General features: G+C 67.1%; 88 protein-coding genes, 1 tRNA gene, 1 rRNA gene and 1 riboswitch. Of the genes, 35 read left to right on the forward strand and 55 right to left on the reverse strand.

The genetic code is table 11. The features are described from left to right. Positions 1-556 precede the first annotated feature (556 nt). Positions 557-1,042, forward strand: a complete 486-nt coding sequence (locus Q0A27_RS12155; RefSeq protein WP_291475836.1) for a recombinase family protein — start codon at positions 557-559, stop codon at positions 1,040-1,042. A gap of 424 nt (positions 1,043-1,466) precedes the next feature. Here Q0A27_RS12155 and Q0A27_RS12160 read toward each other — a convergent pair whose 3' ends face one another. Continuing rightward, positions 1,467-3,089 carry a hypothetical protein gene (locus tag Q0A27_RS12160; RefSeq protein WP_291475837.1) on the reverse strand — a complete coding sequence of 541 codons (1,623 nt, stop codon included), beginning with the start codon at positions 3,087-3,089 and terminating at the stop codon, positions 1,467-1,469. A gap of 218 nt (positions 3,090-3,307) precedes the next feature. Between Q0A27_RS12160 and Q0A27_RS12165 the strand changes: the two genes are divergently transcribed. Both Q0A27_RS12165 and Q0A27_RS12170 read left to right on the forward strand, forming a co-directional pair. Next, the gene (locus Q0A27_RS12165) at positions 3,308-3,652 is read left to right on the forward strand and encodes a hypothetical protein (RefSeq protein ID WP_291475838.1); all 345 of its coding nucleotides are present in this window, start codon (positions 3,308-3,310) and stop codon (positions 3,650-3,652) included. 142 nt (positions 3,653-3,794) lie between these two features. Next, complete coding sequence (locus Q0A27_RS12170; RefSeq protein WP_014009884.1) at positions 3,795-4,673, forward strand: hypothetical protein; 879 nt, start codon at positions 3,795-3,797, stop codon at positions 4,671-4,673. A gap of 263 nt (positions 4,674-4,936) precedes the next feature. Here the strand turns inward: Q0A27_RS12170 and Q0A27_RS12175 are convergent, their stop codons facing one another. After that, positions 4,937-5,140: a hypothetical protein gene (locus tag Q0A27_RS12175; RefSeq protein WP_291475842.1), complete on the reverse strand. Its 204-nt coding sequence runs from the start codon at positions 5,138-5,140 to the stop codon at positions 4,937-4,939. A 44-nt stretch (positions 5,141-5,184) separates the two neighbouring features. On the opposite strand from Q0A27_RS12175, the gene Q0A27_RS12180 reads away from it, so the two are divergent. After that, positions 5,185-5,379 carry a hypothetical protein gene (locus tag Q0A27_RS12180; RefSeq protein WP_291475844.1) on the forward strand — a complete coding sequence of 65 codons (195 nt, stop codon included), beginning with the start codon at positions 5,185-5,187 and terminating at the stop codon, positions 5,377-5,379. Positions 5,380-5,532: 153 nt separating this feature from the next. On the opposite strand, the gene Q0A27_RS12185 is transcribed toward Q0A27_RS12180, so the two are convergent. Together Q0A27_RS12185 and Q0A27_RS12190 are read right to left on the reverse strand one after the other, a co-directional pair. After that, entirely contained in the window at positions 5,533-7,023 is a 1,491-nt protein-coding gene (locus tag Q0A27_RS12185) for a phosphatase PAP2 family protein (protein ID WP_291475846.1), read from the reverse strand. 94 nt (positions 7,024-7,117) lie between these two features. Then, a complete protein-coding gene (locus tag Q0A27_RS12190; protein ID WP_291475848.1) occupies positions 7,118-7,474 on the reverse strand; it encodes a DUF952 domain-containing protein in 357 nt (118 codons plus the stop codon). A 17-nt stretch (positions 7,475-7,491) separates the two neighbouring features. On the opposite strand from Q0A27_RS12190, the gene Q0A27_RS12195 reads away from it, so the two are divergent. Both Q0A27_RS12195 and Q0A27_RS12200 read left to right on the forward strand, forming a co-directional pair. Beyond that, positions 7,492-8,622 (forward strand): aminotransferase class V-fold PLP-dependent enzyme, encoded by a 1,131-nt coding sequence (locus Q0A27_RS12195; RefSeq protein ID WP_291475850.1) that lies wholly within the window; start codon positions 7,492-7,494, stop codon positions 8,620-8,622. 15 nt (positions 8,623-8,637) lie between these two features. Next, on the forward strand, positions 8,638-8,943 hold the full coding sequence (locus tag Q0A27_RS12200) for a thiamine-binding protein (protein WP_291475852.1): 306 nt from the start codon (positions 8,638-8,640) through the stop codon (positions 8,941-8,943). A gap of 7 nt (positions 8,944-8,950) precedes the next feature. Here the strand turns inward: Q0A27_RS12200 and ligD are convergent, their stop codons facing one another. The 7 genes from ligD to Q0A27_RS12235 form a co-directional block, all read right to left on the reverse strand. Next, the gene (ligD, locus tag Q0A27_RS12205; RefSeq protein WP_291475854.1) at positions 8,951-10,267 is read right to left on the reverse strand and encodes a non-homologous end-joining DNA ligase; all 1,317 of its coding nucleotides are present in this window, start codon (positions 10,265-10,267) and stop codon (positions 8,951-8,953) included. Positions 10,268-10,285: 18 nt separating this feature from the next. After that, complete coding sequence (locus Q0A27_RS12210) at positions 10,286-11,278, reverse strand: 2-oxoglutarate and iron-dependent oxygenase domain-containing protein (RefSeq protein WP_291475856.1); 993 nt, start codon at positions 11,276-11,278, stop codon at positions 10,286-10,288. Between the two features lie 816 nt (positions 11,279-12,094). Beyond that, positions 12,095-12,682, reverse strand: coding sequence for a hypothetical protein (locus tag Q0A27_RS12215; protein WP_291475858.1), 588 nt, complete (start codon positions 12,680-12,682; stop codon positions 12,095-12,097). Positions 12,683-12,730: 48 nt separating this feature from the next. Further along, positions 12,731-13,513: a GH25 family lysozyme gene (locus Q0A27_RS12220; RefSeq protein WP_291475859.1), complete on the reverse strand. Its 783-nt coding sequence runs from the start codon at positions 13,511-13,513 to the stop codon at positions 12,731-12,733. A 48-nt stretch (positions 13,514-13,561) separates the two neighbouring features. Then, entirely contained in the window at positions 13,562-14,398 is an 837-nt protein-coding gene (locus tag Q0A27_RS12225) for a thioesterase family protein (RefSeq protein ID WP_291475860.1), read from the reverse strand. A gap of 44 nt (positions 14,399-14,442) precedes the next feature. Next, a complete protein-coding gene (locus Q0A27_RS12230) occupies positions 14,443-15,318 on the reverse strand; it encodes a class I SAM-dependent methyltransferase (protein WP_291475862.1) in 876 nt (291 codons plus the stop codon). 11 nt (positions 15,319-15,329) lie between these two features. Continuing rightward, positions 15,330-16,388, reverse strand: a complete 1,059-nt coding sequence (locus tag Q0A27_RS12235) for an alpha/beta fold hydrolase (protein ID WP_291475864.1) — start codon at positions 16,386-16,388, stop codon at positions 15,330-15,332. Positions 16,389-16,498: 110 nt separating this feature from the next. Here Q0A27_RS12235 and Q0A27_RS12240 point away from each other — a divergent pair, with 110 nt between their 5' ends. The 3 genes from Q0A27_RS12240 (at position 16,499) to Q0A27_RS12250 (ending at position 19,748) form a co-directional block, all read left to right on the forward strand. Next, positions 16,499-18,259, forward strand: coding sequence for a penicillin-binding transpeptidase domain-containing protein (locus tag Q0A27_RS12240; protein ID WP_291475866.1), 1,761 nt, complete (start codon positions 16,499-16,501; stop codon positions 18,257-18,259). Between the two features lie 62 nt (positions 18,260-18,321). Beyond that, positions 18,322-18,900 carry an META domain-containing protein gene (locus tag Q0A27_RS12245; protein WP_291475868.1) on the forward strand — a complete coding sequence of 193 codons (579 nt, stop codon included), beginning with the start codon at positions 18,322-18,324 and terminating at the stop codon, positions 18,898-18,900. Further along, on the forward strand, positions 18,897-19,748 hold the full coding sequence (locus Q0A27_RS12250; RefSeq protein ID WP_291475870.1) for a Cof-type HAD-IIB family hydrolase: 852 nt from the start codon (positions 18,897-18,899) through the stop codon (positions 19,746-19,748). The genes Q0A27_RS12245 and Q0A27_RS12250 overlap by 4 nt, the downstream gene beginning before the upstream one ends. Here the strand turns inward: Q0A27_RS12250 and Q0A27_RS12255 are convergent. Next, positions 19,729-21,189 carry a PLP-dependent aminotransferase family protein gene (locus tag Q0A27_RS12255; protein WP_291475872.1) on the reverse strand — a complete coding sequence of 487 codons (1,461 nt, stop codon included), beginning with the start codon at positions 21,187-21,189 and terminating at the stop codon, positions 19,729-19,731. The two genes, Q0A27_RS12250 and Q0A27_RS12255, sit on opposite strands and share 20 nt — an antisense overlap. Here Q0A27_RS12255 and Q0A27_RS12260 point away from each other — a divergent pair. The 3 genes from Q0A27_RS12260 (at position 21,188) to Q0A27_RS12270 (ending at position 24,012) form a co-directional block, all read left to right on the forward strand. After that, complete coding sequence (locus Q0A27_RS12260) at positions 21,188-22,471, forward strand: pyridoxal phosphate-dependent aminotransferase (RefSeq protein ID WP_291475874.1); 1,284 nt, start codon at positions 21,188-21,190, stop codon at positions 22,469-22,471. The genes Q0A27_RS12255 and Q0A27_RS12260 overlap by 2 nt on opposite strands. Positions 22,472-22,613: 142 nt before the next feature. Further along, positions 22,614-23,054, forward strand: a complete 441-nt coding sequence (locus Q0A27_RS12265) for an META domain-containing protein (protein WP_291475876.1) — start codon at positions 22,614-22,616, stop codon at positions 23,052-23,054. 154 nt (positions 23,055-23,208) lie between these two features. Beyond that, a complete protein-coding gene (locus Q0A27_RS12270) occupies positions 23,209-24,012 on the forward strand; it encodes a hydroxymethylpyrimidine/phosphomethylpyrimidine kinase (protein WP_291475877.1) in 804 nt (267 codons plus the stop codon). Positions 24,013-24,115: 103 nt separating this feature from the next. Here the strand turns inward: Q0A27_RS12270 and Q0A27_RS15075 are convergent, their stop codons facing one another. Genes Q0A27_RS15075 through Q0A27_RS12280 form a run of 3 tightly spaced genes read right to left on the reverse strand, consistent with a single transcriptional unit; the run spans position 24,116 to position 25,305 of the window. Then, complete coding sequence (locus Q0A27_RS15075) at positions 24,116-24,301, reverse strand: DUF2716 domain-containing protein (protein WP_367273327.1); 186 nt, start codon at positions 24,299-24,301, stop codon at positions 24,116-24,118. After that, on the reverse strand, positions 24,261-24,473 hold the full coding sequence (locus Q0A27_RS12275; protein WP_291475879.1) for a hypothetical protein: 213 nt from the start codon (positions 24,471-24,473) through the stop codon (positions 24,261-24,263). Before Q0A27_RS12275 ends, Q0A27_RS15075 begins: the two co-directional genes overlap by 41 nt. A 1-nt stretch (position 24,474) precedes the next feature. Then, positions 24,475-25,305, reverse strand: coding sequence for a DUF4261 domain-containing protein (locus tag Q0A27_RS12280; RefSeq protein ID WP_291475881.1), 831 nt, complete (start codon positions 25,303-25,305; stop codon positions 24,475-24,477). Between the two features lie 436 nt (positions 25,306-25,741). Between Q0A27_RS12280 and Q0A27_RS12285 the strand changes: the two genes are divergently transcribed. Continuing rightward, complete coding sequence (locus Q0A27_RS12285; protein ID WP_291475882.1) at positions 25,742-26,473, forward strand: ATP-binding protein; 732 nt, start codon at positions 25,742-25,744, stop codon at positions 26,471-26,473. Positions 26,474-26,555: 82 nt separating this feature from the next. Next, positions 26,556-28,415 (forward strand): BCCT family transporter, encoded by a 1,860-nt coding sequence (locus Q0A27_RS12290; protein WP_291475985.1) that lies wholly within the window; start codon positions 26,556-26,558, stop codon positions 28,413-28,415. Positions 28,416-28,421: 6 nt separating this feature from the next. Here the strand turns inward: Q0A27_RS12290 and Q0A27_RS12295 are convergent, their stop codons facing one another. After that, the gene (locus Q0A27_RS12295) at positions 28,422-29,366 is read right to left on the reverse strand and encodes a 2-dehydropantoate 2-reductase (RefSeq protein WP_291475884.1); all 945 of its coding nucleotides are present in this window, start codon (positions 29,364-29,366) and stop codon (positions 28,422-28,424) included. Positions 29,367-29,411: 45 nt separating this feature from the next. On the opposite strand from Q0A27_RS12295, the gene Q0A27_RS12300 reads away from it, so the two are divergent. Beyond that, complete coding sequence (locus Q0A27_RS12300; protein WP_291475887.1) at positions 29,412-29,921, forward strand: phosphoribosyltransferase; 510 nt, start codon at positions 29,412-29,414, stop codon at positions 29,919-29,921. Here Q0A27_RS12300 and Q0A27_RS12305 read toward each other — a convergent pair. Beyond that, the gene (locus tag Q0A27_RS12305) at positions 29,918-31,357 is read right to left on the reverse strand and encodes an amidase family protein (RefSeq protein WP_291475888.1); all 1,440 of its coding nucleotides are present in this window, start codon (positions 31,355-31,357) and stop codon (positions 29,918-29,920) included. The two genes, Q0A27_RS12300 and Q0A27_RS12305, sit on opposite strands and share 4 nt — an antisense overlap. A gap of 26 nt (positions 31,358-31,383) precedes the next feature. Further along, the gene (locus Q0A27_RS12310; RefSeq protein ID WP_291475890.1) at positions 31,384-33,099 is read right to left on the reverse strand and encodes an FAD-binding dehydrogenase; all 1,716 of its coding nucleotides are present in this window, start codon (positions 33,097-33,099) and stop codon (positions 31,384-31,386) included. A 197-nt stretch (positions 33,100-33,296) separates the two neighbouring features. On the opposite strand from Q0A27_RS12310, the gene Q0A27_RS12315 reads away from it, so the two are divergent. Next, positions 33,297-34,685: an MFS transporter gene (locus tag Q0A27_RS12315; protein WP_291475892.1), complete on the forward strand. Its 1,389-nt coding sequence runs from the start codon at positions 33,297-33,299 to the stop codon at positions 34,683-34,685. A gap of 205 nt (positions 34,686-34,890) precedes the next feature. Then, positions 34,891-35,565 carry a DedA family protein gene (locus Q0A27_RS12320; RefSeq protein ID WP_291475894.1) on the forward strand — a complete coding sequence of 225 codons (675 nt, stop codon included), beginning with the start codon at positions 34,891-34,893 and terminating at the stop codon, positions 35,563-35,565. Here the strand turns inward: Q0A27_RS12320 and Q0A27_RS12325 are convergent. Next, entirely contained in the window at positions 35,559-36,824 is a 1,266-nt protein-coding gene (locus Q0A27_RS12325) for a class I SAM-dependent methyltransferase (protein WP_291475896.1), read from the reverse strand. The genes Q0A27_RS12320 and Q0A27_RS12325 overlap by 7 nt on opposite strands. 385 nt (positions 36,825-37,209) lie before the next feature. Here Q0A27_RS12325 and Q0A27_RS12330 point away from each other — a divergent pair, with 385 nt between their 5' ends. From Q0A27_RS12330 to Q0A27_RS12345, 4 genes are all read left to right on the forward strand, one after another. Continuing rightward, complete coding sequence (locus Q0A27_RS12330) at positions 37,210-38,634, forward strand: NAD(P)/FAD-dependent oxidoreductase (RefSeq protein WP_291475898.1); 1,425 nt, start codon at positions 37,210-37,212, stop codon at positions 38,632-38,634. Positions 38,635-38,757: 123 nt separating this feature from the next. After that, positions 38,758-38,854, forward strand: a riboswitch (TPP riboswitch). Beyond that, positions 38,844-39,677 (forward strand): hydroxyethylthiazole kinase, encoded by an 834-nt coding sequence (gene thiM / locus Q0A27_RS12335; RefSeq protein WP_291475901.1) that lies wholly within the window; start codon positions 38,844-38,846, stop codon positions 39,675-39,677. (Overlaps the previous riboswitch by 11 nt.) Continuing rightward, entirely contained in the window at positions 39,670-40,338 is a 669-nt protein-coding gene (thiE, locus tag Q0A27_RS12340; protein WP_291475902.1) for a thiamine phosphate synthase, read from the forward strand. Before thiM ends, thiE begins: the two co-directional genes overlap by 8 nt. Beyond that, the gene (locus Q0A27_RS12345; protein ID WP_291475904.1) at positions 40,335-41,903 is read left to right on the forward strand and encodes a bifunctional hydroxymethylpyrimidine kinase/phosphomethylpyrimidine kinase; all 1,569 of its coding nucleotides are present in this window, start codon (positions 40,335-40,337) and stop codon (positions 41,901-41,903) included. The genes thiE and Q0A27_RS12345 overlap by 4 nt, the downstream gene beginning before the upstream one ends. Positions 41,904-41,921: 18 nt before the next feature. On the opposite strand, the gene Q0A27_RS12350 is transcribed toward Q0A27_RS12345, so the two are convergent. Continuing rightward, positions 41,922-42,443, reverse strand: a complete 522-nt coding sequence (locus tag Q0A27_RS12350) for a PaaI family thioesterase (protein ID WP_291475906.1) — start codon at positions 42,441-42,443, stop codon at positions 41,922-41,924. Between the two features lie 145 nt (positions 42,444-42,588). On the opposite strand from Q0A27_RS12350, the gene gndA reads away from it, so the two are divergent. From gndA to Q0A27_RS12380, 6 genes are all read left to right on the forward strand, one after another. Then, the gene (gene gndA / locus Q0A27_RS12355) at positions 42,589-44,037 is read left to right on the forward strand and encodes an NADP-dependent phosphogluconate dehydrogenase (protein ID WP_291475908.1); all 1,449 of its coding nucleotides are present in this window, start codon (positions 42,589-42,591) and stop codon (positions 44,035-44,037) included. A gap of 480 nt (positions 44,038-44,517) precedes the next feature. Next, entirely contained in the window at positions 44,518-45,678 is a 1,161-nt protein-coding gene (locus Q0A27_RS12360) for a DEAD/DEAH box helicase (protein WP_291475986.1), read from the forward strand. Positions 45,679-45,684: 6 nt separating this feature from the next. Continuing rightward, on the forward strand, positions 45,685-47,091 hold the full coding sequence (locus Q0A27_RS12365; RefSeq protein WP_291475910.1) for a hemolysin family protein: 1,407 nt from the start codon (positions 45,685-45,687) through the stop codon (positions 47,089-47,091). Then, positions 47,081-48,139, forward strand: coding sequence for a hemolysin family protein (locus Q0A27_RS12370; protein ID WP_291475912.1), 1,059 nt, complete (start codon positions 47,081-47,083; stop codon positions 48,137-48,139). The genes Q0A27_RS12365 and Q0A27_RS12370 overlap by 11 nt, the downstream gene beginning before the upstream one ends. Continuing rightward, positions 48,132-49,076, forward strand: a complete 945-nt coding sequence (locus Q0A27_RS12375; protein WP_291475914.1) for a 3-methyladenine DNA glycosylase — start codon at positions 48,132-48,134, stop codon at positions 49,074-49,076. Before Q0A27_RS12370 ends, Q0A27_RS12375 begins: the two co-directional genes overlap by 8 nt. Then, positions 49,073-49,663, forward strand: a complete 591-nt coding sequence (locus Q0A27_RS12380; RefSeq protein ID WP_291475915.1) for a hypothetical protein — start codon at positions 49,073-49,075, stop codon at positions 49,661-49,663. Before Q0A27_RS12375 ends, Q0A27_RS12380 begins: the two co-directional genes overlap by 4 nt. On the opposite strand, the gene Q0A27_RS12385 is transcribed toward Q0A27_RS12380, so the two are convergent. From Q0A27_RS12385 to secA2, 4 genes are all read right to left on the reverse strand, one after another. After that, complete coding sequence (locus Q0A27_RS12385) at positions 49,660-50,205, reverse strand: MerR family transcriptional regulator (protein ID WP_291475917.1); 546 nt, start codon at positions 50,203-50,205, stop codon at positions 49,660-49,662. The genes Q0A27_RS12380 and Q0A27_RS12385 overlap by 4 nt on opposite strands. 230 nt (positions 50,206-50,435) lie before the next feature. After that, positions 50,436-51,200 (reverse strand): MerR family transcriptional regulator, encoded by a 765-nt coding sequence (locus tag Q0A27_RS12390; RefSeq protein ID WP_291475923.1) that lies wholly within the window; start codon positions 51,198-51,200, stop codon positions 50,436-50,438. 120 nt (positions 51,201-51,320) lie between these two features. Continuing rightward, a complete protein-coding gene (gene odhI, locus Q0A27_RS12395) occupies positions 51,321-51,755 on the reverse strand; it encodes an oxoglutarate dehydrogenase inhibitor Odhl (protein WP_014009840.1) in 435 nt (144 codons plus the stop codon). 164 nt (positions 51,756-51,919) lie between these two features. After that, positions 51,920-54,235, reverse strand: a complete 2,316-nt coding sequence (gene secA2, locus Q0A27_RS12400) for an accessory Sec system translocase SecA2 (protein WP_291475927.1) — start codon at positions 54,233-54,235, stop codon at positions 51,920-51,922. Between the two features lie 78 nt (positions 54,236-54,313). On the opposite strand from secA2, the gene Q0A27_RS12405 reads away from it, so the two are divergent. The 3 genes from Q0A27_RS12405 (at position 54,314) to Q0A27_RS12415 (ending at position 55,839) form a co-directional block, all read left to right on the forward strand. Then, positions 54,314-55,177 (forward strand): alpha/beta fold hydrolase, encoded by an 864-nt coding sequence (locus Q0A27_RS12405; protein ID WP_291475929.1) that lies wholly within the window; start codon positions 54,314-54,316, stop codon positions 55,175-55,177. Positions 55,178-55,200: 23 nt separating this feature from the next. Then, positions 55,201-55,701, forward strand: coding sequence for a ribonuclease E activity regulator RraA (gene rraA, locus Q0A27_RS12410; RefSeq protein WP_291475931.1), 501 nt, complete (start codon positions 55,201-55,203; stop codon positions 55,699-55,701). 64 nt (positions 55,702-55,765) lie between these two features. Beyond that, positions 55,766-55,839 (forward strand) — tRNA-Pro (locus Q0A27_RS12415). 56 nt (positions 55,840-55,895) lie between these two features. Here Q0A27_RS12415 and Q0A27_RS12420 read toward each other — a convergent pair. From Q0A27_RS12420 to Q0A27_RS12430, 3 genes are read right to left on the reverse strand one after another with little or no spacing between them, the layout of a single operon-like run. Next, positions 55,896-56,747 carry a transglutaminase family protein gene (locus Q0A27_RS12420; protein WP_291475934.1) on the reverse strand — a complete coding sequence of 284 codons (852 nt, stop codon included), beginning with the start codon at positions 56,745-56,747 and terminating at the stop codon, positions 55,896-55,898. A 15-nt stretch (positions 56,748-56,762) separates the two neighbouring features. Beyond that, positions 56,763-57,674 carry an alpha-E domain-containing protein gene (locus tag Q0A27_RS12425; RefSeq protein WP_291475936.1) on the reverse strand — a complete coding sequence of 304 codons (912 nt, stop codon included), beginning with the start codon at positions 57,672-57,674 and terminating at the stop codon, positions 56,763-56,765. Further along, positions 57,668-59,287, reverse strand: a complete 1,620-nt coding sequence (locus tag Q0A27_RS12430; protein WP_291475938.1) for a circularly permuted type 2 ATP-grasp protein — start codon at positions 59,285-59,287, stop codon at positions 57,668-57,670. The genes Q0A27_RS12425 and Q0A27_RS12430 overlap by 7 nt, the downstream gene beginning before the upstream one ends. 183 nt (positions 59,288-59,470) lie before the next feature. Between Q0A27_RS12430 and Q0A27_RS12435 the strand changes: the two genes are divergently transcribed. Together Q0A27_RS12435 and Q0A27_RS12440 are read left to right on the forward strand one after the other, a co-directional pair. Beyond that, on the forward strand, positions 59,471-60,454 hold the full coding sequence (locus Q0A27_RS12435; RefSeq protein WP_291475940.1) for an ABC transporter substrate-binding protein: 984 nt from the start codon (positions 59,471-59,473) through the stop codon (positions 60,452-60,454). 8 nt (positions 60,455-60,462) lie between these two features. Next, the gene (locus tag Q0A27_RS12440; RefSeq protein ID WP_291475942.1) at positions 60,463-61,368 is read left to right on the forward strand and encodes a siderophore-interacting protein; all 906 of its coding nucleotides are present in this window, start codon (positions 60,463-60,465) and stop codon (positions 61,366-61,368) included. On the opposite strand, the gene Q0A27_RS12445 is transcribed toward Q0A27_RS12440, so the two are convergent. Genes Q0A27_RS12445 through Q0A27_RS12465 form a run of 5 tightly spaced genes read right to left on the reverse strand, consistent with a single transcriptional unit; the run spans position 61,350 to position 67,663 of the window. Then, complete coding sequence (locus Q0A27_RS12445) at positions 61,350-62,108, reverse strand: helix-turn-helix transcriptional regulator (protein ID WP_291475944.1); 759 nt, start codon at positions 62,106-62,108, stop codon at positions 61,350-61,352. The genes Q0A27_RS12440 and Q0A27_RS12445 overlap by 19 nt on opposite strands. Continuing rightward, positions 62,108-63,886: an ABC transporter ATP-binding protein gene (locus Q0A27_RS12450; protein WP_291475946.1), complete on the reverse strand. Its 1,779-nt coding sequence runs from the start codon at positions 63,884-63,886 to the stop codon at positions 62,108-62,110. Before Q0A27_RS12450 ends, Q0A27_RS12445 begins: the two co-directional genes overlap by 1 nt. Continuing rightward, positions 63,883-65,637 (reverse strand): ABC transporter ATP-binding protein, encoded by a 1,755-nt coding sequence (locus tag Q0A27_RS12455; protein ID WP_291475947.1) that lies wholly within the window; start codon positions 65,635-65,637, stop codon positions 63,883-63,885. Before Q0A27_RS12455 ends, Q0A27_RS12450 begins: the two co-directional genes overlap by 4 nt. Next, complete coding sequence (gene bioD, locus Q0A27_RS12460; protein WP_291475949.1) at positions 65,616-66,320, reverse strand: dethiobiotin synthase; 705 nt, start codon at positions 66,318-66,320, stop codon at positions 65,616-65,618. The genes Q0A27_RS12455 and bioD overlap by 22 nt, the downstream gene beginning before the upstream one ends. Beyond that, positions 66,317-67,663, reverse strand: coding sequence for an adenosylmethionine--8-amino-7-oxononanoate transaminase (locus tag Q0A27_RS12465; protein ID WP_291475951.1), 1,347 nt, complete (start codon positions 67,661-67,663; stop codon positions 66,317-66,319). Before Q0A27_RS12465 ends, bioD begins: the two co-directional genes overlap by 4 nt. A gap of 57 nt (positions 67,664-67,720) precedes the next feature. Between Q0A27_RS12465 and Q0A27_RS12470 the strand changes: the two genes are divergently transcribed. Beyond that, a complete protein-coding gene (locus tag Q0A27_RS12470) occupies positions 67,721-69,208 on the forward strand; it encodes a peptide MFS transporter (protein WP_291475953.1) in 1,488 nt (495 codons plus the stop codon). 109 nt (positions 69,209-69,317) lie between these two features. On the opposite strand, the gene Q0A27_RS12475 is transcribed toward Q0A27_RS12470, so the two are convergent. The 3 genes from Q0A27_RS12475 to Q0A27_RS12485 are packed head-to-tail and all read right to left on the reverse strand — an operon-like array spanning position 69,318 to position 70,123. Further along, positions 69,318-69,611 carry a hypothetical protein gene (locus Q0A27_RS12475; protein ID WP_291475954.1) on the reverse strand — a complete coding sequence of 98 codons (294 nt, stop codon included), beginning with the start codon at positions 69,609-69,611 and terminating at the stop codon, positions 69,318-69,320. After that, the gene (locus tag Q0A27_RS12480; protein WP_291475955.1) at positions 69,599-69,865 is read right to left on the reverse strand and encodes an amino acid permease; all 267 of its coding nucleotides are present in this window, start codon (positions 69,863-69,865) and stop codon (positions 69,599-69,601) included. The genes Q0A27_RS12475 and Q0A27_RS12480 overlap by 13 nt, the downstream gene beginning before the upstream one ends. Positions 69,866-69,889: 24 nt before the next feature. Continuing rightward, positions 69,890-70,123 carry a hypothetical protein gene (locus tag Q0A27_RS12485; protein WP_291475957.1) on the reverse strand — a complete coding sequence of 78 codons (234 nt, stop codon included), beginning with the start codon at positions 70,121-70,123 and terminating at the stop codon, positions 69,890-69,892. Positions 70,124-70,147: 24 nt separating this feature from the next. On the opposite strand from Q0A27_RS12485, the gene mmuM reads away from it, so the two are divergent. Then, a complete protein-coding gene (gene mmuM / locus Q0A27_RS12490; protein WP_291475959.1) occupies positions 70,148-71,149 on the forward strand; it encodes a homocysteine S-methyltransferase in 1,002 nt (333 codons plus the stop codon). A gap of 113 nt (positions 71,150-71,262) precedes the next feature. After that, positions 71,263-72,048 (forward strand): hypothetical protein, encoded by a 786-nt coding sequence (locus tag Q0A27_RS12495; RefSeq protein ID WP_291475961.1) that lies wholly within the window; start codon positions 71,263-71,265, stop codon positions 72,046-72,048. A gap of 159 nt (positions 72,049-72,207) precedes the next feature. Here Q0A27_RS12495 and der read toward each other — a convergent pair whose 3' ends face one another. The 20 genes from der to rrf all read right to left on the reverse strand — a co-directional run bounded on the left by der (position 72,208) and on the right by rrf (position 91,375). Beyond that, entirely contained in the window at positions 72,208-73,851 is a 1,644-nt protein-coding gene (gene der, locus Q0A27_RS12500) for a ribosome biogenesis GTPase Der (protein ID WP_291475962.1), read from the reverse strand. Beyond that, a complete protein-coding gene (cmk, locus tag Q0A27_RS12505; protein WP_291475964.1) occupies positions 73,851-74,609 on the reverse strand; it encodes a (d)CMP kinase in 759 nt (252 codons plus the stop codon). The genes der and cmk overlap by 1 nt, the downstream gene beginning before the upstream one ends. Beyond that, entirely contained in the window at positions 74,609-75,514 is a 906-nt protein-coding gene (locus Q0A27_RS12510; protein WP_291475966.1) for a pseudouridine synthase, read from the reverse strand. Before Q0A27_RS12510 ends, cmk begins: the two co-directional genes overlap by 1 nt. A gap of 105 nt (positions 75,515-75,619) precedes the next feature. Further along, complete coding sequence (scpB, locus tag Q0A27_RS12515; RefSeq protein WP_291475987.1) at positions 75,620-76,165, reverse strand: SMC-Scp complex subunit ScpB; 546 nt, start codon at positions 76,163-76,165, stop codon at positions 75,620-75,622. A 33-nt stretch (positions 76,166-76,198) separates the two neighbouring features. Further along, complete coding sequence (locus Q0A27_RS12520; protein ID WP_291475988.1) at positions 76,199-77,029, reverse strand: segregation/condensation protein A; 831 nt, start codon at positions 77,027-77,029, stop codon at positions 76,199-76,201. A 23-nt stretch (positions 77,030-77,052) separates the two neighbouring features. Beyond that, complete coding sequence (locus Q0A27_RS12525; RefSeq protein WP_291475968.1) at positions 77,053-77,919, reverse strand: ParA family protein; 867 nt, start codon at positions 77,917-77,919, stop codon at positions 77,053-77,055. A 126-nt stretch (positions 77,920-78,045) separates the two neighbouring features. Further along, positions 78,046-78,996 (reverse strand): tyrosine recombinase, encoded by a 951-nt coding sequence (locus tag Q0A27_RS12530; protein ID WP_291475969.1) that lies wholly within the window; start codon positions 78,994-78,996, stop codon positions 78,046-78,048. Further along, positions 78,986-79,645 (reverse strand): NUDIX domain-containing protein, encoded by a 660-nt coding sequence (locus tag Q0A27_RS12535; RefSeq protein WP_291475970.1) that lies wholly within the window; start codon positions 79,643-79,645, stop codon positions 78,986-78,988. The genes Q0A27_RS12530 and Q0A27_RS12535 overlap by 11 nt, the downstream gene beginning before the upstream one ends. Before the next feature lie 6 nt (positions 79,646-79,651). Continuing rightward, a complete protein-coding gene (locus Q0A27_RS12540; RefSeq protein ID WP_291475972.1) occupies positions 79,652-81,325 on the reverse strand; it encodes a CTP synthase in 1,674 nt (557 codons plus the stop codon). Positions 81,326-81,373: 48 nt separating this feature from the next. Further along, positions 81,374-82,276, reverse strand: a complete 903-nt coding sequence (locus tag Q0A27_RS12545) for a copper transporter (protein WP_291475974.1) — start codon at positions 82,274-82,276, stop codon at positions 81,374-81,376. Further along, the gene (gene steA, locus Q0A27_RS12550; RefSeq protein ID WP_291475975.1) at positions 82,273-83,466 is read right to left on the reverse strand and encodes a putative cytokinetic ring protein SteA; all 1,194 of its coding nucleotides are present in this window, start codon (positions 83,464-83,466) and stop codon (positions 82,273-82,275) included. Before steA ends, Q0A27_RS12545 begins: the two co-directional genes overlap by 4 nt. A gap of 52 nt (positions 83,467-83,518) precedes the next feature. Beyond that, a complete protein-coding gene (locus Q0A27_RS12555) occupies positions 83,519-84,034 on the reverse strand; it encodes an HPP family protein (RefSeq protein ID WP_291475976.1) in 516 nt (171 codons plus the stop codon). Continuing rightward, a complete protein-coding gene (locus Q0A27_RS12560; RefSeq protein ID WP_291475977.1) occupies positions 84,031-85,026 on the reverse strand; it encodes a LysR family transcriptional regulator in 996 nt (331 codons plus the stop codon). Before Q0A27_RS12560 ends, Q0A27_RS12555 begins: the two co-directional genes overlap by 4 nt. Before the next feature lie 115 nt (positions 85,027-85,141). Further along, entirely contained in the window at positions 85,142-86,884 is a 1,743-nt protein-coding gene (gene recN, locus Q0A27_RS12565) for a DNA repair protein RecN (protein ID WP_291475978.1), read from the reverse strand. A 55-nt stretch (positions 86,885-86,939) separates the two neighbouring features. Continuing rightward, on the reverse strand, positions 86,940-87,863 hold the full coding sequence (locus tag Q0A27_RS12570; protein ID WP_291475979.1) for an NAD kinase: 924 nt from the start codon (positions 87,861-87,863) through the stop codon (positions 86,940-86,942). After that, the gene (locus tag Q0A27_RS12575; RefSeq protein ID WP_291475981.1) at positions 87,860-88,696 is read right to left on the reverse strand and encodes a TlyA family RNA methyltransferase; all 837 of its coding nucleotides are present in this window, start codon (positions 88,694-88,696) and stop codon (positions 87,860-87,862) included. The genes Q0A27_RS12570 and Q0A27_RS12575 overlap by 4 nt, the downstream gene beginning before the upstream one ends. Then, entirely contained in the window at positions 88,696-88,872 is a 177-nt protein-coding gene (locus Q0A27_RS12580) for a hypothetical protein (protein WP_291475982.1), read from the reverse strand. The genes Q0A27_RS12575 and Q0A27_RS12580 overlap by 1 nt, the downstream gene beginning before the upstream one ends. Continuing rightward, positions 88,869-89,885, reverse strand: a complete 1,017-nt coding sequence (locus Q0A27_RS12585) for an HAD-IIA family hydrolase (RefSeq protein ID WP_291475983.1) — start codon at positions 89,883-89,885, stop codon at positions 88,869-88,871. The genes Q0A27_RS12580 and Q0A27_RS12585 overlap by 4 nt, the downstream gene beginning before the upstream one ends. 7 nt (positions 89,886-89,892) lie before the next feature. Beyond that, a complete protein-coding gene (locus Q0A27_RS12590; protein WP_291475984.1) occupies positions 89,893-91,041 on the reverse strand; it encodes a hypothetical protein in 1,149 nt (382 codons plus the stop codon). A 217-nt stretch (positions 91,042-91,258) separates the two neighbouring features. After that, a 5S ribosomal RNA gene (gene rrf, locus Q0A27_RS12595) occupies positions 91,259-91,375 on the reverse strand. Between the last annotated feature and the right edge of the window lie 23 nt (positions 91,376-91,398).

Below are 91,398 nucleotides of genomic sequence, written 5' to 3' on the forward strand. Positions count from 1 at the left end.
CACGACGGGGTCCGTGTGGTCTCACTGGGGCAGGAGGACTCGGCCGGGTCGGTCGCCCTGCTGGACACCGACACGTGGCTGTGGTCGGAACCCCCACGCCAGCCACCGAAGAAGTTGAGGTACATCAGGTTCTGAAAGGTGGCACCACCATCAGCCAGCACCATCTGGCCAACGGCCGGCGTCGTGGACTGTGCAGACCCCACAAGTGCCGCAGACCCGGGGCGATTCACCCTGCGGTGCGGCAAAATAGTGTCGGCGACGAGGTTGCCGTTAGGGTGCACGGTAGGGTCATGGTTCGGTCAGATGAAGGTGTGGTAACTCTCATCTTGCCCCGGTCAGTACCTCTGTATGTTGTGCCACCCCGGATCCCCATCACGGGTCAGCTACGCATTCCCAAACGAGAAGAGCCGCATAACCTCGCGGCACGCTTCACTCAGGTACAACCTGCGCAGGCACACTCGGTCATCAACGTGCGATCGATCCGCTCGACACTCCCCACTGACCTTCGCCCATTCCCAGCAGTGCAGCCTGGTCCCCTACCGACCAACCGGCCTCAGTGAGCGCGGATACCGCGTCCCGAACTCTGAAATCGCGAGCTGGGTCGCACCGTCCGGAGTTGGACCGACTGTGGGGCAAGCTGCGCGGTGGGGACACGGTGGTGGTGTGGCGACTGGACCGGTTGGGCCGCTCGGTCCCGCATCTGATCGATCAATTGGAGGATCTACAGGCCCGCGGCGTCGGGTTCGTTTCATTGCAGGAGACCATTGATACGACGACCCCGGGTGGTCGGCGGGTGTTCCATGTGTTTTCGGCGTTGGCGCAGTTCGAACGTGATCTGGTGATCGAGCGCACCACTGCCGGCCTGGCAGCGGCCAGGGCACGGGGTCGGGTCGGGGGTCGGCCGAAGAAGCTCACCGAGCAGCAAGCCGCCACCGTCCGCTCACTGTATGAGGCGAAGACGATGACGGTGTCAGAGATCGGGAAGGTACTCGGGGTCAGTAGGTCGACAGTATATCGGAGTCTCAATGCAGAAGATAAGTAGAGGCCTATACCTGTCGGATGTTATCTGCCGCCTGGACCGGGCACAAATGGCGGCAACCCATTTCTTCTACGGCACTCATTTACAGAATATACGTACGTGTCGAACTTGTCCTCCACAAAATAGTCTACAAGTTCTTCTTTTAGAGCGCTTACGATGTCGTGTCCGCATTTATTCCATTCTTCCACTTTGGAACCCGGTCTCCATACCGGCGGATCATCGAAGCGGGACGATTCGCTAACAAACATGTCCTGAAAGTACGCAGTCCAAGAGTGTAATTTTCGTGTCAACGCTTCACTTAGATTGAAGTCTTCCGCTGTTACATAAGGACGAATTCCAACTGATTCATCCCTCGGGGGTTCCCCCCAGAGTGAGCTCGGGTGGCCATGTTCTGGACGGAGTACTAGCTTCCTAATTTGTTGTCCGCCTACTTCCATAGGACCTCAAGACCATCCACGCAGCCGTGCCATTTTCCGGAGTATTCGTCGTATCCTGCCCACGCTGTCCACAGCTCGTTCTCGGTTCCAGATGGTCCGCCATTTGGGTTGACGATTGCTACACTGTTCACCCCTGACTTCTTATTTCCCCTTTGTCTTCCCCAATTGTTTCCATGAGCATTATCGAAGTCCTCTGCGTTGAGCGTATAGTTAACGCAGGCTAGAAAATCGTAGTAGTCTGACCTGGTCGGAGGTACCTCGTTAAAATGCCCACTTCCTGGGTTAGCTACGGAGACTATGTGGTTTCTAAAGCGTTCGCAGTATAGTAGGACACTGCCTTTGCCATGAACATTAAACAGTGCTAGCTTTGTGTCGCCAGAGACCTCGTAATCTACGCATCCCAGAACTCGATCTTCGTAATTCTCTGCCGGTCCATCAACCTCTGCCTTTGCTCTTGCATTGGAATTGGTGGAGTTCCCAATGGGCCAGTACAGATCCTTCGATATGGGAGCGCCTGTAAGAGTTCCGCCTGTGAATGTTTGGTCATACCAGATAGATGTAGTGGGTATTGCGTCACTTACAGGGTAGCCGTATGCTCCTGATTCTCGGCCGAGAGAGTCCCATCGCAAAAGTATTGTTCCAGAAATTGGATGCGCTCCGTATTCCGGATGCCAGTAGATATCTCCTCCAATGAAGTGGTTATACCTCCCAACACCGTCGGGTGTGCCGGCTTCGTCGGCGGTGGGGTAGCCGAGGGGTCCGCCTTCTGCGCCGGTGGCGACCCACTTGTCGTAGATGAGCCCTTGGATACTGGCGAGGCCGGCGAGGGAGCCGTAGATGTGTCCGCGTTGGAACGACTGCTTGCGTCCGATACCGTCGGACAGTCCGATCTCGTCGGTGGTGGGGTAGCCGAGGCGCCCGGCTTCCCATCCGTTGCGTGCCCATACGATGGAGAAGTGTGTGGTGACAGGGTGTGCACCGGTGGTGGGGTGCCAGTAGATGAACCCGTTGACGAACTCGTTACGCCTCCCGACCCCGTCGGGGACTCCGAGCTCATCGGATTTCGGCCAGGTGAGGAAGCTTGTGGGTCCGCCGATGGCGTCATACTTTTCGCGGATTGCTCCGCAGACCTTGTAGGGGCTGGGCCAGTAGGTGGTGCAGTTGACCGGCGCTGCTGCTAGTGCGCGTGCCAGGGGGTTGGCTGCACGGTCTTGTTCGGCCTGCTGTTCGGCGGCTTCCTGGACCTCGGCGCGGTCAGCTTCCTCTTTGGTGAATCCGCCGGGAATGTCCTCAGTGTCTGAGCGCATCTGACCGGGGGTGATCATCGCCTCGGGGTCAGTGGTGGCGTGCCAGTCGGCCCCGGCATCGTTGTCGATCGTGTTGTCATCGAAGCCGGGTTCAGCGGGTTCGAGGTCTTCTCGACCGGCAGCGGGTGTCGCTGCAGCCTGGGCAGCATTGTCGATCGCCTCTTGTTCAGCGTTCGCTCGCGCGGAGGCCGAGTCATCGGGCCCGGTGGTGATGCTGGGTTGCGCCGCCGAAGTCGGGGACAGTGTTGAGCTCAGTCCGAGGGCGAGGACAACCGCGAGCAGCGGTCTGAGTACTTTGTGTCGCATTGATTCCTCTTGGTGGTGAGTGCATGGGGAGAAACGTCAGGTGTACCAAAAGCCACGTCAGCGGAATATTTTGAAAGGCTGTGCAAGTGTTGGGACACTATCGTTGAGTGAACCATGTTTTCACTCAGTCGACAAGAGTGGGGGTGGTGTGCGCTGTATGTTCGCCACGACCGCCACACCGACGCCCCGGCCCACGTCCTGGGAGCGGCGGTGCCAGTATGGCTTCACAAACCGATGCCTGGTCACCTGACGCTTCTCAAAGAGCCCTTATACTCTGCACGGTCTGGACAGAAATCCCCGCAGCTGACGTCCTCACCCTGCCCAACCACCTGGAACAGCTCGACGAGAACCAGCGTCTGGGCGAGATTGACCTGTGGGCCCCGCGGTACATCGACGCGCTCTACAAGGTCATCCTCAACCGCGCCCGGGACGCCGGCGACCTCCACCTCCTGAAACGGCAGACGCTGATCGACGCCCGGCCACGGCTGGCCCTGCCCACCCCGCTGCGTGACCAGTGGGAGGCCCGGTTCGACGAGTTGGCCGGGCGCGGCCGGCGACCATGATCGACAACGCAGAGGTGACAAACCCCAGCACCCGCCCGTGGTGGAGCAATACTTCGCTGTAGAACTCTCTGCCGGAACCGCGCGGTAGACGCCTCCGTCGCTCAGCGACGATCCGCGTCCGTCGCACCACTACGATGACGGCATGACACTTCAACTGACCGGAGTACTGGTCCTCATCGCCTCCCCGGGTGACACACAGCAAGAACGCGCCAGCGTCCGCGAGGCAATCAACAACTGGAACATCAACAGCGGACGACGCATGGGGGTTGCTCTACTTCCTTGGCTGTACGAGCATTCCGCCGTGCCTACCCTCGGCGACCGGCCCCAGGCGATCATCAACTCACAGGCCGTTGACCGCGCTGACGTGGTGGTCGCATTCTTCGACAGTCGGCTCGGCACAGACACGGGTGTCAGTGTCTCGGGTACCGCAGAAGAGATCCAGAGGGCGCATGCCTTAGGAAAACCCGTGCACGTGTACTTCTCGAACGAGGACGTTCCCCGCGAAGCCGACCTCGACCAGCAGGTGGCACTGCGAGACTTCAGGCAAGGTCTTCAAGACAGCGGACTGCTCGGGGACTATAACGATCCCCAGGACCTTGCAGGTCAGGTAGTTCGGGCGCTCCAGCATGACATTGACGAAGCGGGATGGGATGTTTCTGCACATTCCCGGACGATTACACTCTCGGGAGCTCAGCTTGCGTGGCATCACGAACACACCGAGAAACCTGACGGAGTGGACAAGCGAGGCAAGCAAAAATACAAGACCACCAGCAACCGACTGGTAGTCGAGAACACAGGGTCCGTGCCCGCTGAGGATCTGACCTTCACGGTGACCGGGCTCGACGGCTGCAGGGTCCACGACGGCGACCTTCCCACCACTCCGTTCACCCTGGAAGCACACTCCACCCGAAGCTGGATCGTAATCCCCCTTAGCAGTGGAACGGTCGAGATCGCCGCAGCGTGGACGGAGGGAGGGGAGGACAAGAACGCCAAGTTCACCACCGAGGTCCGCTCCAGATAGTCGCTGCGCAGAACTGGACATTGGCGCGGTTACGGAACTGTCAGATCAACTGAGACGCCAGAGGCTGGTATTGACGCCGGGCAGCGGCAAACCCCCAGGTCGATAGTGTCAGAATGAGTGAGAAAAGTGTCAGTTAGACTGAGACAGGACACCTGTTGTCCCGTCTCAGTCATGTCGAGATTTTTCGCACGTGACACGAGACAGTACGGATTACCCCCTCTTCTCTCACTGATCCTGAGATAGCCTCGCCGATACACGAGGAATCAGGAGTCAGGGACATGTCGCTTCGCCAACTGCCCGTCAACATCACCGACCGCACACGCGTCCTGATCAACCTTGACGGCGACGACCAGAACGACGCAGGAGATGTGCTGGAGAGCCCAGTCCTTACACGGACGGTGAATAACCGATGCCCTGACGCCGCGGACAACGTCGTCACAGAATCCCCGGGGGTAGCGCTTGGCCATGGGAATCAATTCTCCAGGCCGCCCAGTAGGGGCAACTAGATCAGATGTCACCCACACGCGTAGCAGACCCGTTCTCCTACATCCCGGTGCTGAGCTCTGTGAACGCGGCAGTATCCGACGAGGACTTCCACCGACAGGTGTTCCAGATGGCCGAAGACTGTGTGAGCCAGGGCGGCGTCACCCACCTGGTGGTCATCCATCCGGCTGCGGAGTCCGATGGCAAGCAGAGAGCCAGGTAGCCCCTGCGCAGAACTGGACAAAGCTATCGGTACGGAAATGTCAGATCACCTGAGACACCTCGGTGGTAAAAACCACCCGCGGCGGAGTAAACACCCAGGTCGCTGGCGTCAGAATGAATGAGAAAGTGTCAGTTCGAATGAGTACGGTCAGCCTCAGGGCCGGTAGACCGACAGCACCCGGTAGTGCGCGACGAAGTCCAGCTCCGAGACCTTGTCCCCGACCTCGCCGTCGTAGGCGACCTCGGTGGGCTCACTGAGGATCTCGCAGTGGAACTCCGGGCGGTGCAGCTCGTGGTACAGGGGACTGCGACCCAGATTTCCGCTCAGCAGCGCCACCACGGTACGCAGCCGTGAGAACCGACGACCGGTCTCCAGCATCCGCACATCGAGCAGTCCGTCCTCGATCGTCGCCCGGTCGACCGGGGCGAACCCCGACGGCTGGTACAGCGAGTTACCGAGGAAGAACAGCGAGGTCTTCAGGGTCTTGCCGTCGTACCTGATCTCGACGGCATTCTCGTCCTTCAGCACCCGCCAGGCGGCGATGACCGCAGCCACGGTCTTGCCTGTCTTCCCCTCGTACTTCTCCCGGATCTCGACGAACCGCGGGTAGATCCCGATGCTCGCGGTGTTCAGCAGCGTGGTCCCACCATTGAGCGTGACGACATCCACCTTCTCCACCGTCCCGTACTTCACCGCGGCGATGGTCCGGTCGGTCGTGGCGCAGTCGATCTGCTTGGCGAAGTGGTTGAACGTGCCGCCCGGGAACACCGCCAGCGGCTTGTCCGCGGCACGTGCGACACCCGCGGCTGCGGCCACGGTGCCGTCGCCACCGGCGATGCCGAGCACCTCAGCCCGGGATGCGGCGTCCTCCAGGACCAGTTCGACGTCATCGTCCGGCCCGAGGGTGACGATTTCGGCGGCCGGAAGCGCCTTCTCGACCTCCTTGAGGACCCTCTCCCCTGTCCCACCGCCCGAGGCCGGGTTCACGACAAGGACCAGTCCTTCACCTTCAGGACGCGCCGGCGCATCGACAATATGCGTTTCAACCCCGGAGATGTCCGGCACCACCGGCGGCGGCACGATTTTCGCTCCGATCGCGGTGATCAGCGCACCGAGACCGAATCCGGCCAGCACATCGCCGGGATAGTGCGCGCCGGTGTACACCCGGGAGAAACCGACGAGACCTGCCAGGGCACCTACCCCTGCTCCGAGCCCCGGGGCCTCCACCGCCACACCGGACGCGAAGGCTGCGGCACTGGCGGAGTGTCCCGAGGGAAAGGAACTCGACTTCGGGTACCGACGGATCTGACGTGCCACCTTCACCGACCCGTGCCCCGGTCGCTGCCGCCGCCACCAGCGCTTCGCCACCTGGTTGGCGATGAGACTGGTGCCGGCCACGCTGACCAGCCCACGCGTCGCCGCCCGCTGGGTCCGGGGGTTCCCGGTCAGGGCCATCGCACCGGCGATCCCGATCCACAGCTTCGAGTAGTCGGCTGCACCGGTGAGTCTGGGCAGGAAGGCGTCCAGGCGTGGATTCTCAGCTCCGGCGACCGCGTCGAACACGTCCCGGTCCATCCGCACGACCCCCGACAGCATCTCGCCCACCGCGGTCCGCCGGAACCGACCACTCACACGACCACCCATTGACGCACTCTCCATCCACCTGCAGCTGACTACCGACCACTCCAGACTACCTGGCGGACGATTCTCCGTTACTGCAGGTCGAAGTGATGACGGGTCAGTAGTGGAACTCCCCGTCCGGACCGAATCCGGCCTCCCTGACCTCACTGACACAGTCGGTCGCCAGCGGGCCGTAGATGTGCGGGAACCGCTGGCCGTTTCCGGCCTCTTCCTCGAGGATCTCAGTTCCGGCAGCGCGCACGGCGTCCTCGTCGACAACCAGGACGCACAGCCGGACGCCGGCCTCGGCTGCCGGGCGGTAGAACCGGTCTGCAGTTCCCGCGATCTGGTCGGCGAAGGAGGCGTGGATGAACCCCACCTCGTCGAGGGACTGCTCGAGGGTGGACACCCGGTATTCACCGGTGGCGACGGCGGCGTCCCAGGAGGACCTTGCGGCAATGTGGTAGATCGTCATGTGCCAAAATGTTACCCATGACACTTCCCCACACTGACATCGATCCGGACGGTCTGCTGGAGTACTCCGTCGTCTTCACCGACCGGTCCCTGAACCACATGTCGAAGCGTTTCGTCGGCGTCATGCAGGACATCATCTCCGTACTCAAGGACGCCTACGACGCCTCAGCTGTCGCGATCGTCCCCGGTGGCGGTTCCTACGGCATGGAGGCCGTCGCCCGTCAGCTCGTGACTGACCGGAAGACCCTCATCGTGCGCAACGGCCTGTTCTCCTTCCGCTGGTCCCAGATCATCGACGCCGGCAGGATCACCGACGATATCACGGTGCTGACCGCCAGCCAGGCCGAGGACGCCACCACCTCACCCTGGTCCCCCGCCCCGATCGACGAGGTCACCGCCACGATCCGTGAGCAGAAGCCGCAGGTCGTCATCGCCCCGCACGTGGAGACCGCCGCCGGTATCCAGCTCCCCGACGACTACCTCCGTGCCCTCGGTGAGGCCGCCCACGAGGTCGGTGCCCTGTTCATCCTCGACTGTGTCGCCTCCGGCGCCTCCTGGGTCTCCATGACCGACGCCGGTGTCGACGTCCTGGTCAGTGCCCCGCAGAAGGGCTGGTCCGGTACCCCGTGTGCCGGTTACGTCATGCTCAGCGAGGCCGGCCGGAAGGCCGTCGAGGAGACCACCTCCACCAGCTTCGCCATCGACCTGAAGAAGTGGCTGACCATCGCCGACTCCTACGTCGAGGGCACCACCCCGTACCACGCCACCATGCCGACCGACTCGCTCGCGCACAACGCCGAACTCATGGTCGAAGCCCGCGAGATCGGACTGGAGAAGCTCCGCGCCGCCCAGATCGAACTCGGCGAGAAGGTCACCGAGCTGCTGACCTCCCGTGGCATCTCCCCGATCGCCGCCGAGGGCTTCGCCGCCCCGTCCGTGATCGTGGCCTACACCGATGACCCCGCGGTGAAGTCCGGCGCAAAGTTCAAGGAGGCCGGTATCCAGGTCGCCTCCGGCGTGCCGCTGCAGTGCGGTGAGCGCGAGGATTTCTCCACCTTCCGCCTGGGACTGTTCGGCCTGGACAAGCTGCAGGATGTCGACGGCACTGTCGAGCGCCTGCGTGCCGGACTGGACAAGCTCGGCCTCTAGGAGCAGCCTCGGGGCATGCTCTTCGCTTTTTCCATTGCCCCGTCCACGACCCCGGAACCGGACGGCTCGATGTCCCACATCGTCGCCCGGGCCGTGGAGGTCGTCCGTGACTCCGGCCTGCCCCAGGAGACCTCGTCGATGTTCACCACCGTCGAGGGTGACTGGGACGAGGTCATGCCCGTGATCAAGCGGGCCTGCGAGGCCGTCGCCGAAGTCTCCCCCAGGGTCTCGCTGGTGCTCAAGGCCGACCTGCGCCCGGGTCGGTCCGGGGAGATCACCGGCAAAGTCGAGCGGCTCAACGCCGCGATCGACGGGAACTGACGGTTCATCAGGCCATCCGGTGCATCAGCCAGTTGTCCGGGTTGCCGTCCATCTCCGTCCTGATCAGGGCGAACTTCCGCGACTCACCACCGAGCAGGCTGGTGCTGTGACTCTCGTGTCCCCGGTGGCCCTGCAACGACACGACGATCTTGTCCTCACCCCATGAGTGCAGGACGTAGCTGCCGGCGTCCCGGATTGTCACGGTGCCGGCACCCGGGTTCCCCTCCCCGATGCGTCCCTCGAAGGACGCGTACTCCAGCGGATGGTCCGGAGTCTGCACCGCGAGACGGTCCTGCTCCGTCGACTCCGGAACACCCTTCGGCAGCGCCCAGGACACGAGGACGCCGCCATGCTCCAGCCGGAGATCCTGGTGCAGACTGGTGGCGTCATGCTCCTGGACGACGAAGGCGGGACCACCGTCCTCCCTGTCGAGCAACGACGCCATGGGGTCGCCCTCGGTGAGCAGCCGTTCCATGACCTGCCGGTAGCCGAGCTGGCGGACGTCCGCGTCGATCTCCTCCCAGTACCGCGGCGCCGCGACCGTCGGCTGAGACCTGCCGCGCAGGTAATACGGCGCGCAGGTGCATTTCACGCCGTCATTCTGACTCCAGTCGATGAGCACCTTCCCCCGGCGCTGCTGCTTCGACATCGTCGAAGTCACCAGCTCAGGGTGCTCCTGCGCGATCTCGTCGGCGATGGAATGGACGAGATCACGCACTGCGGCCGGTCGCCGGCTCCCGGTCAACCCGGCATAGACATGGATCCCCCGGCTTCCCGTGGTCACCGGGACTGACACCAGGTCACGGGCATCCAGCTTCTCCTTGACCAGGTGCGCAACCCCGGCACAGTCGGCCAGCGTGGCGTCCTCCCCGGGGTCGAGGTCGAAGACGGCCCGGTCGGGCCCGTGGATCCCGCCGCGGGGACCGTAGCGCCACTGCGGGGTGTGGATCTCCAGGGCGTCCAGCTGGAGCAGCCAGACCAGTGTGGCGACGTCATTGACCAGCGGGTAGGTGACGGTGCGGGGCTCGTGGTCGAACTCGCGCGTACTCACCCATTCCGGCGTACCGTCGCGCAGATTGCGCTCGAAGAAGGACACCCCCGGGTCTGCTGCCGTGCCGACCCCTTCCACCCAGCGCTTGCGGGTGGCGGGACGGTCGTGGGCGTGGGCGGTGAACCACGGGGCCACGGCCCGCACATAGTCCGCCAGGTCGCGCTTGGTCGTCCCGGTCGCCGGGTACATCACCTTGTCCGGATGGGTGAACCGGACACTGCGGCCGGCGACATCGACGGTGTCTGTGGTGTCTGTGGTGTCGGTGTCAGCCATGTCCCCATGGTGGCACGGTCAGCTGGCGACGTCCGCCCCCACCGACGCTGCGTCATTGCGCTCGGTGAAGTAGTCGGCGGCACGAACGGGCTCGTAGTGGACACCACCACCGACCGGCGGTGCGAACGGCTCGACGATCTGGTCCATGTCCGGCTCGCAGAAGCAGATGATGCTGTACAACTCCTCGGCCGGGGACTCTTTCGGCGGTGCGAGGACGCGGTGCCTCGTTGAACGCCACCGGTCGCCGGTCCATCGGGCCAGCAGATCGGCGATGTTGATCGTCATCGCACCCTCGACGAAGGGGGCGGTCGCCCACTCACCGTCGAGGGTCTGGACCTCGAGTCCGCCGTAGCCGGGCTGCCGGTCAAGTATGGTCACCAGGCCCCAGTCGGTGTGCGGGGCGATGCGGTACTGACCCTGGCGCGCCTGGCCAACGACCGACAGTGCCGGATACCGGTTGATGTTGAAGGTGTTGGGCGACTTGGACGCCCGCTCCACGAAGTACTGCTCATCGAGACCGAGCGCGGTGGCGAGCATCTCCAGCAGGTCGACGTAGAGGGTGCGGGCCTGGTCGATCCAGGCCAGGACCAACTCCCGGAGCTCGGGGACCTCGGCCGGGTAGACATTCTCCGCGAAGTACCCGGCGTCGATCTCCGCATCCCCGGTACGGAAGTCACGGCCGAAGGTGAGCGTCTCTTTGAGGTCGGCCTTCTCCGGGTCGATCTCTTCGCCGTAGTAGGCGTTGGCCTCGTCTCCCCTGCGGATCCAGCCGCGTCCGCCGACCGGCGTCCGGTACTGCTCCTTGACCTCGTCGGGCAGATGGAAGAACTCCTTCGCCGTCGCACGGACGCGGGCAGAGAGTTCAGGGTCGATCCCGTGGCCGCTCACCATGAAGAAACCGGAATCCTGCATCGCCTGGTCCAGACGCCTGGCCAGGGCCGCCCGCTGGGCTGCGTCCCCGGTGCGCCAGACAGCGACATCAATGAGCGGAATATCGGGGGTTGCCGACATGTAGGCTTACCTTTCTTCACGGGCGTGGACGCAGGTCATCCTACTCAGGTTCCCCGTAGAATCCAGGCCTCCCCCACCCCGGCACCCCTGTGCTCTCCAAAACCGTACAAATAGTACAGATCGCACAGAACGTACTGAACACCGGGAGGCCTCCATGGAATCCCGGAATCCGTTCCGCCCCAGCTTCGGAATCACCCCGACCGTCGTCGTCAGCCGGGAACTGGTGACCATGAATGCCGGACCCGCCTTTCTTGAAGGCCCCGGATCCCCCTACCGGTTAACACTGGTCAGCGGACCGCGATGCCCAGGAAAAACCGTCCTGCTCAACCTGCTGGAAGAAGAGGCCCGACACCGCGGCTGGACTGCATCCAGGGTGACGTCGTCCCACGACATGGTGGAGGATCTCGTGGCGACAGACATTCCCGCGATCTCCTGCACTACCTCGTCACCACACTGGACGTCCGGGACGGTGGACTGCTCATCACCGTCGACGTACCGGCCACGGATACTCCTACCTGATTCAGCTGCTGGGTTCACTGAGCTGGACATTCGGTAGCGGGGAACGTATCACGCCTGACGATGTCGCTGCAGCATTTCCACTCACCAGAGAACGCATGGGCCTCCAGGCGCATGTCCCTGTCCTCCGGGAAGTCCCGGAACACGCGCTGGAGTTCCTCCGCGCGGTCGCGGTCCTCGGGGCTCCTGCGCCCCATCGGAAGAGCCGCCGAACACATGGGTACCGCCGCGAATCAGGCGCCCGCCTACCTCCGGGATCACGCAGAAGACTGATCCTTCCCGGAGCCCCCCGGACATCCCCTACCGCACCCGGGCGGTCTCGATCCGAGAGGGTGCGGCGTAGGCGGTGATTCCCGCACAGAGGATCGCGGCCAGGGACAGCAGTGTCTTCCAGTCCTTGTCCAGCAGGCCACCGAAGATGACGTAGAACACGGCCGCAGCCACGGTCAGCGCGATGATCGCCGCGTTGAACAGCCCCTCGTTGCCGGTACCGGAAACCGGGATGTAGAGCAGACCGGCAAAGACGCCGAGGATGCCGGCGACCACACCGTGGATCACCGCGGCACCCGGCCCCTGGGCCACCGTGTCACTGACGACGGCGATGAGCTGGTCGACGATGAGCACCACGGCGAAGGTGACAATCGCGGACAGGACGCCGAGCAGCACGAGGTTGACCGAGACCTTCTTGGCCTCGAACTTCCCCGCCAGCAGTGTCGGCCCCCGGTCCTCGTAGGAGTCCTGGTACTGGGGCTGCTGGTACTGGGGCTGCTGGTAGCTCTGCTGCCGGCCCCCCTGCTGCCGGTAGGGGGACTGCCCGTAGTCCTCACGGCGGTACTGACGGGTCTGGTCGTCGTAACCGTCGTTGCCGTAGGGGTACTGGTTACTCATCGGAACTGTCGCTCTCCATCGGGTCGCGGATCTGGTTGAACCACGAGTTTACCCGAGCAGCCTGTCCAGCCCCTGGATGTTCCCGTTGAAGACGTTCCGGTCCACCGGGCTCTCCACACCCGGGACTTCTCCGGTGGAGGTGGTCTGCCAGATCGTCCAGGTCGACCAGCCGCCCGGAACCTCGGGCGCGTCGCCGCCGTTGTAGTCGGCGATCCACAGCGGGTGGTCGGCGAATTCGGCGGTGTCCCCCATCTCCGACTTCCAGAAGTTCGGGTAGGTGTAGATCACCGCGTCCCGTCCGGTCCGCAGCTTGAGGGTGGTGAGGAAGTCACGGACCCAGGACTGGAGCTGCTCCGGAGTCAGGCCGCCGCTGTCCTCGAGATCAAGGACCGGTGCCAGGGTCGGCGCAGGTGAACCGATCGTGGCGGTGGCGAAGATGTTCGCCTGCGCGACCGCATCCCCGGGGGCGTCGGACGGTCGGGCGAAGTGGTAGTTTCCGCCACGGATCCCGGTGAGGCGGGCCAGGTTGATGTCACCGAACCAGTTCGGGTTCACGTACTCGGTTCCCTCGGTCGCCTTGACATAGGCGAAATCGGTACCTGCTGACCGGGCCTGTACCCAGTCCGATACCGGGGCCACGTTGTGCTGGTGGCTGGAGACGTCGATACCGTCGACGACACTGTCCGGGGAGAGGGAGCCGGCAGCTCCGGATCCGGACGCAGATCCGTCGGTCGACGACGGCAGGGAGCTGTCGGCGGAGGCGGGTGGGGCGGTGAGGACGGCGGCGGCCGCCACCGCGAGGGAGAGGATGACCGTGGTAGGGGTGCGCATAGGTGACACCCTAACACGTAATGTTACCGATTCGTGATCATTTTCTGGTCAGGAGAAACGGATCCCGGCGAGCTGGTGGGACTGCGCCACGATCGCACCGGTCGAATCCCACACCGTCGCCGTCTCATCGACACGGTCGCCGAGAATCATGTTGGCGACGAGCAGGACATTCACCGGGCCCGGAGCCGGAAGTGCCCGGATGTAGGTGGTCAGTTCGATGGTCGGCACCCAGCCGGCAGGTCGGATGTCCATGGTCGCCGGGGGTAGTACGTCCGCCGCCAGTAGGAGGGCTTCCGGGGTGAAGTCCTCCCCACCGGGCAGCTCCACCCAGGCCCGGGCCTCGCCGGCACCGCGTCCTTCTCCCGTGGTGAACATCGGCTGTCCGGGGTCCGGTCGCAGACCGACATGCCGGTAGATCTCGACGGGCGGTTCCTCCCCTGCCGCCGGGTACGGCGCGCAGCCCTCGACCGGGTGCGGGGCCGGCGGAAGCCCGGCCGAGTTCCAGATGCCGGACTGCCCCACGTCCGCAGACTGCACCAGCGCGCCGAAGGTCACGGTGGTCTCGCCGGTCACTTTCCCACCCTGACTCATCCGGGCCCGGACCTGTGTTGTCGTCCTGCCGGCCCGGAGCAGTTCCGCCTCCAGATCCACGATCCCGGGCCGGGGCGCACGGAGGAAGTGGGTGGATACGGCGACCGGGTGCGGATGCTCCCCGGCGACCAGGTCGGATGCTGCCCTGACCATCAGTGCCTGCAGGTATCCGCCGTTGGGGTTTCCCAGGATCGTCCAGCCCGGATGGATGTCCGCGGTCCAGCGGTTGTCGTCGACCCGGGTCACCGCGCTGACGTCACTGAACGGCGGATGCTGATTCATGTTTTCACTCACGGAGACCCATCGTAGAGTTCCGTCGCCCGTCGCGTACCGGAACCTCAGCGACGGATCAGCAGCTCACCGTGCAGCATGAGGAAGATGGCGGCCGGGTCATCGGCCCACTCACGCCACCCGCGGCAGATCCGGCCGGCAGCGGTCTCCACCGCATCGGCGTCCCAGGTACCCAGGACACCGGCGAGCTGGTCACGGAAGCGCTCCTCGTTGACCCGTGCGCACCAGCTGTCTGCGAGGTCTTCCGTCGGTCGTCCGCCGGGTGCGTTCGACCAGACCCAGGTGGAGGTCGAGTAGGTGAGGTCCTCGATCCTGCAGCCGGCGGCCAGCGCCCAACCGACGAGATGGCGTCCGGCGTCCGGCTCCGCCCCGTTAGCCTGCGCCATCGCCCGGTAGCGGTGGGTCCACTCACGCAGGCCCAGCGGGGCCGGGTGGTAGGACATCGCGGCGTAGTCGGCGTCCCGCAGGGCGATGACCCCGCCCGGTGCGGTGACACGCAGGCACTCCTGCAGTGCGGCTACCGGGTCGGTGAGATGCTGGAAGACCTGGTGGGCGACCACGACATCGAAGGAGGCGTCCTCACATGGCAGCCGGTAGACGTCCCCGGGCAGGAACTGTGCACCGATTCCCCGCGCCTCAGCCGCGGCAGCAGCCGCCTCCAGCGGAACCGGTGTGTTCTCCACACCGGTGACCTGGGACGCCGCACCGCCGAGGCCGGCGATCATCGCCGCCAGGTCCAGGGTGATCGACCCCGGACCACAGCCCACGTCGAGGACCCGGGACGCGGCCGTGAGATACGGCAGGGCGAAGGCCAGGGAATCGGTGGCGGTGCGCCGCGCGTGGTTGCCCAGCACGGCGTCGCCGTGGCCGTGGGTGTATTTCTCGGCGGATTCCGGGGCAGCGTTCTCGACGGGGCTTTTCACAGGACCAGACTCTACGACGTCTCCCTGCCGAAGAGTTCACCGAGGGCGGCATCCACCTGTTCCATGTAGGTCGGCGAGAGGTTGAACAGACCGAGGTGGCCGGCGATGTCGTCGATCACGTGCAGCTCGCTACCGGGAATCAGGGCCTGCTCAGCAGCACAGTCACGGACCGGGAAGAACATGTCCTCGCTGATCGGCATGACGTAGGTGAGCGCCGTGACCCGGCCCAGGGCGGCGGCGAGATCACCGTCGGTGTGCCGGGAGACGTCACCACGCTGCCACTTCCACGCATTGTTGAGCAGCGTATTCGGGTCCATGGACATGAACAGCGGGTCGAGGAAATCCGCCAGTGCCGATTCCGCCGACTCCAGCCCGAGCCCCTTCCATGCCTCCTGTTTCCACCACTCAGTGGAGAAGCCCATCGCCGCCCACAGGTGGGACTGACGGCGAAGACCGTCGGCGACCTCGGTGTGCGAGGAGTACTCGCCGCCGTTGAAACCCGGATCCGCCGTCACGGTCTCGTTGAGCGTCTCGGTGAAGATGAAGTCGTGTGGCGTGTTCTTCGCGGTGCCGGCGATCGGTGCGGCCCGGTGCACCTTGTCCGGGAAGCGCACAATCCACTCATAGGTCTGCTGGGCTCCCATGGAACCACCGACGACGGCGAAGAGCTCCTCGATGCCGAACATCTCACGCAGCAGACGTTCCTGGGCGACAACGTCGTCACCGATGCGCACGTCCGGGAACTTCGACATCGCGATCGAGGCGTCCCGCGTGTTGAACGGGGAGACCGACATCCCGTTGCCGATCTGGTTCACACTGATGATGAAGTACGTCGACGGGTCAAGTGCGTGCCCTTCCCCGATGTAATGCTGGAACCAGGTGCCGTGGGTACCGGAGTACCAGGTGGGGATGAGGATGGCGTTCGACCTGTCCTCGTTGAGTTCACCGGCGGTGGCGTAGGCCAGCCAGCAGTCCTCGATCACTCCCCCTTCCTCCAGCTCCAGGCGCCCGATGGAGGCGGTCTCATAGGGCCCCTGGGTCTCGGCGGTGTAGAAGGCGTTGCTCAGCATGAAACGGTGGTCCTTCCGGTCGGAGAGTAACTGTGACTGACCTCACGATGTTGCCGACGAAAGTACACCGTTGCTCTGCCGGGCGCCACCGTCATCCGTAGCCTGGCCCCATGTCTCTGCTGACCCGGTCCCCCGCGTCCCTCGCCGCAGCCGCCGTACTCACGGTCTCCGCGGTGGCCCTCTCCGGTTGCTCGATGCCGTGGACGGATTCCCCGACCGACAGATTCCTCTCCGCGGTCAACGAGGGGAACTGGGCGGACGCCGCCTCCGACACCACCGATCCGGAAGCCGCGGAAGCGTGGCTGACCGGCATGGAGGAGTCCATCGGCGAGACGACCCTCCACCTCGACAACGACGACGGCTCCACCACCGCCACCTGGACCGTCCCCGCCGGTGACGAAGTGACCTCCACCGGCACCCTGTCCACCGGCGACAGTGACAAGGTCGCCTGGGACCCGACGCTGTTCTCCGACGATCTCACCGCAGACTCGACCCTCACCTATTCCGACGACCGGAACTACGGACTGCAGGTCCTCGACCGCCGCAACGACCCCCAGCTGTCCTGGACACCGGTCACCGTGGTCACCGCCACCGACGAGACCGACCTCAACGCCGTGGCGGACGCCGTGCGTCCCGCGATCCCGGACTTCGACACCGCCGACGCCGAAGCGCAGATCAGCGATGCCGACGGAGAAGTGGCCCTGTTCTCCCTGCGCGCCGAGGACTGGGACAGGGTGAAGGACGCCATGACCGGCCTCCCCGGCGTCTCGACCCGTGAGGACGGACGCCTGCTGCCGGCCTCGGCGTCCTCCTCCCCACTCGACGGCGGCCTCACCGACTACTGGACCGAGAAACTCGACGACACCGCCGGCTGGACCCTCGCGGTCGCCGACGCCGAAGGCACTCCGGCCACGGTGCTCGGCCAGAAGGACGCCGACCAGGTCGATCCGGTCCACACCACCATGGACCTCGGCATGCAGGCCGCGGCGAACCGTGTGCTCGACGGGGTGGACCAGCCCGCATCCATCGTCGCCATGTCGGTCTCCACCGGCGGAGTCCTCGCCGTCGCCCAGAACGACGCCGCCTCCGCTGAGGGCACACCGGCACTCACCGGGCTTTTCCCGCCCGGATCGACATTCAAGACAGTCACCACCTCAGCCGCCCTGGCCCGCGGCACCGTCCACGCCGATGACACGGTCTCCTGCCCGGCGAGTGTCGATGTCGACGGTCGCACGATCCCCAACGACCACGACTTCGAACTCGGCGAGGTGCCGCTGCACACCGCCTTCGCACAGTCGTGCAATACGACCCAGGCACTGATCTCCCGTGACCTGGAGCCCGATGACCTGAAGAACACCGCGGCACAGTACGGCCTCGGTGTGGACTTCGACGCCCCGGGCATGACCTCGGTCACCGGCTCGGTGCCGACCACCGACCAGGGTGCCGCCCGGGTGGAGTCCGCCATCGGGCAGGGCGAGGTCGTCGCCTCCCCCTTCGGCCTGGCACTGATGGAGGCCTCGGTCGCCAACGGCGGAACGATGGTCACCCCGTCCCTGGTCACCGGGGAGAAGACGGAAGCTGACCAGTCTCCGGAGCCGATGGATCCGGCGGTGGTCGAGTCACTGCGGTCGATGATGCGGGAGACCGTGGAATCGGGCACGGCGTCCCAGCTCAGTGACATCGACGGGCTCGGCGGCAAGACCGGCACCGCCGAGGTCGACGGCGGCCCGGCCCACGGGTGGTTCGTCGGCGTGGTCGGCGACGTCGCCTTCTGCACCTTCATCTCCGGGGCAGACTCCTCCACCCCGGCCGTGGACCTTTCGGGCGAGTTCCTGCGCGACGAGGCCCTGTCGGAGGTCACCACACAGTAGACGTCCGGCGGAGTCAGAAGACATGGCAGGGGACATGGCACAGAACATGGCAGAGTAGAAGCATGAACAGACGTCTTCTGACCGCACTGCCCGCCGTCACGCTGGCGGTGTCCCTCGCCGCGTGCAGCGACTCCGACGACGATGCGGCGGAGAGCAACACAACCACCACAGCGACCACCAGCTCAGCGGCAGATGACAGTTCAGCTGCGGCACCGACGTCACCGAGTGCGGTACAGCCGGAGGAATCCACCGGCGAAGCACCCGACGACAACACAGAGGAGCCCATGACCATGCCCGGACACCCCGACATCCCGATCGTCCCCGGTACCGCGGATGCCTACACCGGCTCCTGGCGTGACCCGGACGGCGGCGCACTGGTCACCTTCGCCGATGACGGCAGTCTGACCGGTACGGACGGTTGCAACCGCTTCGTGGCGAAGTGGGCGCTGGACTCCGGGTCCGGTGGCGAAGGGTCAATGGCCACCGTGGAGCCCTTCGCCACCACGATGATGGCCTGCTCCGGCCCGTGGAGCGCCTGGATCCTGTCGATGCACGAGGTGCATCATGAGGGGGACCACCTCTCGGTGACCAACGAGGGCGGCATCGAACTGGGTGAGCTGATCCCCGCAGACCCCGCGTGAGCGACCTGACCGACGGTGCACGCCCGGCACCCCGGCTCATCGCCACCGACCTCGACCGCACCCTGCTCGACAGTGCCGGCGGGGTGAGTCCGCGAACCCGGGAGGCACTTGACGCCGCGGCGTCCGCCGGGATCCACGTCGTCCCCGCTACCGCCCGCAATCCGGTGGGACTGCGGCACCTCCAGCCGATCCTCGGCTTCGACCAGTGGGCGCTGTGCAGCAACGGTGCCTTCGGGGTACACCTCACCACCCGTGAACTGCTCTTCTCCGATGAGGTCCCGGCCGAGGTCATCGCACGGTTCGTCACGGTACTCGATGCCGCCGTGCCGGGGGTCCGCTATGCCGCGGTCCGGGAGGGCGGGGAGCGCTTCGTCGCCCAGGACGGGTACGCCGATCTGGCGACCTTCTCCGACCACAAGCGCGACCCCTCGACGATGCACGGTGAGACCCTCGACGTCGTCACCGGGGAGTCCGCACTGAAACTGGTATTCCGGCACGAGACTCTCGGAAGCCCGGATCTCTACGCGATCACCCGCGGGCTGGCGGACTCCGGTGAACTGGACAGCGGTCAGTTCGAGATGACGCTGTCCGGCGCTCCGTTCGTCGAGGTCATGGCCGCGGGAGTGTCCAAGGCCTCCGGCCTGGCGCAGCTGTGCACCCGGTTGGGTGTGGACCGCTCCGAGGTGCTGGCCTTCGGAGACGGGCTCAACGACCGGGAGATGCTCGCCTGGGCCGGCCACGGGGTCGCCGTCGCCAATGCCGAGGACGTGGTGAAGGACGTCGCCGACGAGCTCACCACCTCCAATGACGATGACGGCGTCGCCCGGATCATCGAGTCCCTGCTCTGAGCTGTTCCCTCAGCACCTCCCCGAGGATCTGCACGGCCTCGCCGTAGCGTCCGGGCTCCGGGCCAGCGAAGTTCAGCCGCAGGAACCGGCCGGTCGGCTCGCTCGGGAAGAGATCGTCGCCACCGGCGATGATCACGCCCCGGGCTTCACAGCCGGTGACGAGCCGGACGAGGTCCGTCGCGTCCGGTAGTCGCAGCCACAGGTTCAGGCCACCGGTGGGCACCGCGGTCAGCTCCGCCTCGGGAAGATGCGTCCTCACCGCGGTGACCAGCAGGTCCCGCCGGTGTGCGAGACGGTCCGGCAGCGTCCTGAGGTGACTGCGCCAGGCGGGCGTCCCGAGGACGTCAAGGGCCGCGGCCTGGAGCAGCGGGGAGACGTACATCGCCGAGGCGCCGACGTTGCCGAGGATCCGCTCGCGCACCGGACCACGGGCGATGACCGCGCCGACCCGTAGCGCCGGAGACAGTGACTTCGACAGGGAGCGCAGGTAGATCACCCGGCCGGAGTCGTCACCGGCGGCCATCGGTGACAGGGACGCCGCCGCGCCGTCGATCGCGAAGTCCCTCGCCCAGTCGTCTTCGACAAGGAAGGCGCCGTGCCGTGCGACGACCTCGAGGATGCGGCTCCTGGTCTCCGGGGACCACACCGCCCCTGTCGGGTTGGTGAACCTCGGCTGGGCGTAGAACAGCCGCGCCCCGGTCCTGGCGAAAATGCGGTCCAGATCGGTCGGATCGGGGCCGTCGGGGCCCGTGGGCAGCGGAACCATCCGGACGCCGGTCTGCCGTCCGGTGAGTACCGCGCCCCAGTAGGTCGGAGATTCCAGCACCACCGGCTCACCTGGTCCGGAAACTGCACGGAAGATCGCCGAGAGCCCCGACTGTGTGCCCGGCAGCACCGTGACATCCGTGGCGGTGACCGGTGTGACGCCAGGTGGGGTCTGTGCAGCGAGGTCCTGGGCGAACCAGTTTCGCAGTTCCTGCAGGCCGGCACGCGGCGCGGCAGTCACCGCGGCGTCCGACCGGGCAGCACGCCCCAGGGCCTGCCGGACCGCTTTCTCGGGCAGGAGGTCCCGGCCCGGGTATCCGTTGTGCAGCGCCACCGCGTCCACCGGGGTAGGACGCAGCACCCCGGAGGCAGGAGTGGACCGGAGCCCACCAGGTACCCGCCCGGCAGTCTCCCCCAGTGCCCCGACCTGCCAGGAGAAGTCGGTCGGGCGGACGCGTCGGGTCTCCGATGCCGAGGCGATGAAGGTGCCGACCCCGGGGCGGGTCTCGACAAGGCCTTCAGCGGTGAGGGCGCGCAGTGCCTCCTGGACGGTCACCGGGCCGAGTCCGTGTTCTTTCGCCAGGGCCCGGGTGGAGGGCAGGCGGGTGCCCGGTGCGCGTCCGGCGATCCAGGTGTGGAGTTCTGCGGTCAGTCGCGAACTGCTACTGTCAGACATGAGAAACCATGATAGCGCTATTGCAAATGGCGCAGAACCGCTACTGCGCCCGGTACGGCAGTCCTCGAAACTCCGCAACGTCCTCTACGAGATCCGTGGGCCGGTGGCCGACCGTGCCACCGCTTTGGAGCGCGAGGGCGCGGATATCCTCAAGCTCAACATCGGCAACCCCCAGCCGTTCGGGTTCACCGCTCCCCCGTCGATCGTGGAGCGCATGGCACACACTCTCGACGTCTCCCACGGTTACTCGGACTCCCGCGGACTGCCGGAGGCGGTGGAGGCCGTCATCTCCCGCTACGCCGCCGCCCCGGACTTCCCGGAGCTCGACCGCGACCAGGTGTTCCTCGGCAACGGGGTCTCCGAACTGATCACCATGACCTGCCAGGCACTGGTGGACACCGGCGACGAGATCCTCGTCCCGGCTCCTGACTACCCGCTGTGGACCGCCATGGTCACCCTCGCCGGCGGCACTGCCGTGCACTACAGGTGTGACGGGTCCGATGACTGGAACCCGGATCTCGCCGACATGGAGGCACGGATCACCGACCGGACCACGGCAATCGTGGTAATCAACCCGAACAACCCCACCGGTGCGGTCTATCCGCCACATATCCTGCGCGGCATCGCAGACATCGCCCGGCGCCACTCCCTGACCCTGCTCGTCGATGAGATCTACGACGTCATCACCTATGACGACTCCACCCACACCCATCTCGCCGCAGTCGCCCCCGACGTACTGACACTGACCTACTCAGGCCTGTCGAAGTCGAGCCGGTTGGCCGGCTACCGCGCCGGGTGGATGGTGGTGACCGGTCCGACGGAACACGCCGAGGACTTCCTCCACGGACTCAAACTCATGGCGTCCACCCGGCTGTGTGCGAATGTGCCGGGCCAGCAGGCGATCGTCGCCGCGCTGGGTGGTACCGAATCCGAGGAGGACGCCGACCTGTCGATCGGTGGGCTGACCGCCCCCGGTGGTCGACTGTGTCGCAGCCGGGACGTCGTGGCGTCCTCGTTGACCGCGATGGACGGGGTGAGCTGTGTGACGCCCCGCGGGGCGCTCTACGCCTTCCCACGGTTGGATCCGGAGATCCACCAGATCCGGGACGACGAACAGCTGGTCATGGACCTTCTGGAGCGCGAGCATATCCTGCTGGTCCACGGCACCGGCTTCAACTGGCCCACCCCGGACCACCTGCGCATCGTACTGCTGCCTGAAGAGACCGTGCTGGGCACGGCAATGGAGCGCATGGGGAACTTTCTGGCGTCCTACCGGCAGTGACGTCGGCCTGCCCTCACCGATATGTGACAATGGTTAACGATTCGCCGGGATACCGCGATAGCAGTAACTGAGACGTCGGTCACACCGGCATCCCGTGACCGGCGTCAACTGTCTCCGACCGCCATGAGGAGTGGCAGGAACAATGACACACACCACCCATCCCCGACTTACCCGTCGGGTCGTCACCGGCACGGCCGCGGTCGTCGCCGCAGTGGGACTCGCCGGAGTCCCCGCAGCCACGGCCGCCCCCGCCCTGCCTGACGCCACCTCACCGCTTGCCGAGGGGTCACTGTCCTCGCTGCCGAGCCTCCAGTTCGCGGGACGTTGGGTCGACGTGAACCCGGCCGGCAACGGTGAGTTGACCTTCCACAACGGACGGGTCTCCGGCACCGACGGCTGCAACGGCATCGGCTCGACCTACACCGTCACCGGCAACGTCGCCCACGTCAACCCGTTCATGTCCACCATGATCGCCTGCGACAACCAGTGGCTCGGCGGGGTCAAGACCGTCGACCACTTCGGCGTGGTCATGGTCGTCCGCGGCCAGGACGGCCAGATCATCGGCCTGCTACGTCCGGCCTAGATCCCCGGCTCTGATCGCCCGGAGATCTACCTTGCTCGCCGTGATCTGCCTTTACCGCAGGTCACGGCGGTTCATACTGTTTATCCGGTTCATGCGATGTAGCCCCGGGCGTGGCGGAACACTCCGGACCCTCAGCGTCACTTACGATTGGCCTATGTCTAACCCCCCCATCGCATTCGTCATCGCCGGTTCCGAAGCCACCGGCGGCGCCGGCATCCAGGTCGACCTGAAGACTTTCCAGCAGCTCGGCGTCTACGGCGTCGGTGCCCTGTCCTGCATCGTCGCCTTCGACCCGAACAACGGGTGGGGCCACCGCTTCCACCCGGTCGACCCGGAGCTCATCGCCGAACAGTTCGAGGCCGCTCTGGCCACCCACTCGGTCGAGAACATGAAGACCGCCAAGGTCGGCATGCTCGGTACTCCGGCGACCATCGAGATCGTCGCCGAGAAGCTCGCGGAGCGTTCCTGGGAGAACCTGGTCCTCGACCCGGTGCTGATCTGCAAGGGCCAGGAGCCCGGCGCGGCGCTGGACACCGACAACGCCCTCAAGGAGAAGGTCCTCCCGCTGGCCACCGTCGTCACCCCGAACGTCTTCGAATCCCAGAGCCTGTCCGGTATGGAACGCATCGAGACCGTCGAGGATCTCGAGGAGGCAGCCAAGCGCATCGGCGAGAAGGTCCCCTATGTGCTGGCCAAGGGTGGCGTCGAACTGCCGGGCGAGGACGCCGTGGATGTCCTCTGGGACGGCCACGAGATCACCCGGTTCGCCGTGCCGAAGGTCGGCGAGCAGCGCGTCTCCGGTGCCGGCTGCACCGTTGCCGCTGCGCTCACCGCGGAGCTGGCCAAGGGCAATGACGTCGCCACCGCCGTACACGTCGCCAAGGACCTCGTGACCCGCGGCATCGAGTACCGCGTGACCGCGAACACCCCGTTCGACACAGTCTGGCAGGGCGCGTAGTCCCTTCCACTCTCCGACTCGGGCGCTCCAGACTGTTCTGGCTGTTCAGGACCACCCTGGAGCGCCCGAGTCATGTGAGCGGCGGGTCGGCAATCGACAACACTCAGAGAACCTGCCGCGCGGGAAGCCGGCTCGCGAGATCCGCACCCAGCGTTCCGACCAGATCGCACCCCCAGATGGTGAGTGACTGCTGCCACGGATAGCCGAAGGTACCCCACCGCAGGTCACGGGTCATGTGCATGCAGTAGTCACCGTCCGGCCGCCTGCACAGCAGCGTAACCTGCCTCATAGCGGGCCGGACCGACTCCGTAAAGAGGCGACAGACCGACGATCAGCGATCCGGCGGGAAGTCTGATCGCCGATGCCGAGCCGTCATAGAAGTTGGGACGGAACTCGGAGCTCTCCTCGAACCGTTCCCAGAAAGGCGCGTCGTCCCTGATCTCCCGCCAGACGTCGGTCACCTCACATCCTGATCCGGAACGCCGGGACATTCTGGTCGACGACCCACGGCTCGGCGTGCAGAGTGAACAGTTCCTCGGCATTGCGGCCGGTGGACTGCCCGTCGGCGAAGGTACCTTCCTCGAGAACGAGGTAGGCCGAGGTGTCCATGAGGTACATGAACAGGTCTTCCGGCGAAATGGAGGCGTTCACCACCTGCAGCTCCGGGTGCCCCAGCGCCCAGAGACCGTGGGTGTAGCCGGAGAAACCGTCCTTCTCCGGGCGCAGCCAGGCCGACACCCACAGCGGCCACGGGGTGGAACCGAACTGGCCGGTCACGACCTGCTGGAGGAACGGCAGGCCGAAGGTCGCCGCAGCAGTCCCCGAGTAGTAGCCGACGAGGCCGGGCAGGCGGGACAGAGCCATCGTCAGCATCCCGTGGACACGCGCGGCGACAAGCTGGGTCTGTCGTGCAGACAGGTCGGCGACCTGCTCGGCGGGCTCCCCGGTGAACTCCGGCGGCACGGCGACGAGGATCTGTGCCTTGTGCGTGGAGATGCGGTCGCGGTCCTCACCCTGGCAGTAGAGCTGGTGGGCGTTGGACTCCGCCTCGTGGTCCGGGACGGGTGTGTCGATGAGGGTGAGGAAGGCGGTGGCCCCGAACTTCGCGATCCGGACTTCCAGAATCCCCTCTTTCCCTGCGACCGGTTCCATGGTGACGCCGAGGTCACCGGGCACATCGGACACCTGGGCCATCACGTCGTCCCGTGCAGGAAGCTCCTCGAACAGCAGGTCACCGAGCATCAGGTGCGGTTCGAACGTGGCGGACGGTACGGAGGTGTTCTCGTCAGACATGGTCGCGAGGGTACCTGAGACGCTGTGGTGCGCTGAGAAGGGTCAGTCGAGTCCCGGCTGATCGCGTCCTGCAGTCCGAGGAAATCCAGGAGGTACGGGTCTGCTCGATGACGGTCGCGGCCTGGGCGAAAAGGTTCATGAATGGCTCACTTGTTCCAGGAGTCACCCCCCACCGCCGGTAAAATGGACAGGCTACACCACCACAACACCCGAGGAGCCGGCGATGACCACGCCTTCCCACTGATCTTCAGCAGCCTGGGAAAAGTCGACGTCGGCCCCTGCTGCCCGACCTGACGCCCACCGGCCTCGCATGGCAGCAGTACCTCACCGAGCCGACGCCGGACGGCGACCCGGCCGCCAACGAGACCCTGCTCGGTGCCTACGTGGAGTGAATCCTCCGGCACCGGCGATCCTCCGCTGTGCCACAATCGTCCCCATGCCGATGCATAACGGGGACCAGAACACCTTCCAGGTCGACCTCGGCGGAGTCGTCGACCTGCTGAGCCGCCACATCTACTCCGGCCGTCGGGTCTACCTCCGCGAACTTCTGCAGAACGGGGTGGACGCCATCGCCGCCCGGCGCGAGACCGACCCAGCCGCTCCCGGCACGATCAGCATCCGTCCCCTCACCGCGGACCGGGAGACCTTCAGCCTCACCGACACCGGTACCGGTCTGACCGCTGACGAGGCCCGTGATCTGCTCACCACGGTCGGCCGCACCTCGAAGCGCGACGAATTCGGTCTGCAGCGGGAGGGTCGCCTCGGTCAGTTCGGCGTCGGCCTGCTGAGCTGCTTCATGGTCGCCGACGGCATCACCATGATCTCCCGCGCCGCCACTCCCGGCGCGTCGGCCATCCGGTGGACCGGCTTCGCCGACGGCACCTTCGAGCTCACCGAACTGACCGCTGAACAGACCGAGGCCCTGCCGGTCGGCACGACCACACATCTGACGCCGCGTCCGGACGAGCGTTCCCTGCTCACCGAGGACGCGGTGGTACGTACCGCCCCACAAGGCTCAATGCCGGCCGACAGCGACTGGGTCGCTCCCCCTTCGATGTCTGCTGCGAGTCACTGTCTCAGGCGACAGCGGAACTGGGTCGGACGGCAGATTCCGAGAGGTGGATGCAGCAGGCCCGGGAGCATGCCACTAACCTGGGAGAATGACTGAACCAGATTCACCTGACAGTCCGACCGCCCGTACCTCCGACCCCGCGACACGCCGGGGTGCGGTAGGCCTCTACCCCGATGACATGCACCCCGGGCTCGTCCCCGGAATCAGCATCGATGAACAGCGCAACAGGTTCGGCCTGGACAAGGTGGTCTTCGGCATCACCGCCACCCTCATCCTCGCCTTCATCATCTGGGGTGTCACCAGCCCTGGCTCAGTGGCCTCGGTGTCGTCGTCGATGTTCTCCTGGGCGATGGAGAACACCGGCTGGCTGCTGAACATCGTCATGATCATCGCCCTGATCGTCATGGTCTACCTGGCATTCTCCAGGTTCGGTGCGATCAAGCTGGGTAAGGACGACGAGGAGCCGGAGTTCTCCCGGTTCTCCTGGATAGCCATGATGTTCGGTGCCGGCATCGGCGTCGGCATCTTCTTCTTCGGCCCCTCCGAGCCCCTGTCGTACTACATGTCGCCGCCGCCACACACCGTCGACGCCGACACCCCCGAGGCCGTCCACCAGGCGATGGCCCAGGCCCACTTCCACTGGGGACTGTCCCCGTGGGCCCTCTACGCGCTCGTCGGCGGTGCGCTGGCGTACAGCACCTACCGCCGCGGCCGGGTCTCCCTGCTGTCCTCGGTGTTCCGCACCCTGTTCGGCGAGAACCAGACCAACGGCTTCGCCGGACGACTCGTCGACATCATGGCGATCATCGCCACCCTCTTCGGTACCGCCGCCACCCTGGGCCTGTCGGCAATCCAGATCGGCACCGGCGTGGAGATCGTCTCCGGGGCCGGAAAACTGGCCAACAGCGCCCTGATCGTCATCATCGCGGTGCTCACCCTCGCGTTCATCATCAGCGCCGTCTCCGGCGTCTCCCGGGGCATCCGCTACCTGTCGAACATCAACATCACCCTGACACTGGGTCTGATCCTGTTCGTGTTCCTCGTCGGACCGACACTGTTCCTGCTCAACCTCGTACCCTCGGGTGTGGCGTCCTACGCCTCCGGCCTCATCGAGATGATGGGCAAGTCCCTGTCCTGGGGCCAGGACACCGTCGACTTCCAGGCGTCCTGGACGGCGTTCTACTGGGCATGGTGGATCGCCTGGACCCCGTTCGTCGGCATGTTCATCGCCCGCATCTCCCGCGGCCGGACCCTGCGGGAATTCGCGACCGTCACCACCCTGGTGCCGACTGCGATCCTCATCCTGGCCTTCACGATCTTCGGTGGTACCGCCATCACCCAGCACCGCAACGAGGCCGACGGCATGGCCGGGGACGCCTCCTCGGAGCAGATCCTGTTCTCCATGTTCGACAACCTCCCCCTGGCACAGATCACCCCGTGGATCATCATGTTCGTCCTGGCGGTCTTCTTCGTGACCTCCGCCGATTCGGCGTCCGTGGTCATGGGCACCTTGTCGGAGAGGGGCAATCCCGAGCCGCGCAAGTACACGGTCGTCTTCTGGGGCCTGTGCATGATGGGCATCGCCGTGGTCATGCTGCTCGCCGGCGGCGAGGACGCACTCAGCGGTCTGCAGAACCTGACGATCCTCATCGCCATCCCGTTCTCGGTGGTCCTCATCGGTCTCATCGTGGCCTTCCTCAGGGACCTCGGTACGGACCCGGCGGCGATCCGCCGGAACTACGCCGAGACCGCCATCCACAATGCAGTGGTCAAGGGTCTGGAGGAGCACGGCGACGACTTCGAGCTCTCTGTCGGACGCGCCGAAGAAGGTCACGGCGCCGGTGCGGACTTCGACTCGACCTCCCAGGAAGTCACCGAGTGGTACCAGCGCACCGATGAGGCCGGCAATGCCGTCGGCTACGACTACGACTCCGGCGAATGGGCCGACGGCTGGACGCCGGACGACGATCGCCGTGACGACATCGGGGACGAGGACGCCGACGGCGATCCGGCCACCCCGGGAGTGAACCGGGACTGACCCGCGTCAGCTCAGGCGCAGCTGCAGCAGTCCGTGGACCAGGTCGAGATGCGGGGTGTCCGCTCCCCCGTTGTCGCCGGCCCGGATGATCGCACCGAGCTGGGAGTCGAGTTCCCCGGCGATGCCCTCGGTGATGTCGCGCTGCATGGAGCTGGTGGCGTCCTCAGGCTGGGCGTCGATGAAGGCCATGGTGCGGGCGACCGCGTCCTCCCGCAGTTCCACGCCGGTGGCCCGTGCCGCGGCGTCCGCCTCGGTGACCATGCCCTCGAGGCTGGACCGCAGGGTGGTGCGAAGTACACCGATCGGCTGCTGTGCCACCGCTCCGAGTGAGCCGAAGCAGGTGACGAACATGGCCTTCTCCCAGATGTCGCACCACAGGTCGTCGCGGACGATACCGGTGATCCCTGCGCCGGTGAGTACCTCGGCGAAGTCGGCGAGAGCGGCGTCCTGCGTACTGCCGGTACCCTCCCACAGGCCGACGGTAAAACTGGCCAGCGGCGGAACGAAGCGCACCGTCGCCGGACCGGTGTGGATGAAGTAGCCGCGCACCACGCCGGGCCAGGTGCGGTCGGCGCCCACGGCGTCGGCGACCAGGCGGTGGACCTCCACCGAGTTCTGGGTCGTGGCGATGACCGGACGACCGGGAATACCCTGCACCAGCGCGGCGATCTGCGCCTGTCGCTCCACCAGAGTCACGCCGGTGGCCTTGACTGCCAGGAAGACCACGTCGAGGCCCCCGCCTCCGGAGGTGGTGAGCTCCGCCGGGGACGCCGCGGTGTGGACGGGCACGAACTCCGGTTCCTCCCCGTCGATGTCGACCCGCAGCCCGTCGGCACGGACCGCGTCGAGTGCTGCTCCCCGAGCCAGGACCGTGACCTCGTGACCGGCCCGGGCGAGCCGCGCACCGAAGAATGTACCGACCGCGCCGGCTCCGATGATTCCGATTCGCATGTCCACCATCTTAGGAATGCGCCGGACACGCTACCATGAGACCCCATGAGCCCCACGAGCAATGAACGCGAGATCCTCACCTACGAACTCTTCGGCGACGCCATCAAGGAACTGGCCCAGGAGATCGTCGACGACTACAAGCCCGACCTGATCCTCTCCATCGCCCGCGGCGGCCTGCTCATCGGCGGTGCCCTCGGTTACGCGATGGGCGTGAAGAACGTCTCCGTGATCAACGTGGAGTTCTACACCGGTATCGGTGAGACTCTCGAAGCTCCGGTGATGCTCCCGCCGACGCCGGAGGCTGTCGACCTGTCGGGCATGAAGGTCCTCATCGCCGACGATGTCGCCGATTCCGGCAAGACCCTCGAGCTCGTCCAGCAGTACTGCGCGGAGACCGTCGTCGAATCGCGCACCGCGGTGATCTACCACAAGTCCCGGTCGATCATCACCCCGGACTACGCGTGGAAGAAGACCGACCAGTGGATCGACTTCCCCTGGTCCGACTTCCCGGTGATCACCCCGACCGGTGCGGCCACCGGACCGGACGCCAGCTAGCGCGTCGCGTCCGCCTCCCCGGCGTTCAGCGACGTCTCCAGCTCGGCGGACAGCGCGACGAGGCGTTCCTCGCTGTTGTCCGGCCCGACAAGCTGCACGGACAACGGAAGACCGTCGCTGCCTACGCCCGTGGGGACGGACGCGGCGGGAAATCCGGTGACGTTCCACATCGCGGTGTAGGCCACCGGCCCACCGGCGGCGAGCAGGGTCCGTACCGCTCCCATGCCTGCGATGGCGTCCGCGGCTCCGGGACGGTCGGGCACCGTGGGGGTGAGCAGGACATCCACGTCTCCCCAGACGTGATCCAGGGCGCGCGCGATCGTCCGGCCCTTCTTCTCCGCCCACCGGTGGACCGGGCGGCGGACCCAGGCACCCGTCCGGACGACGGTGCGGGTGCGGCGTTCCAGACGTTCCGGGTGCTCGACCCCGTCCTTCTCCGTGCGGATACCGGCGAAGAACTGGGGGATGAAGGACGCCGTGGGGTCCGGGTAGTGCGGGTCATACTCTGTGACGGCGTGTCCGGCCGAGTGCAGCAGATCAGCGGCATGGTGGACCGCCGCCGCATGCTCGGGGTGGAGCTTCCCGGTCTTCGCCGGCGGGGTGAGGCACACGCCGATGCGTAGCCGTGGTGCCGCAGCCGCTCCGTCGACCGCATCGACCAGTGACGCGACAGGTTCGGCACGGTAGGCGTCCCCGTCGACGTTCCCGCTGACCAGGTCGTAAACCAGGGCGCTGTCCCGCACGGACCGGGTAAGTGGGCCGGTGGTGCCGAGTGCGTGCCACAGGTGCGGGTTGGGGGATGCCGAAACCCTGCCGCGCTGAGGTTTGAGGCCGAACAGGCCGCAGTTCGCCGCCGGGATGCGGATCGATCCACCACCGTCGCCGCCGAGGGCGACGGGGACGAACCCGGCGGCGACGGCAGCTGCCGAGCCGCCCGACGAACCGCCGGGCGTCCTGGACTGATCGTGCGGATTGCGCGTGACTCCGTATCCACTGGTCTGCGTGTAGGGCCAGGCTCCGAACTCGGGCATGCGGGTGACACCGATGATGACCGCCCCGGCGTCCCGCAGCTTCTGCACGACAAGGGCATCCGCGGTCGCCGGGGTGGAGTTCGCCCGGGTACCGAAGGTGGTCACCACACCCATGACATCGATCTCGGCTTTCACAGCCACCGGAATGCCGTGCAGTGGGCCGCGCTGGGCCGGGGTGAGTCCGTCGAGCGCACGGGCAGTGTCCAACGCCTCCTCCGCCAGGACGGCAGAGAAGGCGTTGAGGTCCCGGTCGTACCGGGCGATGCGTGTCAGGGCCGCCCGCACACCGACCTCTGCCCCACCTGGCACCCCGGATCCGCGATCCGGGTCATCGGTGAGGGCGGCGACGTGGTCGCGCCAGTCGTGTGCGTCAAAGGTGTGCCAGGGAATCTCCGGGGTACTCATCCCCTGAGGCTAGCGGCAATGCCTGCTCAGCGCCGGAGGACGCGGACCTGCACCCCGAGTGCTTCGCCGACCCGCTTGCCGGAGTGGATGCAGCCGCCGAGGAAGGTCCCCTCCAGGGCGTTCCGGCCGTGCATGCCGCCACCACCGAAACCGGCGACCTCACCGGCGGCGTAGAGCCCGGGCAGCACCGATCCGTCGGCGTTCAGGCAACGTCCCGACAGGTCGGTCTCGATCCCGCCGAGAGTCTTGCGGGTGAGGACGCGCAGCCGCACGGCGATCAACGGTCCGTGCTTCTCGTCGAGCAGCCGGTGCGGGGAGGCCGCGCGGACGATCTTGTCGCCGAGGAACTTCCGCGCGGTGCTGATGTAGTTGACCTGGGCGTCCTTGCTGAACTTGTTGTCGATCTGACTGTCACGGTCCTCGACCTGGCGACGCAGGTGGTCGACGTCGATCACCGGGGCATCCGGGTTCTCGGCGAAGGCCAGCTCATTCATACCGGTGACGAGAGCGTCGAGGTCGTTGGCGATGACCCAGTCCTCGCCGTGGTCCATGAAGTTCTGGACGGCGACGTGCATTCCCGGTCCCACCTTGCCGAGGAGCTTGCGGAACTCCTTGTCCGTGAGGTCGGGGTTCTGCTCTGAGCCGGAGAAGATGAACTCCTTGCCGGCGATGGACTTGTCCAGGACGAACCAGCTGTAGCCGTGACCGGTGCGTCCGATGTGCGCCAGGGCCGCGAGGTTGTCGGAACCGGGGAAGAGATTGGTCGGCAGGCGGTCACCGGCGGCGTCGAACCAGAGCGAGCTCGGGCCGGGGATGATCCGGATGCCGTGGTTGGGCCAGATCGGGTCCCAGTTCTTCATGCCCTCGGTGTAGTGCCACATCCGGTCGGTGTTGACGGTGGATGCACCCGCCTTCTCGGAGATACCGATCATCCGTCCGTCCACGTGTGCCGGGACGCCGGTGACCAGACCCTCCGGGCACTCGCCCCAGCGGTCAGACGGCCAGGACTTCCTGACCAGGTCGAGGTTGCCGCCGATACCGCCGGAGGTGACGACGACCGCAGCACCCCGGATGGCGAAGGTGTCGACGACCTCACGGGAGGATTCGATGCCGCGAGCGAGATCGTCACAGGGCTCGAGAATGCTGCCCTTGACGCCGACGACGCGTCGGATGCCGTTGGTGTCCCCCTCGACGGTGAGCTCGTCGACGCGGTGACGGAAGGCGAAAGTCACCCGACCCGCCTTCTCCGCCTCGAGCAGCGGTTCCCGGAAGACCCGGACGACCTCGGGACCGGTACCCCAGGTGAGGTGGAACCGGGGCACAGAGTTTCCGTGGCCGGAGGCGTCACCGCTGCCGCGCTCGGCCCAACCGACGGTGGGCAGCACATTGAGGCCCAGACCTTTGAGGTAGTCGCGCTTCTGGGTGGCGGCGAAGTGAACGTAGGCACGACCCCACTCGCGGGCCCAGTGATCGTTTCCGCCGGGGTCGGTGTCCTCGTAGTCGGCGGAGTTCTCCCAGTCCCGCCAGGCGAGATCTTCGGAATCCTTCACACCCATGAGCCGCTGTTCGGGGCTTCCGACATAGAACAGTCCGCCGAGGGACCAGAAAGCCTGTCCCCCGAGGTTGTTCCGGTTCTCCTGGTCCAGCACCAGGACTTTGAGCCCTGCCTTCTGTGCCTCATAGGCGGCGACCATGCCGGCGAGTCCACAGCCGACGACGATGACATCAGTTTTCTCTCCCATGGCGAACTATCCTATGGGTCACCTGCACACCCTGCAGCAAGTTAACTTTATTCACCCGAATTCAGTTTCAATCTCATACTTTAAGAACTTGACGCTCACATTGTGGGAGGGTATCTTCCCATCCATTGGCTCTGGCGTCCCACAGTGTGGGAGACCGCCGGAGCGTACCTGACCCCCGAAGAGAAGCGCCGCGAAGAATGACCGATACCCTCCAGCAGACCCCACCGCCTGAACCCTCGACCGGCGGGACCACCGACCAGCCCCGGACGAACGGCAACACCCGCGGGCGGGTGATCATCGCGTCCACCATCGGCACGACCATCGAGTTCTACGATTTCTATGCCTACGCCACGGCCGCCGTCGTCGTCTTCCCCGACCTGTTCTTCCCCAAGAACGAGAACTCCACCGTCGGACTGCTCGCCTCCCTGGCGACCTTCGGCCTGGCATTCGTCGCCCGCCCGCTCGGCTCGATCCTCTTCGGACACTTCGGCGACCGCATCGGACGCAAAGCCACACTCATCGGCGCGCTGCTCACCATGGGTATCGCCACCTTCATCATCGGCTGCCTGCCGACCTACGACCAGATCGGCCTGTGGGCCCCGGCTCTGCTGGCCCTGCTCCGCTTCTGCCAGGGCATCGGCCTCGGCGGCGAGTGGTCCGGCGCTGCCCTTCTCGCCACCGAGAACGCGGAGAAGGGCAAGCGCGCCCGCGCCGCCATGTGGCCCCAGCTCGGAGCACCCTTCGGATTCCTGCTGGCCAACGGCCTGTTCCTGCTGCTCGTCACGATCATGAACCACACCGACGGCGATATCGAGGGCGACTTCCTCTCCTGGGGCTGGCGCGTGCCCTTCCTCTGCTCCGCAGTGATGGTGGCCATCGGTCTGTGGGTCCGCTTCAAGCTCGACGAGACCCCGGTCTTCCAGGAGACCCTCGACAAGGGCGAAGACGTCAAGGTCCCGACCAAGGAGGTCTTCCGCATCGCCTGGAAGGAAGTCATCCTCGGCACCTTCGTCATGGTCTCCACCTACACCCTCTTCTACATCGTGACCACCTGGTTCCTGTCCTTCGGTATCGGCGACAAGGACGAGGGCAAGGGGCTGGGCATCGAGTACGAGCACTTCCTGGTCATCCAGCTCATCGCCGCCCTGTTCTTCGTGATCGGTATCCCGATCGCCGGCTACCTGGCGGACACCATCGGCCGGAAGAAGTTCCTGACCATCGCCTCGTGCTTCATCCTGGTCTACTGCTGCGCCTTCCAGCTCTTCCTCGACCCGGACACCGCCACCGAACTCACCGCCGGCGTCTACCTCTCCCTCGGCATGCTGTTCATGGGACTGGTCTTCGGCCCGATGTCCGCTGTCCTCCCGGAGATGTTCCCCACCAACGTGCGCTACACCGGCTCCGGTATCGCCTACAACTTCGCGTCCATCCTCGGTGCCGCCATCGCACCGTTCATCGCCGTAGCCTTGGCCACCAGCTACGGCCCCTGGGCCGTGGGCGTCTACCTCGGCGTGGTCACCCTGATCTCCCTCGTCGCCATCCGTCTCATGCGGGAGACCAAGGACATCGACCTCTACAGCGTCTGATCCTGATGTCTGATCCTGATGTCTGATCCTGATGTCTGATCCGGACATCAGATCCCGTCAGCTGACCCCTCGTCACTTATCGGGCCCCGGAAGCCCGGTTTCCGGGGCCGGTGGCCTACTCTGGGTGACGTTTCATTTCGCCGGGGCGGTCGACCAGCCGCTACCCAGGGCGTCCCCTCCCCTGACAAAGCGAGGCCATCGCTGCATGTTCGACGTTGACAACCTGCTGAGTTCCTTCGGGCTCGCAGGAATCCTGATCATCATCTTCATGGAGACCGGAATTCTCATCGGGTTCATCTTCCCCGGTGACACACTTCTGTTCACCGCCGGGATCATGGCAGCGTCAGACAACCCCTTCGCCCCGCTGTGGGCGTTGTGCCTCTGCATCCCGGTGGCCGCCGCCATCGGCGACCAGGTCGGATACACACTGGGACGCAAATACGGCAGGGCCGCGCTGGAATCCCGCGTCCTCAACTGGATCGGTCCGGACGCCGTGACGAAGACCGAGGGATTCTTCGACCGCTACGGTCCCCTCACCGTGTTCATCGCCCGGTTCATCGCCGTCGTCCGCACCCTCGCCCCGCTCGTCGCCGGCATCGCGAAGATGCCCCGCGCGATTTTCACCTTCTGGTCGGTGCTCGGCTGTTTCGCCTGGGGAGCCGGCATCACCGCGCTGGGCTATCTGCTCGGCGGAATCCCCTTCGTCCGCGACTACCTGGACCTGATCATCATCGTGGGCGTCGGCGCGGTACTTCTCCCCGTCGCAGTGAAGGTCATCCGGATGCAGCTCCACGCCCGCCGCGAGCGCCGGGAGATGTCCGGACGGCTCACCGCCGACGGCGGTGCCGGAGACACCGTCACCGACGCAGAGGATCAGTGACGGCGGAGAATCAGCTGGACACAGTCCAGCGCATCGGCGTCCACCAAGGCCTCATGCAGCGCCAGCTGGTACTCCCACAGCCGGCGGTACACCGGGTCAAAGCCTGCGGCGGCCGCCTGCCGCTCGCGTGAGGTGAACACCGCCCGCCACAGGCCCAGAGTCAGGGCCAGGTGCGACCCGGTATGGATCTCACGGAGGAGTTCCAGACCGGCCTTGTTGGCCTGAGCGGTCATCCGTGCCGTCGTCGGGTACCTCAGGGCCGGCCATACATAGGCACGCATGACATCCAGACTATGCGCCACCACGTCGTCCGCCAGATCAGACCCTTCGGCGTGGACGACCGACTGGATCACCGCGATGCCGTCGCGCGCCAGCATCCGCTCCACCGCGCCGAAGAACTGCCCGAGACCGTCGTCCCCGAGGGTCTCGGCACGCTCCACGCTGAACACCGCGTCATAGGTGCCCGACCACTGCCGCGGTGACGGCACCATGCCACGGACCGTCTCGACGCGCACCGCACCACCGACACCGGCGGCATGGGCGCGCGCCCGGACGACGTCAGCGTGATCGGGATCGGAGGTCAGTACATCGACGCGGGCACCGCGGCGCGCCGCGATGACCGCCAACGCCCCGCCACTGCTCGGCAGTTCCAGCACCCGGTCGCCGGGGCCGGTGCGTGCCATGTCGAGCATCCGGTTGATCCGGTGGACCTGCGCATCGTCGAGGTCGGCCCGCTCCACCAGCGACGGGGCGTCCATCCAGCTCTCCACGACGGGGGTGACCCGGCCGAACTGGGTGACGTCATGCGTCGAGGAGGTCCGCGTTCCCGAGGCGAACAGGGCCGAGCCGGTCGCCCGGGTCTCCCCCGTGTACAGCTCCACCAGAGCGTCCGGGAGTTCCCCGGTCCCCACCTCGCCGAAATCCCGACGCCTGCGCCGCGAGATCAGGGCGCCGAGCCCGCTTTCCAGCGGCTGCGACAGCAGGACGCGCAGAACCTCCGGCAGCGGATCGGCGATCCACTCACCGGCCATGTAACCCTCCGCCAGGCCGAGCCAGCCGTCCGCCACGATCCGGTCCAGGACGAGACCGTCCCGGACGACGAACCGCGGACGTGCACCCGGGGTGAGGGCTATGCCGTTGTCCCGGGTCAGTTGTTCGAGACGTTCCCTCAACCGCACGGCGCGCGAACCGAGAAGCGTAGCCTCCGGGCGCCGGACCAGATCCGGCCACCGCTCGGGGTCGATGAAACCCTCGGACACCGGCATCTCCTTCCAGATTCTCTCGCCAGATTCTCTCGCCAGATTCTCCCGATGCCGGCGCCCGGACACTGACCGGGGGCACCGACGGGGTGGCCCTCGCCTGCTGCAGGGGTATTTTCAGTCACCCCTGCCCGGGCCGGACATTCACAAACGGACATCTCGCCCAGGAACGGGCGCCGGAGGCATACCCACGCTCTGAACAACTGGGAATAAACCACTACACTAGCCGTATAACAACCGACGTCGCCGCCAGGCCGGTCGGGTTGACGGAAGAAACCGCCACCGGCCGCCTGCACAAGTCTGCGGCCGATCACAACATGCACGGTTCTTTCCGGCTACCCCACACAGGTGGCCGGCAGGCCCGTAGAGCGAGGAGACAGTTTCCATGGCATCCACCCCGACCCGCCCTGCCGGCGGTCGTCATCACGTCGTCATCGTCGGAGCCGGTTTCGGCGGACTGTTCGCAGCGAAGCGTCTCGCAGACGCCGATGTCGACGTGACCATCATCGACCGCACCAACCACCACCTCTTCCAGCCTCTGCTGTACCAGGTGGCGACCGGCGTGCTGTCATCCGGTGAGATCGCTCCGACCATCCGTCAGATCCTGCGCAAGCAGAAGAACACCCGGGTGGTCAAGGCCGAGGTCCGCGACATCGACGTCCCCTCCAAGGTCATCACCGCCGACCTGGGTGGCCGCGAGGTCGTCCTGCAGTACGACTCGCTCATCCTCGCCGCCGGTGCGGGACAGTCCTACTTCGGCAACGACCACTTCGCCGAGTTCGCCCCGGGTATGAAGAGCATCGACGACGCCCTGGAGATCCGCGCCCGGATCACCGGCGCCTTCGAGCGTGCCGAGATCACCGACGACCCGGAGGAGAAGAAGCGTCTCCTGACCTTCGTCATCGTCGGTGCCGGCCCGACCGGCGTCGAGCTCGCCGGCCAGGTGGCCGAGATGGCCCACCGCACCCTGAACAACGAGTTCCGGGACATCGACACCAACAGCGCCCGGATCATCCTCGTCGACGGTTCCCCGCAGGTCCTGCCGCCCTTCGGCAAGAACCTGGGCAAGAAGGCCCAGAAGCGCCTGGAGAAGCTCGGCGTCGAGGTCATCGCGAACTCCCTGGTCACCAATGTCGACCAGCACGGCGTCACCTGGAAGGACATGAAGACCGAGGAGGAGACCACCGTCGGCTCCTACTGCAAGATCTGGTCCGCCGGTGTTGCCGCCAGCCCGCTGGGCAAGATGGTCACCGACCAGATCGACGGGGTGGACGCCGACCGCGCCGGCCGCGTCCCGGTCGGTGGCGACCTCGCCATCGAGGGTCACAAGGACATCTTCGTCATCGGTGACATGATGAGCTACAACCGCCTGCCCGGCCTGGCCCAGGTCGCCATCCAGGGTGGCGAGCACGTCGCCGACATCATCCGCGGCGAGGTCGAGGGCTCCAACGCCCGTCCGGAATTCAAGTACCACGACAAGGGCACCATGGCCATCGTGTCCCGTTTCTACGCTGTCGTGAAGATCGGCGACCGCGAGATCACCGGTGTGCTGGGCTGGTTCATGTGGCTCGCCGTCCACCTCATGTTCCTCGTGGGCTTCCGCAACCGTTTCGTCTCCGCCTACAGCTGGGGCCTGAACTCCCTGTCCCCGAACCGCTGGCACCTCGTGGCAACCCGCCAGCAGCTGCACGGCCGCAACACGCTGCACCGTCTGCGTGAGCTCGAGGACGAGAAGGGCGTCCGCTCCGTCATGGTCCGCGACAACCTGAAGGTCGGCGAGGGCCGGGACACCAAGCCCACCATCGACTAGTTCCACCGGTCCACGACGGACCGTGACTACATCCGGTACCCGGGACCCGACCGGGTGGCCCACACATGTGGGTCACCCGGTCGGGTCATTTCGGCATGTCTGCGGGCTCCGGGTACCCTGGGATCCACAGACACGGGGTGCGTCACCGACGGCGCTGAGAACACACCCGTCGAACCTGCTCTAGTTCGGACTAGCGAAGGGAATGTCAGATGGTTTCTGCATGCGTCGACCGTCTCCGGGACACCGTGCCACTGGTGCAGTGCCTGACCAACACGGTCGTCACCCAGTTCACCGCCAATGTCCTCCTCGCCGCCGGGGCGTCTCCCGCGATGGTGGACACCCCGGAGGAGGCCGCCGACTTCGCCCGCGTCGCCTCCGGCGTCCTCGTCAATCTGGGGACGCCGACCGCCGCCGGATACACCGCCATGCGCGAGGCCGTCCGAGGCGCCGGTGAGGCCGGCACCCCCTGGGTCCTCGACCCGGTGGCCTGTGGTGGTGCCGCGGCCCGTACCGCCTTCGCAGGCGATATCGTCCGGCACCACCCTGCCGCGGTCCGCGGCAACCCCTCCGAGATCCGGGCGCTCGCCGGGCGCATCACCGGGGACGCTGAACTGTCCACTGGTGGGCGCGGCGTGGATTCCACCGACGAGGTCGGGTCCGCCGCCGAGGCCGCGGCCGCGGTGTCTGAAGCGACCGGGGCAGTTGTGGCGGTCTCCGGTCCGTGCGACCTCATCGTCAGCATCCGACCCGACGGCACTGCCCGGACCACCTGGCTGAACTCGGGTGATCCGTTGATGCAGCGGGTCGTGGGCACCGGGTGCGCGCTCGGGGCCTTGACTGCGGCCTACCTCGGTGCCGAGGTCTCGGGTGCCGCCCCTGACCTGCACGCTGCGGTCGTCGCCGCCCACGCCCATGCCGGCGCCGCCGGAACGGTCGCGGCACAGGAGGCGTCCGCCCCGGGCAGTTTCGCGGTCGCCTGGTTGGACCGGCTGTACTCGCTGTCCGCCACCGACATCGCCGGGACGGTGAGCATCGGTGGGTGACTGGTCGCTCTACCTGGTCACCGATCCGAAGCTCGGCGGAGGGGCGGAACAGGTGCCCGACATCGTCAACGCCGCGGTACGCGGTGGGGTGAGCGTGGTGCAGCTGCGGGACAAGGACGCCTCCGACGAGGTCTTCGCCCGACGTGCCGCACAGTTGAAGGACACCGTCGCCGACCGGGTACCACTGTTCGTCAACGACCGGGTGGAGACAGCCGTCGGGCTGGGGCTCCACCTGCACATCGGCCAGGACGACATGCCGTACCGCACCGCGCGCGAACTGCTGCCGTCGGGCTGCATGATCGGACTGTCGGTGGAGACCCCGGCCCACCTCGATGCAGTCGCCCGTGACATCGCCGACGGGATCCGCCCGCCCGATGTGCTGGGCATCGGGCCGGTGGAACAGACCTCCACCAAACCCGACGCCGCCGCGCCACTGGGCGTGACCGGTGTCAGGACGCTGGCCGCCCGGGCCCGTGTCCTCGGAATCCCCACCGTGGCCATCGGCCACGTCAGTACCCGCAACGGTGCCGCCCTGCTGCGCGCCGGAGTGGACGGTCTGTGCACCGTCTCCGCCGTCATGGCCGCCGTCGACCCCCGGGCCGCCGCGCAGGATCTGCGCGCCCTCATCGATGACACACTCACCCGTCAGGAGATCAAGTGACCATCCCCCGCGTCCTGTCCATCGCCGGTACCGACCCGACCGGCGGCGCCGGAATCCAGGCGGACATCAAGGCGATCTGTGAGGCCGGTGGCTTCGCCATGACCGTGGTGACCGCGCTGGTCGCCCAGAACACCCACGGCGTCCGGGAGATCCACACCCCGGACACCGGATTCCTCACTGCCCAGCTCGACGCCGTCTTCGACGACGTCACCGTGGACGCGGTGAAGATCGGTATGCTCGGCACCGCGGACATCACCAGGACAGTCACCGACTACCTGCTCAAGCACCGGGTGCCGGTACTCGTCGTCGATCCGGTGATGGTGGCGACCAGCGGGGACCGGCTGCTCACGCCGGATGCGGAGGCCGCGCTGACCGACCTGTGCCGGCTGGCCGACGCCATCACCCCGAACCTCGCCGAGCTCGCGGTCCTGGCCGGCACCTCCCGCGCCACCACACTCGACGAGGCCCTGGAGCAGGGACGTCGACTCGCCGCCGGCCTCGACACCACCGTGATCGTCAAGGGTGGGCACCTGTCCGGGGCGTCCGCAGACAACTCGGTCGTCACCCCGGACGGTGTTGTCCACACTGTGCCGGTGGCCCGGGTGGCCACGACCAACACCCACGGCACCGGCTGCTCCCTGTCCTCCGCACTGACCACCCGGCTCGCGGCCGGCGACTCCACCCCGGACGCCCTCACCTGGGCCACCGGATGGCTTACCGAAGCCATCCGGTATGCCGATGACCTGCACGTCGGCTCCGGCAACGGACCGGTCGACCACACCCACCGATCCCGCCGACTGACGGCGGCCGCCGACACCACGCCGTGGGAGCTCACCGCCTCGGTGCCTGCGACCCTGGATTCCCCCGGGCAGCTGGCCGATATCGGCGACACCGGCACCCCCGCCGGGATTCCCTCCGCGCAGATCCCTGCGGCAGGCCCCTGGACCCGCGCCCTGTGGGCGGCCTCGGTGCCGCTGTACCGGGACATCCTTGACCTGCCCTTCATCACGGACCTCGGCGCCGGCACCCTGGACCGCGGAGATTTCTCCTTCTACCTGGCACAGGACGCCGTCTACCTTTCCCTCTACTCCCCTGCCCTGGCCTCCCTGGCAGCGTCCGCCCCCGACCAGGCATCCGCCCTGTTCTGGGTGAAGGGGGCGGCCGAATGCCTCGAGGAAGAGGCCGAACTGCACCGCACCTGGCTCGGCGGCGCCGACGCCGTGGATCCGTCGCACGTCACCGCGTCCTACACCTCGCACCTCATGCGCTGCGTGCAGACCCGTGACCATGTCATCGGCGCGGCAGCGGTCCTGCCCTGTTACTGGCTCTACGCGGAGGTCGGGTTGGCACTCGCGGAGCGGTCGCCGGCGGACAACCCCTTCGCCGTGTGGGTGGACGCCTACTCCGGCGACGAATTCACCGGGAGCGTCAACCAGGCCATCGGTCTGGTCGAGCAGGCCTTCGCCGAAGCGACCCCGTCCCAGCGTGCCGAGGCCGCCCGGGCGTACCTCGACGCCTCCCGGTGGGAGGTCGAGTTCTTCGACCAGGCGTCCCGCCGGGCCTGACGGAGACGACCGGGCAGGCTACGCCGGGGAGACGACCGTCCGCAGTTCGGTGGTCGCCAGGAGCTTGCCGGTCCCGGCATTGACGTGGTCGATCCGCCAGAGCTGACTGGTCCGTCCGGTGTGGACCGGATGCGCCGTCGACCGGATGACGTCACCTGGCATCGAGGGGCGCAGGAAGTTCGTCGAGTTGGTCACACCCATGACGTTGCCCTTGCCGGCGGCCGCGATGAATCCGGCGAAAGATCCGGCGGACTCCCCCAGGCTGGCGTAGACACCGCCGTTGGTCACTCCCCAGGGCTGGACGTGGTCACGGGTGACGGTCAGTTCGACGACGAGCTCCGGCGCGAAAGACACGTACTTCACGCCGAGTGTGGCGTCGAGACCGAGGACGCCGCCCTCGAAGATGTCGGCCAGTTCGGTGGACTCTTCACCGGTGATGTCTCCGGTCGCCACCTTCTCCAGCAGTTCCTTCATCCTGGTAAGGACCGCGTCCTTCTTCGCCCGGTACGCAGCCTTCTGCTCCTCGGTGTACTCCGCCATCGTGTGCTCCCTGTGGTGTCTGCGTCCCGTCGGAGATTCTGAATCCCGACTCAGTCCTTGTGTTCCCCGACGAGTCTAGCCACCACCGGGCCCCGGCGGGACGCTTCCGGCGGAGTCGGTCGGACGGACGCTAATATAGGCAACCATGACAGATTCCTCCGCACAGATCGGTGTCGTCGGCCTGGCAGTGATGGGTTCCAATATCGCCCGGAACTTCGCCAACCACGGGCACACCGTCGCCGTCTACAACCGCACCACCGCCAAGACCGACGACTTCATGGCCGAGTTCGGATCCACGGGGTCCTTCGTCCCCGCGGCCACCGTCGAGGAGTTCGTCGCCTCCCTGGAGCGCCCGCGCCGGGCCCTGATCATGGTCCAGGCCGGCAAGGCCACCGACGCCGTGATCGACCAGCTCGCCGATGCCATGGAGCCTGGGGACATCATCATCGACGGTGGTAACGCCCTGTACACGGACACCATCCGCCGCGAGGCCGCGATGTCTGCCCGCGATCTCCACTTCGTCGGAGCAGGTATCTCCGGCGGCGAGGAGGGCGCCCTCAACGGCCCGGCCATCATGCCCGGTGGCCCTGCAGAGTCCTACAAGTCACTCGGTCCGCTGCTGGAGGACATCTCCGCCAAGGTCGACGGGACCCCGTGCTGCACCCACATCGGTCCCGACGGTGCCGGCCACTTCGTGAAGATGGTCCACAACGGCATCGAGTACGCCGACATGCAGGTCATCGGCGAGGCCTACCACCTGCTGCGCTACGCCGCCGGTATCGAGCCCGCCGAGATCGCCGACATCTTCCGCACCTGGAACGCGGGCGACCTGGATTCCTACCTCATCGAGATCACCGCCGAGGTGCTCTCCCAGGTCGACGAGGCCACCGGTGCACCGCTCATCGACGTCATCGTCGACGCCGCCGGACAGAAGGGTACCGGCCGCTGGACGGTCAAGGCCGCCCTCGACCTCGGCATCCCGACCACCGGCATCGGCGAGGCCGTCTTCGCCCGTGCCCTGTCCGGTGCCCGTGAACAGCGCGCCGCCACCACCGGTGCCCTGCCCTCCGGCGAACTGTCCACTCTCGAGGCCCTCGGGGTCTCCGAGGACGATTTCGTCGAGGATGTCCGCCGCGCCCTCTACGCCTCCAAGCTCGTGGCCTACGCCCAGGGCTTCGACGAGATCAAGGCCGGCTCCGCCGAGCACGGCTGGAGCGTCGACCCCCGCGACCTCGCCACCATCTGGCGAGGCGGCTGCATCATCCGCGCGAAGTTCCTCAACCGCATCGTGGACGCCTACAACACCGACCCGGAGGTGCAGTCCCTGCTCCTGGACCCGTACTTCAAGGGTGAGGTCTCCGGCCTGGTGGACTCCTGGCGCCGCGTCGTCATCGCCGCGACCCGACTGGGCCTGCCGGTGCCGGTGTTCTCCTCCTCCCTGTCCTACTACGACTCACTGCGTGCCGAGCGTCTGCCCGCCGCCCTGATCCAGGGACAGCGTGACTTCTTCGGTGCGCACACCTACGAGCGCACAGACCGCGCCGGCCACTTCCACACCCTGTGGTCCGGCGACCGTAGTGAGGTTGAGGCGTAAGTGGGCTCATCCTCCGACAGACAGTCGGCCTCGAACCGCTCCTCGGCCTCGGACGGCGGGACGCGTCGTCGCCGCGTCGTGCGCGGCAGCCGTGCCGTCGGATCCGGGAACGCCGGGTCCGACGGCTCCGGCAGTCCCCGCCCGGACGGCGGACGCGGCCACCGCGACCGACGACCGGAGAAGGTCGACCTGCAGGGCCGACCGATCCGCGACGGCCAAGGCAAAGGCAACAACCGCAAGCGCCGCCCGTCCGGTGCCGCCGGTCATTCCGAGCGCACGCAGGACGGTCAGCGCGGCCGTCAGGGACAGCAGCAGGGCCGCCGGCAGAACCGCCGGAACGGTGATCAGCAGGGACGCCCGAAGAGCAACCAGCAGCCGCGGACCCGCAACCCCGAGGTCTCCCAGGTGAGGACGCAGCGTCCCGCCCCGGAGTCCCCCGGTCCCGCGACCGGTGTGGATACCTCGGTCCGGTTCTCCGGGATGGGTCTGCCGACCCCGGTGGTCAATGAACTGAACCGCCAGGGCCTCGTGCACCCCTTCCCGATCCAGGCCGCCGCCATCCCCGACGGTCTCACCGGACGCGACGTGCTGGGCCGTGGCCCGACCGGTTCCGGCAAGACCTTCACCTTCGGTCTGCCGGTGATCAGCCGCCTGGTCGGCGGTTCCTCGAAGCCGGGGCACCCCCGTGCCGCGGTCCTCGTCCCGACCCGTGAGCTGGCCCAGCAGGTCGCCGACCGGCTGCGTCCGCTCGCCGAGGCTGTCGGACAGCGCGTCATCGAGGTCGTCGGAGGCGTGAACATCAAGCGCAACTTCACCGCTCTGGCCCGCCCGGTCGACATTCTCGTGGCGACCCCGGGCCGTGCCGAGGATCTCATCGGCCAGAAAGCCCTGTTCCTCGACCGGGTGGAGATCGTCGCGCTCGACGAGGCCGACCAGATGGCCGACATGGGTTTCCTGCCCCAGGTCCGGCGGCTGCTCGACCGCATGCCCTCCGATGCCCAGCACCTGTTCTTCTCCGCCACCCTCGACGGTGACATCAAGGTGCTCATCGACCAGTACATGAACGACCCGGTGACCCATTCCACCGGTGAGGTCACCGCGAAGGTCGGTTCGATGGACCACTACCTCGGTGTGGTCCCCGACAAGCCCTTCCGGAACGAGGTGGTCCTCGAGCTCGGTCGTGCGTCGACGAAGACCATCATGTTCATGCGTACCAAGCACACCGTCGACCGTCAGGTCAAGAAGCTTGTCCGTGACGGAACACCCGCGGTCGGCCTTCACGGTGACAAGGGTCAGGGCGCGCGCACCCGGGCGATCCGCGAGTTCACCGACGGTACGGCGACGGTCCTCGTCGCCACCGACATCGCCGCCCGCGGCATCGACATCAAGGGTGTGGATCTCGTGGTCCACATCGACCCTCCAGCCGAGCACAAGGCCTACGTCCACCGCGCCGGCCGGACGGCCCGTGCCGGTGAGAAGGGCACGGTGCTCACCCTGACGCTGGAGGACCAGAAAAAGGACACCGTCGCAATGATGCGCAAGGCCGGGGTCACCCCGACCGAGTGGAATCTCGACGCCCCACGGAACCCGCAGGGCATCCGCCGGCACTTCGGCGAGCTGGGGCTGACAGAGGGCCGGTAGGCGACAATGGACATCCTGCTCAGCATCCTCGGGCTCCTGGGCTTCGTACTGCTCACCGCGGGGACCGGCGTCTTCGTCGCCGTGGAGTTCTCGACCACCAGTCTGGAACGCTCCACGATCGACAATGACGTCGCCACCCGCGGCGACGCCGCGTCGAAGATGGTGCAGAAGGCGCACAGCAACCTCAGTTTCATGCTCTCGGGTATGCAACTGGGCATCACGCTGACGACGCTGGCCACCGGCTATCTCGCCGAACCCATCCTGGCGAAATTCTTCACCCCCCTGCTCGAACTGGTGGGACTGAGTGAATCCGCGTCGATGCCGATCGCCCTGATTCTCAGTCTGGTGGTCGCGACGATCCTGTCGATGGTCTTCGGTGAGCTCGTGCCGAAGAACATGGCGATCGCCAATCCGCTGGGTACCGCCCGGGTTCTCACCGCCCCGGTGTGGCACTTCAACAAGATCTTCCGCGGTTTCATCCGCGCGTTGAACTGGGTGGCGAACCACATCGTCCGCCGGTTCGGCATCGAGCCCGCCGACGAGCTGGCCTCCGCCCGCTCCCCACAGGAACTGAGCGCACTGGTGCGCCATTCCTCGGGCTCCGAAGGGTTCGACCAGTCCAAGGTCCGGATCCTCGACCGGTCGCTACGTTTCGGCGACGTCACGGCCGAGGACCTCATGACACCCCGGGCGAAGGTCGACACCCTCGACGTCGATGATTCGGCCCTGGTGCTCATCCGGCTGGCCCACGAGTCCGGGCACTCCCGGTTCCCGGTGGTCCGCGGTGACCTCGACGAGACGGTCGGGGTCGTCCACGTGAAGGACGCCCTGACCATTCCCGCCACGTCCCGTGCCGCCACGCTGGTCGGCACCCTGGCCCGTCCGGTACCCGCGGTACCGGAGAGCCTCGGCGGCGATGCCGTACTCCGCCAGGTCCGACTGGCCGGCTCGCAGCTCATCCTCGTCGCCGACGAGTACGGCGGCACCGCCGGCATCGTGACCATCGAGGACGTCGTCGAGGAGATCCTCGGCGAGGTGTGGGACGAGCACGACAACCGCGAGGAGGAGCAGGAGATCCGCCAGGTCGGCCGGAGCTGGGAATTGTCCGGGCTGCTGCGCTGCGACGAGCTCACCGACATCTGCGGCTACTCCGCCCCGGACGGCCCCTACGAGACCCTCGGAGGTCTGGTGATGGCCACGCTCGGCCGGATCCCCTCCGTCGGCGACCTCGTCGCCCTGCCCGCGGACGACCGTGGGATGATGGACGCCTTCGCCGACGGTCCGGAGGTCCGGTGGGAGGCGCGGGTGGAGTCCATGGACGTCCGCCGTGTCGACAAGATCCTGCTGCGTCCTGTGACGCTGACACCCCGGTCGGACGAGCCGGACGAAGGAGGTGCCGACAATGAGCGGTGACATCTGGGCAGTGGTCCTCACTGTCGTCCTGCTGGCCGTCAACGCCTACTTCGTGGGTGTGGAGTTCGCCCTGATCTCTTCGCGTCGCGACCGACTGGAGAACATGGCCGCCTCCGGCAACCGTCGGGCCCGCCAGGTGATCACGGCGACCGAGGATCTCACGATCATGCTCGCCGGCGCCCAGTTCGGCATCACCATCGCCTCGCTGCTGCTGGGTAAGGTCGGCGAACCGGCCATCGCCCATCTCATCGAGGCACCGTTCCATGCTCTCGGACTGCCCGACGATCTGCTGCACCCGCTCGGTTTCGCCATCGCACTGCTACTGGTCACGATCCTGCACATCATCCTCGGTGAGATGGTCCCGAAGAACATCGCCCTGGCAGGACCGGAATCGGTGGCGACCATCCTGGTCGGCCCGCACATGCTGTTCTGCAAGATCGCACACCCGATCATGGTGATGCTCAACTGGATCGCCCGGATGACGCTCCACCTGTTCGGTATCGAACAGCGCGACGAGCTGGATTCGACGGTCTCGCCCTCCGAGCTGGCGGAGATGATCTCCGAGTCCCGGTCCGAGGGCCTCATCGCCCCGGCCGAGGCGAACCGACTCTCCAATGCCCTGAACTCCTCGAAGCGTACCCTGCACGAGGTGATCATCCCCCGTGACCGAGTGCGCGCCCTGTCCTACGGTCCGCAGGGAATCACCGTCGGACAGATCGAGGATGCCGTCTCCGAGACCGGCTACTCCCGTTTCCCCGTCATCGATGACGCCGGAACCTACATGGGTTACGTCCACGTCAAGGACGTGCTCGACAGTGTCCTCGACCCGGCGACCGGCCCGGAGCAGCTGCTCGACGTCAATGATCTGCGTCCGCTGATCACCGTCGAGGGCGGGGCGAACTTCGATGTCGCCATGAAGGAGCTGCGCCAGACGAGCTCGCACATGGCGCAGGTCGCGGAGAACGGGGTGATCGTCGGTGTGGTCACCCTGGAGGACGTCATCGAGGAGCTGGTCGGTACCGTGCGTGACTGGACCCATGATGACTGACACGATGTCCTGCACGGACACCACCGGTCTGGAGTTGCTCGATCCCGGGGAATGGCAGCACCGCCGGGACGACCACACCCATACCGCGGACGAGCTCACCGCCGCCCACCGTGCCCGTCGGTCGCGTGGTGAGCGGCACCCGGTGTGGGATTTCATGTTCACCTACTACCCGACCAAGCCCGGCCAGTTGCGCCGATGGACCCCCGGTGCCGGAGTCGGTCTTCTCCTTCCCGGGGACGCCGACCGCAGCGTACTCCCCGGTCCGGAGAAGTTCCATCACCTGATCCACACGGCGCAGGGCGAAGTCTGGACCCTCGACACCGGGGCCTTCTTCACCGCCCGTGGCCGCGCGGTGACCTTCCTCCACTCGTTGCTGCAGGCAACCGCGTCCCGCACGCCGCGGTTCTCCTGTTTCGGTATGCACGAATGGGCGATGGTCTACCGTGACCGGCCCCGCCATCCCGAGCCGTTGCGTCTCGGCGCGGCCGGGACTGACCGGGTGGTGGAGGACAACCGGATCACCTGCACCCATTTCGACGCCTTCCGGTTCTTCACCCCGCAGGCCGTTCCCCACAACGACCGCACCCCCACCCGTGAGAACCAGCGGCAGATGGAGCAGCCGGGCTGTCTCCATGCGACCATGGACCTCTACAAGTGGGCCACGAAGCTCGGCCCGCTGGTCCCGGGTGACCTGTGGCTCGACACCTTCCGGCTGGCCTGCGACGTCCGGGCGACGGACATGGAGGCGAGCCCCTATGATCTGCGCGACTGGGGTCATGAGCCGGTGGAGGTGGAGACCCCGGCGGGACGTGCCGAATACGCGCGGCGGCAGAAAGGGTTCGCCACCCGCGGTCAGCAGCTCAGACAGCGTATGGTCGCACTCATCGAGACCGCCTACCCGGATCTCGCGACGACGACAGGTGGTGACCGACAGTGACTGAACGACCGGAGGACCGGTCCGGGACGCAGGATGGCCCGAGGCACGCCAGCGCACGCCGCTCACGGGGTATGGCGACCTGGGTCTGGGCGGTACCGGTGACGGTGGTCGTCGTCATCGCCGTAGTCATCGGATGGCTCGCGCTCTCCCGCGACGACGAGGACAGTGAGGCGTCCGGATGCCTCGCCGGAGATCTCGGCCTGCTGGTGTGGGCGGACCCGGCCGCTGAAGACACCGCCCGGTCGCTGGTGGACGCCTATGCCGCAACCGGGCCGGTGGTGCATGACTACTGCGTCCAGCCGCAACTCGAGATCAAGGACACGGCCACAGCCGTGGAGGAATACCGCTCGACGATGCCGGGTGTGGCACCGGTGTGGCTGCCGGCAGGCACTGAGCTCACGGCCGGACTTGCCGGAGCACCCGAAGACCCCCCGGTCGTCGGTACCACTGCTGAGGGACTGCCGGTGCCGCTGGTGGCCTTCGGGTCCTCTCCGATGGTGCAGGAGGACCAGGCACGGGCCGCATCTGACTTCAGTCGCGCGTCGACCGGTGGCGACAGCGGCGCAGAGGACGGCGAAGAGAACTAGGAGCTGCGGAGACGGCGGCGGGCGGCGAGCTCGTCGCCCACCGCGGCCTGACCGTCCTCCACGGACTCCCCGTCCTCGTCCCGACGCTCGGCAGGGAAAGCGGTGATCGTGCCGGTGAGTTCCTTCATCAGACCCGGCACTGCGATACCGAACACGCCCTGGCCACCGTTGAGCAGGTCGATGACCTCCTCAGGGGAGCTGCAGGCGTAGACGGTCTTGCCGTCGGAGACGAGGGTGAGGCCGGCGAGGTCATCGATACCGAAGTTCTCGAGCTTCGCGACAGCGCGGCGTATGTTCTGCAGGGAGATACCGGTGTCCAGCAGTCCCTTGACGATCTTCAGCACGAGAATGTCACGGAAGGAGTACAGCCGCTGGCTTCCGGACCCCTTGGCGGTGCGGATCGTCGGCTGGACGAGCTTGGTGCGCGCCCAGTAGTCGAGCTGACGGTAGGTGATGCCCGCGACCTGGCAGGCCGTGGTCACCCGGTACCCCGACTCCTGGTCGTCGTGGTGGACCTCGAACAGAGCGTCCTGCTGATCCATGCGTGTCTCCTCATACTCCGGCGTGCGTGTCCTCCGCGCGCCTGTAATTCACCTGACCCAAGACTAGACGGACCGGCGGAACAGTCAACCCCCTCATGCGGGAATGTGTTCGATCCACCGTCAAAGTCTCAAGTTCAACTTGACGTTGAGGGTGATGGTAGCAGAGCAGAGCAACGACAGGCGTGTAACAACACGCCTGTCGTTCAGGGAAGTGAAGAAGTTCCCGCCGACTACCGGGCGAGATTGGCCTTGACCATCGAGGCGTGCAGCGACACAAGCAGCGCACTGACCTCACGGCCGACCTCCGAGGCCCGCTCCGCGGCATTCTCGTCACGGCGGTGCGCGACCGGCTCCGTGACCCGGTTGACCAGGTCAGACTGACGGCGGGCCATGGTGACCAGCGAGCGCAGGTGGCGGGAGTCGATACCGAACTCCCCCAGCTTCGCCGCGATCTGCACCACGTCGACGTCGTCGGTGGAGAAAAACCCGGCAGCGTCCGGGACCACCATCTCCATCCTGACGAGGACACCGAGGAAATCGTCGTCGGCACCGGAGCGCACACAGACATCGGCCCGGGTGAGCCGACGCACCCGCGGGGCACGGAACTGCTCGGCGGTCACCGCACCCGCGACGGAATCACTGTGCGGGTTGATGGTGGTGACGTTGCCCGCGTCCATCGCGTCGAGACGTTCCTTGATGACCTTCAGCGGCAGGAACTCGTCACGCTGCAGGCCGAGGATGTACCGGATCCGGGAGATGTCCTCCGGGGAGAAGCGCCGGTAACCCGACTTGCTGCGGCGGGGACTGATCAGCCCCTCAGCCTCGAAGAACCGGATCTTGGAGACCTTCACGTCCGGGAAATCGGCCTGCAGGTTCTTGATAACGTCACCGATCGACGAGGTGGGGAGGATCCCCTGGCCACGGTCGAGCGTGGGAGCGTTCTCCTTCGCGGTGTTGTCGTCGGACTGGTGGGCTGCTCCGGACTGCGGACTCACGATTCTCCTCGATACCGGCTGGAACTTCGGGTCATTCAGGTCTTGATACACGTCCGCCGACCCGGACGGGGTCCGGGCCGACGGTCACATCATGCGGACTCCACGGTCCGTACCAGCCGGTCAGGCCTCCTTGGCCCCGTTGAGGAAGACCAGGCGGAACTTACCGATCTGGATCTCGTCACCGTTGCTCAGCACGGCGGAGTTCTTCGGCTCGCGGTTGACATAGGTGCCGTTGAGCGATCCCACGTCGACCACCTCGTAGTCGTCGCCGCTGCGACGGAACTCCGCGTGACGACGGGAGACAGTGACGTCGTCGAGGAAGATGTCGCTGTCGGGGTGACGACCCGCAGTGGTGGTGTCCTGGTCGAGCAGGAAACGGGAGCCCGCATTCGGGCCACGCTTCACGACAAGAAGCGCGGAGCCGGAGGGCAGTCCTTCCACACCTGCGGGTGAGGACTCGGACTGCACACCGGTCTCCATCTCCTTGAGGAGGTCAGCGCGGAAGACCGAGGTGGTTTCGACCGAGGCCTCCGGGATACCGGTGTTGTCGCTCATGTTCAGTTCCTCCTGGAATCTGGTACTGGTGACCGTTGTCGCCCCACCACGGTCGCGGAGAGGCGTTAAGCACATCAGGCGGTCTGCCTGTGAGTCGTTTTCATCATACTACCCGTCCCGAATCCGGGTGTCGCCACGTTACCGGATTACACCCGTGAAGTTACTCACCGGAACATCGAGGCGATGGAGCCCATCACAGAACCGCCCGTGGAGCTCAGCGGGTTGTCGTTGACCATGTAGGTCCAGGTCGCACTGGGCTTGTGCAGACCCAGATCGCCCAGCGACACGCCGTCGGCGGTGATCTCCGCCTCACTGAAGGTCTTCCGCGCCAGGGTGACCGCACGCTCGGCAAGTTCGCCGAACGCCGCAATGGACAGCCGGTGGAACTCGTCGATCGGGCTCTCCCTGGCGATGGCGCGCAGGTGAATCGACTCCCGCACGTCGTCGAGGTAGGCCAGGTGCTCACTCCATTCGTGGTCGAGGTGGTAGAGCATGATCTCCCGGGAGGCCTGGACCAGCACCTCATGGTCGATACCGGCGGCCTGCAGCGCACCCGCCTTCTCCACGTCGTGGTAGCTCAGGTCGTCCCAGGCGGCCTCGGTGTCCAGCACGCGGTCACGTCGTTCATTGACGATCGCGCGCTGGTCGGCGATGAGCTTGTTGTACTTCCATGTCGTGGCGTGGATGTCGAGCATCTGACCCTCGGTGACGCGCTGACAGTGGTCGACGAACTGGAGCACCTTCTTCTGCTCCATCCGACCGTCCTCGTCCGGCTGGGCGGTGAGTTCCTCACCGGCGCCACCGACTGAGACCATGTCGTCCTCCAGGGACACGAAGAAGACCGAGGAACCGGGGTCACCCTGGCGTCCGGCGCGTCCCCGCAGCTGGTTGTCGAGGCGCGCGGAGCGGAACCGCCCCACCCCCACAACGTGCAGACCACCGAGTTCGACGACCCGGTCATGCTCTTCGTGGCCCGGCTGTCCCTCGGTTCCGCCGAGGCGGATGTCCGTGCCCCGCCCTGCCATCTGGGTCGACACGGTGACCCGTCCGGGGCGTCCCGCTTCCGCGATGACCACGGCCTCGGCCTCGTGGTTCTTGGCGTTGAGCACATTGCACTCCACACCTCTCATCACCAGCGCATCGGCGATGGACTCCGACTGGGCGACGTCCTGGGTGCCGACCAGCACCGGCTGCCCGGTCTGCTGGATCTCCACGATGTGGTCGATGACCGCGGCGTCCCGTTCGCCGGCCTCGGCGTAGACGTGGTCGGCCTCGTCGAAACGCTGCGTCGGGACGTTCGGGTCGATGACACTCACCGAGAGTTCGTAGAACTGGCGCAGCTGGTCGCTCGCGGCGACCGCGGTACCCGTCATGCCGCACTTCTGGGGGTAGAGACCCAGTAGAGCCTGGATGGTCACCTGGTCGAGGATCCGGCCACCGTCGGTGACGGTCAGCCCCTCCTTCGCCTCCACCGCGGCCTGGAGGCCGTCCGGCCACCGCTGGAGTTCGGCGACACGGCCACGGGAGTTGTCGATCAGCGCGACCGCACCGTCACGCACCAGGTAGTGCACGTCGCGGACCAGCAGATGCTGGGCATGCAGGGCGACATTGACCTGGGACAGCAGGTCCCCGGCGTCGTCGCCGTAGAGGGAGTCGACACCCAGCCGCCTCTCGACGAAGGCCGAGCCGACGTCGGTGAGGAAGACATTGCGGCGGTCACCGGAGACGGTGAAGTGGCGGTCCTCGTCCATCCGACGGACCAGATCGGTGATCGCCGCCGCCGGGCCTGCACCCGGCTCGGAGCCGGCGAGCACCAGCGGTACCAGGGCCTCGTCGACCATCACCGAGTCCGCCTCGTCGACCACGGCGACGTCGGCCGGGGTACGCACGGCGTCCTCACGACGGGTGATGAGCTGGTCGCGCAGCACATCGAAACCGATCTCGTTGATTGCGCCGAAGACCACGTCGCAGGAGTAGACCTCACGACGGACGTCGGGGCCGGCCTCCTCGGCGATCGCACCGTGGGTCAGGCCGAAGAAGTCGAGCAGCGGACCCATCCACTGCTCGTCACGCCCCGCCAGGAAGGAGTTCACCGTGATGACGTGGATCTTCTTACCCTGCAGGCCGTAGCCGACCGCCGTCATCGCACCGACGAGAGTCTTGCCTTCACCGGTGGCCATCTCCACGACATCGCCGACGAGCATGCGCAGCGCACCCTGGAGCTGAACATCGAAGGGACGCATGCCCAGCGTGCGGGACGCCGCCTCGCGGACCGCGGCGAGCAGCAATGGGGCGTCCACGATGGTGCGTGCCTCGTCAGAGCCGATACACGAGCGGGCGATCTCCACGACCTCCGCGTCAGAGGCGTCGGAGAGTCGGTCGGAGGCCTTCTGAGCCTCCCCCACGATCGTCTTCGACTTCTTCTGGTTCGCCGTCGCCGACGATCCCATGGCCTTCCAGAACCAGCCGAATCCGGCCATCACACGCCTTTCGAAGAAGATACAGTCCGCTCCAGACTATCCGATCACCCTCACCACGTAGCCCGGTAGTCTGCGGTCATGGCTTCCCCGTCCGTCACTTCGGTCAATCTCACCCTGCCCGGATCCCTGCCGCGGGCCGACGGCTCCCTGTCGACGATCGCCGGCACACTCGACGTACCTGCCGCCGCCCGGTCCATGTCTCCGGAGGAGTTCCGCGAGGCAGGGTTCCGGGTAGCACTGCTCGCCCACTGTTTCACCTGTACCCGGGCAGCGCCGGGCGTGTTCCGGATCTCCCGGGCCCTGGCCCGTGCCGGGATCGCCTCGCTGCGCATCGACTTCCCCGGTCTCGGCGACTCCGGACCCGAGAACGGTGGCGTGGCCTTCGAGGACACGACCTTCAGCTCGAATGTCGATGACCTGGTTTCCGTCGCCGGGTGGCTGGAGCAGCGACTCACTGCACCGTCCCTGCTCGTCGGCCACTCCCTCGGCGGAGCGGCGGTCCTGCGGGCTGCCCCGAAGATCCCGTCGGTGACGGCGGTGTGCACCGTAGGCGCGCCGTACCTGCCCGGCCGGGCGGCGGCCTCCCTCCTCGACGCCTTCGAGGACGCCACCGATGACGACGATTCGCGGACCGTCCACCTCGCGGGACGCGACATGACCTTCCGTCGACGCTTCCTCACCGACCTCGCCGGGCGTTCTGACGAGGACGCGGTGCGCGCCGACATCGCCGAGCCGGGCCTGCGCGGCGTCCCGCTGCTGGTACTGCACTCCCCGGAGGACCGGACGGTGCCGGTCGGGGACGCCGAGCGGATCTTCGCCGCGGCGTCCTGGCCGAAGTCGCTGGTGAGTATCCGGGACGCCGACCACCTGCTCACCCGACGTGGCGCAGCACAGCGGGTCGGCGAGACGGTGGCGACCTGGGCGACCGGCATCGACGGTTGAATCGACCGCTAAGGTGGTGTGACATGACTGACATCACTTTCATCCCCACCGCCGACCTCGTCGACATCATCGGACCGGACGCCCGCAGCTGCGACACCCAGTTCCGCAACCTCGGTGCACACACCGACTTCTGTGGCCCGATCACCACCATCCGTTGCTTCCAGGACAATGGTCTGGTGAAGAAGACCCTGCAGGAGGACAACCCCGGCGGCGTGCTGGTCGTCGACGGCGACGCCTCGGTCCACACCGCGCTGATGGGCGACATGATCGCCGAGTTCGGTGTCGAACACGGCTGGGCCGGGGTGATCATCAACGGCGCGATCCGCGACTCCGCCGCCGTCGGCGGCATGGAGTTCGGCTGCAAGGCACTGGGCACCAACCCCCGCAAGTCCGCCAAGGACGGCGCCGGTGAGCGGGACGTCGTCGTCCACTTCGGTGGCGTGGACTTCGTGCCCGGCCACATCGCCTACGCGGACGCTGACGGTGTGATCGTCACCGAAACTCCGGTGTCACCTGCCGATTAGCGCAACCGAATCCGGGTGATGTAAGCTTTGCCCCGTTCGCGAGTGAGTAATCACCGCGGAAGGACGGACTGTGGCGCAGTTTGGCAGCGCACCACACTGGGGGTGTGGGGGTCGCAGGTTCAAATCCTGTCAGTCCGACAACCATCCTGCTCCGGGAGCCCGACAGGGCCACCGGAGCGGGATTCTTGTGCGTCCTACCCCAGGCGCGTCATCCGCACCGTGACGAACAGTTCAGAGGACGCCTGCCCGGAGAACATCCCCTTCAGCGGGGGCACATCGCCGTACTCGCGGGCCGTGCCGACGACGACATGGAGCTCACCGGGGACGACGTTGTTGGTCGGGTCATAGCTGAACCAGCCGTTGTTCTCGCCGTCGTTGAACCACTGGACCCAGGCGTGGGACTCGGCGTCCACCGTCTCGCCGATCTCGGCGTCCTTCTTCGGCAGGACGTACCCGGAGACATAGCGTGCGGCGATCCCCACCGAACGCAGTGCCCCGACCATGATGTGGGAGAAGTCCTGGCACACGCCCTTGCGAGCCTCCCAGGCCTGTGCGGCGGTTCCGGTGACGTCGCTGGAGCCGGACTCGTAGGTCATCTCCTCGTAGATGAGCGTGCCGACGGCCAGTGCGATCTCGTCGACGGACTCCCTGCTCTCGGCGATCTCCCGGGTGCGGGCCAGCAGGTCCTCGGACGGCTCCACCATCGGCGAGAATCCGAGGAACTCGTTGAGCGCGTCCGCGTGCTCCGCCATGTCGTCCACGGTGAGTCCGGTGCGGGTGGAGGGGGCGGCGTCCACGTCGAGGGTCGTCGTCACACCGACGATCATCTGGTCGTGGGGTTCGTGAAGCTCGAAGGAGGTCACGTGGGTGCCCCAGTAGTCGATGAAGGAGTACGACCAGGGCTTCGGGGTGATGGTCACCGACTGCTCACGGATGAGCTGCTGGGACGTGTAGAGCGGTGTCATGCGGATCTCGTTGAAGGAGTCCGAGACATGGTCGGAGTAGTTGTAACCGGTGGTGTGCACGATGCGCAGTGTGGTTGTCATTGATCTTCTTCTCCCCTACTTCGCGTGCCACGTGGACGACAGGGCGCCCTCGAAATAGCGCTGGCTGAGCGCCTGGGTGGCCACGGCGCTGGTCTCCTGGATCAGCTGGGTCAGTTCACCGAGCTGCTCGAGCGCCTCATTGGGCTGCATGAACTCGATCCGTGCGCTCATCTGGCCGAGCAGACGCTGGGCGTCGTCCTCGAAACCGGAGCGCAGGGTCGTCGGGTCCAGAGCCGAGAGGCTCTCGCGGGCCTCATCGAGGCAGAAGACGATCGAGCGCGGGCACAACCGGTCGCGCAGCAGGAAGTCCACCGAGGCGGTGAGCGTGTCCTCCTGGCCCCGGGACATGACGAAGGACTGCTGGGCGCCACAGGACTGCAGCAGCAGGTGGCGGTGCGCCGGTAGTGTCGGAGCGACGATGGTGGCGTAGATGATCCGGGCGGTCATGTCGAGTCGCTCGATGTACCGGCCCGCCATGAGGAAGTGCCAGGCCTCGTCACGGGGCATGGTGCCGACCAGGGCGCCGATGATCATCGCGCAGTGGTCGTGGACATCGCGGCAGGCCAGCGGCGGGCGCATCAGGTCCAGACGGCCGGACCCGACTTTGCGCCACGCACGGTTGATCGCCTCCCAGGAAGAGGTGGTGAGAATCTCACGGGCGCGGCGGGCACTGTCACGGCAGTTGTTCAGCGCGGTGACCATGGACTGCGGGGAGTCCGGGTCGGTGCCGAGCTGGGACCACACTTCGCGGGACCCCGCGCCGGGTTCCAGCGGGGCACCCATCGCCCGGCAGAGTTCGACACCGAGCGAGGAGGTGTCGGCCTCGGTGGACTGCTCCAGGTTGACGGTGAGGACGCGGGCCTGGTCGTCGGCGCGCTCGATGTAGCGGCCGATCCAGAACAGGGATTCGGCGATGCGGCTCAGCACTGTCCTGTTCCCTTCTCGGTGTCCCCGGTGGTGGTCTGTTGCTGCTGTTGCTGTTGCTGGTGGACCTCGTCCTCGTCGTCGCGGGCGTCGAGCACGGAGGTCTCCAACCGGTCGAGGGACTGGGCGTCCGGGTCGGGGGCCGAGATCACGCGACCGTGCTCGGACTCCGGTCCGGTGGTGCCCGAGGAGATGACCCAGGTGTCCTTGGATCCGCCGCCCTGGGATGAGTTCACGATCATCTGCCCCTCCTGCAGCGCGACACGGGTCAGGCCGCCGGGCACGACCCACATCTCCTCCCCGTCGTTGACGACGAAGGGCCGCAGGTCGACGTGACGGGGCTGCATGCCCCTGTCCGGTGTCATCGTCGGTACGGTGGACAGCTGCACCAGCGGCTGGGCGATCCAGCCACGCGGATCGGCCAGCAGCTTCGTCTTCGCCTCGGCCAGTTCCTCCTTCGAGCACATCGGCCCCATGACGATGCCCTTACCGCCGGAGCCGTCGACCGGCTTGATGACCAGCTCGTCCATCCGGTCGAGGACCTCCTCACGGGCCTCGGGCTCCTCGAGGCGCCAGGTGTCCACGTTGGGGATCAGCGGCTCCTCGTCGAGGTAGTAGCGGATGAGGTCGGGCACGTAGGTGTAGACGAGCTTGTCGTCGGCGACACCGTTGCCGACGGCGTTGGCGATGGTGACGGTGCCGTTGGCCTGGGCGGAGAGCAGACCGGCGACCCCGAGCAGGGAGTCCGGACGGAACTTCACCGGGTCGATGAATTCGTCATCGACGCGACGGTAGATGACGTGGACCTGTTCCAGGCCACGGGTGGTGCGCAGGAAGACCACACCGTGGCGGACCACGAGGTCGCGCCCTTCCACCAGGGGCACTCCCATGGTCTGGGCGAGCATGGAGTGTTCGAAGTAGGCGGAGTTGTAGACGCCCGGGGTCAGCACGACGATCATCGGGTCCGGAACACCGGGTGGGGCTGCCTTGGCCAGGGCCGCGCGCAGCCTGGCGGGATAGTCGTCGACGCGGGCGATGTTGTACTGGCCCACCGCCTCCGGCAGGGCGGAGACGGTGGCCTGACGGTTGGTGAGGACGTAGGAGACGCCCGAGGGGATACGCGCATTGTCCTCGAGGACGCGGAGGTCGCCCTCCCCGTCACGGATGAGGTCGATGCCGGCGACGTGGATACGCACACCGTTGGGTGGCTGGTATCCGGCGACGGCTCGGCAGAAGTTCTCCGAGGTGGTGATCACCGACCGCGGGATGACGCCGTCGCTGAAGACGCGACCGGGACCGTAGACGTCGGCGAGGAAGGCTTCCAGGGCACGGACGCGCTGTTTGAGGCCGCGCTCGGTGCGCTCGAACTCGGCGCGCTGGATCAGCCGCGGCACGATGTCCAGTGGGAACGGCTCCTCCTGTCCCGCGAAGTCGAAGGTGACGCCGGTGTCGAGGTACCGGGAGCTCAGGTACGAGACCCGTGAGCCCAGGTCTTCGGGGCGGATGTCCTCGAAAACCTGGTGGAGCTTCCGGTAGACCGACCGCACACCGTCGGAGGACATGAGTTCGTCGAAGGTACCCTCACGGACCGGGTACGGGGCAGGAGAATCCGTCATGACCCGACGATAACCCCGATGAGCCGGAAGTTCACCCAGAGAAATTAACGCGCCGGAAACATCCGCCCCCGTCGAACGACACTGACCAGGCCCGGCGCCCGGCTCCTCATGTCACTCCAGTGCACTGAGATGACACCTCAGCGCGATGACTGTATAGGTGAGGCATTGCTAACGTCAGTCGTCATGAGACTGAGCCTTCCCCCGCGACCTTCCCTTCCCGGCGCGCTGTGCGCCCTCGCCCTGGGCCTCGGTGCCCTGACCGCCTGCTCCTCCGGCGATGACGGCGGCTCCGGATCCGGTGTGGAGACCCGCACAGTGTCTACCGAGCGTGGTGACGTGGAGGTCCCCGCCGAGCCGCAACGCGTCGTGGCCGTGGACTGGCAGATCCCTCCGACGATGGTCGACCTGGGAGTGACCCCGGTCGGTATCTACGAGGGTTACTACGAGTCGGATGCCGCAGCCGCCCGCGCTGTTCCCGACCGCTATGTGGATGCCCTGGCCGACGCCACCCGGATCGGCAACTGGGACGCACTGAGTATGGAAAAGGTCAGTCAGCTCGACCCTGACCTCATCGTGACCACCGGGGTGGGCCTGGAGGAGGACCAGCTGGACAAGCTGGCGACGATCGCACCGATGGCGATGGCGGACAACTCCGGTGACCTGACGTCCCAGGCCCAGATCGCGGACATCCTCAACCGGTCCGACGAGTTCGACGAACTGCAGCAGACCTTCGATGACAAGTCCGCGGAGATCGCGGAGAAGCACCGTGACATCCTGGCGGACTCGACGTTCGTCTCGGTCAGTGGCGGGCAGGACGCCAACTGGTTCGCCGAAGGTGGGCAGACCGCCGTCGGTACGTTGCTCAGTGCGGTCGGGGCATCCTTCGCCGACGCGGTGGACCCCGACGGCTGGTGGGGTGATCCGCGGTCCTTCGAGAACCTCGGTGACCTGGATGATGCCATGGTGATCCTCTACCCGGAGACCGTGGACGGGGATCCCGCGCCGAATACCGTGCCGGTACTGGACTATTCGGTGTTCACGGCACTCCCCGCGGTGAAGGCGGGGAATGTCTTCGGATTCTCCCAGGGTGCGGCATCCAACATCGGCTGGGCGATCGACGCCCTCGATGAGATCGACCGGATCCTCTCCGAGGTCGGGGCGGCGTGACGGGTCCGGTGGCAGGCAGACACCACCGGTCCCGGGTGGTCGGTCGTGAGTGGGTCACCCCGCGCATTCTGCGGCTCACCGTCGACGGTGCCGGTGATCTTTCCGCCACAGCAGCCGACAGCACCGACGCCCATGTGGCGCTCTACTTCTACCCGCCGGAGGCCCACGTCCCGGAGCGGTTCGTGGCCGAGGAGCTCACTGCGCTGCACGAGTTCGCGACACCCCAGGTCCGCCGCTACACCGTCCACCGGGTCGATCCGCTGGCGGGCACGGTGGAGTTCGATGTGGTCGTCCACGAGCCGGTGGGGCTGGCGTCCGGCCGACTGACGGCACTGGACGTCGGCGATGAACTGCTGTGGTGGGGACCGACGCAGTCCTGGCGGCTGCCTGAGGGTGCCACCACCCTGCTGCTGTTCGGTGACGAGACTGCCCTACCTGCGATGGACGCCATCCTGACCGGACTTCCGGAGACAGTGACCGGCAGGGTCGTCGCCGAAGTCGCCGACGGAACCGACGAGGTCTATCTTGCCGACCATGCCGACCGGTCACCTCAGGTGGAGATCACCTGGGTGCACCGTGGATCCCCCGACGGGACCGTGTGCCCGGAGTTCGTGACAGCGATCGAGACTCTGGCCACCGAAGTCAGGGACACCACATCAGGCCCGGTCGCCCTGTGGGCCGGCCATGAGTTCGCCTCTGCGGCCGCGGTACGCCGGATGTTCCTGCGCGATCCCCGGTCCGCGTCCGACGGCACACCGGGGATGACGCTGACGAAGCAGGAGGCGACAGTGACCTCGTACTGGATCCACGGTCAGGCCCAGGACGCCCGGCCCGACGCCCGCAACCGCACCCGGAACCTCGAGGCCCGGGCGGCGCGACCGGACGTGGCCGCCCGTCACCTCTCGGCGAAGTAGTGCGCCGGGGTGGTTCCGAAATGGTGCCGGAACGCCCCGGTGAATCCGTTGGTCGAGGAGTAACCCATCCGGGCGGCGACCGCGGCGACGGGGACCTGCTCGGCGAGCAGCGGCAGTGACCGGTAGAGCCGCACCCTGGTCCGCCAGGCGGAGAAGGTCATGCCGGTCTCCGCGAGGAAGGCCCGCTGGATGGTGCGGCCACTGGCGTGCAGCCGTCCGGCCCAGTCGTCGAGGGAGTGTGTCGCCCCGGGGTGGTCCAGTACAGCCGTGGCCACTGACAGCGCACGCGGATCGACCGGTATCGGCAGTTCCACGTCGGCGGCATCCGCCGGGGCCAGGACGCTGAGCAGGGTGGCCCGTGCATGGCGGGCGGCGGCGTCCTCAAGATCCTCCCGGGCGAGGTGCCGCAGCAGTTCACGGGCCAGGGGGCCGACCGACAGGACCGTCAGTCCACCGCCGGCGCAGGGATCGGGGTCGCACTCCTCCTCCCAGAGGTAGGCGCAGTAGAGCTCCGTGCCGTTGACGGTGCGGACGTCATGGACTTCCCCGGCGGGGATCCACAGTGCCTGGGTGGGGGCGAGGATCCAGCGCCGGTCGCCGACACTCGCGGCGATCTGTCCACGCGCGGCCCACAACAGCTGTGCCTTGAGGTGACTGTGGGCGTCGAAGGTGAGGGGCCCGGAGGTGTCGAGCCGGTCGACCCAGATGCACTCGTCGTCGCGCAGACCGTACTCGGACATCAGCTCTCTCCCCTGCCGGCATCTCCTGTCCAGGCCGCCCACAGAGTTGCGTAGCGTCCGCCGGCGGAGACGAGGTCGGCGTGGGTGCCGTTCTCGACGATGCGCCCGGCGTCCATGACCAGGATACGGTCGGCCAGGCGGGCCTGGCTGAGCCGGTGGGCGATGACCAGTGCGCCGCGCCCTGCTATGACCTGCGCGGACGCCCGGTCGAGGACACGGGAGTTGATGGAGCCGTCCTCAGCGGTCGCCTCGTCGAGGACCACGTAGCCGGGGTCGAGCAGCAGCAGCCGGACCAGGGCGAGATGCTGGGCCTGGTGGGCGGTGAGATGGTGGCCGTCATCGCCTACGCGGGTGTCCAGCCCCTCGGGCAGGTCCAGGATCCAGTCGGCACCGCAGGCCCGCACGGCGTCCTCGATGGTGCTGTCGCCGGTCTCCCCGGCACCGAGGGTGAGGTTCTGGCGCAGCGTCGCGGCGAAGACGTGGGTGTGCTGGGAGGCGAGAACGACGCGCGGACGCAGTGCCGTACCGAGGACATCCAGGTCGATCCCGTCGAGGGTGGCACTTCCCTGCCGGACAGGCACGATGCCGGCGAGGATCCGGGCGGCGGTGGTCTTGCCGGCACCGGTCGCACCGACCAGGGCGACGCACTCCCCCGGCGCGATGTACAGGTCGATGTCTGTGAGGACCGCGTGCTCTGCGTCGAAGCTGTGGTGGACACCGCGGAGTTCCAGCCCCGGAGCGGCGCCTCCGGCACCCTGCAGCGGCTGCGTGGTCCCGGCAGGGTGACTCACCGGAGACAGTGTCACACCTGCCAGTCGGCGCAGTGCGATTCCGGCCTCCTGGATCCGGTCGAAGGTACCGATGACCTCGGCGATCGGGTTGAACAGCCGGTGGTAGAGCAGAGCTGCCGCGGTGACTGCACCGACGGTGGTCCACGAGGCATCGACGAGAACGAAGCCGACGACGAGAATTGCGACGGTCACGACGTACTCGGCCCGGTTGTTGCGCTGGAAGTAGCGGGTGACCATCCGGTAGACGCGGTCCTCGGTGCGCCGGGTCTCGTCGGAGTCGGCGTCGAGGCGGGCGAGCTCGGCGTCCTCCCAGCCCTGCGAGATCAGCGCATCACGGCCGGTGGCGTCGTCGAGGAAGCGCGTGGTGCGCCGGGCGAGGATCTCGCGTTCGGCCCGGTAGAGCGGCGCGGAGCGCGGCAGGTACCAGCGCAGCGAGGCGATGTACATCGGCACACCGACCAGCCCTGCCAGACCGAGAGCCCAATGCAGGCTGAACAGTCCGGGGACGGAGAGAACCAGCAGCGAGCCGGCCGCGAGGACCTGCGGCAGCACGGTCGATACTGCCGTGGAGATCAGGCGTGAATCATCGCCGACCCGGGAGACGAGTTCACCGGTGCCGGCCTTCTCGATGACGCCGGGCTCCAGGGCCAGGGCGTGGCTGACGACGTCTTCGCGCAGTGTGGCGACGGTCGGTTCGGCGACGCGGGCGAACAGCACCGCACCCCACCACGACAGCACTGCGCCGAGGAGCAGGGACGCCATGATCAGTGCCAGAGGAGTGAGCACATCACCGAATGTCGCGCCGGGTTCACTGATCCGGTCGATGATCCGGCCGGTGGCCAGTGGCGGGACCAACACACAGGCACTGGTGGCCAGTGCGACGACGCCGGCGGCCATCGCCGTGCCCCGGTGCGGGTGCAGTCGTTCCCACAGGAAAACGCGGGCCTGCGCGGCGGTCGCGGTGGGCAGTGTCACGGAGTCAGTCATCGTGCGACCACCGCCCGGTAGCCGTCACCGGCCGACAGCTCGGCATGGTCCCCTCGTTCGCCGGTTCCGTCGGCACGGAGGAACACCACCTCATCGGCGATGTCCAGCAGGGTCGGTGAGGTGGTCACGACCACGAGGGTTCCCTGGTCGCTGTTGCCCCGTAGCCGGTGCAGGCCCTCGGCGATCCTCGCCTCGGTCACCGAGTCCACCGCGGTGGTGGGATCGACGAGAATCCTGGTCATCCGCCCGCCACGGGGGGTTTCGGCGAGGGCACGGGCCAGGACAACGCGCTGCTGCTGACCTCCGGACAGGTTCGCTCCGGCACCGTCGATCTGATGACCGGCACCGGCGTCGAAGAGGTCGACGAGTTCGTCGACGCCACTGGCAGCCAGCAGTTCTGCAGGAAGGGTGGTCGTCGGCGTGCCCGGACCCGTGATGTTGTCGGCCAGCGTCCCGGCGAACAGATGCGCGGTGTGCGGCGATATCCTCACGGTCTGCGGCAGGAGACGTGGATCCAGCGAGCGGATGTCCACCCCGTCGAGCAGGACAGTGCCAGGCCCCTCGGCATGGACCAGGGCGTCGCTGATCCGACGGTGGACGGTGGCGTCCCCGCTGACCACGGCGGTGAACTGACCCGCAGCACAGTCGACGGTCATGCCGTCGGCCAGTACCAGTGTCACCGTCGCGCCGGGTGACGGGGCCGGCACGTCCTGTGCAATGCCCCCTGCAGTGTCCCCTGCAGTGTCCCCTGCAGGTTCGCCGAGGTAGTCGGCGATGCGTCGTGCCGAGGCCGCCGACCGGGTGTAGCCCTCGATGAAGGCGACGACCATGCCGACCGGGCCGGCGAGGAAGGTCGTCACACCGAGGACGCCGACGAGTGTGCCGACCGTCATCTCCCCCTCGACCGCGCGCCACGCTCCCAGCCCTGCGGCGATCAGCAGGACCAGACCACTGAGAAGTACCTGGGCTCCATCCAGGCGTCCTGAGGCACCGGCGGACGCGACACCGGCGTCCGCTGCGTCCTGACTGTGCCGGCGGTACCAGCGCGCGGCGCGGGACTCCCCACCGATACCGCGCAGCACCTCCACGCCCTGCATCACGTCAGCGGCCGAAGCGCCCGCGGCGGCGATGCCCTCCTGCTGTCGGTGACTGGTGCGGGAGAGCACGGGCGTGAGCAGGCGCAACACGACCATGCTCAGTGGGGTGGCGACGAGAACGCCCACCCCGACACACACATCGGACCAGAGCAGGTAACCGGCGCAGACGAGCAGGCCGAGAATGCTGGCCGCGCCCATCGCCGCCTGCTGTAGGACGCCGGTCGCCGCATCCGCGTCCGAGGACGCCAGCGAGGCGATCTCACCGGGCAGGCGTCCGGCGGATCGACGGGTCGGGTCGAGGGTGGCGGTGGCGATCTCGCCACGCAGCCGGTGCTTCTGGCGGGTACGGGCGAACCAGCCGATCCGGGACCCGCTGCGGAAACCGTAGCTGAGCACCACGAAGCAGAGACCGAGGATGATCAACCAGAGGATGAGTCGACCGACGTCGGAGGGGCCGACCGCCTCGTCGACGGTGACTCCGATGACGGCGGGCACGGCGGTCTCCCCTACCGCCCAGCAGGTCAGCAGGGCGGCTGAGGCGAACACGGCGCGGCGTTCACGGGTGAGGATGCCGTGCAGGAGGATGCGTCCGGGGTCTGAGTCAGAGGCTGCAACCGTCCGACGGTGTCGCTTCAGTTGGGGGTCTGTATCCACGGTGACAGAGTATGCCAGTCCAGGTTCTCCAGGGCCATCCTCCTGAACTCTTCCGTACCCAGTGCTCCGGCGCCTTCCGGGATACTCCCCAGGAAAGCTACCCCGGTCACCGCAGAGAGTTCGTCCACGTTCAGGCGAGTCGCGAGGTCAGGATCCTCCGGCAGACTGCCGCCGAGCAGACCGAGTACCCGGATCCCCTGGTGGAGCGCACACTGCACCGTCAGCTCCGCGGTATTGAGTGATCCGAGGCCGAGCGTGGTGACCACGACCATCGGTGCACCGAGTTCCACGGCGAGGTCGGCGAGGGCCCAGTTGTCCCCGAGCCGGACCAGGATGCCGCCGGCGCCTTCGACGAGCAGGATCCGGTCGGGGTCGGCGGCGTCCAGCGTCCGGAGTCGGTCCGCGGTTTCGTGGAGTTCTGCGGTGGGGAGCCCTGCCCGGCGGGCAGACAGGTCCGGTGCCAGCGGTTCCGGATAGCGGTGGAACTCGTGGAGATCGGTGATCCCGGTCAGCCGGTGGACGGTCGCCAGGTCCCCGTGCTCGTCGGGTCCGCCGGGTTCACCGGTCTGCACCGGTTTGACGACACCGACGCGGCGTCCGTGCTCGACCAGACAACGGGCCAGAGCCGCGGTGGCGACGGTCTTGCCGATATCGGTGCCGGTCCCGGTGACGATGATGATCATGCCGCCACTTCCTCGGCGGCAGCCACAGCGGCGGCGACGGCCCGGCAGATGGTGGCGACCTCCCCGGTGGTGCTGATGAACGGCGGCATGCAGTAGATGAGGCGGCCGAAGGGGCGTAGCCACACACCGTGGGCCACCGCGGCGTCCTGTACGTCGGTCATGGCGTCATCGTCGAGCGCGGTGGTGAGTTCCACGACGCCGACCGCCCCGAGGACGCGGACGTCGGCGACATGGTCCAGGTCCGCGAGGTGACAGAGGCCGTGGCGGAGCTCGTCCTCGATCCTCGGTACCGCGCTGCGCCAGTATCCGTCAGTGACCAGGTCCATCGCCGCTGTGGCGACGGTACAGGCCAGCGGATTGGCCATGAACGTGGGCCCGTGCATCAAGGCACCGCCACCGGCAGGTGAACTCACCGCGTCCGACACCGCCGTGGTGGTGAGCACGGCGGCCAGGGTGAGCATGCCGCCGGTGAGCGCCTTGCCGACGCAGAGGATGTCCGGGATGATTCCGGCCGCGGCGGTGGTGAACAGGTCACCGGTGCGTCCGAAACCGGTGGCGATCTCGTCGGCTATGAGCAGGACGCCGTGGGCGTCGCAGATCCGTCGGACACCGGCGACGAGAGAGTGATCGTGGAAGCGCATGCCCCCGGCACCCTGGACCACCGGCTCGATGATGACTGCGGCGACGGTGTCGTCGATGTGCGCCTCGAAGCCCCGCAGGTAGTCGACGATCTCGCGGTCGCTGCTGCCGCGCACCGGCGGGGCGGGTACGAAGATCTGCTCGGTGAGCGTTCCGGACCACAGGGAGTGCATGCCACCGTCAGGGTCACAGACGGACATCGCGCCGAAGGTGTCGCCGTGGTAGCCGGAGCGCCAGGTCAGCAGGCGGCGGCGCTCCGGGTGGCCGCATCCACGCTGGGTCTGCAGCGCGGCCTTGATCGCGACCTCGACGGCGACAGAGCCGGAGTCCGCGAAGAACACGGTGGACAGATCGTCACCGGGACAGTCCCGGTAGGCTTCGCCGGTCACGGTGAGCAGGCGGTCGGTGAGGGTGACAGCCGGGGTGTGGGTCAGACCACCGAACATGACATGGGGCAGGATGTCGAGCTGACGGTGGGCTGCAGCGATGAGGTCAGGATGGCGGTGACCGTGGGCGGCGGCCCACCATGAACTCATGGCGTCGATGAGGACGCGGCCGTCGGCGAGAGTGAGGTTCACCCCCTCAGCGCCGGAGACATGGAGGTTGTCACGGGGTCCGGGAACCGGGGAGTACGGGTGCCAGATGTGGCGGACGTCGGTGGTTGCAGAGTCGGTGGTTGCGGTGGTGTCGGATGCGGACTGCATGATCACTATGGTCGCCCAGACTTGAACAGTGTTCAAATCGGTGGTTGAGTATGTCCGGTGACACAACTTGAACACCGTACAAGTCTGCCGCGGGAAACACCCACCGGCAGCACCGCCGCCACCACCGCCATTGCCGCCGTCGCGGGGATCGAGATGTGGGAGCGCTTCAGCTTCTACGGCATGCAGGCCATCCTCGTCTACTTCCTCTACCACTCCACCGGCCTCGGCGGAATCGGCATGGACCACACCACCGCCACCGCCGTCATCGGCGCCTACGGAGCCGCGGTCTACCTCTGCACCATCGCCGGCGGCTGGGTCAGCGACCGACTTCTCGGCGCCGAACGCACCCTCACCGGCGGAGCGGTCCTGCTCGTCATCGGCCACCTCACCATGGGCCTCGTCGGTGGTGCCCCCGGTACCGTGGCCGGACTCGCCCTCATCGCCCTCGGCTCCGGTGCGTTGAAGGCCTCCGCCGTCGCCGTACTCGGCCGCTGCCTGGACCGGACCGACACCGGGTTCCTCGCCTTCTACCTCGGTATCAATACCGGCGCCTTCTTCGGCCCCGTACTCACCGGCTGGCTGCAGGAGCAGTACGGTTTCCGCGCCGGATTCTCCGCCGCCGCCGTCCTCATGATCCTCGGTCTGACCATGTACCTCGCACTGCGGCGCAGGTACCTCTCCACACTCACCGACGACACCCGCTGGGCTGTCCTCTCCCCCGGCCAGCCCGCCGACCGACGCAGCGTCCTCCTCGTCGTCCCTGGTGTGGCTGCCACCGTCACCGCCGTCGCCGTCCTCGCCACCACCGGTGTGATCGGGGTGGATGCCCTGACCAACGGCATGCTCGTGGCCGTCATCCTCGTTGCCGTAGTCACCTTCATCAGCATGCTCACCGCACCTGGCGTTACCGGGGCGGAGCGGGGCCAGATCCGTGCCTTTATCCCCCTGTTCATCGGCTCGTCGGTGTTCTGGGCGATGCTCAACCAGAACTTCGGCGTCCTCGCGGTGTACTCGGACCTGCGGCTGGACCGCACGCTGTTCGGCTGGGAGATGCCCGCGGCGTGGACCCAGTCGCTCAACCCGGTGTTCCTGCTGGTGGCTATCCCGGTCACCGGGTGGTTCTGGTCACGGCACACTCCCCGTCAGGATGCCCGCGCAACGTCCCCGGCACGTCGGATGTCCCTGGGCGTGGCGATGGCAGGACTCGGCATGCTCGTCTTCGTCCCCTTCGCCGACGGCGGCGAGGGTTCGACGCCGCTGCCGGTGCTGGTGACCGCGACCCTGCTCATCACACTCGGGGAGATCAACGTCGGACCGGTCGGCATGGCGGCGGCCGGGGATCTCGCACCCGACCGCTTCGCCACCCGGTTCTCCGCCCTGTACTTCCTGTCCATGGCGGTAGGCACGGCGGCGGCCGGTGTCCTGTCCGGGTTCTACTCCCCCGGTGATCCGGCTGCCGAGCGGCTCTACTTCTGCGGATGTGCTGCGGTAGCGGTGGTCACGGCGATGGGGCTGCGGTCCGCCACGAAGCGGGTCAGTTTCTGAAGCGAGGTCCCCGTACAGCCGGTAGTACCGAGAGACGGAACTCAGGTACCTGACTTCCGTGCCTCGGTACTGGGAGCGACAATGCCAGAAGCGCAGGGACTTCCCCTGGTCAGCCCCGCCGGAAGGCCACCAGCGCGACAATGGAGATCGATGCCAGCACCCGGGACGCCGGCGCCTTGTAGTGCAGCCCGGCGCGATCTCGCTCGACAGCAGTGAGGCCACACCACCGACCATCGACACACTGCGCAAGCATCGGGATACCGCGCTTCGTGGTGCGCATGAACGCCTTCGGTGCCTGCCCCTCGCCCGCCATGGAGTGCAGCATGCGGGTACAGGAGAACAGGCCCGAGTTGCCCGCCGAGAGCAGTGCGGCGATGATGACGACATTCATCACGTCTCCCATACGTCTCCCATCCCGCAGATCCCGGCGATGTCGAAGACCATGACGAACGGGGATTCGTCGAGGCCTGCGTCCTCGTAGGGCACGAGAGCCGCGATGACGAGGATCGCGCCGAGGAAGAAGACGGTCAGGCGGATCATCGCGGTGCGGATGGCCTTCGGGATGACCTTCTCCGGATTCTTCGACTCACCGGCGGCCACCCCGATGAGTTCGGTGCCGGAGAAGGCGTAGAACACACCGGAGGTGACCACGAGCATGCCGCCGAAGCCGGCGGGGAAGAGTCAGGCGTCCGTGTCGAAGTTGTCGATACCGACGATGGGGGCCGCATCCACGATGATCGGTGCGAGGACGGCACCGAGCGGGCCGGCCTCACCGATGGTGTAGCCGGAGGAGACGGAAAGGCCGGAGCCGACGACGCCGCAGAGGGCGGTCATCACCAGGTGCCGCTGCTCCATGGTGCGCTTCAGGCCGGTGGCGGTAGTCGGGTCTGCTACGTCCGGCGCGACGACTGACATGGAGGTCAGCCTATACTCGCGGGGATGACCGCCCACAACGACTCTGATCTACTCACCACACTGTCCCACCATCCCGTGATCCCCGACGGCGGCCTGGGAACCCGCCTGGAGGACCGCGGCAACGACATCACCGGTGCGCTGTGGTCCGCCCAGGTCCTCAAGGACAACCCGACCGAGGTCCGGGAGTCCCACGCCGACTTCTTCGCCGCGGGTGCGGAGGTGGCCACCGCCTGCTCCTACGAGGTGACCGTCGACGGTCTGGTGGCCACCGGCATGTCCCGGGAGGACGCGGTGGCGGAGTCCGAACTCCTGCTGCGCCGGGCAGTGTCGGTGGCGCAGGAGGCAGCGTCCTCCGCCGCTGAGGTCGCCGGTGCACCGCGGTGGGTCGCCGCCTCCGTCGGCCCCTACGGCGCGGGCCCTGGTGAGGGCACCGAGTACGACGGCGCCTACGGGCTGACTGTCGACGAGCTGGCGGACTGGCACCGCGACCGGATCCGCATCCTCGCGTCCACCGGCGCCGACGTGCTCATCGCCGAGACCGTGCCCTCGGTACGGGAGATCGAGGCGCTGGCCCACGGGTTCACTGCCGCAGGCGTGGACGCGCTGCTCAGCGTGACGGTGCTCCCCCGCACCCCGGGGACGCTGGCCGACGGCGTCACTCTCAGCGACGGGACCGGGCTGTCGGAGGTCGCCCGCATCGTCGCGGAAACGCCGGCGTTCCGTACCGTCGGCGTGAACTGCGTCAGCGCGGACGCGGCCCTGGCCGGTGTCCGTGCCCTGGGGTCTGGGCTTGCTGAGGCGGGGCGACCACTTCCCCTGTCCGTGTACCCGAACAGCGGCGAGCTGTGGGACCATGTCAACCGTTGCTGGCTGCCGCGCACGGAGGAAACCGCGGACGGGGCGACCACCAGCCTGCTCGACGCCGTCCCGGACTTCCTCGACGCCGGAGTGCGCCTCATCGGCGGGTGCTGCCGCGTCACCCCGCGGGAAATCACCGCGATCCCCGAAGCGGTGCGCGGAAGGTGAACGGTGGAACGGGTAACCACAGGACCGCTGTGCACATCTGAGACGGGCGTGAGTACGCGCCACACGCCGGGGCCCCGCAGTGCTCGGCGCGGCACCCGTTAGGCTGGAGTGTCATGAGCAGCAAGTCCTGGAAGAAAAAGAAGAAGGTCGCCGGCAAGGCGAAGAAGTCCAGGGCCGCGAAGCGGTCCGGACGCAAGATGACGCCGCGGCCGGCGACCGGACAGGTGTCCGCCCCCGTCCGGCGTTCCTCCGCCCCGGCCTATTTCAACGTCGAAGACCTCGACAGGAAGCTCCAGGGAGACACCGCCCCGGTCACCGGGACCGCCGCAGAACCCGCTGTGACCCCGGCCCCTACCGCAGTCGCCGGGACAGTAGGGACCGCAGAGGCTGCAGAGCCCGAAGCCCCCGTCGTGGATGCCCCGGAGCTTCCTCACGCCGCGTTGCCCACCCCGCAGCTGCTTCAGCTGCGCATCGACCTCAAGGGTGCGAAGCCGCCGATCTGGCGCCGGGTCGAGGTCCGGTCCGATCTCACCCTGGATGCGGTGCACCGCGTCATCCAGGCCGCCTTCGGCTGGACAGACACCCACTCCCACCGGTTCACCCTCGACGGCGACGCCGCTCTCCCGGAGGCACAGGTCCGCCTGGACGAGACGCTGCAGGGGGTCGGGGACTCCCTGCGGTACCTCTACGACGACACCGACAACTGGAACCATCAGATCAAGGTGGAGAAGATCCTCGACACCATCGCCGACGATGCACCGGATGCTGCGGTCACCGGTGGCCGGCGTGCCACGCCCCCGGAGAACTGCGGAGGTCTGCTGACCGAGGCGGAGCTGGCCGAGATGCTCGACGATCCCGCCCACTTCGACGTCGCGGAGGCCGACGCCCGCCTCAACTGACGCGGAAGCACTGTAGTCGCTCGGGCGACAACACCCACCACAGCAGAGCAAGGATCGAGCGAGCTCGGCAGTTCGCGCGATCCTTGCTCGCAGATTTCGATATACGGGGTACCGGCACCAGTCACCGGCAAGGCGCCTGACAGCCCCGGGCTACCCCGTCTACTTCTTCTTCCGGCGGTCCCGCTTCTCACGCACACGCACGGCGATACGCACCGGCGAGCCCTCGAAGCCGAAGGACTCACGCAGCCGCCGCTCCAGGAACCGGCGGTAGCCGTGCTCCAGGAAGCCGGTGGTGAACAGCACGATCACCGGCGGCTTCGAGGCTGCCTGGGTGGCGAAGAGGACACGCGGCAGGCGTCCGCCACGCATCGGCGGCGGAGTCTGGGCGATGACCGCACGCAGCCAGGTGTTCAGCTGGCCGGTCGGGATGCGCTGGTCCCAGCTCTCCAGGGCCTCGATCATCGCCGGCTCCAGACGCTGCAGTGCGCGCCCGGTCTTCGCCGAGATGTTCACCCGACGAGCCCACGGCACGTGCGCGAGCTGCTGGTCGATCTCGCGCTCCAGGTCTTCACGACGGTCCTCGTCGACAAGGTCCCACTTGTTGTAGGCGACGACCAGGGCACGACCCGAGTCCAGGATCATCCGCAGGACGCGCTGGTCCTGCTCGGCGATCGGCTCGGAAGCATCCACCAGGAAGATGACGACCTCGGCCGAGTCGATCGCGGCACGGGTGCGCAGCGAAGCGTAGAACTCGTGGCCGCGGGCGGTCTTCGTTTTCTTGCGGATACCGGCGGTGTCCACGAAGCGCCACATCTGCTGCTCGAGCTCCACCACCGAGTCCACCGGGTCGACGGTCGTGCCGGCGACATTGTCGACCACGGACCGGTCTTCGCCGGTGATCTTGTTCAGCAGCGAGGACTTGCCCACGTTCGGGCGTCCGACCAGCGCCACGCGGCGCGGACCTGCGACGATGGACGTCTCCCGAGGCGTCTCCGGGAAGGACGCCAGCACCTGGTCGAGCACATCGGCGGCACCACGGCCGTGCTGCGCGGAGACCGGGTACGGGTCACCGAGGCCCAGGGACCAGAACTCGGCCATGTCGCCGTACTGGGAGTCCGAGTCGAACTTGTTGGCCACCAGCACGACCGGAATCTCGGAGCGCTGCAGTCGCCGGGCGATGATCTCGTCGGTGGCAGTGATACCGACCTTGGTGTCCACCACGAAGACGATGACGTCGGCGGTGGCCATGGCGGTTTCCGCCTGTCGGGCGATGGCACCGTGGATGCCCTTGGCATCCGGGTCCCAGCCGCCGGTGTCCTGGACCCAGAAGCGGCGTCCGCCCCAGTCGCCGATGTAGGAGATGCGGTCACGGGTGACGCCGGGGAAGTCCTCGACGACGGCCTCGCGACGGCCGATGAAGCGGTTGACCAGGGTGGACTTGCCGACATTCGGGCGTCCCACGATGGCGACGGTACACAGCGCCTCACGCTCGGCCTCGTCGTCACCGAGGACGCCGAAGGCCGCCTCGACGGCCTCCCAGTCGGTGTCCTCGCCGGCACCGGTGAGCAGGTCGAAGTCCTCGGCGTCGTCGTAGCCACCGGTGACGATGAACTCGGTGGCTCCCTCGTCGTAGTCCTCGAAGTCCTCGTCGGAGAAGTCGTCTTCGTCGAATTCCTCGGAGAACTCGGAGAACTCGGTCTCGTCGGCGAGCTCCTCGACCGGCTCACCGGCGATCGCGCCGTCGGTGGTGCGGAAGACCAGCTCTTCCCCGTTGGTCTCCGGGGTGTTGTTCTCGTCGTTCATCAGTTGCTCCCTGCGGTCGTGAAATCGGCGGGGTTCGCGGCGGAGGCCACGGTCAGACCGGCGAGTGCGTCGAGCACCCCGTCGATGTCCAGTTCCCCGGTGTCGAGAATGGTGGCGTCCTCGGCGGGACGCAGCGGGGACACCGTCCGTGAGGAGTCCGCGGCGTCACGGCGCTCCACGTCGGCGAGCACGGCGTCGAAGTCGACGGTGCGTCCTGCGGCGGTGTCCTGGTCATAGCGGCGCTGCGCCCGGATCTGTGCGCTGGCGGTCATGTAGACCTTACAGGTGGCGTCCGGCAGCACGGCGGTACCGATGTCTCGGCCCTCCACCACGCAGCGACCGGTCTGCAGCGCCAGTGCGCGCTGCAGGGCGACGAGGTTGGCGCGCACCGCAGGCACCGCGGCGACCGCGGAGACGTGGGCGGTGACCTCGGGGCCACGGATCTCAGCGGAGACGTCCTCGCCGTCGAGCAGCACCTCCGTGGACGCCGGGTCCTCGTTGACCTGCAGCGGCAGATCGGCGGTGGCCTCGGCGACGGCCTCTTCGTCGGTCGGGTCGATACCCGCGCGCAGCACGTGCAGCGTGGCGACCCGGTACATCGCACCGGTGTCGAGGTACTTGGCGTCCGCGGCGGTGGCCAGCAGACGGCAGACGGTCGACTTGCCGGTGCCGGAGGGACCGTCGACGGCGATGATCAGGCCACCACCGACGACATTGTCGAGGGTCTTGAGTTCTTCGAAGGTGTTCAGGTCGGTCATCACAGTCCCACCGCGTTGTAGAGGCTCGTCAGTTCGGAACGGTTCAGGGCGCGCAGCGTGCCGGGCTTCTGCTCGCCGAGCTGCACGGTGTGGACCTTGGTGCGGACCAGGGCCTGGACCGGGAACCCGGCCTCCTTGAGCATGCGACGCACGACATGCTTGCGGCCCTCGTGGATCACGACCTTGATCAGTGACTTGCCCTGCCAGGCATCGATGATCTGCACCTCGTCGGCGATGACGATGCCGTCGTCGAGCTCGATGCCGTCGAGGAGCTGTCGCACCAGCCGGCGGTCGGCCTCGCCGAGCACGGTGGCCAGGTAGGTCTTCTTGATGCCGTAGCGCGGGTGCATCAGCCGGTTGGCGAGCTCACCGTCGTTGGTGAGCAGCAGCAGCCCCTCGGTCTGGGCATCGAGGCGTCCGACGTGGAACAGTCGCTGGCCTGCCTCGACTCGCTCACCGACGAGATCGGAGAGGCACGGCCGACCGAACTCGTCGTGCATGGTGGAGTGGATGCCGCGCGGCTTGTTCAGCGCGAAGGTGACGATCTCCTCGTCGGCGATGACGCGGACGCCGTCGACGCGGATGACGTCGTTCTCCGGGTCGACACGCATGCCCTGCTCGGTGACGATGGTGCCGTTGACCTCGACCCGCCCGGCCTCGATGAGCTTCTCGCTCATCCGGCGGGACGCCACGCCGGCGGCCGCGAGGACCTTCTGCAGGCGGGTCTTCTCGGAATCGGACTTGGTCCTCTTCTTCTGGTTCCCCTGGCCCCCGGCCTTCTTCGGGGGCTTGCGGTCCGCCACATGCTGGTGGCGGGCGGGACGTGCGTTGGAGATGTAGCTCTCCACGTCCCTGTTGTGTTCGTTGCGTTCCGGTGTGCCGTCTCGGCGAGCGGGATTGCTCACGGTGTCCTCAGAATCTTTCTGTTGCCGCGGTGGCGGCATGGTCGAGGGATGTTCAGTTGTCTGACCCACCAGTGTAGACCATCACCGCACCATGATCATTCTCGCTCACGGCAGGTCGATCTGATCCACATCCGGCAGCAGCGGGGCGAGGTTCGGCAGTGCCTCGAGTGACTCGATGCCGAGTTGCTCCAGGAAGAGCTCCGTGGTGGCGTAGAGGTGTGCGCCACCGATCTCACCGGTCACGCCGACCTCCGCGATGAGCCCACGCAGGGTCAGGGTGCGCATGACTCCATCGCAGTTCACACCACGGATCGCGGCCACCTGGGACCGGGTCACCGGCTGCCGGTAGGCGATCACGGCCAGGGTCTCCAGTGCCGCGCGCGAGAGCCGCGACTGCGCCCCGTCGAGGACCTTCGCCTCCACCGTCTCTGAGTTGTCCCGGCGTGTGTAGAGCCGCCAGGCCCCCTCACGCTCCCGCAGTTCGAAGCCCATCCCCCGGTCCGAAAACTCGCTGGCGATCTCCGTCAGGGTCTCGGTGACCTCGGCCGCGGGCACGTCGAGCAGACGGGCGAAATCCGTCGCCGTCGTCGGCTCATCGGCGATGAGCAGCAGTGACTCCAGCCTGCTGCGCAGCAGTGACACGGGTTCCATGGTTCCCACGCTGAATCTCCTTGATAGTCCTGATCAGTCCCAGTTGCTCGCCGCGACGACCGACGGGTCGACGTCCAGCCCGGTCCACGCCACGCTCAACTCCCCCAGCGGTTCGGGCTGTTCGATACCCACCGCGCGGGCCTTGTACAGTTCCAGCAGCGCGAGGAAGCGTCCGACCACGGTCATCGACAGGTCACAGTCCGAGATCAGAGTGGCGAAACTGACCCAGTGGTCGGCACCGGCGACACGCAGCGTCGACAGGATGTGCCCGGCCTGTTCCGGCACGGACACCGCCTGGACATGGATATGCCCGGTGGCGACCTCGTGCGGTTTCGGACGGAACGCGGACGCCGCGATCTCGGCGAACTGGTCGGGGGTCAGCCCCAGCTCCACCGGCGGCATGAGGTCGACGAACTGCGGCTCCGGGGACAACTGGACCGGGTAACTGCGCGCCGCGTCCCGTTGCCAGCCGGCGAAGAGTTCCGCGACGGACTTGTAGGCCTTGTACTGCAGCAGTCGGGCAAACAACAGGTCGCGGGACTCCAGCAGCGCCAGATCCTCCTCGTTCTCCACCTCACCCCGCGGCACGAGCCGGGCGGCCTTGAGGTCGAGCAGGGTCGCTGCGACGACGAGGAACTCGGTGACCTCGTCCAGGTCATCCGCCGAGCCGGTCAGCGACCGGGTGTAGGCGATGAACTCGTCGGTCACGGTCGCCAGGGCGATCTCCGTGACATCCATCTTATGGGAGTGGATGAGCTGGAGCAGCAGGTCGAAGGGGCCGTCGAAGTTCGCCAGGGCGACCCGGAACCCGGTGATCTCCGGCTGGACAGGCTCGGTGACCGCCACGTCCACGGCGTCCGGCATACCCGCAGCGTCGGCAGCCACCGTTACGTCCTCTCGATGACCTCGGCGGCCAGGTCGCGGTACTGCTTGGCGCCCTCGGAGGACGGTGCCCAGGAGGTGATCGGCTCGCCGGCGACAGTGGTCTCCGGGAACCTCACCGTGCGGGTGATGACCGTGTCGAAGACCCGGTCACCGAAGACCTCCACCACCCGGTTCATGACCTGGCGGGAGTGGTTGGTCCGTCGGTCGAAGAGGGTCACGAGGATGCCGAGGACCTCCAGGCGGAAGTTCAGCCGGTCCCTGACCTTGTCCACGGTATCGTGCAGCAGAGCCAGGCCGCGCAGCGAGAAGTAGGTGCACTCCATCGGGATGATGACGCCGTCGGCACAGCACAGTGCGTTGACGGTGAGCAGTCCGAGGGACGGCTGGCAGTCGACGATGATGTAGTCGTAGTCCTTCATCACCGGACGCAGCGCCCGGGCCAGCGACTGCTCGCGGCCGACCTCGTTGACCAGCTGGATCTCCGCGGCCGAGAGATCGATGTTGGCCGGGATGACGTCCAGATTCTCGACTGCGGTGTGGTGCAGCGCGTCCTCGAGCGTGGCGTCCCGGTCGACGAGGAGGTTGTAGACGGTGGTGTCGAGGTCCTCGTGCTGGATACCGAGTCCGGCGGACAGGGCACCCTGCGGGTCCAGGTCGACGAGCAGAACCTTACGGCCGTACTCGGCCAGCGCCGCCCCCATGTTGATCGTGGACGTGGTCTTACCCACGCCACCCTTCTGATTGCACATGGCGATGACGGTCGCGGGTCCATGGGAATCGACGGGTGCCGGGGTGGGGATCTCGCGCAGCGGTCGGCCCGTCAGGCCCATCTCAGGCTCCCTGAACAGACCGTCGTTGGTCTCAGCCATCTGCGTCAAGCTCCTTACCTGGACTCACGTCCCGTTCTCTTGACCTGGTCCGGAGGCACCCCGGCCCAGGAATCACATGGGCCACAGTATCACGCAGCGGAGCAGCCCTGCGGCAGGCATTGCTGGTCAAGTCCTGGGATGTGACAGAGCCCAGGATTCACGGAGCAGGTCCGGGGTCACCTTGGCGTAGATCTGTGTGGTCACCACATGGGAGTGACCGAGAAGTTCCTGGACCACCCGGATGTCCGCCCCGCCGGCGAGCAGATGGGTGGCGAAGCTGTGCCGCAGCGCGTGCGGACTCACCTTTCCCAGCCCTGCCTTCTCCCCTGCCGCCGCCACGACATTGAACCCGGACTGGCGTCGCATCCGTCTGCCGGACGAGGTGAGGAACAGCGCTGCCCCGTCACCGCCTGCCCGGCCCGAACCCCGCGCAGCCAGGGTCGGTCGTGCCCGGACGAGGTAGGCGTCCACCGCCGCAAGTGCCGGAGTTCCCACCGGGACGACGCGTTCATGGTCACCTTTGCCGCGCAGCAGGACGGTGTCCTGGGTCCGGTCGATGTCGTCGACATTGAGGTCCAGCACCTCGCTGATCCGGGCGCCGGTGGAATACAACAGCTCGACCAATGCGCGGTCGCGCAGATCGAGCGGACGGGCGTCCTCCCCTACCGGAACCGCCTCGATGAGTGCGGTGACCTGGTCGATGGTGAGGGCCTTCGGCAGGTCCGCACGCTGCTGGGAGACCGGGACGGCGTCGGCGGCATCCGGGATGCCCCGGTCCCGCGCAGCGAAGGCGTGGAGGCTGCGCACCGTGCTCAACGACCGGGCTGCCGAGGTCTGCGCCAGCGGCCGCCCCCCGGTCACCTCATTGCCTTTGCGCAGGTCGGCGATGAACCGTTCGATGTCGGCGACCTGTGCTGTGGCGACGGTCAGTCCTTCACCGTCGAGCCAGGTGAGATAGCGGTCGGCGTCACGACCGTAGTTCTCCAGGGTGTTGGAGCTCAGGCCGCGCTCGGTGCGCAGGTGGCGGAACCAGTCGCGGCGCAGTGCCGCATCCTGTGACGGTGTGTCAGCGGACATGCTTCATGTCGGTGCCGGGCTCCTGCCCGACCGACCGCCGGTCGGCCAGGGCGGAGGTCTTCGCGAACGGTTCGGTCACCTCACGACGCGTCCCGACAGCCAGGTGCAGCAGACCGGCGACGGCAATTGAGTTCTCCACCTCGCCACGGCGGACCATACCGACGGCTTCGTCGACCGGCACCCAGCGGCGCGTCATGTCCGCTTCCTCACCCTCCGCCTCAGGCAGGGCACCCGACTCCTCCGCCGTCAGCGGGCGGACGCCCTCGGCGAGGAAGATCCGGCAGATCTCCTCACTGGTACCCGGTGAGGTGACGATGTCGCCCAACAGATGCCACCCGGACGCCGCGACGCCGGCCTCCTCGGCCAGTTCACGCTGCGCCCCGGTCAGCGGATCCTCGCCGACGAGGTCGAGGATGCCGGCGGGCAACTCCCAGAGGTAGCGTCCGACCGGTCGCCGGTACTGACGGATGAGCAGGACCTCACGACTCTCCCCCGTCTCCCGGACCGCGACCACCGCAGCGGCGCCGAAGTGCTCGACGACCTCCCGGGTCGCTTCCCCGGTGGCGGTGGAGATCCGGTCCCGTCGCAACGCGAGGATCGGAGCGTCCACCAGCAGGTCGCTGGACAGGGTGCGGTAGAGGTCAGCCATGAGAGGCTACTTCGCCTCGCGACGGGCGACAGCGGCCCTGACCAGGCCGGCGAACAGCGGGTGCGGGCGGGTCGGGCGCGACTTGTACTCCGGGTGCGCCTGAGTGGCGACGAGGTACGGGTGAACGTCCTTCGGGTACTCGACGAACTCGACGAGACGGCCGTCCGGGGAGGTACCGGAGAACTGCAGACCGGACCCCTCGGTGATCTGCTCCTTGTAGGCGTTGTTCACCTCGAAGCGGTGACGGTGGCGCTCGGAGACCTCGGTGGTCCCGTAGGTGTCGGCCAGGACCGAGCCCTCGGCCAGGACGGCCGGGTAGGCACCGAGACGCATGGTGCCGCCCAGGTCTGCCTCACCGTGCACGGCAGCCTCCTGCTCGGCCATGGTGGAGATCACCGGGGTACCGGTGGCACCCAGCTCCTCGGCGAACTCGGTGGAGGACGCGTCGTCGATGCCGGCGGCCTTGGCCGCCTCAATGACGGTGCACTGCAGACCGAGGCAGATGCCGAGCATCGGGATGAGGTTCTCGCGGCAGTAGGTCACCGCGGCGATCTTGCCCTCGATACCGCGGACACCGAAGCCACCGGGGACGACGACCGCGTCGACGTCGCCGAGCTGCTTCCGGGCACCCTCCGGGGTGGCGCAGTCATCGGCGGCGACCCAGCGGATGGTGGCCTTGCGACGCTCACCGAAGGCGCCGGCGCGGATGGCCTCGGCGACGGACAGGTAGGCGTCCGGCAGATCGATGTACTTGCCGACCAGTGCAACGGTGACCTCTCCCTGCGGGTTATGGACGCGGTCGAGCAGGTTGCCCCAGACGGTCCAGTCCACGTCCCGGAACGGGAGGTTCAGCTTGCGGATGAGGAAGGAGTCGAGGTGCTCGTTGTAGAGCACCTTCGGAATATTGTAGATCGAGGAGGAGTCCGCGCACGAGATGACGCCCTCTTCGTCGACGTCGGTCATCAGGGCGATCTTCTTCTTCAGTCCCTGCGGAACCTCGCGGTCACAGCGCAGGACGATGGCGTCCGGGATGATACCGATGCTGCGCAGTTCGGCGACCGAGTGCTGGGTCGGCTTGGTCTTCAGCTCGCCGGACGGTGCCAGGTAGGGCACCAGGGAGACGTGGATGAAGAAGATGTTCTCGCGGCCGACCTCGTGGCGGACCTGGCGGGCGGCCTCGAGGAAGGGCTGGGACTCGATGTCACCGACGGTGCCACCGACCTCGGATATGACGACGTCCGGGACGACGCCGTCGGCGTCCGGGGCGGCCTGGGCGAGGATGCGGGCCTTGATCTCGTCGGTGATGTGCGGGATGACCTGGACGGTCTTGCCGAGGAACTCCCCGCGACGCTCCTTGGCGATGACGGTGGAGTACACCTTGCCGGTGGTGACGTTCGCGTTCTTGGTGAGGCTCCGGTCGAGGAAGCGCTCGTAGTGCCCCAGGTCGAGGTCGGTCTCGGCGCCGTCGTCGGTGACGAAGACCTCACCATGCTCGAAGGGGTTCATGGTGCCCGGATCGACGTTGAGGTACGGATCCAGCTTCTGCATGGTCACGGTCAGCCCACGGGACACGAGGAGCTGTCCCAGGCTGGCGGCGGTGAGGCCCTTACCCAGCGAAGAGACGACACCCCCCGTGACAAAGATGAACTTGGTGTGCTGCTCGCTGCGCCCCTGAGACACGTCAACTCCCGTGGTGGTAACCGATAAAACCTACGGGACTTCAGCCTATCACAGCGAGGGCATCGCGGCACTTTCCGCCGCGCCGTAGGACCCGGCTTTGCCGTCCAACTGCTGGGCCAGGGCCCGCACCACGGTGATCCGCCCGGCGGTGCGGTCGGCGTTGTCGACGGTGCTGACCTTCTCAGTGTCCGCCCGGTCGGCACGCAGGATCTCCAGTGCACCACCGTCGGTGGTCGAGGCCCAGTCGCCGGCGAGGACGACCCCGCCGGTGACGGCGTCCAGCCCCGCGGCCAGGTCGGCGGTGAAGGTACCGGCGTATCCGCCGGTGGACCCGGTGACCACGACCACGGCATCCGCGGATTCCAGCTCCGGGATCCCGCCGTCGAGGAAACCACCCTTGTCGAGAGCGCCGAGCAGCAGGGAACGGTCGGACTCGGAGGCCTCCGACACCCGGTCCCCCTCACTGCGGAGCGCCTGACCGACGACCTGACCAAGGTGGTAGCCGGGGTCCCGGCGGTCCTCGGAAAGCTTCGCCCCGGCCGGCAGGGTGTTCGCTGCCAGGGATTTCACGGCGTCCGCCTTGTCCTGGGAGAGGACGTCGTCAGTGAACGACAGCGTCCCCGCATCCGTCGCGCCCGCATCGGAGAGCAGCGCGCGCTGGGCGTCGACCACCTCCTCGTCGGCGTCGGGCATGCCCACGACGAGGACACTGCGGTCCTTGAGATCGTCCCGCACGGCACCGGAGGCCAGTTCATCGAGAACAGCGTCATCGGCGTCCAGACCGGCGGTGGACGCCGAGAGTTCGTCGCGGGTGGAATCCAGCTCCTCCTGGACACCGGAGTCCACGGCCGTGGGCCCACCCTCCACATTGGGGGCGAGGACGTAGAAACCGAACAGTGTTCCGGCGGCGATACCGGCTGCTACCCCACCGAGGATCTTCGGGCCGCTCACGAGAACAGGTCCTGGAACTTCGTGGCGATGTTGTTCCAGCTGTCGACGAGGTTGTCGACGAAGCCTTCGGAACCACTGAGCCCCGCGATGAGGATGATCACCAGGATCGCGGCGATGATGCCGAGGATCGCCCACAGCCAGCCTCCGCCGGAGCGGGAGACACGGTAGAGCTCGGCGACGGCGGAGGAGTCGACGAAGCGGCTGCCGACTTTCAGGCGCGAGAGCATCGAGGAGGGGGTGTCCGGGGCCGAGGCGGTGTCGAAGATGCGCTCCAGGTCGACGGTCGGTCCGAGGTTCACGACCATGGACGCGCCGTGGTATTCGGCGAGCAGCAGGGCCAGATCGGTGGCGTCTCCGGTGGCGGCGGGGAAGGTCATCGCTCCGACACCGAGGTCCTGGATACGCTCCAGTCCCGCGGCGTGACCGTCGGGGTCGGCGGGCAGGATGACAGTCGCGCCGGACCGCAGGTTGTCCGAGGAGATCAGCTCGGGGTCACCGATGATCACCGACGGACGGTAGCCGTGCCGGACCAGTTCGTCGACGGCCTGGTCCACACCGATGAGCACGGGGTCGTACTCGCGGATGAAGTAGCGCAGCGCCTTGAGCTTGGTCTCCAGCTCCGGGTCAGGGCTGACGATGAGGACCTTCCGGTCGTCCATGTCGACCTCGACCTCGGGGACACCGAGTCCGTCGATGAGCAGCGGGGCCTCGGTGCTGACGAACTCGGCGGTGTTGCCGGAAAGCGCCTCCATGTGGTCGACGAGCGCCTCACGGGCATCGAGGAACCGGGTGCGGGCGGTGTCCTCGTCGAGGATCTCACCCTTGCCGATGGAGCGGTCCCCGTAGAAGATCTTGCCGTCGTCGAGGCGACCCTTCTTCCCGTTCTTCGTCTTCCCGGGCAGCGCGGGGTCCGCGTTCTCCACGAGGGTGACTCCGGCGTCCAGCAGCATCTGGGGACCGAAGTTGGGGACGTTACCGGTGGTGAAGGCGGCGGTGTTCACCACACCGGCAACCTTGGCGTCGATGAGCTTCTGGGCGAGTGCCCGGTTGATGTCCGGGGCGTCGATGACGACGATGTCGCCCTCGCCGAGCTTGGCCAGTGTGGAACTGCCCTTCGCGCCGGTGCAGTCCCGGGTATGGCCGTGGATGCCTGGGGTGTCGTCGGTACGGGAGAAGATCATGGTGGACATTGTGAACTGTGGGTCTCCTTTTCCGGCGGAGGCGCGCCGGTGAGCGCCACAGTCAGCGCACTAACCTGGCCTTCTTCATCCCCCACCGGTACAGCGATCCGCACACGGTGACGAAGATCGCGCCGATGACCACCGGAGTGAGCAGGTAGCTCCAGGTCTCGCCGTCGAGCATGATGATCAAGGGGATGCCCGCCGCCGGCGGATGGAGGACGCGCAGTGCCACCATGACCATGATCGCGGCTCCGGTCGCCAGGGACATCGACCACCATTCCGTCGGCATGGTGGTCACCACCGTCAGTCCCGCCACAGCGGAGATCATGTGCCCGCCGATGACATTGATCGGCTGGGAGACCGGAGCTTTCGGCAGAACGAACTCGAGGACGCAGGACGCACCGAAGCTCGCCATGAGCAGTGGGTGACCGACAATATCGGAGAAGAACCCGAGCAGGGCGATGACCGTCATCGACGCGAACCCGGACAACAGGATCGCCGGAACGGAGAACCGGGGTTGGGTGCGGGTGAAGGACCTGCGCAGCGTGCGGCCGACCGACCGCAGCGCGTGGCTCACCGCATGTCCCCTGCGGAGACCTCGGACGCGTTCCCGGTGTTCGTTCCGGTGTCTGCGGTGTCCGCCCCGGTGGCGGCATTGTCGACGGCGGTGCCCAACCTGGTGACCGGCCGGGTCGCGAGTCTGGCGACGGCGGCAGGGATCTCGACCACCGGATCGACCAGTGGCAGCAGACGCAGGTCGCCGGAGGTCACGCCCGGAGTTCCCACTGGTACGACCGCGGCCCACCGGCCGGTGGCCGCAAGAGCGGTCAGTGAGGCCACCGAACCGGATTCCACGGTGGGAGCCACCGACACTCCGACGGATGTCATGGCCCGGTCAAAACAGGTGCGGGCGAGCATTCCCGGGGAAAGCAGAGCGACCGGAAGCCTGGCGAGATCGACCGCGCTGATCCGGTCCCGGCCTGCGTCCGGACCGTGGGACGGGCCCAGCCCCGGTCCGAGGGTGGCGACCAATCCCTCGGTGAGCACGACGGCGTAGCGCACCGGTTCCATCGGAGTGAGCGCGAGCCCGTCCAGGTCGACGGCGCCGTCGATGTCGTCGACGGGGTGGATCACGGCGGCGTCGAGGTCGTGGGAGCGGAGCTTCTCGACGAGATCGGCACTGCCGATCCCCGTGCTCACCTCCACGCGGACACCGGGGTGGGCGGTGGTGAGCCGGGCGATGACGGCGGCGGCCCGGGTGTCACCGGAGGGGACGGTGCCCAGCCGCAGGGTCGTCGACAGGTTTCCACCGGCGGCAGTGAGGTCCTCCACAAGCCTGCGACGGTCGGCCAGGATCCGACGGATATGGGTGAGCAGCAGCTCACCCTCGGGAGTGAGGTCCCGGAACGAGGACCTGCCACGGTTGACCAGCGGGACGCCGAATTCCGCCTCGAGTTTGCGGACCGCCTCGGACATCGTCGAGGTCGTCACGAAACAGGACGCGGCGGCACGTCCGAAGTGGCGTTCCCGGGCAAGCGCGTCGAAGTACTCGAGCTGGGTGAGCAACATAGGGCTGACGCTACCGCACCGGACCGGGGTGCCGCCCACCTGGAGCGTCACGCAACGTCTCACGAAACCTCACGACCGTACGGCGAAAATGAACGGGAGAACCGGACCGCAGTGGTCACATGGCGGACTTGGCCGTCCGCGCGGTCTCCAGGAGTTCCTCGGCGTGGGCCCGGCCTGTGTCCGACTCGAGACCCGCGAGCATCCGCGACAGCTCCTCGACCCGCTCCTCCTCGGTGAGGGTGCGCACACTGGAACGCACCGTCGCATCGGTCGCCGCCTTGGAGACGTGGACATGTGCGTCGGCGAACGCCGCGACCTGAGGCAGGTGGGTGACCACGATGACCTGGTTGTGGACCGCGAGACGGGCGAGCCGTCTCCCGATCTCCACGGCAGCCCGGCCACCGACGCCTGAGTCGACCTCGTCGAAGACCATCGTGCGGCCCGCCCCGGCGAGGATGACCTCCAGAGCGAGCATGACGCGGGAAAGCTCACCGCCGGAGGCGGTGGCCCCCAGCGGGTGGGCGGACCCACCCTGGACCAGCTGGAACTCGACCTCGGTGATGCCGTCGGGACCGCAGTCGGCGGTGGTGGCGTCCTTCCCCGGAACCCTCCCGTCGCCACCGTGGGTGGTGACCTCCACCCGGAATTCCGCGGCCATCTGCAGCCCCTTGATCTCAGCGGTCACGGCCTCAGCGAACCTGGCGGAGGCCGCGATGCGACCGGCCGCGAGCCGGCGGGCGGCGTCGAGCATCTCCTCGGCGGCCTCGGTGACCTTCGTCCGCAGCTCCTCGAGGACGTCATCGGAGACGTCGATGGCCCCGAGCCGCTCCCGCGCCTCGTCCCGCCAGGCCAGTGCACCGTCGACATCGACGGCGAAGGTGCGCAGTTCACGCAGGTCCTGCTGACGCTGCAGCAGGTCCTCCAGGTTCTCCGGATCCGGAGCTGCGGAGAGCATTGTCCCGAGTTCACCGGAGATGTCGGCGAGTTCACCGACCAGGCCCGCCAGACGACTGCCCAGAGCAGCGATTCTCGGGTCGCCGCCCGCCGCAGCCTCCAGGACAGAGGCCGCCATGCCCAGTGCGTCTGCGGCAGACTCCCCCGCGCCCTCAGGGTCCCCGTCGACGGCGGTGAGCGCGGTGGCCACGGCCGCGCGGATGTCATCGGCGTCCTGCAGGCGACTGATCCGCACCTTGAGGTCCTCGTCTTCACCGGGCTGCGGGTCAAGTTCGTCGATCTGCGCCAGTGCATGACGCAGTGTCTCTGCCTCCAGGGCGAGCTCGCGGCGTTTGACGGTCCGGTCGTTGAGATCCCGGGCCAGTCCCGCCCACTGACGGCGCAGACGGCGGTACTCCCGACGGTCACTGTCGAGTCCGGCGAAGTTATCGAGACTACGCAGCTGCTTCACCGGATCCGTGAGCTGGAGCTGGTCGGACTGGCCGTGGATGGTCAGCAGCCGGGAGGTGAACTCGGAAAGCACACCGGCGGCGACAGTCCGGCCCGCCAGGTGCGCCCGGGAACGTCCGGACGCGTTGACCGAGCGGCAGACGACCGCCTCCCCGTCGTCGAGATAGCCCCCGATTTCCTCGACCATCTGAGCGAGTTTGTCGGCGTCCCCGTCTGCCGGGCCACTGTCTGCGTTCCCACCGAGGATGCGGAAGATGCCGTCGACCGACGCTTTGTCGGTGCCACCCCGCACCCGCTGGGCGTCCGCCCGCGCCCCCGAGAGAAGTTTGAGGCCCGTGACCACCATCGTCTTACCCGCACCGGTCTCACCGGTGACGACAGTGAAACCCGAGGCGAACTCCGCCGTGGCTTCCTCGATGACCCCGAGATTCCGGATCTGCAGTTCAGTCAGCATGATGGGGCGAATTCTACCGAACAGATGATCGAGATTCCAGTATTCGGCGCAATCGTCAGCGTCGCGGGCCACGCCACCCGGTGACCGGCAGGCGGAACTTCTTGACCATACGGTCGGCGAACGGCTCGGAGTCCAGGCGCACCCACCGGACGTCCTGCGGGCCACGCCGCACCTCGACCCGGGAGCCGGGCGGCATGTGGATCTGGCGGAACCCGTCCATCACGGCGGTCGCCGGTGACGTCATCGGGTTACTCTCCACGGCGACGGTCGAGTCCGGGGACACGACCAGCGGGCGGGAGAACAGCGCGTGGGCGTTGGAGGGCACGACGAGGATGGACTCCAGCTCCGGCCAGAGGACCGGTCCGCCGGCGGAGAAGGCGTACGCGGTGGACCCGGTCGGGGTGGACACGAGCACACCGTCGCAGCCGAAGGAGCTCACCGGACGCTGGTCGACCTCGAGGATCGCATCCAGCACGCCCTGACGGTTCAGGTTCTCCACGGAGCACTCGTTGAGCGCCCAGCCGGTGCCGAGGACGCGGCCCTGCGCATCACGCACCGTGATCGACAGCGTCATGCGGTTCTCGATGCGGTAGTCGCCGGCGATGACCCGGTCGAGCGCAGCCTGCAGGTCCTCACCCTCCCATTCGGCGAGGAAGCCGATGTGACCCATGTTGACACCGAGGACGGGCACATCCTGGGCGTGGGCGATGTCGGCGGCACGCAGGAAGGTACCGTCACCGCCGAGTACGAGGACGAGGTCCGCGCCGAGTGCGGCGTCCGGGGTGTGCCCGTAGCGGGGGAAGCGCCCGAGGATCTCGTGGCGGGCGACCGGGGCGGGGTCACCGGTGGACATGACGCGGACGGTCAGGCCACCGTCGGAGAGCTGCTGGGCGGCAGCGGCTGCGGAGCTGAGCTTGTCATCTCCGCCGGTGTGCGCCACCAGCAGTACTTCCCGGGGGGCGGGGGTCTCGTCGGTCACTGGGGTCCCTCCTTGACGGCAGAATCGACCATTGCCTGCAGCTGTTCATCATCCGGGGCCGTCACGCCACCGTCTTTGATCAACCACAGAAAGTATTCCACGTTTCCGCTCGGACCGGGCAACGGGGAGGCGGTCACGGCCTTCGTCGACATACCGTGACGCAGTGCTTCACGGGCCACACCGAGAGTCACCTCGGCACGCAGCTCCGGCGAGCGGACGACGCCGCCGTGGCCCAGCCGGTCCTTGCCCACCTGGAACTGCGGCTTGACCATCGGCAGCAGACTGCCACCGTCGCGGACACAGGCAGCCAGTGCCGGCAGCACGAGCTCGATGGAGATGAACGACAGGTCACCGACCATGGCGTCCGCCTGTCCGTCCAGCTGGTCGGGAGTGAGGGTGCGGACGTTGGTGCGGTCGAGCACGGTGACGCGCGGATCGTTCTGCAGCCGCCAGATGAGCTGGCCGTAGCCGACGTCGACGGCGAGGACCTCGGAGACCCCACGGTCCAGGCAGACATCGGTGAAACCGCCGGTGGACGCCCCGGCGTCGAGCACCCGTGTACCTGCCAGGTCGAGGCCCTGCGGTTCGAAGGCCGCGAGAGCGCCGAGAAGCTTGTGTGCACCGCGGGACGCCCACCGGTCGTCGCCACTCTCTGTGACACGGATGGACACCTCGCCGTCGACACCTGTGGCGGGCTTCTTCGCCTCCATACCGTTGACGCTGACCCGGCCGTCGAGGATCATCTCACGGGCGTGCTCGCGTGAGCGGGCGATCTTACGCTTGACGAGCTCAGCGTCGAGACGACGTAGCTGCGTTCCCTTGGACTTGGCCATCAGTGTGTCTCCGCATCCTTCCGGTGCCCGTCCAGCGCATCGGCGATCACCCGGTGGGCACGCTCCAGCAGTTCCGCCTCCTCGGCGCCTTCTGCCTCGGAGGACAGCAGGGCGTCCACCTCTGCGACGAGGGCGTCGGCGTCGAACCGGTCGGGGCCGGGCAGCGGGGCACTCACCGCCACGCCTCCAGGGCGGCGACAGCAGCCGTGTCACCGGGGGCGGCGACGACGGTGAGGTCCTGTCCCCTGTCGTCGGCGGCCCACACCAGCGGCGCGGAGACAGCCAGCGCCTCTGCAGCCATGATCTCGGGAGCGCCGGTGATACCGGACTCCACGACGACCGTGTCGCCGTCCTGCCGTGCGCTCCAGCCCTCGAGGTGGTCCCGCAGGTTCGCGGCGATCCAGGTCGGACGCCAGGTGGTGTGCAGGATCTCGCGGTGCCCGGACACTCCGGTGAGGACGCAGAGGGTGTCCATGCCGGCGGCGATACCGCCGGCGATGTCGGTGTCCAGCCGGTCACCGACGGCCAGCGGACGCTCGGCCCCGAGCTGGCGGGCAGCGACCTCGAACATCGCGGGGCCGGGCTTGCCCGCGCTGTGCGGAGTCACGCCGGTGGCACTGACGACAGCGGCGACAAGTGATCCGTTGCCGATGAGCAGTCCCCGCTCACTCGGCAGGGTGGTGTCCAGGTTGGACGCCACGTACACCGCTCCGCCCCGCACGGCGAGTGCCGCCTCTGAGAGCATCGACCAGTTGTTCTCCGGGCTGTGCCCGTGCAGGACGACGTCGGGGTGTTCATCTGCGGAATCCACGACCCGGAAGCCTGCGTACGTGGCGAGATCCCGGAAGGACGCCGCACCGACCACATAGGCGGTCGGGCGGGTGCCGCCGCCTGCCGGGGCACTGTCCTCCAGCATGGACGCTGCCAGGGTGCAGGCGGCCTGGGCCGAGGTCAGTACGTCAGCAGGTTCCACCTCGAACCCGATGGATGTGAGGTGCTCAGCGACCTGCTGCGGCGAACGGGAGGCATTGTTGGTGACGTACACCGATGCGCGTCCGGCAAGGCCGGCACGGGCCCCGTCGACAGGTACTCCACCGCGGAAGACGGTGCCGTCGAGGTCGACGAGAAGCGCGTCATAGCGGTCGAGGATCTGGTGGGGCGTGGCGGCGAGGGAGGACAGCGACGTCATCGGCGGGTCACTCGCTGAGTTCGGCGAGCCGGTCGTCTGCGTCAAGGACGCCGTGGACGTCGAGCTTCGAGGCCCTGGTGAACCAGGTACGGGCCTCATCGGTACGTCCGGCTTTCGCGAGAGCATCGGCGTAGGCGTAGGTGACACGCAGCGCAGTGACCTCGGGGAGATCGTTGGCAGCGGTCTCCGGCTCGAGGGCGAGGAGAGCCTCGTCCATCTGCTTCAGATCGTGGTGTGCGCCGGCGATGACGATCGCCAGTTCCGCACGCTGCTCCGGATCCAGTTCAGCGACTTCCTCGGATCTCCCGAGCTCAATGGCCTTGTCCGGGTGGTTCAGGCCACGCTCGCAGTCAGCCATGACAGCGAGGAGTCCGGGTCCACCGGCCATACGGCGGGCAGCGCGGAGCTCGGTCAGAGCTTCCTTCCACTCACCGGCATGGTAGGCGGCGATACCGAGGGTCTCGCGGGTGATGGAGACGCGTCCTCCGCGCTCCTTGGCTGCCCGGGCGTGGGCGAGTGCCTTGGCACTGTCCTCGTCCATGAGGGACGCGGCCATGATCAGGTGGCCGGCGACCTTGTCGGCGTTGTCCTTGGACAGGCTGCGGAGCTCCTGGCGGATGGCCGGATCCAGCTCCTTGGGGCTGATGTCGGCGGGTATCTCCGGCTCGTTGAACCGGTCGTTCACACGGTTCTCACGGTAGCCGGAGCGCTGCGGTCCATTGTGGTGGTCACGGCGACGCCCGTCGGGGCGGATGCCGGTGTCGTTCCGGTTGCTACCCCGGCTTCCTCCGCGCCGGTCGTTGTTGCCGCGGTAACCGCCACGACGGTCATCACGGCGACCGTCACGGCGGTCACTGCCACCACGGTAACCACCACGGTGGTCGTCGTCACGTCGATCATCCCGACGCTCACTGTTCCCGCGGTAACCACCACGGCGGTCGTCACGACGCTCGTTGTTGCCCCGGTAACCGCCACGACGGTCCTCCCGACGGTCATTGCTACCGCGGTATCCACCGCGACGATCATCGCCACGGGATTCGTTACGGCCGCGGTAACCGCCCCGGTCCCCCTGCGGGCGACGGTCGCTGCCGCGCTGCTGTCGGCCGCGGTCACGACCGTTGTTGTACGATCCGCTCGTGCCGGAAGACTCGCTCATCAGATACCTTTCTGGAATCAGCTCAACTGTCCCGATTCTAGAGGTCACTGGTGTCCTCGACAACCAGCGTCCGGGCCCACCGGGGAGGGGCTCAGACCGTGCGCTCCCGTTGCTGACATGGTGAAGAGACAGCACAGGCTACACACGCGGAAAAGCGGGGAGGGAGGCACACCAGCCTGGTATGCCTCCCTCCCCGCTTCATCAATTTCAAGTTAGATGCCGGCGGCGTCCTACTCTCCCACACCCTCCCAGGTGCAGTACCATCGGCGCAGGCAGGCTTAGCTTCCGGGTTCGGAAAGGGACCGGGCGTGACCCCACCGCTAAAACCACCGACAAAACACACGAAACAACACACAC

This window comes from Corynebacterium sp., from assembly GCF_022712275.1.
Lineage (GTDB): Bacteria > Actinomycetota > Actinomycetes > Mycobacteriales > Mycobacteriaceae > Corynebacterium.

What these genes read in the sequence shown, in the direction of transcription:
- Q0A27_RS12160 (WP_291475837.1), bottom strand. Translation starts at nt 3,089, where the DNA reads ATGCGACACAAAGTACTCAGACCGCTGCTCGCGGTTGTCCTCGCCCTC.
- Q0A27_RS12165 (WP_291475838.1), top strand. Translation starts at nt 3,308, where the DNA reads ATGGCTTCACAAACCGATGCCTGGTCACCTGACGCTTCTCAAAGAGCC.
- Q0A27_RS12170 (WP_014009884.1), top strand. Translation starts at nt 3,795, where the DNA reads ATGACACTTCAACTGACCGGAGTACTGGTCCTCATCGCCTCCCCGGGT.
- Q0A27_RS12175 (WP_291475842.1), bottom strand. Translation starts at nt 5,140, where the DNA reads ATGGCCAAGCGCTACCCCCGGGGATTCTGTGACGACGTTGTCCGCGGC.
- Q0A27_RS12180 (WP_291475844.1), top strand. Translation starts at nt 5,185, where the DNA reads ATGTCACCCACACGCGTAGCAGACCCGTTCTCCTACATCCCGGTGCTG.
- Q0A27_RS12185 (WP_291475846.1), bottom strand. Translation starts at nt 7,023, where the DNA reads ATGGGTGGTCGTGTGAGTGGTCGGTTCCGGCGGACCGCGGTGGGCGAG.
- Q0A27_RS12190 (WP_291475848.1), bottom strand. Translation starts at nt 7,474, where the DNA reads ATGACGATCTACCACATTGCCGCAAGGTCCTCCTGGGACGCCGCCGTC.
- Q0A27_RS12195 (WP_291475850.1), top strand. Translation starts at nt 7,492, where the DNA reads ATGACACTTCCCCACACTGACATCGATCCGGACGGTCTGCTGGAGTAC.
- Q0A27_RS12200 (WP_291475852.1), top strand. Translation starts at nt 8,638, where the DNA reads ATGCTCTTCGCTTTTTCCATTGCCCCGTCCACGACCCCGGAACCGGAC.
- ligD (WP_291475854.1), bottom strand. Translation starts at nt 10,267, where the DNA reads ATGGCTGACACCGACACCACAGACACCACAGACACCGTCGATGTCGCC.
- Q0A27_RS12210 (WP_291475856.1), bottom strand. Translation starts at nt 11,278, where the DNA reads ATGTCGGCAACCCCCGATATTCCGCTCATTGATGTCGCTGTCTGGCGC.
- Q0A27_RS12215 (WP_291475858.1), bottom strand. Translation starts at nt 12,682, where the DNA reads ATGAGTAACCAGTACCCCTACGGCAACGACGGTTACGACGACCAGACC.
- Q0A27_RS12220 (WP_291475859.1), bottom strand. Translation starts at nt 13,513, where the DNA reads ATGCGCACCCCTACCACGGTCATCCTCTCCCTCGCGGTGGCGGCCGCC.
- Q0A27_RS12235 (WP_291475864.1), bottom strand. Translation starts at nt 16,388, where the DNA reads ATGCTGAGCAACGCCTTCTACACCGCCGAGACCCAGGGGCCCTATGAG.
- Q0A27_RS12240 (WP_291475866.1), top strand. Translation starts at nt 16,499, where the DNA reads ATGTCTCTGCTGACCCGGTCCCCCGCGTCCCTCGCCGCAGCCGCCGTA.
- Q0A27_RS12245 (WP_291475868.1), top strand. Translation starts at nt 18,322, where the DNA reads ATGAACAGACGTCTTCTGACCGCACTGCCCGCCGTCACGCTGGCGGTG.
- Q0A27_RS12260 (WP_291475874.1), top strand. Translation starts at nt 21,188, where the DNA reads ATGAGAAACCATGATAGCGCTATTGCAAATGGCGCAGAACCGCTACTG.
- Q0A27_RS12255 (WP_291475872.1), bottom strand. Translation starts at nt 21,189, where the DNA reads ATGTCTGACAGTAGCAGTTCGCGACTGACCGCAGAACTCCACACCTGG.
- Q0A27_RS12265 (WP_291475876.1), top strand. Translation starts at nt 22,614, where the DNA reads ATGACACACACCACCCATCCCCGACTTACCCGTCGGGTCGTCACCGGC.
- Q0A27_RS12270 (WP_291475877.1), top strand. Translation starts at nt 23,209, where the DNA reads ATGTCTAACCCCCCCATCGCATTCGTCATCGCCGGTTCCGAAGCCACC.
- Q0A27_RS15075 (WP_367273327.1), bottom strand. Translation starts at nt 24,301, where the DNA reads ATGAGGCAGGTTACGCTGCTGTGCAGGCGGCCGGACGGTGACTACTGC.
- Q0A27_RS12280 (WP_291475881.1), bottom strand. Translation starts at nt 25,305, where the DNA reads ATGTCTGACGAGAACACCTCCGTACCGTCCGCCACGTTCGAACCGCAC.
- Q0A27_RS12285 (WP_291475882.1), top strand. Translation starts at nt 25,742, where the DNA reads ATGCCGATGCATAACGGGGACCAGAACACCTTCCAGGTCGACCTCGGC.
- Q0A27_RS12290 (WP_291475985.1), top strand. Translation starts at nt 26,556, where the DNA reads ATGCACCCCGGGCTCGTCCCCGGAATCAGCATCGATGAACAGCGCAAC.
- Q0A27_RS12295 (WP_291475884.1), bottom strand. Translation starts at nt 29,366, where the DNA reads ATGCGAATCGGAATCATCGGAGCCGGCGCGGTCGGTACATTCTTCGGT.
- Q0A27_RS12300 (WP_291475887.1), top strand. Translation starts at nt 29,412, where the DNA reads ATGAGCCCCACGAGCAATGAACGCGAGATCCTCACCTACGAACTCTTC.
- Q0A27_RS12305 (WP_291475888.1), bottom strand. Translation starts at nt 31,357, where the DNA reads ATGAGTACCCCGGAGATTCCCTGGCACACCTTTGACGCACACGACTGG.
- Q0A27_RS12310 (WP_291475890.1), bottom strand. Translation starts at nt 33,099, where the DNA reads ATGGGAGAGAAAACTGATGTCATCGTCGTCGGCTGTGGACTCGCCGGC.
- Q0A27_RS12315 (WP_291475892.1), top strand. Translation starts at nt 33,297, where the DNA reads ATGACCGATACCCTCCAGCAGACCCCACCGCCTGAACCCTCGACCGGC.
- Q0A27_RS12320 (WP_291475894.1), top strand. Translation starts at nt 34,891, where the DNA reads ATGTTCGACGTTGACAACCTGCTGAGTTCCTTCGGGCTCGCAGGAATC.
- Q0A27_RS12330 (WP_291475898.1), top strand. Translation starts at nt 37,210, where the DNA reads ATGGCATCCACCCCGACCCGCCCTGCCGGCGGTCGTCATCACGTCGTC.
- thiM (WP_291475901.1), top strand. Translation starts at nt 38,844, where the DNA reads ATGGTTTCTGCATGCGTCGACCGTCTCCGGGACACCGTGCCACTGGTG.
- Q0A27_RS12350 (WP_291475906.1), bottom strand. Translation starts at nt 42,443, where the DNA reads ATGGCGGAGTACACCGAGGAGCAGAAGGCTGCGTACCGGGCGAAGAAG.
- gndA (WP_291475908.1), top strand. Translation starts at nt 42,589, where the DNA reads ATGACAGATTCCTCCGCACAGATCGGTGTCGTCGGCCTGGCAGTGATG.
- Q0A27_RS12360 (WP_291475986.1), top strand. Translation starts at nt 44,518, where the DNA reads ATGGGTCTGCCGACCCCGGTGGTCAATGAACTGAACCGCCAGGGCCTC.
- Q0A27_RS12365 (WP_291475910.1), top strand. Translation starts at nt 45,685, where the DNA reads ATGGACATCCTGCTCAGCATCCTCGGGCTCCTGGGCTTCGTACTGCTC.
- Q0A27_RS12370 (WP_291475912.1), top strand. Translation starts at nt 47,081, where the DNA reads ATGAGCGGTGACATCTGGGCAGTGGTCCTCACTGTCGTCCTGCTGGCC.
- Q0A27_RS12375 (WP_291475914.1), top strand. Translation starts at nt 48,132, where the DNA reads ATGACTGACACGATGTCCTGCACGGACACCACCGGTCTGGAGTTGCTC.
- Q0A27_RS12385 (WP_291475917.1), bottom strand. Translation starts at nt 50,205, where the DNA reads ATGGATCAGCAGGACGCTCTGTTCGAGGTCCACCACGACGACCAGGAG.
- odhI (WP_014009840.1), bottom strand. Translation starts at nt 51,755, where the DNA reads ATGAGCGACAACACCGGTATCCCGGAGGCCTCGGTCGAAACCACCTCG.
- secA2 (WP_291475927.1), bottom strand. Translation starts at nt 54,235, where the DNA reads ATGGCCGGATTCGGCTGGTTCTGGAAGGCCATGGGATCGTCGGCGACG.
- Q0A27_RS12405 (WP_291475929.1), top strand. Translation starts at nt 54,314, where the DNA reads ATGGCTTCCCCGTCCGTCACTTCGGTCAATCTCACCCTGCCCGGATCC.
- rraA (WP_291475931.1), top strand. Translation starts at nt 55,201, where the DNA reads ATGACTGACATCACTTTCATCCCCACCGCCGACCTCGTCGACATCATC.
- Q0A27_RS12420 (WP_291475934.1), bottom strand. Translation starts at nt 56,747, where the DNA reads ATGACAACCACACTGCGCATCGTGCACACCACCGGTTACAACTACTCC.
- Q0A27_RS12430 (WP_291475938.1), bottom strand. Translation starts at nt 59,287, where the DNA reads ATGACGGATTCTCCTGCCCCGTACCCGGTCCGTGAGGGTACCTTCGAC.
- Q0A27_RS12435 (WP_291475940.1), top strand. Translation starts at nt 59,471, where the DNA reads ATGAGACTGAGCCTTCCCCCGCGACCTTCCCTTCCCGGCGCGCTGTGC.
- Q0A27_RS12445 (WP_291475944.1), bottom strand. Translation starts at nt 62,108, where the DNA reads ATGTCCGAGTACGGTCTGCGCGACGACGAGTGCATCTGGGTCGACCGG.
- Q0A27_RS12450 (WP_291475946.1), bottom strand. Translation starts at nt 63,886, where the DNA reads ATGACTGACTCCGTGACACTGCCCACCGCGACCGCCGCGCAGGCCCGC.
- bioD (WP_291475949.1), bottom strand. Translation starts at nt 66,320, where the DNA reads ATGATCATCATCGTCACCGGGACCGGCACCGATATCGGCAAGACCGTC.
- Q0A27_RS12465 (WP_291475951.1), bottom strand. Translation starts at nt 67,663, where the DNA reads ATGCAGTCCGCATCCGACACCACCGCAACCACCGACTCTGCAACCACC.
- Q0A27_RS12475 (WP_291475954.1), bottom strand. Translation starts at nt 69,611, where the DNA reads ATGGGAGACGTGATGAATGTCGTCATCATCGCCGCACTGCTCTCGGCG.
- Q0A27_RS12480 (WP_291475955.1), bottom strand. Translation starts at nt 69,865, where the DNA reads ATGCTCGTGGTCACCTCCGGTGTGTTCTACGCCTTCTCCGGCACCGAA.
- Q0A27_RS12485 (WP_291475957.1), bottom strand. Translation starts at nt 70,123, where the DNA reads ATGTCAGTCGTCGCGCCGGACGTAGCAGACCCGACTACCGCCACCGGC.
- mmuM (WP_291475959.1), top strand. Translation starts at nt 70,148, where the DNA reads ATGACCGCCCACAACGACTCTGATCTACTCACCACACTGTCCCACCAT.
- Q0A27_RS12495 (WP_291475961.1), top strand. Translation starts at nt 71,263, where the DNA reads ATGAGCAGCAAGTCCTGGAAGAAAAAGAAGAAGGTCGCCGGCAAGGCG.
- der (WP_291475962.1), bottom strand. Translation starts at nt 73,851, where the DNA reads ATGAACGACGAGAACAACACCCCGGAGACCAACGGGGAAGAGCTGGTC.
- cmk (WP_291475964.1), bottom strand. Translation starts at nt 74,609, where the DNA reads ATGACCGACCTGAACACCTTCGAAGAACTCAAGACCCTCGACAATGTC.
- scpB (WP_291475987.1), bottom strand. Translation starts at nt 76,165, where the DNA reads ATGGAACCCGTGTCACTGCTGCGCAGCAGGCTGGAGTCACTGCTGCTC.
- Q0A27_RS12520 (WP_291475988.1), bottom strand. Translation starts at nt 77,029, where the DNA reads ATGCCGGACGCCGTGGACGTGGCGGTCACCGAGCCTGTCCAGCCGGAG.
- Q0A27_RS12525 (WP_291475968.1), bottom strand. Translation starts at nt 77,919, where the DNA reads ATGGCTGAGACCAACGACGGTCTGTTCAGGGAGCCTGAGATGGGCCTG.
- Q0A27_RS12530 (WP_291475969.1), bottom strand. Translation starts at nt 78,996, where the DNA reads ATGTCCGCTGACACACCGTCACAGGATGCGGCACTGCGCCGCGACTGG.
- Q0A27_RS12535 (WP_291475970.1), bottom strand. Translation starts at nt 79,645, where the DNA reads ATGGCTGACCTCTACCGCACCCTGTCCAGCGACCTGCTGGTGGACGCT.
- steA (WP_291475975.1), bottom strand. Translation starts at nt 83,466, where the DNA reads ATGTCCACCATGATCTTCTCCCGTACCGACGACACCCCAGGCATCCAC.
- Q0A27_RS12560 (WP_291475977.1), bottom strand. Translation starts at nt 85,026, where the DNA reads ATGTTGCTCACCCAGCTCGAGTACTTCGACGCGCTTGCCCGGGAACGC.
- recN (WP_291475978.1), bottom strand. Translation starts at nt 86,884, where the DNA reads ATGCTGACTGAACTGCAGATCCGGAATCTCGGGGTCATCGAGGAAGCC.
- Q0A27_RS12575 (WP_291475981.1), bottom strand. Translation starts at nt 88,696, where the DNA reads ATGGCCAAGTCCAAGGGAACGCAGCTACGTCGTCTCGACGCTGAGCTC.
- Q0A27_RS12585 (WP_291475983.1), bottom strand. Translation starts at nt 89,885, where the DNA reads ATGACGTCGCTGTCCTCCCTCGCCGCCACGCCCCACCAGATCCTCGAC.
- Q0A27_RS12590 (WP_291475984.1), bottom strand. Translation starts at nt 91,041, where the DNA reads ATGAGCGAGTCTTCCGGCACGAGCGGATCGTACAACAACGGTCGTGAC.